This is a genomic window from Falsihalocynthiibacter sp. S25ZX9, from assembly GCF_041205405.1.
In the GTDB taxonomy this organism is placed as follows: domain Bacteria; phylum Pseudomonadota; class Alphaproteobacteria; order Rhodobacterales; family Rhodobacteraceae; genus Falsihalocynthiibacter; species Falsihalocynthiibacter arcticus.
The window spans coordinates 1-115,343 of sequence record NZ_JBGFCD010000013.1 but is presented as its reverse complement, the minus strand read 5'-3'; the positions used below and the strand labels follow the sequence as shown (position 1 = coordinate 115,343).

107 protein-coding genes (1 of these 107 running past the window's edge) are annotated in these 115,343 nt (G+C 52.5%); 58 read left to right on the top strand and 49 right to left on the bottom strand.

From position 1 onward, the window contains the following. The 12 genes from tssF to AB9F29_RS15125 all read left to right on the top strand — a co-directional run. On the top strand, positions 1-976 hold the 3' portion of the coding sequence (tssF, locus tag AB9F29_RS15180) for a type VI secretion system baseplate subunit TssF (RefSeq protein ID WP_369756295.1). Its footprint begins 899 nt before the window's first position; the window shows 976 of its 1,875 coding nt (coding positions 900-1,875); the start codon falls outside the window, past its left edge; it ends in the stop codon at positions 974-976. Further along, a complete protein-coding gene (tssG, locus tag AB9F29_RS15175; RefSeq protein ID WP_335586826.1) occupies positions 973-1,965 on the top strand; it encodes a type VI secretion system baseplate subunit TssG in 993 nt (330 codons plus the stop codon). Before tssF ends, tssG begins: the two co-directional genes overlap by 4 nt. Positions 1,966-2,009: 44 nt before the next feature. Next, positions 2,010-4,763 carry a type VI secretion system ATPase TssH gene (gene tssH / locus AB9F29_RS15170; protein ID WP_369756294.1) on the top strand — a complete coding sequence of 918 codons (2,754 nt, stop codon included), beginning with the start codon at positions 2,010-2,012 and terminating at the stop codon, positions 4,761-4,763. Positions 4,764-4,885: 122 nt separating this feature from the next. Next, positions 4,886-6,985, top strand: coding sequence for a type VI secretion system Vgr family protein (locus AB9F29_RS15165; RefSeq protein WP_369756293.1), 2,100 nt, complete (start codon positions 4,886-4,888; stop codon positions 6,983-6,985). Between the two features lie 12 nt (positions 6,986-6,997). Continuing rightward, complete coding sequence (locus AB9F29_RS15160; protein WP_335586823.1) at positions 6,998-7,612, top strand: hypothetical protein; 615 nt, start codon at positions 6,998-7,000, stop codon at positions 7,610-7,612. Continuing rightward, the gene (locus tag AB9F29_RS15155; RefSeq protein ID WP_369756292.1) at positions 7,609-7,911 is read left to right on the top strand and encodes a PAAR domain-containing protein; all 303 of its coding nucleotides are present in this window, start codon (positions 7,609-7,611) and stop codon (positions 7,909-7,911) included. Before AB9F29_RS15160 ends, AB9F29_RS15155 begins: the two co-directional genes overlap by 4 nt. A gap of 8 nt (positions 7,912-7,919) precedes the next feature. Beyond that, a complete protein-coding gene (gene tagH, locus AB9F29_RS15150) occupies positions 7,920-9,371 on the top strand; it encodes a type VI secretion system-associated FHA domain protein TagH (protein WP_369756291.1) in 1,452 nt (483 codons plus the stop codon). Positions 9,372-9,403: 32 nt separating this feature from the next. Further along, on the top strand, positions 9,404-10,744 hold the full coding sequence (tssK, locus tag AB9F29_RS15145) for a type VI secretion system baseplate subunit TssK (RefSeq protein WP_369756290.1): 1,341 nt from the start codon (positions 9,404-9,406) through the stop codon (positions 10,742-10,744). Between the two features lie 18 nt (positions 10,745-10,762). Then, positions 10,763-12,193: a type IVB secretion system protein IcmH/DotU gene (gene icmH / locus AB9F29_RS15140; protein WP_369756289.1), complete on the top strand. Its 1,431-nt coding sequence runs from the start codon at positions 10,763-10,765 to the stop codon at positions 12,191-12,193. Beyond that, positions 12,190-15,765 carry a type VI secretion system membrane subunit TssM gene (gene tssM, locus AB9F29_RS15135; protein ID WP_369756288.1) on the top strand — a complete coding sequence of 1,192 codons (3,576 nt, stop codon included), beginning with the start codon at positions 12,190-12,192 and terminating at the stop codon, positions 15,763-15,765. Before icmH ends, tssM begins: the two co-directional genes overlap by 4 nt. Before the next feature lie 2 nt (positions 15,766-15,767). Beyond that, positions 15,768-16,385, top strand: a complete 618-nt coding sequence (gene tagF / locus AB9F29_RS15130; protein ID WP_369756287.1) for a type VI secretion system-associated protein TagF — start codon at positions 15,768-15,770, stop codon at positions 16,383-16,385. Further along, positions 16,382-17,095 (top strand): PP2C family serine/threonine-protein phosphatase, encoded by a 714-nt coding sequence (locus AB9F29_RS15125; protein WP_369756286.1) that lies wholly within the window; start codon positions 16,382-16,384, stop codon positions 17,093-17,095. Before tagF ends, AB9F29_RS15125 begins: the two co-directional genes overlap by 4 nt. Positions 17,096-17,133: 38 nt before the next feature. Here the strand turns inward: AB9F29_RS15125 and AB9F29_RS15120 are convergent, their stop codons facing one another. Together AB9F29_RS15120 and AB9F29_RS15115 are read right to left on the bottom strand one after the other, a co-directional pair. Next, positions 17,134-19,293 carry a protein kinase gene (locus AB9F29_RS15120; RefSeq protein WP_369756285.1) on the bottom strand — a complete coding sequence of 720 codons (2,160 nt, stop codon included), beginning with the start codon at positions 19,291-19,293 and terminating at the stop codon, positions 17,134-17,136. Between the two features lie 54 nt (positions 19,294-19,347). After that, on the bottom strand, positions 19,348-19,941 hold the full coding sequence (locus AB9F29_RS15115; protein ID WP_335585342.1) for an OmpA family protein: 594 nt from the start codon (positions 19,939-19,941) through the stop codon (positions 19,348-19,350). A gap of 230 nt (positions 19,942-20,171) precedes the next feature. On the opposite strand from AB9F29_RS15115, the gene AB9F29_RS15110 reads away from it, so the two are divergent. Continuing rightward, positions 20,172-20,957, top strand: coding sequence for a M15 family metallopeptidase (locus tag AB9F29_RS15110; RefSeq protein ID WP_335585343.1), 786 nt, complete (start codon positions 20,172-20,174; stop codon positions 20,955-20,957). Between the two features lie 66 nt (positions 20,958-21,023). Further along, positions 21,024-22,112 carry a class I SAM-dependent methyltransferase gene (locus AB9F29_RS15105; RefSeq protein WP_369756284.1) on the top strand — a complete coding sequence of 363 codons (1,089 nt, stop codon included), beginning with the start codon at positions 21,024-21,026 and terminating at the stop codon, positions 22,110-22,112. 13 nt (positions 22,113-22,125) lie between these two features. On the opposite strand, the gene AB9F29_RS15100 is transcribed toward AB9F29_RS15105, so the two are convergent. From AB9F29_RS15100 to AB9F29_RS15085, 4 genes are read right to left on the bottom strand one after another with little or no spacing between them, the layout of a single operon-like run. Continuing rightward, positions 22,126-22,965 carry a hypothetical protein gene (locus AB9F29_RS15100; RefSeq protein WP_369756282.1) on the bottom strand — a complete coding sequence of 280 codons (840 nt, stop codon included), beginning with the start codon at positions 22,963-22,965 and terminating at the stop codon, positions 22,126-22,128. A gap of 34 nt (positions 22,966-22,999) precedes the next feature. Further along, positions 23,000-23,431, bottom strand: coding sequence for a hypothetical protein (locus tag AB9F29_RS15095; RefSeq protein WP_369756281.1), 432 nt, complete (start codon positions 23,429-23,431; stop codon positions 23,000-23,002). Positions 23,432-23,441: 10 nt separating this feature from the next. Continuing rightward, positions 23,442-24,149, bottom strand: a complete 708-nt coding sequence (locus AB9F29_RS15090) for a hypothetical protein (protein ID WP_335585347.1) — start codon at positions 24,147-24,149, stop codon at positions 23,442-23,444. Next, positions 24,119-25,690, bottom strand: coding sequence for a caspase domain-containing protein (locus tag AB9F29_RS15085; protein ID WP_369756280.1), 1,572 nt, complete (start codon positions 25,688-25,690; stop codon positions 24,119-24,121). The genes AB9F29_RS15090 and AB9F29_RS15085 overlap by 31 nt, the downstream gene beginning before the upstream one ends. 219 nt (positions 25,691-25,909) lie before the next feature. Between AB9F29_RS15085 and AB9F29_RS15080 the strand changes: the two genes are divergently transcribed. From AB9F29_RS15080 to AB9F29_RS15065, 4 genes are all read left to right on the top strand, one after another. Continuing rightward, entirely contained in the window at positions 25,910-26,959 is a 1,050-nt protein-coding gene (locus AB9F29_RS15080; RefSeq protein WP_369756279.1) for a putative sugar O-methyltransferase, read from the top strand. A gap of 118 nt (positions 26,960-27,077) precedes the next feature. Next, positions 27,078-28,076, top strand: coding sequence for a UDP-N-acetylglucosamine 4,6-dehydratase (inverting) (gene pseB / locus AB9F29_RS15075; RefSeq protein ID WP_369756278.1), 999 nt, complete (start codon positions 27,078-27,080; stop codon positions 28,074-28,076). After that, the gene (pseC, locus tag AB9F29_RS15070; protein ID WP_369756277.1) at positions 28,076-29,224 is read left to right on the top strand and encodes a UDP-4-amino-4,6-dideoxy-N-acetyl-beta-L-altrosamine transaminase; all 1,149 of its coding nucleotides are present in this window, start codon (positions 28,076-28,078) and stop codon (positions 29,222-29,224) included. The genes pseB and pseC overlap by 1 nt, the downstream gene beginning before the upstream one ends. Then, positions 29,214-30,308, top strand: coding sequence for a hypothetical protein (locus tag AB9F29_RS15065; RefSeq protein WP_369756276.1), 1,095 nt, complete (start codon positions 29,214-29,216; stop codon positions 30,306-30,308). The genes pseC and AB9F29_RS15065 overlap by 11 nt, the downstream gene beginning before the upstream one ends. On the opposite strand, the gene pseI is transcribed toward AB9F29_RS15065, so the two are convergent. The 3 genes from pseI to pseF are packed head-to-tail and all read right to left on the bottom strand — an operon-like array spanning position 30,305 to position 33,603. Next, positions 30,305-31,354: a pseudaminic acid synthase gene (pseI, locus tag AB9F29_RS15060; protein ID WP_369756275.1), complete on the bottom strand. Its 1,050-nt coding sequence runs from the start codon at positions 31,352-31,354 to the stop codon at positions 30,305-30,307. The genes AB9F29_RS15065 and pseI overlap by 4 nt on opposite strands. Further along, complete coding sequence (gene pseG / locus AB9F29_RS15055) at positions 31,344-32,909, bottom strand: UDP-2,4-diacetamido-2,4,6-trideoxy-beta-L-altropyranose hydrolase (RefSeq protein WP_369756274.1); 1,566 nt, start codon at positions 32,907-32,909, stop codon at positions 31,344-31,346. Before pseG ends, pseI begins: the two co-directional genes overlap by 11 nt. Next, positions 32,887-33,603, bottom strand: coding sequence for a pseudaminic acid cytidylyltransferase (gene pseF / locus AB9F29_RS15050; RefSeq protein ID WP_369756273.1), 717 nt, complete (start codon positions 33,601-33,603; stop codon positions 32,887-32,889). The genes pseG and pseF overlap by 23 nt, the downstream gene beginning before the upstream one ends. Before the next feature lie 153 nt (positions 33,604-33,756). On the opposite strand from pseF, the gene AB9F29_RS15045 reads away from it, so the two are divergent. Then, a complete protein-coding gene (locus AB9F29_RS15045; RefSeq protein ID WP_369756272.1) occupies positions 33,757-34,674 on the top strand; it encodes a lysophospholipid acyltransferase family protein in 918 nt (305 codons plus the stop codon). Positions 34,675-34,706: 32 nt separating this feature from the next. Here AB9F29_RS15045 and AB9F29_RS15040 read toward each other — a convergent pair whose 3' ends face one another. The 8 genes from AB9F29_RS15040 to AB9F29_RS15005 all read right to left on the bottom strand — a co-directional run bounded on the left by AB9F29_RS15040 (position 34,707) and on the right by AB9F29_RS15005 (position 43,694). Then, positions 34,707-35,816, bottom strand: a complete 1,110-nt coding sequence (locus AB9F29_RS15040; RefSeq protein ID WP_039002388.1) for a flagellar basal body P-ring protein FlgI — start codon at positions 35,814-35,816, stop codon at positions 34,707-34,709. After that, positions 35,813-36,823: a flagellin gene (locus tag AB9F29_RS15035; RefSeq protein WP_369756271.1), complete on the bottom strand. Its 1,011-nt coding sequence runs from the start codon at positions 36,821-36,823 to the stop codon at positions 35,813-35,815. Before AB9F29_RS15035 ends, AB9F29_RS15040 begins: the two co-directional genes overlap by 4 nt. Positions 36,824-36,826: 3 nt before the next feature. Then, positions 36,827-38,275: a flagellar hook-associated protein FlgK gene (gene flgK, locus AB9F29_RS15030; RefSeq protein WP_369756270.1), complete on the bottom strand. Its 1,449-nt coding sequence runs from the start codon at positions 38,273-38,275 to the stop codon at positions 36,827-36,829. 26 nt (positions 38,276-38,301) lie between these two features. Further along, complete coding sequence (locus AB9F29_RS15025) at positions 38,302-39,606, bottom strand: flagellar hook protein FlgE (protein WP_039002391.1); 1,305 nt, start codon at positions 39,604-39,606, stop codon at positions 38,302-38,304. Between the two features lie 113 nt (positions 39,607-39,719). After that, positions 39,720-40,586, bottom strand: a complete 867-nt coding sequence (locus tag AB9F29_RS15020; protein ID WP_369756269.1) for a flagellar motor protein MotB — start codon at positions 40,584-40,586, stop codon at positions 39,720-39,722. A 76-nt stretch (positions 40,587-40,662) separates the two neighbouring features. Then, positions 40,663-41,871 (bottom strand): NAD(P)/FAD-dependent oxidoreductase, encoded by a 1,209-nt coding sequence (locus AB9F29_RS15015; protein ID WP_369756268.1) that lies wholly within the window; start codon positions 41,869-41,871, stop codon positions 40,663-40,665. A gap of 42 nt (positions 41,872-41,913) precedes the next feature. After that, positions 41,914-42,546 carry a CAP domain-containing protein gene (locus AB9F29_RS15010; RefSeq protein ID WP_369756267.1) on the bottom strand — a complete coding sequence of 211 codons (633 nt, stop codon included), beginning with the start codon at positions 42,544-42,546 and terminating at the stop codon, positions 41,914-41,916. A gap of 41 nt (positions 42,547-42,587) precedes the next feature. After that, a complete protein-coding gene (locus AB9F29_RS15005) occupies positions 42,588-43,694 on the bottom strand; it encodes a polysaccharide biosynthesis/export family protein (RefSeq protein WP_369756266.1) in 1,107 nt (368 codons plus the stop codon). A gap of 345 nt (positions 43,695-44,039) precedes the next feature. Here AB9F29_RS15005 and AB9F29_RS15000 point away from each other — a divergent pair, with 345 nt between their 5' ends. Beyond that, the gene (locus AB9F29_RS15000; protein WP_369756265.1) at positions 44,040-44,669 is read left to right on the top strand and encodes a sugar transferase; all 630 of its coding nucleotides are present in this window, start codon (positions 44,040-44,042) and stop codon (positions 44,667-44,669) included. A gap of 117 nt (positions 44,670-44,786) precedes the next feature. On the opposite strand, the gene AB9F29_RS14995 is transcribed toward AB9F29_RS15000, so the two are convergent. The 5 genes from AB9F29_RS14995 to AB9F29_RS14975 form a co-directional block, all read right to left on the bottom strand. Beyond that, positions 44,787-44,987, bottom strand: coding sequence for a hypothetical protein (locus AB9F29_RS14995; RefSeq protein WP_039002396.1), 201 nt, complete (start codon positions 44,985-44,987; stop codon positions 44,787-44,789). A gap of 79 nt (positions 44,988-45,066) precedes the next feature. Beyond that, positions 45,067-45,744, bottom strand: coding sequence for a YjbF family lipoprotein (locus AB9F29_RS14990; RefSeq protein WP_369756264.1), 678 nt, complete (start codon positions 45,742-45,744; stop codon positions 45,067-45,069). Next, complete coding sequence (locus AB9F29_RS14985; RefSeq protein WP_369756263.1) at positions 45,744-47,921, bottom strand: YjbH domain-containing protein; 2,178 nt, start codon at positions 47,919-47,921, stop codon at positions 45,744-45,746. Before AB9F29_RS14985 ends, AB9F29_RS14990 begins: the two co-directional genes overlap by 1 nt. A gap of 79 nt (positions 47,922-48,000) precedes the next feature. After that, positions 48,001-49,881 (bottom strand): polysaccharide biosynthesis protein, encoded by a 1,881-nt coding sequence (locus AB9F29_RS14980; protein ID WP_369756261.1) that lies wholly within the window; start codon positions 49,879-49,881, stop codon positions 48,001-48,003. Between the two features lie 222 nt (positions 49,882-50,103). After that, complete coding sequence (locus AB9F29_RS14975; RefSeq protein WP_369756260.1) at positions 50,104-50,835, bottom strand: DsbA family protein; 732 nt, start codon at positions 50,833-50,835, stop codon at positions 50,104-50,106. Positions 50,836-51,083: 248 nt separating this feature from the next. On the opposite strand from AB9F29_RS14975, the gene AB9F29_RS14970 reads away from it, so the two are divergent. From AB9F29_RS14970 to AB9F29_RS14950, 5 genes are all read left to right on the top strand, one after another. Then, a complete protein-coding gene (locus AB9F29_RS14970) occupies positions 51,084-53,126 on the top strand; it encodes a protein-disulfide reductase DsbD family protein (RefSeq protein WP_369756259.1) in 2,043 nt (680 codons plus the stop codon). A 224-nt stretch (positions 53,127-53,350) separates the two neighbouring features. After that, complete coding sequence (locus AB9F29_RS14965; RefSeq protein WP_369756258.1) at positions 53,351-54,853, top strand: SulP family inorganic anion transporter; 1,503 nt, start codon at positions 53,351-53,353, stop codon at positions 54,851-54,853. Between the two features lie 9 nt (positions 54,854-54,862). Next, on the top strand, positions 54,863-55,711 hold the full coding sequence (locus AB9F29_RS14960; RefSeq protein ID WP_335585369.1) for a universal stress protein: 849 nt from the start codon (positions 54,863-54,865) through the stop codon (positions 55,709-55,711). Between the two features lie 131 nt (positions 55,712-55,842). Beyond that, complete coding sequence (locus tag AB9F29_RS14955) at positions 55,843-56,865, top strand: aspartate-semialdehyde dehydrogenase (protein WP_039002400.1); 1,023 nt, start codon at positions 55,843-55,845, stop codon at positions 56,863-56,865. Between the two features lie 423 nt (positions 56,866-57,288). Beyond that, complete coding sequence (locus AB9F29_RS14950) at positions 57,289-57,483, top strand: hypothetical protein (protein ID WP_335585370.1); 195 nt, start codon at positions 57,289-57,291, stop codon at positions 57,481-57,483. 20 nt (positions 57,484-57,503) lie between these two features. On the opposite strand, the gene AB9F29_RS14945 is transcribed toward AB9F29_RS14950, so the two are convergent. Next, the gene (locus AB9F29_RS14945; protein WP_369756257.1) at positions 57,504-58,154 is read right to left on the bottom strand and encodes a carbonic anhydrase; all 651 of its coding nucleotides are present in this window, start codon (positions 58,152-58,154) and stop codon (positions 57,504-57,506) included. Between the two features lie 152 nt (positions 58,155-58,306). On the opposite strand from AB9F29_RS14945, the gene AB9F29_RS14940 reads away from it, so the two are divergent. The 3 genes from AB9F29_RS14940 to AB9F29_RS14930 all read left to right on the top strand — a co-directional run bounded on the left by AB9F29_RS14940 (position 58,307) and on the right by AB9F29_RS14930 (position 60,985). Next, positions 58,307-58,684, top strand: a complete 378-nt coding sequence (locus AB9F29_RS14940) for a hypothetical protein (protein ID WP_335585421.1) — start codon at positions 58,307-58,309, stop codon at positions 58,682-58,684. A gap of 94 nt (positions 58,685-58,778) precedes the next feature. Beyond that, entirely contained in the window at positions 58,779-60,164 is a 1,386-nt protein-coding gene (locus tag AB9F29_RS14935) for a leucyl aminopeptidase family protein (RefSeq protein WP_335585372.1), read from the top strand. Then, positions 60,161-60,985 carry an NlpC/P60 family protein gene (locus AB9F29_RS14930; RefSeq protein WP_369756256.1) on the top strand — a complete coding sequence of 275 codons (825 nt, stop codon included), beginning with the start codon at positions 60,161-60,163 and terminating at the stop codon, positions 60,983-60,985. Before AB9F29_RS14935 ends, AB9F29_RS14930 begins: the two co-directional genes overlap by 4 nt. A gap of 6 nt (positions 60,986-60,991) precedes the next feature. Here AB9F29_RS14930 and AB9F29_RS14925 read toward each other — a convergent pair whose 3' ends face one another. Then, positions 60,992-61,330: a DUF2794 domain-containing protein gene (locus AB9F29_RS14925; protein ID WP_369756255.1), complete on the bottom strand. Its 339-nt coding sequence runs from the start codon at positions 61,328-61,330 to the stop codon at positions 60,992-60,994. Positions 61,331-61,369: 39 nt separating this feature from the next. Then, positions 61,370-63,049 (bottom strand): DNA polymerase Y family protein, encoded by a 1,680-nt coding sequence (locus AB9F29_RS14920; protein ID WP_369756254.1) that lies wholly within the window; start codon positions 63,047-63,049, stop codon positions 61,370-61,372. A 147-nt stretch (positions 63,050-63,196) separates the two neighbouring features. Here AB9F29_RS14920 and AB9F29_RS14915 point away from each other — a divergent pair, with 147 nt between their 5' ends. Together AB9F29_RS14915 and AB9F29_RS14910 are read left to right on the top strand one after the other, a co-directional pair. Then, on the top strand, positions 63,197-64,309 hold the full coding sequence (locus AB9F29_RS14915) for an S-(hydroxymethyl)glutathione dehydrogenase/class III alcohol dehydrogenase (protein WP_039002407.1): 1,113 nt from the start codon (positions 63,197-63,199) through the stop codon (positions 64,307-64,309). A gap of 47 nt (positions 64,310-64,356) precedes the next feature. Further along, the gene (locus AB9F29_RS14910) at positions 64,357-64,935 is read left to right on the top strand and encodes an ATP-dependent Clp protease proteolytic subunit (RefSeq protein ID WP_052274845.1); all 579 of its coding nucleotides are present in this window, start codon (positions 64,357-64,359) and stop codon (positions 64,933-64,935) included. A gap of 42 nt (positions 64,936-64,977) precedes the next feature. Here the strand turns inward: AB9F29_RS14910 and AB9F29_RS14905 are convergent, their stop codons facing one another. Next, entirely contained in the window at positions 64,978-65,604 is a 627-nt protein-coding gene (locus tag AB9F29_RS14905; protein ID WP_039002409.1) for a TetR/AcrR family transcriptional regulator, read from the bottom strand. A 188-nt stretch (positions 65,605-65,792) separates the two neighbouring features. On the opposite strand from AB9F29_RS14905, the gene fghA reads away from it, so the two are divergent. From fghA to zapE, 6 genes are read left to right on the top strand one after another with little or no spacing between them, the layout of a single operon-like run. Beyond that, on the top strand, positions 65,793-66,623 hold the full coding sequence (gene fghA / locus AB9F29_RS14900; RefSeq protein ID WP_369756253.1) for an S-formylglutathione hydrolase: 831 nt from the start codon (positions 65,793-65,795) through the stop codon (positions 66,621-66,623). After that, positions 66,620-67,084 (top strand): YaiI/YqxD family protein, encoded by a 465-nt coding sequence (locus tag AB9F29_RS14895; protein WP_039002411.1) that lies wholly within the window; start codon positions 66,620-66,622, stop codon positions 67,082-67,084. Before fghA ends, AB9F29_RS14895 begins: the two co-directional genes overlap by 4 nt. Positions 67,085-67,115: 31 nt before the next feature. Beyond that, positions 67,116-67,739: an HAD family phosphatase gene (locus tag AB9F29_RS14890; protein ID WP_335585378.1), complete on the top strand. Its 624-nt coding sequence runs from the start codon at positions 67,116-67,118 to the stop codon at positions 67,737-67,739. Beyond that, positions 67,736-68,644 (top strand): ornithine cyclodeaminase family protein, encoded by a 909-nt coding sequence (locus AB9F29_RS14885; protein ID WP_369756252.1) that lies wholly within the window; start codon positions 67,736-67,738, stop codon positions 68,642-68,644. The genes AB9F29_RS14890 and AB9F29_RS14885 overlap by 4 nt, the downstream gene beginning before the upstream one ends. 3 nt (positions 68,645-68,647) lie before the next feature. After that, positions 68,648-69,574, top strand: coding sequence for an alpha/beta fold hydrolase (locus AB9F29_RS14880; protein ID WP_369756251.1), 927 nt, complete (start codon positions 68,648-68,650; stop codon positions 69,572-69,574). A gap of 56 nt (positions 69,575-69,630) precedes the next feature. Next, on the top strand, positions 69,631-70,704 hold the full coding sequence (gene zapE, locus AB9F29_RS14875; RefSeq protein WP_369756250.1) for a cell division protein ZapE: 1,074 nt from the start codon (positions 69,631-69,633) through the stop codon (positions 70,702-70,704). Here zapE and AB9F29_RS14870 read toward each other — a convergent pair. The 3 genes from AB9F29_RS14870 to AB9F29_RS14860 all read right to left on the bottom strand — a co-directional run bounded on the left by AB9F29_RS14870 (position 70,701) and on the right by AB9F29_RS14860 (position 73,865). Further along, entirely contained in the window at positions 70,701-71,975 is a 1,275-nt protein-coding gene (locus tag AB9F29_RS14870; RefSeq protein ID WP_369756249.1) for a folylpolyglutamate synthase/dihydrofolate synthase family protein, read from the bottom strand. The genes zapE and AB9F29_RS14870 overlap by 4 nt on opposite strands. Further along, on the bottom strand, positions 71,972-72,898 hold the full coding sequence (accD, locus tag AB9F29_RS14865) for an acetyl-CoA carboxylase, carboxyltransferase subunit beta (RefSeq protein WP_039002417.1): 927 nt from the start codon (positions 72,896-72,898) through the stop codon (positions 71,972-71,974). Before accD ends, AB9F29_RS14870 begins: the two co-directional genes overlap by 4 nt. A gap of 73 nt (positions 72,899-72,971) precedes the next feature. Further along, positions 72,972-73,865, bottom strand: coding sequence for a lysostaphin resistance A-like protein (locus AB9F29_RS14860; RefSeq protein ID WP_369756248.1), 894 nt, complete (start codon positions 73,863-73,865; stop codon positions 72,972-72,974). A gap of 203 nt (positions 73,866-74,068) precedes the next feature. Here AB9F29_RS14860 and AB9F29_RS14855 point away from each other — a divergent pair, with 203 nt between their 5' ends. The 4 genes from AB9F29_RS14855 (at position 74,069) to AB9F29_RS14840 (ending at position 78,424) form a co-directional block, all read left to right on the top strand. Beyond that, positions 74,069-74,842 (top strand): DUF6478 family protein, encoded by a 774-nt coding sequence (locus AB9F29_RS14855; RefSeq protein WP_369756247.1) that lies wholly within the window; start codon positions 74,069-74,071, stop codon positions 74,840-74,842. 9 nt (positions 74,843-74,851) lie between these two features. Beyond that, positions 74,852-75,235, top strand: coding sequence for a hypothetical protein (locus AB9F29_RS14850; RefSeq protein WP_335585386.1), 384 nt, complete (start codon positions 74,852-74,854; stop codon positions 75,233-75,235). Positions 75,236-75,308: 73 nt separating this feature from the next. Further along, positions 75,309-77,336: an FAD-dependent oxidoreductase gene (locus AB9F29_RS14845; protein ID WP_369756246.1), complete on the top strand. Its 2,028-nt coding sequence runs from the start codon at positions 75,309-75,311 to the stop codon at positions 77,334-77,336. A 182-nt stretch (positions 77,337-77,518) separates the two neighbouring features. Then, positions 77,519-78,424 (top strand): LysR family transcriptional regulator, encoded by a 906-nt coding sequence (locus AB9F29_RS14840; protein ID WP_039002422.1) that lies wholly within the window; start codon positions 77,519-77,521, stop codon positions 78,422-78,424. Positions 78,425-78,499: 75 nt separating this feature from the next. Here the strand turns inward: AB9F29_RS14840 and AB9F29_RS14835 are convergent, their stop codons facing one another. From AB9F29_RS14835 to AB9F29_RS14820, 4 genes are read right to left on the bottom strand one after another with little or no spacing between them, the layout of a single operon-like run. After that, on the bottom strand, positions 78,500-79,444 hold the full coding sequence (locus AB9F29_RS14835) for an OmpA family protein (RefSeq protein WP_369756245.1): 945 nt from the start codon (positions 79,442-79,444) through the stop codon (positions 78,500-78,502). Next, positions 79,441-80,016, bottom strand: a complete 576-nt coding sequence (locus AB9F29_RS14830) for a peroxidase-related enzyme (protein ID WP_039002423.1) — start codon at positions 80,014-80,016, stop codon at positions 79,441-79,443. Before AB9F29_RS14830 ends, AB9F29_RS14835 begins: the two co-directional genes overlap by 4 nt. 5 nt (positions 80,017-80,021) lie before the next feature. Continuing rightward, on the bottom strand, positions 80,022-80,741 hold the full coding sequence (locus AB9F29_RS14825) for a GNAT family N-acetyltransferase (RefSeq protein WP_369756244.1): 720 nt from the start codon (positions 80,739-80,741) through the stop codon (positions 80,022-80,024). Then, positions 80,738-81,460 carry a competence/damage-inducible protein A gene (locus AB9F29_RS14820; protein WP_369756243.1) on the bottom strand — a complete coding sequence of 241 codons (723 nt, stop codon included), beginning with the start codon at positions 81,458-81,460 and terminating at the stop codon, positions 80,738-80,740. Before AB9F29_RS14820 ends, AB9F29_RS14825 begins: the two co-directional genes overlap by 4 nt. 45 nt (positions 81,461-81,505) lie before the next feature. Between AB9F29_RS14820 and sfsA the strand changes: the two genes are divergently transcribed. From sfsA to AB9F29_RS14805, 3 genes are all read left to right on the top strand, one after another. Beyond that, positions 81,506-82,213, top strand: coding sequence for a DNA/RNA nuclease SfsA (sfsA, locus tag AB9F29_RS14815; RefSeq protein WP_369756242.1), 708 nt, complete (start codon positions 81,506-81,508; stop codon positions 82,211-82,213). A gap of 67 nt (positions 82,214-82,280) precedes the next feature. Next, positions 82,281-83,090: a type I methionyl aminopeptidase gene (gene map, locus AB9F29_RS14810; protein WP_335585392.1), complete on the top strand. Its 810-nt coding sequence runs from the start codon at positions 82,281-82,283 to the stop codon at positions 83,088-83,090. A gap of 166 nt (positions 83,091-83,256) precedes the next feature. After that, positions 83,257-84,306 (top strand): TRAP transporter substrate-binding protein, encoded by a 1,050-nt coding sequence (locus AB9F29_RS14805; protein ID WP_335585393.1) that lies wholly within the window; start codon positions 83,257-83,259, stop codon positions 84,304-84,306. 40 nt (positions 84,307-84,346) lie between these two features. On the opposite strand, the gene rsmD is transcribed toward AB9F29_RS14805, so the two are convergent. From rsmD to AB9F29_RS14770, 7 genes are all read right to left on the bottom strand, one after another. Next, the gene (rsmD, locus tag AB9F29_RS14800; protein ID WP_335585394.1) at positions 84,347-84,907 is read right to left on the bottom strand and encodes a 16S rRNA (guanine(966)-N(2))-methyltransferase RsmD; all 561 of its coding nucleotides are present in this window, start codon (positions 84,905-84,907) and stop codon (positions 84,347-84,349) included. Beyond that, the gene (locus tag AB9F29_RS14795; RefSeq protein ID WP_369756241.1) at positions 84,904-86,112 is read right to left on the bottom strand and encodes an NAD(P)/FAD-dependent oxidoreductase; all 1,209 of its coding nucleotides are present in this window, start codon (positions 86,110-86,112) and stop codon (positions 84,904-84,906) included. The genes rsmD and AB9F29_RS14795 overlap by 4 nt, the downstream gene beginning before the upstream one ends. Positions 86,113-86,312: 200 nt before the next feature. Then, a complete protein-coding gene (locus AB9F29_RS14790; RefSeq protein WP_369756240.1) occupies positions 86,313-87,488 on the bottom strand; it encodes a GNAT family N-acetyltransferase in 1,176 nt (391 codons plus the stop codon). A gap of 56 nt (positions 87,489-87,544) precedes the next feature. Next, entirely contained in the window at positions 87,545-88,315 is a 771-nt protein-coding gene (locus AB9F29_RS14785; protein ID WP_369756239.1) for a glycerophosphodiester phosphodiesterase family protein, read from the bottom strand. Beyond that, positions 88,312-88,776, bottom strand: coding sequence for a RidA family protein (locus AB9F29_RS14780; protein WP_335585398.1), 465 nt, complete (start codon positions 88,774-88,776; stop codon positions 88,312-88,314). The genes AB9F29_RS14785 and AB9F29_RS14780 overlap by 4 nt, the downstream gene beginning before the upstream one ends. 66 nt (positions 88,777-88,842) lie before the next feature. Then, positions 88,843-90,153 carry an HlyD family type I secretion periplasmic adaptor subunit gene (locus tag AB9F29_RS14775; protein WP_369756238.1) on the bottom strand — a complete coding sequence of 437 codons (1,311 nt, stop codon included), beginning with the start codon at positions 90,151-90,153 and terminating at the stop codon, positions 88,843-88,845. Further along, complete coding sequence (locus AB9F29_RS14770; RefSeq protein WP_369756237.1) at positions 90,150-91,886, bottom strand: type I secretion system permease/ATPase; 1,737 nt, start codon at positions 91,884-91,886, stop codon at positions 90,150-90,152. The genes AB9F29_RS14775 and AB9F29_RS14770 overlap by 4 nt, the downstream gene beginning before the upstream one ends. Positions 91,887-92,108: 222 nt before the next feature. On the opposite strand from AB9F29_RS14770, the gene AB9F29_RS14765 reads away from it, so the two are divergent. Beyond that, positions 92,109-92,870, top strand: a complete 762-nt coding sequence (locus AB9F29_RS14765; RefSeq protein ID WP_369756236.1) for a VacJ family lipoprotein — start codon at positions 92,109-92,111, stop codon at positions 92,868-92,870. 9 nt (positions 92,871-92,879) lie between these two features. Beyond that, the gene (locus tag AB9F29_RS14760) at positions 92,880-93,485 is read left to right on the top strand and encodes a phospholipid-binding protein MlaC (protein WP_039002436.1); all 606 of its coding nucleotides are present in this window, start codon (positions 92,880-92,882) and stop codon (positions 93,483-93,485) included. On the opposite strand, the gene AB9F29_RS14755 is transcribed toward AB9F29_RS14760, so the two are convergent. Continuing rightward, on the bottom strand, positions 93,482-95,632 hold the full coding sequence (locus AB9F29_RS14755; protein ID WP_335585403.1) for a transglycosylase domain-containing protein: 2,151 nt from the start codon (positions 95,630-95,632) through the stop codon (positions 93,482-93,484). The genes AB9F29_RS14760 and AB9F29_RS14755 overlap by 4 nt on opposite strands. Positions 95,633-95,902: 270 nt before the next feature. Between AB9F29_RS14755 and AB9F29_RS14750 the strand changes: the two genes are divergently transcribed. From AB9F29_RS14750 to AB9F29_RS14740, 3 genes are all read left to right on the top strand, one after another. Next, complete coding sequence (locus tag AB9F29_RS14750; protein ID WP_335585404.1) at positions 95,903-96,241, top strand: P-II family nitrogen regulator; 339 nt, start codon at positions 95,903-95,905, stop codon at positions 96,239-96,241. A gap of 27 nt (positions 96,242-96,268) precedes the next feature. Then, positions 96,269-97,606, top strand: coding sequence for an ammonium transporter (locus AB9F29_RS14745; protein ID WP_335585405.1), 1,338 nt, complete (start codon positions 96,269-96,271; stop codon positions 97,604-97,606). Positions 97,607-97,707: 101 nt separating this feature from the next. Continuing rightward, complete coding sequence (locus AB9F29_RS14740; protein ID WP_369756235.1) at positions 97,708-98,115, top strand: DUF1801 domain-containing protein; 408 nt, start codon at positions 97,708-97,710, stop codon at positions 98,113-98,115. On the opposite strand, the gene AB9F29_RS14735 is transcribed toward AB9F29_RS14740, so the two are convergent. Further along, positions 98,112-99,791, bottom strand: coding sequence for an acyl-CoA dehydrogenase family protein (locus AB9F29_RS14735; RefSeq protein ID WP_369756234.1), 1,680 nt, complete (start codon positions 99,789-99,791; stop codon positions 98,112-98,114). The two genes, AB9F29_RS14740 and AB9F29_RS14735, sit on opposite strands and share 4 nt — an antisense overlap. A 158-nt stretch (positions 99,792-99,949) precedes the next feature. On the opposite strand from AB9F29_RS14735, the gene AB9F29_RS14730 reads away from it, so the two are divergent. Beyond that, positions 99,950-100,720, top strand: a complete 771-nt coding sequence (locus AB9F29_RS14730) for a sulfite exporter TauE/SafE family protein (protein ID WP_369756233.1) — start codon at positions 99,950-99,952, stop codon at positions 100,718-100,720. A gap of 58 nt (positions 100,721-100,778) precedes the next feature. Here AB9F29_RS14730 and AB9F29_RS14725 read toward each other — a convergent pair whose 3' ends face one another. Beyond that, positions 100,779-102,377 (bottom strand): phosphoenolpyruvate carboxykinase, encoded by a 1,599-nt coding sequence (locus tag AB9F29_RS14725; protein ID WP_369756232.1) that lies wholly within the window; start codon positions 102,375-102,377, stop codon positions 100,779-100,781. A 359-nt stretch (positions 102,378-102,736) separates the two neighbouring features. On the opposite strand from AB9F29_RS14725, the gene AB9F29_RS14720 reads away from it, so the two are divergent. The 6 genes from AB9F29_RS14720 to AB9F29_RS14695 are packed head-to-tail and all read left to right on the top strand — an operon-like array spanning position 102,737 to position 107,195. Then, positions 102,737-103,438 carry a response regulator transcription factor gene (locus AB9F29_RS14720; RefSeq protein ID WP_039000056.1) on the top strand — a complete coding sequence of 234 codons (702 nt, stop codon included), beginning with the start codon at positions 102,737-102,739 and terminating at the stop codon, positions 103,436-103,438. 38 nt (positions 103,439-103,476) lie between these two features. Next, positions 103,477-105,156 (top strand): sensor N-terminal transmembrane domain-containing protein, encoded by a 1,680-nt coding sequence (locus tag AB9F29_RS14715; protein ID WP_369756320.1) that lies wholly within the window; start codon positions 103,477-103,479, stop codon positions 105,154-105,156. 22 nt (positions 105,157-105,178) lie between these two features. Next, entirely contained in the window at positions 105,179-105,601 is a 423-nt protein-coding gene (locus AB9F29_RS14710; protein WP_335585411.1) for a serine kinase, read from the top strand. Beyond that, positions 105,598-106,524, top strand: coding sequence for an RNase adapter RapZ (gene rapZ, locus AB9F29_RS14705; RefSeq protein WP_369756231.1), 927 nt, complete (start codon positions 105,598-105,600; stop codon positions 106,522-106,524). Before AB9F29_RS14710 ends, rapZ begins: the two co-directional genes overlap by 4 nt. Further along, complete coding sequence (locus AB9F29_RS14700; RefSeq protein WP_039000054.1) at positions 106,521-106,916, top strand: PTS sugar transporter subunit IIA; 396 nt, start codon at positions 106,521-106,523, stop codon at positions 106,914-106,916. Before rapZ ends, AB9F29_RS14700 begins: the two co-directional genes overlap by 4 nt. Positions 106,917-106,922: 6 nt before the next feature. Then, entirely contained in the window at positions 106,923-107,195 is a 273-nt protein-coding gene (locus AB9F29_RS14695) for an HPr family phosphocarrier protein (RefSeq protein ID WP_335585412.1), read from the top strand. Here AB9F29_RS14695 and AB9F29_RS14690 read toward each other — a convergent pair. Further along, positions 107,192-108,067 (bottom strand): 3-hydroxybutyryl-CoA dehydrogenase, encoded by an 876-nt coding sequence (locus tag AB9F29_RS14690; RefSeq protein WP_369756230.1) that lies wholly within the window; start codon positions 108,065-108,067, stop codon positions 107,192-107,194. The two genes, AB9F29_RS14695 and AB9F29_RS14690, sit on opposite strands and share 4 nt — an antisense overlap. A 188-nt stretch (positions 108,068-108,255) precedes the next feature. Here AB9F29_RS14690 and AB9F29_RS14685 point away from each other — a divergent pair, with 188 nt between their 5' ends. After that, positions 108,256-109,074: a DUF6473 family protein gene (locus tag AB9F29_RS14685; protein WP_369756229.1), complete on the top strand. Its 819-nt coding sequence runs from the start codon at positions 108,256-108,258 to the stop codon at positions 109,072-109,074. A 64-nt stretch (positions 109,075-109,138) separates the two neighbouring features. On the opposite strand, the gene AB9F29_RS14680 is transcribed toward AB9F29_RS14685, so the two are convergent. The 5 genes from AB9F29_RS14680 to AB9F29_RS14660 all read right to left on the bottom strand — a co-directional run bounded on the left by AB9F29_RS14680 (position 109,139) and on the right by AB9F29_RS14660 (position 112,656). Further along, entirely contained in the window at positions 109,139-110,065 is a 927-nt protein-coding gene (locus tag AB9F29_RS14680; protein ID WP_369756228.1) for an electron transfer flavoprotein subunit alpha/FixB family protein, read from the bottom strand. Beyond that, the gene (locus tag AB9F29_RS14675) at positions 110,065-110,823 is read right to left on the bottom strand and encodes an electron transfer flavoprotein subunit beta/FixA family protein (RefSeq protein WP_369756227.1); all 759 of its coding nucleotides are present in this window, start codon (positions 110,821-110,823) and stop codon (positions 110,065-110,067) included. Before AB9F29_RS14675 ends, AB9F29_RS14680 begins: the two co-directional genes overlap by 1 nt. Before the next feature lie 142 nt (positions 110,824-110,965). Further along, positions 110,966-111,538 (bottom strand): cob(I)yrinic acid a,c-diamide adenosyltransferase, encoded by a 573-nt coding sequence (locus AB9F29_RS14670; RefSeq protein ID WP_335585416.1) that lies wholly within the window; start codon positions 111,536-111,538, stop codon positions 110,966-110,968. Positions 111,539-111,546: 8 nt separating this feature from the next. After that, positions 111,547-111,744, bottom strand: a complete 198-nt coding sequence (locus tag AB9F29_RS14665; protein ID WP_039000046.1) for a twin transmembrane helix small protein — start codon at positions 111,742-111,744, stop codon at positions 111,547-111,549. An 84-nt stretch (positions 111,745-111,828) separates the two neighbouring features. Further along, the gene (locus AB9F29_RS14660) at positions 111,829-112,656 is read right to left on the bottom strand and encodes an SDR family NAD(P)-dependent oxidoreductase (protein WP_369756226.1); all 828 of its coding nucleotides are present in this window, start codon (positions 112,654-112,656) and stop codon (positions 111,829-111,831) included. Between the two features lie 147 nt (positions 112,657-112,803). On the opposite strand from AB9F29_RS14660, the gene parC reads away from it, so the two are divergent. Beyond that, entirely contained in the window at positions 112,804-115,041 is a 2,238-nt protein-coding gene (parC, locus tag AB9F29_RS14655; RefSeq protein WP_335585418.1) for a DNA topoisomerase IV subunit A, read from the top strand. Between the two features lie 183 nt (positions 115,042-115,224). After that, on the top strand, positions 115,225-115,343 hold a 119-nt coding region (locus AB9F29_RS14650; RefSeq protein WP_369756319.1), incomplete at its 3' end, for a GTP-binding protein.

Below are 115,343 nucleotides of genomic sequence, written 5' to 3'. Positions count from 1 at the left end.
GGAAATCGAATCTGGGGTAACGCCAGAAGCGTTTTCCCTCAATTGTGTGCCTGCGATCAACCTGTTTGAAAAGCGATGTGATCGGGTTCAGGTTTCGAGCAATAACGTTGAACATCATGTTGTGGCGGATCGCACTTCAGGCCAAAGTTTTGAAATATATTCCCTGTTGAACGTGATGGGCATTCGCGCTGAGGGCCAAGAGGATATTGAACTGCGGCCATTTTATTCCGCGGATGACTTCTCTCCGGCGGGCGACCAGCATGCGTCGTTTTATACAATAAAACGCAAAATGCGGCAGCGTACGGAAAAAGAGCGCCTCAAGGGTGCGCGGACAAGTTACTTAGGTTCCGAAGCCTATCTCACTTTGGTCGACGCGAACCAGGCTCCTTATAGTGCCGAAATGTCCCAACTTTCGGCGCGTGCGATGGTTACAAATCGCGACCTGCCGATCCTACTCCCAACTGGCGAAACCGATCTGTTTCACCTGCCCGACGGGGGGCCCGTGAGCATGGTGCGCACCCCCATAAATCCCACGCGTCCCCGTCCGACATTGGCGCAGGGCGACGCGGCGTGGCGGCTTATCAGTCACCTTAGTTTGAATTATTTGTCGATCGCCGATACCGACACGGGCGAAGGCGCCGCCGCATTGCGGGAATTGGTTGGCCTTTATGCACCCAAAGGGGATCGCGCGACCAACAAGCAATTGGAGGGGATTACTTCGGTTTCAAGTCGCCCGATTGTGCGGCGAATAAGTGACGGCGGCCTGTCCACCGCCGTGCGTGGTTTGGAAATCAAACTCGAAATGGACGAGAGCTTTTTCGAAGGTGCGAGCGTCTATTTGCTCGGCTCGGTTTTGGAGCGTTTCTTTCGTAAATATGTGACAATCAACAGTTTCACGGAAACGGTTCTCACAACCCAGCAAAATGGCGAAATCGCGCGTTGGCGTCCGGAAACTGGACTGGGGAGGGTGATTTGACGCATTTCGAAAACCTCACAGAATCCCCTGAATCCCACCATATTTTCCTCGCGCTGCGCATCATCGAAGCGCAGTTTCCCGACTCACCAGAGCTTGGGCGCTCACGGCGTCCGCGCGAAGATGCGGTGCGTTTGGGTCAAGAGGCGCGCATGGCGTTTCCACCAACGACGATCCGCTCATTTACCCCACCAGATGCCAACGGTCCGGCGCAATTGATAAACAGGTTTTTCGGCTTTTTCGGGCCAAATGGCCCGCTGCCCGTGCACCTGACGGAGTATGCGCGCGAACGCCAAATCAACAACCGCGATCCGTCCTTTGTTGCGTTTGCGAATATGCTGACGCATCGATTGATGAGCTTGTTATACCGCGCGTGGGTCACGGGGCAGCCCGCTGTTGATTTTGATCGGGGAAGCGATTCCGAGTTCGAAAGTCACGTCGCGGCGCTCGCTGGATTGCACGGCGAACACCTGCGCAACCGAGATGCGATGCCCGACCTATCCAAACGCCATTTCTCCGGCCAACTGGCGCAGGGAGCGAAAAATGCTGAGGGGCTGGTTGCGCTGCTTTCGAGTTTTTTTCACGCAAAGTTTCATTTGCAGGAATTTGTCGGCAGTTGGCTTGAGCTTGAACCCGAAGATCGCTGGCAACTTGGCGCGCCCGGTGGGCTTGGGCAAACTACAAGTGTTGGCACGCGGGTTTGGTCTCGGGCGGCTAAGTTCCGGCTGATTGTGGGCCCCGTTTCGCTTGAGGAATACAAACGATTGATGCCGGGCAGCATGGCGATTGAAAAACTGGTGGCGATTGTGCGCAACTATGTGGGCGATGTGTTGGATTGGGATGTGAACATTATTCTGCGCGGGGACCAAGTGCCCGCGATGATTTTAGGCCAAGATGCGCGCTTGGGGTATACGACGTGGGTCGGCGAGCGTGACACGAATAAAGATGCAGGTGAATTGTATCTAGAACCGAGAAATTTACAAAAAAACTAGCAGCCGGAATTTAGCAGGGCAGCTGTAATGGGAAGGACAATATTATGACCGAGATCAGTCGCGTTGCTTTGTTTGGAAAGCTGAATTCGCTGGGGTATAAATCCGTCGAGGGTGCCACAGTTTTTTGTAAAATGCGGGGCAACCCCTATGTTGAAATCGTACATTGGTTGGCGCAAATCGTACAGCTTCCTGACAGCGATTTTCATAAAATCATCACGCATTACAAAGTCGATCAATCGCGCCTTGCTTCGGATATGACGCGTGCATTGGATGCGCTTCCGCGTGGCGCAAGCACGATTTCCGACCTGTCCCAGCACCTCGAAGATGCGATGGAGCGGGCATGGGTTTACGGCTCGCTGTTGTATTCAGCGTCGCAAGTTCGCACCGGTCACTTGGTTCTCGGGATGATGAAAACCAAGCAGTTGCAGAATATTTTTCTTGGAATTTCAAAAGAGTTCGCGCGTATCCTTCCAGATGATTTGGCCGATAATTTCGCCACCATCACAGAAGGGTCCCCTGAAGAGTCATTGGTAGCGATGGACGGCTCGCAGACGGGTGGCGGTGCGGTTCCGGGTGAAGCATCAGGCGCGATGTCTCCTGCGTCGATGGGCAAGGAAGAGGCCCTTCAGCAGTATTGCACAGATATGACCCAGCAAGCCAAAGACGGCAAAATCGACCCTATTGTTGGGCGCGATCAGGAAATTCGCCAGATTGTCGATGTGCTTATGCGCCGTCGGCAAAACAACCCGATCCTCACGGGCGAGGCGGGTGTTGGTAAAACGGCGGTCGTTGAAGGCTTTGCCCTTCGGATTGCCCGCGGCGATGTACCGCCTGCGTTGCAAGGTGCACGCCTTTTGGCGCTTGATGTGGGTCTATTGCAGGCGGGTGCCTCAATGAAGGGCGAGTTTGAAAACCGTCTTAAGGCCGTGATTGAAGAAGTTCAGGCTTCTGCCACGCCGATTATTATGTTTATCGACGAGACGCACACGCTTGTTGGTGCGGGTGGCGCTGCGGGAACGGGCGATGCCGCCAACTTGCTCAAACCTGCGTTGGCACGTGGTACACTTAGAACGATTGGCGCGACAACTTGGGCCGAGTATAAAAAACATATCGAAAAAGATCCGGCATTGTCGCGTCGTTTCCAAGTGGTTGCAGTGGAAGAGCCCAGTGTCCCTAAAGCGATTTTGATGATGCGGGGCATCGCGTCGATGCTCGAGAAACACCACGGCGTTCAGGTCCTTGATGAGGCAATCGAAGCTGCAGTTAAGATGTCTGCGCGGTATATTCCCGCCCGCCAATTGCCCGACAAATCGGTAAGCGTGCTTGATACAACTTGTGCGCGGGTCGCGATTAGCCAACACGCCGTTCCCGCTGAAGTGGATGATTGCCGCAAGCGCATCGATTCTTTGACCACCGAGCTTGAGATTATCGACCGCGATGGTACCGCCGGTTATGACGTCGAAGATCGGCGTATGGTCATTTCGGAACTCAAGAAATCCGAAGAAACGCGTCTCGCTGAGCTGGATGTGCGTTGGGAAGCGGAGAAGGTTGTCGTCAAAGACATCCTCGACTTGCGAGCTCAGTTGCGCGAAGGCGCGGCGGCGGTTGATACTGCGAATGATCCCGTGGCCGAGGCTGTGCAAAGTGAAGACCTTCCAGAAGGGGAGGAAGCGCAAGCGGCTGAGACGTCTGTTCTGGATGCAGAAGCGCGCGCCGAGTTGATGGCGCAACTCAAAGCCAAAAATATCGAACTTCAGGCGCTTCAAGGCGAAACAGGCCTGATCCTTCCGATTGTCGATGAACAGGCCGTCGCGACGGTTATTGGGGATTGGACTGGGATTCCGGTTGGGCGCATGGTGAGTGACGAGCTGGAAACAGTTTTGAACCTTGAAACGCATCTCGCCAAGCGGGTCATCGGCCAAGATCACGCGATGAAAATGATCGCCAAACGTATTCAAACCAGCCGTGCAAAATTGGACAATCCGTCCAAGCCAATTGGTGTTTTCCTTCTGGCTGGGACGTCCGGCGTGGGCAAAACGGAAACCGCTTTGGCCATCGCGGAGGTTCTGTATGGCGGAGAGCAAAATGTCATCACGATCAATATGTCCGAGTATCAGGAAGCGCATACGGTCAGCAGCCTGAAAGGGGCGCCTCCCGGTTATGTGGGATACGGCGAAGGCGGAGTTTTGACCGAAGCCGTGCGCCGCAAACCCTATTCCGTTGTGCTTTTGGATGAGGTTGAAAAGGCCCACCCGGATGTGCACGAGGTGTTTTTCCAAGTCTTTGATAAAGGTGTCATGGAAGACGGAGAAGGACGGGTCATCGATTTCAAGAATACATTGATTTTGCTAACGTCAAATGCGGGGTCTGACTTGATTATGGACATGTGCGCCGACCCAGACTTGATGCCCGAAATTGATGGTATCACCAAGGCGCTGCGGGAACCGTTGCTCAAGATTTTCCCTGCAGCTTTGTTGGGTCGTCTTGTGACCATCCCCTATTATCCTTTGTCTCCGGATATGATCGGCAAGATCACTGTCCTTCAATTGAACCGTATCAAAAAGCGGACCATGGAAAATCACGGTGTTCCGTTTGAATATACCGACGCTGTGGTTGATGAAATTGTGAATCGCTGTCAGGAACTTGAGTCTGGTGGGCGGATGATCGACACTATTGTGACCAACACCATGTTGCCTGAAATTTCTTCGGAATTTTTGACGCGCATGATGGAGGGCAAGCATGTGTCCAAAGTGTCCATCGATGTGAAAGACCACGATTTTGTCTATAGCTTTGAATAAATAGACATTCTCCAATATGGTAGGCACACCTGAGGGTTCTTGGGTTTGCCTGCTAGCTTTGAATAAACTGAAAATCGGCCTGACTTGGGCACGATCGGCGCCGTAATCAAAAGGGGGATGGCATGAAAAGCAAATCAAATTATGCCATGGAGATGACTGCCGATGGGCAAGAACTTCCAGTCAAACTTATTGCCGGAATCGTTGAGGGGGCAATGAATAGCGTGCCCCTAGCGCGGATCGAATTTGTGTCAAATGATCTCTTGTTAGATTTGGGTGAGTTCGTCGGCAAAAGTATGGATGTCAAGATTTTCGGAGAGGACGAAAAACAGCAGTACTTTTGCGGTATTTGCGTGTGTGCGGAATATTTGGGGTCGTCATCGGGAAATGGTCATTACCTCGCCGAAATTCGACCATGGATTTGGTTTTTGTCTCGAAAGCAAGACAATCGCATTTTTCAGAACCAGACAACCACCGAAATTGTAAAGAATGTCCTGAGCGAACACGGTTTTAGCGCTAACTTGAAAACTTCCCTTTCGGGGGCTGAGGCGGTACGCGAGTATTGCGTTCAGTACCGTGAAACGGATCTTGAATTCATCACGCGCCTTCTTGAGGAAGAGGGAATTTACTTCTTTTTTCAATACAAGGATAGTCAGGCGAAAATGGTACTGGCGGACTCGATCGCGGCGCATTCTAACGTGAAAGTCGACAGCAAACTTCCCTTTCGCGACGACGAAGCAGAACTGCAATTGGACCATTTTTATCGATGGGACGCGGCGGAGAAGGTTGTCAGCGGAAAAGTAACTCTGGATGACTATAATTTTGAGAGACCTAAAGCAGATCTCACATCTGTGGCCTCGAAGGACAGTGGCAGTCACACCTATAGCGATTACGAAATTTACAAATATCCAGGCCGCTATCTTGAAACCGAAGTTGGGGAAAATTTTTCGAAATATCAGATGGATGCGACGGCCGCAGCCTTTCAATCGTGGAGTGCCGAGGGGAATATTTTGAACCTCGGTGTTGGTGATACATTCGAGTTGATTGATCATCCTCGGCACGACACGGGGTCTGAAGACTTCATGATAACTGAACTCAAGCAATATTTTCTTTTGGAAGCAGGGAGTGGTTCCAAAATAAAGCCTTTGCTAAAAGAACGAGAAGCTTTTGGGCTGAGCGAGTATGAGCACACACGTATTCAATGCAAAGTTGTTAGAAAAGATGCCGCTTTTAGAATGCCGGAGATTACTCCTAAGCCAGAAATACACGGTGTTCAAACCGCCGTCGTAACGGGGCCGAGTGGCGAGGAAATCCATACGGATAAGTATGGTCGTATTAGGGTTCAGTTCCATTGGGATCGCGAAGGCAAATACGATGATAAGACGACGTGTTGGATCAGAACAATGATGCCAGTGGCTGGTAAAAACTGGGGCACAATTGCGATTCCTAGAATTGGCCACGAAGTTGTCATTCAGTTTGAGGAAGGAAACCCCGATCGCCCAATTTGCACAGGAGTGCTATATAACGCAGACAACATGCCACCGTATGAGTTGCCCAAAAACGCAACGCGGATGGGGATGAAAACCAACAGTTCCAAGAGCGGCGGTGGCTTTAGCGAACTTATGTTTGAGGACAAGAAGGGCGATGAGTTGGTGCGGTTTCAGTCCGAAAAGGACTACGTTCAAACCATCAAAAACAGCGCCCACGTCAAGGTCGGATACCCTTACGAAGAGGATTGCCTTAAGGCGGAAGCTGATGGCGAAAAGAGTATGAAGGTTGAGATTGAGAACAATCTGGATGAGATTATTGAAAAAGGTAATCACACATTTACCGTATCAGCGGGCGAACAAACGATTGCGGTTAAAAAGGACAAAACTGAGACGATCGAGGGGAAGTCTACGCAGGTAATTACCGGAAATGTGACCGAGACCGTCAAGCAAGGCAACGTCACGCGACAGATAAAATCCGGCAATGAATCCACCACGATTTCGATGGGCAATTTCACTTTGGACACTAAGGCTGGTAAAATTGACATGACGGCAATGCAGTCGATCACTTTGAAAGTCGGCCCATCAAGCATTAAAATTGACCCAAGCGGGGTAACCATTAAAGGGCCGATGATCAAGATAGAGGGCACCGCTATGATCGAGGCCAAAGCGCCGATGACCCAAGTTAAGGGCGATGCGATGCTTGTTTTAAAGGGCGGTTTGACCACCATCAACTAGGGGAGGCGCAGGATGACGACAGATTACACCGACCTCAAAAAAGTCCCAAATCAGCCCGCCGTGCGATTGCTTGCTATGGCGAATGCGAAACTGGGTACCAAAGTAAAGGCGCCCGCGAACGCCAGCGTTTCGACCGTTTTACAGGAACTCGACGGCGCGGAAGCCTATATCGATATTTTGCGTTTGATGTCTGTTGCGCTGCCGCCACGAGAACGGTGCTGGTGGGCATGCCTTGCCGCACGCGATGTTGCTGGGCCAGATGTTGAAAGTCTTCCAGCCCCCCTTTTGGCTGCGGAAAAATGGGTACGAAGCCCCTCGGATGAAACAAGAGAGGCGGCGCGTGTGGCCGTTGAGCTTGCGGATATGGATGACGACACTGTGCATTGCGCGATCGCGGTTGTCTTTAGTGCCGACACGTTGGGGCCGGGAAACCTTGCGCAATACCCAGCGCCTGCGGGGGCCTCTCAGTCGTCGGCGTTTGGGATGAATATTATCGCAATGGGCATGGGCGAGGATATCGCGGTGACGGCGAAATTGTTGATCGACCGAGCGCTGAATATTGCCCGTGGCGGCAATGGCAATGTTACGTTAAACAAACAAAAAGACACACAGGAGATGCCGTCTTGACGCCCGCAGCTCGTATTACAGATATGCACGTTTGCCCGATGGTTACACCGGGAATCCCGCCGATTCCTCACATTGGGGGGCCGATTGCGCCGCCCGGAGTTCCGACCGTTTTAATCGGAATGATGCCTGCCGCTCCGCTTGGAAATATGGCGGTTTGCGTGGGTCCGCCTGATGCTCTGGTCAAAGGGTCCGTGACTGTTTTGGTTGGCGGGCGACCCCTTGTGCGGATTGGCGATTCAACGGCTCACGGTGGCGCTGTCGCCGGGCCGGGATGTCCAACCGTTCTTGTGGGGGGATAGCCGTTACAATGACCGTTATCTTACATTTTCAATCAACAGGGACTATTCCGGGAAATGCACAGCCATTTCGGATGTCTGGGGCGTCGATGACGATTGGGCGCTCCGATCAAAACGACCTCGTTTTGCCCGACCCCGACAAAGTAATTTCGGGACGTCACAGTGCGATTGAAGATCACGGTGGCAATGTTGTGGTGATTGATTTCTCGACCAATGGCACCTTCCTGAATTACAACAAAGCCGCGCTTGGCCCCACGCCCACTCCTTTGAATGACGGCGATATTTTGTCGATTGGCACCTATGAGTTGTTGGTTGAGATCGCGGCTGGAGCGCCTGCTGGAGTGCCGGATTCCTTTGAGTCACAATCTGATTATCAATCCGCCCCACTGACAACGGGCGCAGCCCAGATTATGGATGTCCTAGACGATTCATCGGGCGATGATTTCTTGGACGACCTCCTTGGTCCGAGTACGCCGATTCAGGGCCACCAAAGCGTGATCCGCGACCAGATTGGCGATGATGGGCTTATGCCGCCGATGGGCGATGACGACGACGATTTAATGGCGCCTCGGCAAGAAGAAGATCACAGTCAAGGTGCCAGTATTGCAGAGCATTCGTCTTCTTTGGAGGACTCTTTTGCAACGCCTGCTCTGTCTTCAGGTGCCATTCCTGATGACTGGGACTTGGGAGATTTGGGTCCGATTGAGGATTCCGATACACAGGAGGCTTCGTCGTCGGACCCTTTTGCGGACGCCCCTGTTCCCACGCCCATCGTTGAAATTCCAGAAGAGCCATTGGATGTTGCACCTGTCGCTCCGCCGCCCCGCGTTGAAGTGACATTAACGGCGCAAACTGTAGCGACACCGGTTGCCACCACAGGGGATGATCGCGCCGCGCGTGCTTTTTTGAACGCGCTGGGTGAGGGGGCTTTAACCTGTTCGGACGACGCTCTTGAGGAAACTATGGACCGGCTTGGGAGCGTCATGCGTACGATGATCCTTGGTGTACGTGAAATCCTTATGACCCGCGCAACCATTAAATCGGAATTTCGGATCAACCAAACCATGATCAGTCATGGTGGAAACAACCCGCTGAAATTTTCCGTTAGTCCTGAGCAAGCCATTGAGAGTATGGTGAAACCAACGACCAAAGGCTACATGGATGCGGTCGCTGCGTCAGAACAAGCTCTGACGGATATCAAAGCGCATGAAGTCGCAATGATGACGGGAATGGAAGCCGCCTTGAAGGGGGTTTTGGCAAAAATGGAGCCAAAAGCTCTGGTGAAATTGATCGAGTCTGATCGTGGTTTTCGCTCTCCTTTGACGAATAAAAAGGCCAGCTATTGGGACGGTTTTGAACATAAATATCAAGAGATAGTGGATCAGGCGGAAAATGATTTCCAAGATCTATTTAGCAATGAATTCGCAAAGGCCTATCAAGACCAACTTGATAGGTTGAAGTGATGCACAGCCTAGCTGGGAGTTGAAGCAACTATATGTCGTGGGATAGCAAAGTATTGTGGACCGAGGGGCTGTTTTTACAGCCTCACCATTTCCAACAGGCAGACCGATACACCGAAGCTCTCATTGCCGGTTTGGCGCGGCGTATTGCACCCTATGCATGGGGCGTTACTGATCTCGAGATTGATCAAGACGTTCTAAAGGTTGGTCAATTCGCGATTAAATCCTGCTCGGGTTTGACACAGGACGGCACCGTGTTTCGCGTGCCCAATGTTGAAGATCACCCGCCAGCGTTGGATGTTCCCGCGGGCATCAAAGATTGTGTTGTCTATTTAAGCGTTCCGCAACGCCGTCAGGGCGCAGCCGAAGCCGATACCAGTGGGACCGAATTGTCGGCGACACGGTTTCGCTCCTCTGAGGTTGAAGTTACCGATACTACGGGCTCCGGCAAAAAGGCGGCGACGCTGACCGTTGGGAAATTACGTCTGCAATTCGCGCTTGAGGTTGATGATCTGGCCGACCGTTTGGTCATTCCGATCGCGCGGATTGTTGAGGTGCGCCCAGACCAAGAAGTGATTTTGGATGGTGCGTTTATTCCGTCTTGTCTTGACCTACGCGCGGCCCAAACCCTCGACGGGTTTATGCAAGAGCTTGAGGGTTTGTTGAACCATCGGATGACCGTTTTGTCAGGCCGCATGAGCCAAAGTGGCAGTGCAAAAGGGGCGGCGGAAATTCAGGATTTCCTTTTGCTTCAGACAATCAATCGCGTCTTGCCCGTGATACGCCATCTCCAGATGATTGAAAATGTACACCCCATTCAATTTTATCGGGACTGTGTTTCGCTGGCAGGCGAGCTTTCGACGTTCATGGCACCGGAAAAACACCCGCCGCAATTTCCGGCGTATCAGCACCACGATCTCTCGGCGACATTCGCGCCCGTAATCCGACTTTTGCGCCAGTACCTCTCTGCTGTGTTGGAGCAAACAGCGGTTTCCATCCCGCTTGATCCACGCAAATACGGAATTTCCGTTGGTGTGATTGCGGATCGTAAACTGTTGAGTACGGCTGGATTTGTCCTTGCCGTGAGCGCGGATATCCCTGCCGAAAACTTGCGGCGGCATTTCGTAGGGCAATCCAAGATTGGCCCTGTTGAGGAAATTCGCCAGTTGGTGAATTCGGCTTTGCCTGGCATTCCGATGCGGCCCCTTCCCGTGGCGCCGCGCCAAATCCCATTCAACGCGAATTGTGTGTACTATGAATTGGATGGCACCAACCCCTATTGGGGAAAAATGACCACTTCGGGCGGCATCGCCGTGCATGTGTCTGGAGAGTATCCGGGGCTTAAAATGGAGCTCTGGGCGATCCGTAAGAGCTAGAAGAATTGTGAGATAACGATGTCAGATGACGACCCATTTGCGGAACCAAACGACAACGAACGCACAGTGATCCGCCCCAATCCGGGAGGGCGGAGGCCTGCGTCAGCGCCTTTTGGCACAACGCCTGCCCCCGCTCCGGCGGCTCCTAGTCCTGCGGATTATAATGACCCCGCGGGGTTTAACGCGCCCGCTCCCGCGCCAGCGGCGCCCGCCCCAAGCGCGCCGCCACCTCAGCAAGATCAATCCGCAGTCGAGGATTTTACGGGCCTAAATCCGATCCATGCAGCAGCTTCAACATTGTTTTCCCTCGTAAGCCGTATTCGCAACCGCGCCCAGCATGCCGATCCAGAAACTATGCGCCGTTCGGTGATTGCGGAAGTGCGGGCTTTTGAGAACCGCGCCATGCAAGCCAAGATCGATCCGCAAACGATCAAAGTTGCGCGCTACGCCATTTGTGCCACATTGGACGATGTTGTCCTCAACACGCCGTGGGGTGGCGCTTCCACGTGGGGCCAGCAATCTTTGGTCGCGACTTTCCATCGTGAAACTGTCGGCGGCGACCGTTTTTATGATCTTCTTGCACGTCTTGAAAAAGACCCCGCGCAAAATATCGACCTGTTGGAATTCCTATATGTGTGTCTATCGCTGGGGTTCGAGGGCCGTTTGAGAGTCGAAGCCGGCGGTGTTGATAAACATATGAACATCCGCACGGGGCTCGCGCGGATTATTCGCACGCAAAAGGGTGACATCGAGCATGATCTGTCGCCTCATTGGATGGGGTTGAATAAACCGCTGCGCCAGTTGTCAGCGTGGAAGCCTTTCTGGATATCGGTGGGCGCACTGGCCGCCGTTATGACGATCGTGTTTCTGGTGCTTTCAAACCTATTGTCGAACTCTACGGACAAAATATTGGCGCAATTCACGGTGATTGATCCCACGGGTATTGCCGAATTGGAACGGCGCGCGCCGCCTGTTGTGGTTGTACCTTCTGTAGAAGTTATCGCGCAGAAAGACCGTGTGTCGGAGATTTTGAAGGCTGAAATCGACGAGGGACTGGTTTCTGTTTTTCAGGACGCCAACACTATTACAGTGCGGATCAAGGGCAAGGACATGTTCAAATCCGCATCGGATTCGCTCACTCCTGCCTTCTTGGTGCCTCTCTCTCGGGTTGCCAACGCGCTCAATGACACCAAAGGACAAGTGATTATCGCCGGACATTCTGACAGTTCGCCCATCCGCTCGGCGCGATTTAAGAACAACATGGCCCTTTCATTGGCGCGTGCCGAAATGGTTCGCAAAAGCATTTCGCCGGAATTGGATGACGCAAGCCGATTGGTTGCTGAAGGGCGCTCCGATACGGACCCAATTTCGAGCAATGACACGTCAGAAGGTCGCGCTGAAAATCGGCGCATCGAAATTATACTGCTGCGCGAGGAAATGACGGAATGAAGAAAGTGCTTAAAGCTTTAGGTTCGGGGATTGGCATTACCATCATCCTCTCGATCATTTTGTCGGTTTGCATGTGGTTCCTCGGAGGTTTTCTGGGGTTTGGGGATTGGCATCCATTTGACAGTGTTATGGGGCGTCTTATTGGGCTGGCTCTTCTCTGGATTATTGCCCTCCTGATTATTCTCACGGTTATGCTGGTGCACAGCAAACGTGACACGGAACTTGCCGAAGATTTTGCCAGTATGGCCGATGAGACGGGTGCGCCCGACGAGGCGGTGACCGAAGAGCTTGGCGAAATGGGGGCGAAGCTGAAGGCCGCGATGCTCGGTCTGCGTAAATCCAAACACGGGCGCAAACATTTGTACCAGCTTCCTTGGTACGTGATTATTGGCCCTCCTGGAGCGGGAAAGACCACAGCGATTGTCAATTCCGGTCTGCAATTTCCCCTCGCGGATGAAATCGGAAAAACCGCTGTTGGCGGTGTTGGTGGTACACGAAATTGCGACTGGTGGTTTACGGATAACGCGGTTTTGGTCGACACGGCGGGGCGCTATACAACCCAAGAAAGCGACGCCGAGGCCGATAACGCCGCGTGGCTTGGATTTCTGGGGCTACTTAAAAAACATCGCAAAAGACAGCCGATTAACGGGGCCATTATTGCCATCAGCCTGTCTGATCTTTCGATGCAAGATGAGCTAACCCAAAAAGGCCACGCGACTGCGCTGCGCCGTAGGTTACAAGAGTTGCGCGAAAAACTTGGGGTGCATTTCCCTGTTTACGTGCTGTTTACCAAAGCCGATTTGATCGCGGGTTTCTCCGAGTTTTACGAACCTTTGGGCAAAGTGGAGCGCGAGCAGGTCTGGGGCTTCACGTTGCCCTTGATCACCAAAAAGGCCAAAGTGTCGCCGATTGCCGCGTTTGACGAAGAATTCTCGCTGTTGTTACGACGCCTGAATGCACAATCCTTGGAACGGATGCAAAACGAGACCGACATTCAGCGCCGTAGTATGATCGCAAGTTTCCCTGCGCAAGTGGCCTCAGTTCAGGGGGTCGCGCGGACGTTTTTGGCGGAGCTCTTTCAAGAGAACAAATTCGAAGGCCGCCAAATGCTTCGAGGTATTTACTTCACGTCGGGCACCCAAGAAGGAACTCCGATTGACCGTTTGATGATGGGCATGGCCCGCACCTTTGGCATTGGTCGCCAAGCGATTGGGTCGGGGCGCGGAACGGGGCGATCCTATTTCCTGACGCGCCTCTTTGATCAGGTGATCTTTCAAGAAGCGGGTCTTGTTTCGGCTGATGACAAAGTGGAGCGTCGGTATCGATGGACCAAACGCGCCGCTTTTGCCACCGCTATTTCCGCCGCGATCTTTATGGGTGTCGTTTGGGCGCAGAGTTTTCAGGGCAATACGGCTGTCGCAAAGGCTACCCAAACAGACCTCGATGCCTATCGGTCGGCCATTGCTCAAATTCCGCCAAACCCTGTCGGTGACACCGATCTGGCCTCTATTATCCCCGCGCTCAACATTCTGCGCGATCTTCCTGACAATCCACAAATGGACGCTGATCTATCGTCCGAAGGCAGGGGATGGGGCCTGTTTCAAGGCAAAATCATGAACAACCAAGAGCGCCAAAGCTATCGGGCGTCGTTGAACCAATTTTTGCTGCCGCGGCTTTTCTTGCGACTTGAAAACCAACTGCAAACAAACATAAACAATCCCGATTTGCTCTATGACGCTTTGAAAGTTTACCTCATTTTGGGGCAGGTTGGTCCGCTCAATCGCGATTTAATCATCAATTGGATGCAATCCGATTGGGAGCAGGCATTTCCCGATACTCGTGGCGAACCTATGCGAGAAGACTTGCTTGGGCATTTGGACGTTCTGTTATCTGCGCCCCTTGACCCCATCGCGCTGAACAATGATTTGGTCGAGGCGGTGCAACGTGTGTTGACGCAAATGCCGCAATCGCAGCGGGTGTATAACGGGATTATCAATTCCGCCGCAGCGACAGAGCTTCCTGCTTGGCGGCTCACGGATATCGGTGGCCCTGCTATTACGCGCGCCTTTAGTCGCTCATCGGGCAAGCAACTTAACGACGGGATTCCCGGCATTTACACCTACGCCGGCTTCAACGAGGTCTTTCTGGAGGAAGCTTTAGGGATCGCTACCCGCATTCAACGTGAAAGTTGGGTCCTTGGAGAAAGTGCGCAACAGGAACAAAGCCAAGCCGCGCTTATGGCGATGAGTCGAGATGTTTTGGACCTCTATTATGGTGATTTCGTCTTGCAATACGACACGTTGCTTGGCGATCTCGATATCATTCCCATGAGTGACTTGGCGAATGCAGTCGAAGTTACCAACGTGCTTTCTGGGCCAACCTCGCCCATTGGAAATGTTTTGGAAGCGGTATCTTACGAAACAAACCTAACCGCCGAGAGCGATGAAGGGAATGGTACAGCGGCGGTTGCGGATGGGGCGCAAACCATCGGAACGCGTTTGGCGCGGCGCGGGCTTTCCACGAATGGGCGGATTTTCCTTGAGGCCATGACCTCAGCGCAAACTGAAACAGGCGGTAAGCCACAACCTCCGGGCCAGTTTGTCGAGGATCACTTTGCGTGGTTGCACCAATTGACGAACAAGCCCGAAGGGCAAGGGTCGCAGTTGGACGAATTGATCGATATCCTCAAGGATGTGTATCAGGACCTTAGCAATCTTAATTTCGCGGGTGGCATCGGTAACCCACAAGATTCAAGTGTTGCACTCCAGCGGTTTCAGGCAGCTGTCGGTCGTGTTTCAAACGGGCCTATGAAGCGGTGGTCTTCGCAAATTGTTGTTGGTTCGTCAGGAATTGCCACGGAGGGAACGCGCGCTGGGATTAACGCCCAGTGGCAGCAAACGGTTCTGCCAATCTGCGAACGGGTCGCCAACAACACGTATCCGTTTACACACCGCGCCCGTGCCGAAGCAGCCATTCCAGACTTTTCGGCTTTGTTCCGGCCCGACGGGGAGATGGACAAGTTCTTCAAGGATAACCTCGCAAAATTTGTGGATGTTCAGACAAGCCCTTGGAGCTTTAAACAGGTCAACAATACCGACTTGGGGATCTCTCAGGCCGTGTTGCAGCAATTTGAAAACGCGGCCCAAATTCGTGATGCCTTCTTTGCGGGATCGCCTGTAATCAACGTTGGATTTCAAATGACGCCCGAAGCACTCGATCCAAAAGCGCGCGGAATTCTATTGGAGATTGACGGTCAGCCCGTGACTTTTCAGCATAAAGATAAAATCCCTCGACCGGCGGCTGTACGTTGGCCCGGACCCGTTGGTGGTGCACGCATATCGTTCACTCCGGAGAAAAGAAATTCGGAAAGTGCGATCACACAAACGGGTCCGTGGGCGTGGTTTCGCATGTTAGACTCTGCGGAGGTTCGCAACACGAATGTTCCCGATAGAAAGCGGGTCATTTTTAATATTGGCGGGCGCATCGCTATCTTTCAGATGCAGACCAGCACGGCCCTCAATCCCTTTGCTTTACCGGCGCTGACCAAATTCAGCTGCCCGAAATCTTTTTGATCGTGGCTGGGTTTGGTGCCTTTGGGAAAATTCCCAGTTTGGGAGATTTCTTCCGAATTAATGTTTCGTCGGACTTTGTGCGACCGTGGGACCAGTGGCTTCAGATGGGCCTGAGTAATGTGCGCAATTCACTCGGGGAGGAGTGGCAGGCCTGCTATATGTCCGCGCCCATTTGGCGGTTTACGTTAAGCGCTGGGCTTGCGGGGCAAAATGCAGCGATGGGCGTTCTAATGCCGTCAGTGGATCGGGTTGGGCGGGCGTTTCCTCTTACGTTGGTCACGCCAATCGCCTTGTTAACTGAGGTTTCTGAGGCACATTTGTCCGCAACGGCGACCTTTGAGGAATTGGAACTTGTCGCCCTAGATGCGCTCGAAGACAGCATGACCACCGAGGCGTTAAGCACGCGTTTGAGTGCCATTCCGCTCGTTGGGGAAGGTCCTCAGGCTTCGCCGAAATCCCGCAGCGTATCGCCTACCAGCGTTTGGAGCGCGCGTCTTGACGAGGACACGCGGACTATCCAGTGTTCTGGGCTGCCGGATGAGCGTGAAATGGAAGGGCTTTTTAATTTAGAGGCCGCAATTTGGAACACAAATGACCAACGGATAGGGGCACAGACATGAGGGCGATACGCCATAACGCAGTGACCCATGTTGGGAAAGTTCGCAAAATCAACGAAGACAGTATCCTTGCATTAGGGGACCAAAATATCTGGGTCGTGGCCGATGGTATGGGAGGGTATTCGGGAGGCGATTTTGCGTCGCAAACGATTGTCGATGCCGTTGCGATGCTGCCGCTTGACCTTGAGCCTGCCGATCGAATGGTAGCGTTGCGTAAGGCTATTTTTGATGCGCATCAAATCATATTGGACGAGATTGAATCGCGCGGCGGCGGTACCATCGGTGCGGCCGTGGTTGCGCTGATGATTTCGGGGCAGCACCTTGTTTGTTTTTGGGCGGGGGACTGTCGCCTTTATCGGTTGCGCGACGGTAAAATTGAGCTGTTAACCTCGGACCATTCGCTGGTAGCTGAACTGGTCCACGCGGGGCAGTTGACGTGGGACGAAGCCGAGCACCACCCACAATCAAACGCGATTACGCGGGCTGTAGGGGTCGGCGATGACCTTGAGCTTGATAAAATACGTGGAACCTTGGAGCCTGGTGACCGGTTTTTACTGTGTTCAGATGGCTTGAATAAATACGCAGGGTTTGAAAAATTGCAGAAAGCGATCACGGGAGCGCCGATTGAAACTGTTTCCGAGAAGCTTCTGAATATAGCCTTGGAGGGCGGTGGCGCGGACAACATTTCCATCATCGTTGTGGATGTCGCTTAGCGGGCGGCCTACGCGTTTTGTGCGCAGGCCGATCTGATTTATGGCCGTTCTGCCGTGGTGAGTATCCGGCTGTCAAGCGAGCGAATTGTGCCTGAACGTGCCTTGAGAGCCGCCGCATAACCGCCAGCGGATTCCGTTGTTGGGCGTATGCCATCGAATATTTGTGTGTCAGAATAGATCGCGATAATTTGGGTTTTCCCCAGCGATGTGGCATCGACATTAAACGCCAATTTACTGCCATCTGCCGCGTCATCAAGACTGTAAGCAACCCGAATGTCGATTGGTCCGCTGCGTCCATCGCGCAAGGAGGCGATGCTGTTATCCTTGATCAATACGTTAGGCAAAAGGTGAAAAACACTACCCGAAACATCCAAGGCAGATACGAATAAATACCCATCCGTGAGGTCGGCGGGCAAGGTGATGTCGATGATGGGATTGTCCCCAACAAAGAATGTGCCCGTTGGGTTTGGTGTGTTGTCTGGCCCCAATCCAAAGGTGACGCCAACGCCGCCCGTCGGGACCATAGGCAGGGCGCCGCTTATCGAACAAAGAGTGGGATTTAGCACCTCGAAGTCTAGATCGAGGGATCGCTCGCCAATAATCGCAGCCAAAGTTTCCGCCAAATTTCCCTGCGTGGTATCGCTCGCAACACGGCCCGTGACAGTGATCACGTCGGCATTGGAATAGCCAATAGCAGGCGGGTTGATGACTTGTAACTCGCCGCAATCGGCATAGCCGTTGAGTGCTGGCAGGAGCGCGGCAACCGGTAGGATTCGGGGGCCCAGTTCAATATTCGCGGTACCGGTTAAACCGGCGGGAATACCGTTTCCGGCGAATAAATCATTTAGGCGTTGCTGTTCAGACGCGTCATTGGTGAGGCCCGTGATGCGCACTTGATTGGCATTCAGGAGTACGCGCCATTCGGGCAGGCCACTAACATTATTGACCAACTGCAGGACATCTTTCCCCCAAGTTTCGGCAATCTCTCCACTGGCCAAAGTCAACTCCGCCGAGCCGCCCAACTTGGTCATTAATTGGGTCAGTTCCAGCTGTATGTCTTCGGAAGGAACGTTGCCAACCGCCTGTGCGGTTCCGTTTTCCGAACGACTGGCCACGAAGGTAAAGGGATCGGCAACAGGGTAGCTCGTCGTGACAAGTCCGCCGAACAACCCAGAAAAATATCCGCCGGCGCCGCCTGCCAAAACCAGCAGGACCGCTAGAGTAGGGATAAGGAGGCTGCGCGATTTTTTAGGGGGCTGTGGATCTTGGCGCGCGCTCTTGTTCTCAGTTGTTTTGGGCTTGGCCTTGGAAAGTGGGACGATGACTGTGCGGTCCATGTCCTCCAATTCCGTCGGAATTTCCGAGGTGCTATCCTGTGGGTTCTGAAGTCGATCAAGGACTGCTTGTGCCGATTGCAAACGAAACTCGCGGTCGGGATGCGTCATGGCATCAAGGAGCGATTTTAAGGGTTCCGGAACACCAGATGTATCAAGAACCTCTGACTTTCGCTTGATGACCTCCATCGGGTTGTTGCCAATATCGGGCGCTTTACCTCGGTAGGTAGCCAGCAAAAGCGCGCCGAGGGAATAGATGTCCGCACGGGCATCCGTTTGACCGCTAAGTTGTTCGGGTGCGGCATAGGCGTACTTGCCTGCGAATTCATTGCCAACAATCGTCTCGGCACCAGGATTGGTATCCTTCGCAATGCCAAAATCAATGATCACGGCATCATGCGGATTGCCGTCGCGCAGAATTATATTATCTGGTGAAAGGTCACGATGAACGATGTTTTTCTTGTGGGCCGCGACCAACCCTTCGGTGACGCGTTTGCACAAAATGAGCAGCTCGTCGGCGGGCATCCCACCGTCCTTGATTTTTCTATCAAGTCCCGGCCCTTCGACATAATCCATCACCAAATAGATCAGCCCGCTGTCGGTCTGTTGGTTGTCATAATACCGCACAATTGCATCATGCCGGATTTCGCGCATGTCCTCTTCGCGAGTCATCAGCGCGCGAAAATCCTCATCCAACGAGTACTCTGGTCGCAGCGCTTTGAGCGCCATGACGCGACCAGAAATCACACTGGTGGCGAGGTACACTTCGGATGTACCACCGCGACCAAGGACTTTTTCAATTCTGTAAGTATTGTTCAGCACATCGCCGATCTGAAAAATACCGCGATTGCTATTTGAATTCACAGAATATCCTTGCGCGATTCTTTAGGGAGTGTGGAGGAACGGCTTGCACCGAATTTAGCCAAGAGCCTGAAACTCGACCCTACGGTTTTTATCGGCATTGGGGTCTGCGGGATCAAACAGATTGCGTTCGCCAACGCCAAGCGCTTCCATACGATCCTCAGGGAACCCGCAGTCAGTGACAAGGAAACGTTTAACTTCTTCGGCCCGCAATTTTGAAAGGCGTTCGTTATACTCCGCAGAACCGGAGGCATCCGTGTGCCCAAGAATACGAATTTGTTGAACATCGGCCGCTTTAAGAGCTGAACACAATTCAACCAGCTTTGGGAGTTGATCGCTACGCAAGGCCGCTGAGTCAAAATCAAAGGAAACGTTCAGATTTACTTGTTCGTCTTTGGGGACAATATCCGTGTTCAGTTCCGCTGTTGGAGCGACGGTGGCCGCAACAGTCTCTTGTGCCGCAGCATCGGTTTCGGTCGCATTTTCGTTGGCGGGAACCGCAACAACAAGGCCACGGGTTTTTTGGGCACTAAACCGTTCCGTCATTTCCTCAGCGGTCATATCGTTGTTGGATTGTGAAAATACAGGGGAGCCGAAAGTCGTGAGCGCCACCATAGCTGATGTGAAAAGGATTAAACCGTGTTTTGTCATGCCTAAAGACTCCATTGAAATGGAACATAAATGTTCTTCTTGATTACCGTAACATGGCTAGATTTTAAAATCACTTTCATAATTCTTGAAAACGGCCAGTATCACGCTGTATGTCGCGTGACTGTTGACACGCGGCAAGGCTTACCGCAAACATAAAACGAATAATTTAATCAGGAATATTTCCACTGAAGCGCCTCATCCCCATTGTTGTCCTGACGATTGTTTTGCTTTTGGCTGCCCTAGCTTGGCTGGTCATTCAAACAAGTGGCGGACAGGACGATTATTCCAATGAACCCGGAATTGACAGCGGCGCGCGGATTGAGATTGAAGGGTTGCGACAGCAGATCGAAGCGCTTCGTGGCCAGATCGAAGCTCTGCAAAATCAAGTTCAGCAATTGGGGTCGGCTCCGCAGGCTATGCCTCAGATGAATGACCAACCTTTTGTAAAAGAGGGACCAAATACCATTTTGGATGCTTATGCACAGGTGGTTTTGATTGCCAACCGACGCGAAGTAAACAAGGGAATTGTGGTGGGTGGGCCGTCTTTTTTGGAATCTTTCTTGGGGCGACCGAGGGAAGTTCTGAGCGACGATTGCGAACCGATGACCAATCCAAAACTTAAGGATTTATTGGTTTTGGCGGATGTGGGTCCGATAAAAGTGAATATGCTTCAGCCTGCGGTCGATAGTTTGAACCGCGTGTTTGAAAAAGTTCGCGCGACCGACCCCGACCTTTATGAGCGTATAAATACTGCTGGCGCGCTTTGTGTGCGGCAAATTCGGGGCACCGTTGGGCGCACGTCTACCCATTCCTTTGGCCTGGCCGTTGATCTAAATATCGACGGACACCTTGATACGCTGGGCGATGGAAAGACCCAATTGGGCCTAACCATTTTGGCGGATTTTTTTAACGAAGAAGGCTGGGTCTGGGGCGCGGGTTTCACCCGGGAAGATTCGATGCATTTTGAAATCAGCCGGCAGATGCTGGAGCAATGGCGTTTGGAAGGTAAGATTTGACGCGATTATCCTTCCATTCATGTTGCGTGTCGCCGAGAGAGACTGCCTAAAATCTAGGGGCGAAAATTGAAACAAGTCGGTGAACTACAGTCCGAGTTGAAGGACATTTTGGGAGAGCTTCGTGAATCGGTCGAAGTTGTCGGTGCCGAGTTGATCAAATTGGAGCAAGCCGATACGGCGCGCGTCACGTTGGCGATGAGTCGAATCTCAATGGTTGCCCGAAAGTTTTTGTTTTTTGTCCCCGAAATAGCGAATGCGCGCACTGCTGAAGTCGAATTGAACGGTTCGCTCTCTGCTCTTGAGACGCAGAAATGGGCCGAACTGACCAGTGAAGCCACCCATTCTCGCACATGGATGACCCAATGGTCCGCAATTGAAACCCTCATCCGCAATCAAATTCCGCCACAAAGGCGCAAATTGTTTAAACCTTCCGTTGCCACGGATGACATTTCGATTTCCCAGAATATGGTCAATGACCAATTGTTGGATTCCCTTTACAAAACTTTGAACAATACCAAGCAGAATGAAACGGCCCGCGAGCATGGGTGTTTTGCCGACATCGCCTTCCCACAGAGTGTGTTTATTGAGCATGTCCATGCCGCGCGACGTATCCTGTTGGCGCGACGTCCAAGGCATCCGGTTCGGTTTCTGGATGTGGGATGCGGCGGTGGGTTGAAAGTTTTGAGCGCTTCGGCATTTTTTGATCGCGCAGATGGGCTCGAATTTGATCCAGGTTACGTTGCCGCCGCTGAGACTCTCTTTAAGAATACCCGAGCGGATCGCTGTAACGTCATCGAAGCAGATGGGTTGAATTATGCGCATTATGATAACTATGACGTTGTGTATTTTTACCGACCCATGCGCCATATCGAAATGCTAAGACAGCTAGAGGATCAGATCATAAAAACCGTGCGACCGGGCACTTTGATCATCGCACCATACACTATTTTCGAACATCGATTTAAGGAGCTTGGATGTGCGCGGGTCGAGCGTCAAATTTATATCACCCAAGTGAGCCAATCAGATGCAGACAAATTGCGCCGCGACGCCGAATTTACCGGCAGTTTTGCGCAATTTCCCCCGCCCATTGCCTCCACTATTTGGGACCCGATCCTCAAGGCGTCGAGAGCGATGGGATTTAAGGCCGGTGTCTAATCCAAAATGAAGGTTAAGTTGAGTCAATACAAATTTGGCCTGCGATTTCACTAAAGGCGGATACTTTTGCGGGTGTGTCGTCCTGCACACCGATAATTGCCATGCGGACGTCCGAGCGACCTTGCGTGAGATCATGCATGGCATGGAGATCGTGACAGTAGAATGTGTTGCACAGAGGTGCACGCGAGGTGCGTTCAAGGGTGCAGCCTTGATCCGATTGAAACACGCAAGCCGCCCGAACGGATGCTTGGGGAAGGGCGTCCGTATAGTGGGCAATAACGTCCTCCTGAAGTAATTCCTGATTCTGACTGAGATACCCAAGAATTGTTTTTACGGTGAGGAACGCATGGTTTTCACCGCCACCTCTCGCACAACAGAACCCTTGGCAGGTACTACAGGCGGCATCGATTATTGAATGCTCGGCACTGGAATTTGGTGAAATTTCGGCGTTCTCAAGGGCACTTGAACCAAGGGCGAACGCCTCTTCGACGATTTTTTCCAAATGCTGCCGGAAGGCTTCGCGGTGCGCGGGAGGGAGGGGCTCAACTGGGTTGTTTTGGAAGGGGACGACCGCAATCAGAAGGTCGTCCGTATCGCAATTTAGGTGGAACGCGGCTGTTGCAATGGCGGATGCCTTCCCTTCTTTTGCAGAGTTTTGTCGTTCAATATAGTCTTGTTCTCTCTGGTCTTTTTGCGCCTGAACACCACGGGAAATATGCGCAAGGAAGCAAGGCTCAGCGCCACAATGCCCTGGCTGCAGGAGTTGATGCGTGGAAATGGCTGCAGTGCAATAGGGGCAAACGGGGGATGTGAGCGCTTTTTTGAAATCTCCAAACTCTTCGTCTTGTTGCATCACATTGTCCCGTGTTTTCGGTTCTTAAAAGGTCTTAAGCCGCAAGTTTCGCCAATTCAGCCGAGAGGGCCTTGGCATCAGAAATGGTTTTTTGCAAAGCCGCAAGCTTGGATTGGTCCGTCGCTCCAGTCGGTTTCGCATTCAACACCGCATTCACACGTGCGCTGGTTTGCGGGTCCATTCCCGACAGCGCATTTTTTTGCTGGAGGATTGTGAACTTCAGTTTTGCAAGGTCACTTTCAGACGCCTTGATTTGCGCCTGTAAGTTGGCTTCCTCGGCCCGCAAATCCGAATTGCGACTTTGGGAGGCGACAACGGCTTGCTCACGCTCATCAATCCGCGCGTCATAGCCGCCAGACGAAATGCCTTGAACACCATTGAAAAAACCGCCGTCCGCAGGATCGCTGCTCGAAACACAGGCAGACAGAAGGAAACTACAGCCGAGAATTGGTAGAAATTTACGCATTTATTTGCCCCTACAACTGGTTTTCTAGATCATTGGCGATGGCTTTCATCGACGTAATTTGTTGCGCCAAGGCGGCGAGGTCGGGGTCGATTAAGGATGTGTTATTGTTGGCCAACACAAGGCCACGAACCTGACCTAACTCGGCTTGACGTCGGTCCGCCCCTTCAATAGCCAACTGCATATTGAGCAAGTTCGCATTGGCATCGGCGAGTTCGGCGTACAAAGCTTCCGGCGATGCGCCACTATTTACCCGCGCGCGCACGGATTTAAGCTCCGCTTCCTGAACGGCCAGAACTTCCCGCATGACATTTATTGTTTGTTGAATTTCGGCGGAATTCGCGTCGATATCAGACTTCACAGCGTCGAGGCGTTGCTCATTGTTGCTGTACTGTTTCTGAAGAAACGCGACGTAGGTTCCCGCCGATCCGCCGATGACCATGCCAAAGCCAATGGCAGGGCCGATTGAAATCGCACCCCTTCTGTTCGAGCTCAAAGCCCCTGCGAGGAGAGCCCCTGCGACCGCACCTTCTAGAATGGTTTTTTGCATCGCGGTGGCTTGCCGTTGAAGTTGCTTTTCCGCGGAACTTGCTGAGACGGTTGTCGTTGGCGCAATGGCCATCTTTTTAGGACTGGTTTGCGTGGGGCCGCAGGCGACAAGGGCAAGCGAAGCCACGGTTGTAAGGAGTGTTAGCCCTCTGAAATAACGTCTACGAGCCATGCGTAACTTCCTTTTTGTGATTCATTCGCGTCAGAAATATGTTTCAAAAATAAATTTGCGTCGTTGAATAGTCGTTGGTTATTTAGCCCCATATCGCGGGAGCGCTCTTCGCCGCCAATGAGGGCGACCGTCGCCCCTTTGGGCATAAAGAGTACGGCCCGATTGAGGATTTCGTCGTAATATGTTCGACTTTGATCAAGCCTTTGTAAAATCGTATCACGAGAGTCCTCAATGGCTTGCATATCTTTTTTGGCAATTTCCAAAATGGGGAGGGCATCGGGGTTGGTCAGGGCAATTTCTGTGATTTGCACAAGCGCAGTTTGGGCGATGACACGGGTGCGATCAACGCTGCGCAGGGCAACGATATCGGTGCGCATGCGTTGCAGGGTTGTGGCGGCAAGAAACATTGAGCCTTGGCCTGCGTCGGTGAATAACTGTTCAAGGCTCGCGTCATTGGGGAGGGCCAATTGCGAACGATAGGCATTCATTGCGACTTCGATGTCGGCATTTAGATTGCGGGTTGTGCCCGCTTGCGCGGTGTCATTGGACGCGTAGAACCCCAATGCGGCCAGCGCGGCACTCACTTGTTCAATATCGGCAGAGGCGAGAAGGTCTTGGCTGTTGCCAGAAATTGTCTGGCTTTTTTGCAACATCGCCACGCGGTCGCGGGCAAAATCCGCAAACAGGCCATCGGGGAACTGCTCCAAATATGCGCTGAATTCGGCAGGATTTGTGCTGCTGGAGATTCTGCGCCATTCGGCGAATTCGAGCGTATTTGGGTCCTTCGGGGTCGCATCAATACTTGCTGGAACGAAATAATGCTCGCCCAGTACGGCTTCCTCCACCCACGGCACCTGTTGGCCCTGCGTCTCAAGAACCACTTGTTGGCGCACCCGACCCAACATTAATCGCGCCTCAAGTCCGGGGGTCGCCAAGTTTTTCAGAAGAGCAGAGGTAAACACACTGTTTGCGCCCGTGCCATCAAAGGCAACATTTCCGGGATCAGTGGCATAGGCGATGAGCAAACCCGCGCCCCCTTTGGTGCGCACCAATCCTTTTTCCACCTGCCCTGCATCGGCGAACGGGTTGTTGCGGCATGCGTCCAAAAAGAGCATCCCAATGTCTGGCGCTGCGGCCTCAAAGACGTCGCGCACTTGGGTCAATGTCATCGATGCGCGGCGTAGGTCTTCTTCATTGATTGTGTCGATATCCGTGCCGATTAGGTAGTTTTGGCCTCCAATCTGAACGCCATGCCCTGCATAGAAAAACAACGCGATCTCTGCGGAAGCTGCCTCAGCTTGAAAGGCAGACAACGACACTTGCATGCCCTGCGAGCTTTGGTCGATAACTTCAGTCACGGAAAAGCCCAAACTTCTGAGGGACTCGGCCAGCGCGATAACGTCATTCTTGGGGTTTGGAAGCGCAAGATCTGGGCGGCTATAGTCTGAATTGCCGATCAAAAGGGCCACGCGACCACCCGCGAGGGCAACCGTAGGTGTGATCGCCAGTATTGAGATAAGGAGTGCAATAATAATGCGCATTTACGGTCTTTCAAAATTCAAATTGGCGATTTTCAACCCCATGTTAGCCACACCATAGGTGTAAGTATATGTTCTCATATCCGTAAATAGTATGGATTGCGATGGGTGCGACTTGAATTGCCAAGACAAGAGAGCGGTTGCAAACAGTCCTCTAGCCTGCATAAATGCCTAAAATTCTCTGGGTTTACTGGGGAGGTTCCAATTGATTAAAGGACCACGATGATGGCGAAAACTTCTGTTCTTGACGATATGTTGACCGATATGGAGTCCGCCCCGCAAGAGTTTAAACCGACGAACTTTTGGAACAGTGGCCTCAAGAAAATTGTAGACGATATTCAGGAATTTGGGATTTCCAGTTTCCGTACCCATCCCTCTGCGCGCTTCTTTTACGTTCCGGTCTATGCGTCCAATACCTATAGCCGTTGGCGGCATATCCTTGACCCGATCTTGGCTAAATTACCGCCGCGCAAACGCAAGCGCTGGGCCACGAGACTCACGCATTCTGATCGCGCCCGCGCGGATTATCGCTTGTACCGCGCCAGTGAGCGAGTGGGTGGTTTGGATCTGGATAAGGTGAGCGAAAGCACCGATGTTGAAGGTGAACGTTTTGAATTTGATGGGCGGGCCTATAGTTATCCCATGCTCAATTACATGCGCGCTTTCAACCTTTTGAAGCGCGAAGTCGACACCTCGGATTTTGCAAGCTGTTTGGAAATTGGCGGCGGATTTGGTACGCTTGGCGAGATATTCCTCAAGGCCCAATCCAATGGAATTTATGTCAATGTCGACATCCCGCCCGTTGCCGCCGTTTCGACGTGGTACCTGCAACAGGTCTTTGGGGCGGATCGTGTGTTGGATTATTCCCAGAGCCGTTTGATGGATGAAATTGATCTTGATGACCTGAAAGGTAAGTATAGCGCCGTGGTCCTGTGTCCGTGGCAATTGCCAAAGCTCAAAGGACAGTTTGACCTCTTTGCGAATTTCATGTCGTTTCAGGAAATGGAACCTGACGTGGTGGCCAATTACATATCGATCATTAGGCCACTGATCGCGCGAAACGTATTGGTCCGCAATCATGCGATTGGCAAAAAAGTCGCCGAAAAGAGTGGGGATATCGGGGTTCTTGAGCAGGTCACAACCGGATTTATCGTCGAGAAATTTGATGGTTTTGACGTCATGGCCCGCGATAGTTTTGTTCATGGCGCCCTATCTGAGGATGGGAAATACCAGTCCGAAGTCATCGTTTTAGAACGCAGTCCTAAATCCTAAATCGCGCGCCTTGATTGCGTGAAACGCTTGTTGTGGACATCGACTTGCGCGAGGTTTAAAAACTTCTAACGCTCACCTAAGTAAAACGAGCAATCAACAACCTCATAAGGGACAAAATATGCTGACCGGCTCTACAATTCTCCTGACTGGCGGAACTGGCTCTTTTGGATCGCATTTCGTTCCTATGACGCTTGAAAAATACAATCCTAAGCGAATTATCATTTATTCGCGTGACGAGATGAAACAATGGGAAATGGCCAAAATCTATGGCGATGACCCACGTGTGCGGTTTTTCATTGGCGATGTCCGCGACCGTGACCGCTTGATGCGCGCGCTGGATGATGTGGACTTCGTAGTCCATGCGGCGGCCACAAAAATTGTGCCAATCGCGGAATATAACCCATTTGAATGTGTCAAAACCAACATCAATGGCGCGATGAATGTGATCGACGCCTGTATCGACAAAGGCGTGAAGCGCTGTGTTGCCTTGAGCACGGATAAGGCCTCGAGCCCCGTGAACCTTTATGGCGCGACGAAATTGGCGTCCGACAAGCTGTTTGTTGCGGGGAATTCCTATTCTGGCGCTGATAAATGCCGCTTTTCTGTGGTGCGTTACGGTAATGTTATGGGCTCGCGCGGGTCGGTTATTCCGTTTTTCGATAGCCTCAAAGAAAAAGGGTCGCTGCCGATCACCGATCCACGGATGACTCGCTTCATGATTTCCCTTGAAGAGGGCGTTGATCTGGTTTGGCACGCGTTTGAGGATATGGTTGGCGGCGAAACTTACGTGCGCAAAATTCCGTCCATGAACATCCTCGATATTGCATCGGCGGTTGTTCCCGGAGCAAAACAAGAGACCATCGGTATCCGCCCCGGCGAGAAATTGCACGAGCAGATGATCGGTGTCGAAGATGCGCCCCACACCTATGAATACGACAAATATTTCAAAATCATTCCAGCGATTCACAATTGGTCAAAAGACCCATATCGGATTAAAGATGGCAAGAAAGTTGCTGAAGATTTTGAGTATACTTCGGACGGAAATCCTGAATGGATGGGCGTTGCGGAGCTTCAGGAATGGATTGCCGCGAACAGTGGTAAAATCGGTAAATTCTAATGATCCCATATGGCCGCCAAGAGATTTCGGATGAGGATATTGAAGCGGTCGTAAGGGTTTTGCGATCAGATTACCTCACGCAAGGCCCCGCCGTTCCAGCCTTTGAAGCAGCGGTTGCCAGTTCCTGCAACGCGGCTTTTGGCGTCGCGGTGAATTCGGCGACGTCAGCGTTGCATATTGCCTGTATGGCGTTGGACCTTGGGCGCGGCGATTGGTTGTGGACCGTTCCGAACACCTTTGTCGCCTCGGCAAATGTGGGGCTATATTGCGGTGCAGATGTTTCGTTTGTGGATACGGATCCGCAAACCTACATGATGTGTCCCGACGCCCTTGCCGACAAACTGGCTGCGGCGGAACGTGCTGGAACTTTGCCTAAGGTCTTGATTCCTGTTCATTTTGCGGGGCAAAGCCCAGCGATGGACCGGATTGGGGCGCTTGCCAAACAATATGGTGTGCGCATTATCGAAGACGCATCCCACGCCATTGGCGCCGCGTACAAAGGCCAACCCGTGGGCGATTGCACGCATAGTGATATCACCGTGTTTTCCTTTCACCCCGTAAAAATTGTTACCACCGCAGAGGGCGGGCTGGCGACCACCCAAGACCCAGAACTTGCACGGCGTATGGAGCTTTATCGCTCGCATGGTGTAACGCGCGATCCGGCTTCATTGACCGGTGAAGAGCTTGATGGCCCGTGGGCGTATGAGCAGGTTGCCTTGGGATACAACTATCGCATGACCGAGTTGCAGGCCGCGTTGGGTTGTTCGCAAATGACCCGCCTTGCGGAATTTGTGGAACGTCGTAATCAACTGGCAACGCGCTATGACAGGCTTCTGGCGGACCTCCCGCTGACCTGCCCAGACCAATCGTCTGATGCTTATTCTGCGTTCCATCTCTACCCTATTCAGGTGGACAATCGGGCGGAGGTTTTTGCGGCGTTGCGGGCGGCGGGGATTGGCGTAAATGTGCATTATATTCCGGTCCATACGCAACCGTATTGGCGCAACCGTGGGTTCAACTGGGGCGACTATCCCAACGCAGAGGCCTACTATAAGCGCGCGATCAGCATCCCGTTGTATTTCGGTCTAAGCGATCAAGATCAGGACCAAGTCGTCTCGAGCCTCTCGGCGGCATTGAATGTCTCATAAACCCGTCCTGTTGGCGTATCTCAACGGAATGCCGGATGTAGAGAGCACTTATCCGGTTCTCGCGCGCCTGCATAAGCGCGGCAACGTTGATGTGCGCGCTTTCGTTTACTCGAAACTGTTGCGCAAAGAAAAGCGTCTTACACAAGCCTTCAACAGCGAAGGTTTCATGCCCGAACCGGCGTCCAAATGGCGGATGAAACTCTTTTATAAAAGCGACATCAACAAAGCCGATGCGGTTCTTACGATTGCCGATCCAAACTGGGATTCGACCACTCGCAAACAACGCGGCACGCATATTCGCACCAACGGACAACAGAGCATTTTCCTACAACACGGCGCCTATCAATTGGGTGTGAACGGGCCTCTTACGGATGGGCCTATGGCGTATTATTCGCAACGCCTTTTGTTTTGGGAACCCCTTGGAAAAAACAGAAGCCTGTTTGAGGCTGCAAGTGCAGAGCGCGTTCAGGTTGTTGGGTTTACAAAAAAAAACATCCTTCCCGCCAATGCATGGGGTCCTGAAGTCAACGACTGGGTCGCTCGATATCCCAAACGGTTGTTGGTCTGCCAATCCTTCCGTTGGGGCAAAGGGCGCTATTCTGGTGACCATATTTCGCATTTTTACAACCTGCTGGATGCCATTCTTACGAACCATCCAGATATGGGGATCATCATTCGGTCTCACCGTGGGAAAGTGCGCAAAAATCACCGTAGTCATGACAAAGCTCTCGCGCAAAAGCATCCGAATGTACTGTTCTCACACTACTATTCAGGCCCCTTGGCTAAGGCGTCCATTCACGACGCGATTGACCTTTGCGACGCGATGATTTCGCCGACTTCAACGACTGTTCTGGATTGTATCTATTCCGGGAAACCTGCTGCCGTTTTTGCCGAAGACGTGGAAATTTTTTCCGAGTTGCAACAGATTTCCGACGCGGAAACGCTGGAGAATTTCGTGCGCTCCCTGTCGGAGCCAGATCCCGTTTATGATTCAATTCGGGAGCGGTTTGGCGCGTTTGACGCCAATTTGGACCGCGCCGCCGAAGCTATTGAAAACCACATGTTTGATGTGCAAGCTGGTTAAGAAAACATATCCCAAGCCAAAGGTTCGCCCCGTTTAAGAGTGCGATTTGCCGTTTTGCCAAGGGCGCTGGGCAGGTGTTTGGGCGCGAGGCCCAAACCAGGGCGGATTGATCTTAGATTTTCATCCGTCAAAACTGCGCCTTCCGCAACGTCTTCAACAATATAAAGCGATCGCCGGAAGGTCGCGTTTGTACCGCCTACGCCTGCGCGATCAAAACGTGGTTCGCCCAAAGCTGCGTGCGCCATGCGGCAGTCGGCGACCAATTGCGTAAACTCGTCTGGCTCAAGCGAGAAGTCCGCATCTGGTCCGCCGTCGGCGCGCGCGAGGGTCATGTGCTTTTCGATGACGGTCGCTCCCCGTGCAATCGAGGCCACAGCGACCGCTGATCCCAACGTGTGGTCGGAAAGGCCAACCGTCACGCCAAAGGCTTTTGCCAAGGCTTCAATGGTGCCGAGGCGCATTTCCTCTGGTTTGGCAGGGTAGGCCGAGATGCAATGCAGGAGGCAAATTTCGGTGGCCCCACCCTCACGGGCGGCGCGTAACGCGTCTTCAATTTCGGCGTAATTGGCCACACCAGTGGACATGATCATTGGCCTGCCTTGGGCCGCGACCTTGCGAATGAGTGGTGTATCCACGAGTTCGAAAGATGCGATTTTGTAGGCGGGAACGTCAAATCCAGCGAGGAAATCAACGGCGGTGGGGTCAAAAGGCGACGAAAAACAGTGCAGATTATGGGACTTCGCGCGGGCGAAAAGGGCTTCATGCCAGTCCCAAGGTGTGCTGGCTTCCTGATACAATTCATGCAGGCTGCGACCATCCCAAAGCCCGCCTGAAATGCGAAATTCAGGGCGATCAACGTCAATTGTAATCGTGTCGGCCGTGTAAGTTTGCAGCTTTACGGCATCTGCACCCGTTGTTGCCGCAGCATCCACCAACGCCAATGCGCGATCAAGATCGCCGTTATGATTGCCTGACAATTCAGCAATAATATAGGGAGAATACTCCGTTCCAATGGCCCGTCCTGCGATAGAAAATTTAGGGTGCATCGCTGTTTTCTCCTTTGACAGGCTGCCAAATACCAGCAGCCAATTTCACATCGCATCGGTCAAGTCGGAACGCAAGGACTTGAGGCTCCCCGTCGCCAATTTGACGAAATCCGAACCGTTTGTGCAAGGCAATCGAACGCGTGTTTTCAACGCGGACTTTTGCTTCAAGCGCGGCAACATCCTGCCGATCAAACAGTACCTTCAGGAAAGTCGCCAACATACGTTGTCCGGCACCGCGTGGCGGATTTTCCGCGCCCACATAAAACCCCCACGACCAAGTTTTCCCGGCCACGATTTGCGCGTTCACGTGGCCCAAATCGCGCGAGCCTTCGCTATAGATCATCCACAGGCCATCGTTCCCGCGCAAGGTTTTCTGCATCCAGCTTTCGTGATTGCTCCAAACGAGTTCCCTCGTGTCGAGGCTAGCAGACCGAATATGCGATTGGTTTCGCCAGTCGAATAACGTTTTGGCATCCCGCAATTCTATGGGTCTTAGTTTTGCTTCAAGCCCGTCCATCACGCGGCCGGCCCCTAGACCGTCGCACAACTCAGCGGCTGCTTCCGACATTTTTTGGCACTTGGAAATTGTCTCGATGAGGGCGTGGTTTAACGTGTTGGGATTCTTGGCCTGCTCCAAGGAAAGCGCAGTCACGGCCCCCGCGTGATCAAGGGCGTCGAGCACGGCTTTCTGGTTGTCCGCGGTACAAATGGCCATAGCGGGAAGGCCGAGACAGCAACGCTCCCAGCTTGTCATGCCTCCCGCTCCGATACATAAATCGGCCCGCGCCATGCGCTCGGCCATGTTGTCGGCATCCAAAGCGAGCGTCGCCTTTGGACGTGTCGCCAAAAGTGTTTCAACCTCGATTACGGTTTGGCTTGAAGATCCCATAACGACTTCGACTTCGATATCAGGAAATGCGGCGAGCGCTCGCAGTGCGAGGGGGGCCAATCCAGAGCCGTCGACCATACCCGGCGCAATAAGGATGCGTGTGACGGTATCATTTCGGCCGGCGAGGGCCGTGGGGCGCAATGCAGCGAATTCGGGTCTAAGAAGGGCAAAACTGGCACCTGTAAGTGTGGCATCGGCGGGATTGAGGCGCGCCGTTTCTGACATTCGAGTTTGATCGAGAACACGCTCGGACCCCAACGCGCGGTCATCCAAATCGTCGATCGCCATGAATTGCGCGGTAGAAGTCGCGCTTCGAACTTCGTGGGTCCAGCGTACATCCAGCCCATAGTGATCCCATATGATCCAGTCGGGGTCGAATTTCTGGGCGGCCTCAGCCGTCGCCCTTGCGTCCTCTTGCCATGAAGTCGCCAGCCAATTGCTGTGGACAGGGCCTGCCGGGTCATGGGGGGGAGGTAAACTTGGACTGATATCGTGGACCTTGAAGCCAGAATCCCGAACCCGTTGTGACATGGTATTGAGCCTTGCAGCCATAACAAATTCAACGTGGTGCCCACGCTCCGTCGCCTCGTTCGCCAATGTTAGGCACCGCATGACATGACCGCCACCAATGATCGTATCGCCGTCAGTCCGGATGAGAAGACGCATTTTTCTCCATTTCCAAAAGGGCAAACTGATGCTCGGCGCGACGCCAATCTGTAGGCGTGTCTATGTCGATACACCGTTCCGGCGGCAAAATCACCGAAGCTGCTCCGTCCCAAACGCGCGCGTTTTTATCGAGCCAAGTTTCTGCTCGGGCCCAATAGAACTGCCCCGCGTCAAAGTACGCGGGTTCCAAATCTTGGGAACGCATGGGCATTTTTTCGGGGTGCCTTGCTGCGACTCGCTCTGTTGCATCGATCATTCTATATGCGCGGTCAATCGGCGTGGCATACTCGCCAAGAGACAAAACCCAGTCAACATCCTCGGTCAATTGGTCTTTTCCTCGGGCAAGGTCGTCTCCCGAAAGAAAGAGTGCCGTCGGGTATATGCAGCATACAAGGGTTTTTGGCGGGAGGTTCAGTTTTTCCACCGCGTCACGGATCACATCCGTCGTTCCCGTGAAATCGTCAGCCAATGTGGAGTCCCGCAAAAAGGGAACTTCGGCCCCATGAGTTTGAGAGACTCGGGCGATTTCGGCATCGTCCGTCGTAACAATAACTCGGTCAAAACATGCACTCTGTTGGGCAGCCTGAATTGGCCATCCGATTGCTGGTTTCCCATGGAAATCAAGAATGTTTTTCCGCGGAATGCGCTTTGATCCACCCCGCGCAGGAAGAATTGCTATGGCTTTTTCGTGCACTGCGAACTTCCTTTGGCTTTGATCTCAAGTCGTTGACAGCAATAGATCATATCCTGTTTCACGGAACAAGGTACAGAACGCGGGCGCTCAATTGCCTTGGAACGTCGGATGTTTCAGGTATATAGCGTTGAAAGAAAAAGAAGTGATCGCCCCATGTCGCAAGAGAACCTACACGAAACCACGGCTGATCCAAAGCCAGATGGCCCGTTTCGGGATCGTCTGTTGTTCTGGTTTATTCGGATCATTTTGGCGGTGTTGCACCTCGTGCCCTATCCGTTGAGAATTCGAGTTGGTGGCTGGTTTTTTAAACATATTGTCGCCCCTGTCGCTGGATACCGGCGCCGAATCCGCGTAAATCTTGATCTTGTGCTCCCTAATATTGATCCCGTCGAAAAAGAGCGTTTAACTCGTGCTGTGCCAGAAAATTTTGGGCGCACGATGATCGAGTTGTTTTCTCCGAGCGAGTTTTTGGAAATTGCGCGGAAAACAACACTCAATGGACCAGGACTTGAAGCTCTTGAAAAGGCGCGCGCATCAAAGCAATCCGCGATTCTTGTTTCGGGGCATTTTGGGAATTACGATGTTGTTCGCGCGAAAATGATTGACCAGGGTTTTGATGTTGGGGGTCTCTATCGTCCCATGAAAAACGTGTTCTTTAATGATTACTATGTGTCGACCATTTCCAAAATCGGGCAGCCGCTCTTTCAGCGTGGGCGCCGCGGAATGGCGCAGATGGTTAAGTTCTTGCGCTCTGGGGGAACTCTGGCGATCTTGATTGACCAGCATATGGGACAAGGTGCACCGCTCACTTTTTTCGGGCAACCTGCGCAAACCGCGCTTTCTGCTGCGCAGTTGGCCCTAAAATACAACGCTGTTTTAATACCCTGTTACGCGATCCGCCAAGAAGACGGGTTGAATTTTCGAATTGAACTTGAAGAACCTGTCCCGATTGGAAGTGCCGAAGAGATGACACAGGCTCTAAATGATAGTCTTGAGAAAAGGGTTCGGGAAAACATGGATCAATGGTTGTGGATTCATCGCCGATGGAAAGCCGCAGGTTCGCTGGAGTAGGGCATTCAGCTGTTTGCTGTTCCGTGATTGATTTAATTCACAATGAACTCCGCATGCAGGGCACCGGCAGCCTTAATTGTTTTTAGAATATCTATAAGATCCCGCGAAGAAACTCCTAAGGCGTTCAACCCTTGAACGACTTCCGAGAGAGAGGTTCCACCCGACACTTCGGCTAATCCTGTTATTGGATCCTGTCGTACATCAATATTTGTACGGGGAACAACGACTTCCCGCCCATCTGAAAACGGGTTTGGTTGCGCAACGAGAGGTTCTTCCTGAATGCGAATGGTTAGGTTCCCCTGTGACACGGCAACTCTGCTAATTCTAACATCCTCGCCCATAACGATCGTGCCAGATCGCTGGTCGACCACAACGCGGGCTTTTCTTTGTGGCTCCACATCAACGTTTTCTATGCGCCCAATTGCATGAGCTGCGGAGGCCATTTTAGTGGCAGGAATATCAATTTGCACGGTTCCTGCATCCAGCATTAACGCGACCCTGCGACCGAATTCCCTATTAATCGCCCTCTCAATCCGCTCGGCAGTTGTAAAGTCCGGCGTCCGAAGTGCAAGCCGCATTTGTTTGATGGCAGCAAAGTTAAAATCAATTTCGCGTTCAACCCGCCCTCCAGCTGGAATTGTACCTGAAGTAGGTACGCCCCGCGTTATGCTCGCTGACTCTCCTTCTGCGAAAGCCCCTCCAGCAATTATCGAGCCCTGACTGACCACGTAGATTTCACCGTCTGCGGCGTTCAACGGTGTCATAACAAGCGTGCCACCAGCGAGGCTCTTTGCGTCGCCCATTGTGGAAACAGTTACGTCAATCATACTGCCCGCTCTTGCAAACGGCGGGAGGGTGGCTGTTACAAATACACCGGCAACATTCTTAGGTCGGAATTGTTCACCGGTTACATTTACCCCAAGCCTCTCGAGGATGTTTGACATAATTTCTTCTGTAAAGGGCGCGTTTCTTAGTCCGTCGCCGGTACCATCTAGGCCAACAACTAATCCATAACCAACAAGGTCGTTACTTCGGACGCCATCAAACTCAACCAGATCTTTAATCCTGACGGGTGATGCATGGGTGAGGCCGGTTGAACTCACCAGTAGGATAGTAAAAAGTGCCAGAATTCTTCTGATCATCTTAAAAAGTCCACTAGATTTAGGCGCGATAGTCGCGCAGTTACTGTGTAAAGCGTCTCGAGTTGAATTTGCACAGCTTCAAGTTCCGTCGCTGCAGTGTAGGGATCGGCTCCCAGTACTCTCGTGCGCGCCAAATCCAACGCGTGTATTTCTGTTTCGTTCTGAACGCGCATTTCGTCGATATGGGCTTCGGCAGTGCCCGTTGCTGCTCTCAAGCCTGATATTTCGTTCTCATTTGACAAAAGGGCCTCGCCAGCACTTTGAAGGAGGATTTGCCTTTCGGAGGCGAAGGCACTCATAGTCCCCTCGGAAATGAGAGCCGCGATAGCAAGACCTTTCAATACACCCCGAATTCCGGGATCGGCTGCTGTAATTTCAAAATGTGCTTCTCGCCCCGGACCAATCTTAAATGGCGAGAGCGTGGTCTGTGAGCCCGTATACCCAATTGTCTCGAACCCCCCACCCGCGTCGTCAAACCAAGAATCAATAACTGTAAGCGCCCCTGCCGCCGTTGTTTCGGTTGCAAGAAGTGGTGTTAAATCCGCGAGCATATCGTCCACGGAAGCAAGAGCGGCTGTGTCAGTCGCCCTTCCGGAAAATAGTGCTCGGCCTGTTGTTTGAGTATTTAGAGCGGAAACTACAGACTCGAATTTCTGTTTGGTATCGGAGGTGGTGGCGTCAACGAGTTCATTGTTGTTGGTATTTGAGGCCATAAGGAGCGCTGGCGCCGCCTCACCAGTTAACCCTTGAATGAAGCCAAGAACTGACTGCGCATTTTCCACGAATAATGCCGCTTCCGAATTCGCGGTTTTATACGCGCCCAGGGAAGCCGCCGCTTCTTCAATTTCACTTAAACCAGTAAAATCCCCGCGAACAGCCTTGGAGGTGTCGGCGACTCTTCCGCTAGAAAGCTCAAGGGAGAGCCTATCCATTTCTGTCTTGAGCTGTGCGTTCTGACGGCTAAGCATGAAAGTGCGCGCTTGGTCACCAAATGAGGAAAACATCATATTTTAAAGCCCCATCAATAAGTCAAGCATTTGGTCAATCGACTGAATAACCTTGGCATTCGCGGCATAACTGCGCTCAACAAGAAGAAGTTTTTGCATTTCCTGATCGGAGTCGACTCCATATGCCTTCTCCTGCGATTGCAGCGCGGTTGTTTTTGTGGCTGCAAAACTAACGTCACTTTCACGCGACTGTCTTTGCACCCCAATGGACGAAAGAAAATCAGCCGACAGATCATTCAATGAGCGAGCTGAAGACGCGAAACTGCCCGAAGCTGGTGCGATTGGGGAGCGCAGGGCATCAATCATGGCTTGAAGCTTTGACGCATCACCAACCTCACCTGCAGTCGCCGCCCCAAGACCATCTCTTAAGCGCCACACTTCGCCCCCTTGGGCTGGGTCAACAGATGCTGTTAGCGCCAAACGAGTGGAAAGTGCGGACTCATTTAAAGGGTTAAAGGCAGTCCCAGAATCGGTGAAGAGACCCCCTACACTGGTGTTGTCTACAGAGGGTTCAGAAAATCTCTCGACAAGGTTGCGTGCAATGGCATCGAGATCGGATTGTGCCTGAACGGCGATTTCATCCCTAACTTCGAACAACGAAGAGAGGGAGCCACCATTGATGCTGTTTCGTTCGGCTGTCGTATCAATCGGGTAACCGTTGAGCGAAATCCCCGAGAGCGCCCCTGATTCGAGCGTCATTTGAGGAACGATCGTGCTGACACCTGTGAATTGAAACTCACCCGCACGGCCGTCGAGGAGGACCGCGCCTCCGGTGGTGAAGAGGGCAACCGTGTTCCGGTCGCGTGCCACCTCTTTTAAGGGGACAATTTCGGCAATTCGGTCAATCATAACTTGCCGTTGATCCATCAAACCGGTGGCATCATGTCCAGAAGATGTTTGGGCAAGAATGTGGTCGTTCAATTCTTCAATTTTTTGCAATCTATCATTGAGAAAAGCAACCTGAGCACCAATTTCATGATCTGCGGACATTCGCATGTTCTGTATGTCGTCTGAGACGGTTTTGAATTTTTGGGTTACATCATTGGCAGCAATCAAGACGGCATTCAATCTGGGCGTAGAATCCGGCCGGCTAGAGGCCTCTATGAGTGCGGTTTCAAGGGCGCTGATTTCTTGATTTAGGGAACCTGCGTCCTCAGGAATGCCAATAGTCCGCTCCAATTCGCCAAGGAACTCACTTAAAACAGAGGCGTTTCCCAGTTCAGCTTGAGCCACCCGCCGATCAGAAATGAGGCCGGAGTCAACATTTCGAAATATTCCCTCGATTTGCACTCCAGCCCCATTCCCAGCCAATGACTGGGAAGAGAGCTCTAGTCGGCGGGTTGCGTACCCCTCCGTGAGAGAGTTGGCAATGTTTGAGGAAACGACTTGTGCGGCTCGCGATGAAGCCGAAAGCCCACTCAAGGCGTTCGAAAATGAAGATGTTAAACTCATTGCTTTTCCTCACTCATTTCCCCCGACTATCGCTTAATGTTGGTCGTCTCTTGCAACATTTCGTCGACGGTTTGGATGACTTTCGCATTTGAAGAATAGGCGCGTTGGGTTTGGATCAGGTTCGTGAGCTCGCCTGCAACATCCGTAGTTGAGCCTTCGCGCGCGAATCCGGAAACCTCCCCAGTTGGGCCGTCACCGGCGTCCCACAGGAAAAAGGAACCTGAGTTTGGCGATACCTGAAAGGCTTGATTGTTAAGGGATGTCAAAGCATTAGGGTTTGCCACGTCAACCAAGGGAACCTGATAAATCGTCCGGGTGAAACCTGTATCGTAGGTCGCGTTGATATAGCCATTGGCGTCAATCTCCACTGATGTCAGGTTGCCCACTGGTGAGCCGTCTTTCGTAATGGATGTCGGCGCAAAACTGTCTGAAAGCTGGGTCAAGCCGTTTGGATCCCCAAGCGTTCCAATGGTCATTTCCAAATTGCCACCCGCGACTACGAGGTCCAGCGTCCCATCGGTCGCATTATATGCCCCACCTGAAACGGCAACAACGGATTGCAACGTACCCCCATTTGCGCGACTGTCATCGAAAGTCAGAGTATACTCCCCGACCGTCCCACCAGCCTGTGCCGAGTCCGTAATTAGCATTGTCCATTCGTTTGAGGACCCACTCCCCGGTACCGTTGGCGTGAAAGTTACACCTAGTGTTTCCGAAGTTCCCAAGTTTCCAAAATACTCTACGGACAGCGGCAAGGTCTCGCCGGATGAACCGGCCTCAGTTTCTGTTGCGGGAAGGTTCACACCAAGATTGAGAGCGGTAGTAGGGTCGCCGGCGGATTGGTTCACATTGATAACGACGGGTTCGAGGCCGGACGTCGTATCCCGAGCGAATGTTGGAATTGTGCCATCTGCATCTGCAGGCCAGCCCAAAAGAACGAGGCCCGTTTCTGTTTTTAGAACTCCATTTGCATCTGTCCGAAAGGACCCGGTGGTAGTCATCATCATGGGGTCGTCGCCGGTCGCAGATATAGAAACCTCCGCAGTTACGGGCAACATACCGCGTCCGGAAACGGCAATATCTAGAGGATGGCTTGTGGCAATGAGAGGGCCGCGCTCGTCAATAAGACGACTTGTGGTAGCACGAACGCCCCCTGCGGAATAGGAGCCTGCGCCTGGCTCACCATTAATAACAAAGGATTGAAAAGCCGCAGTCGCACGTTTGTACCCATAGGTACCAGAGTTAGCGATGTTATCTGAAATAGTAGCCAAACGGGTTGCGTTTGCGCTAAGCCCGGCTACGCCGGCACTTAGGGAAGATGATATCGTCATGTAAATGCGCCTTTCTGCTGCACTGACCAATGGTCTACAACGACATCTACATGCGCATGCTTAACGGCCCCCTAACAATTAAAATGCGGTCTAATTTGTTTTTGCGCCGCGTTTTAGAAATCTGATCGCAGCAGGATGAGTTCAAGCCGATTGTTTCGATAAGACATTGGATCAGGGTCAATGGTTTTGCGAGATGCAAATCCCGTAACGCGTTGAACCCGTTTTCCTTCCAATCCTTCCTGCTCCAAAAGTTGGCGCATTGCCATGGCACGCGCCGTCGAAATACTCCAAGTACTGTCCGTGAGTGCGACGATAGGGACGGCTTGCGTGTGTCCATTCACGGCGACCTCATTGCGCACCAACTTAAATACACGGACCATCATCTCTGCTATTTCTCTTGTAATTTCAGTTGGTTGCGACGTTCCTTCGATGAACAGCGGCTCCCCCGGAATATCAAAAACTTCGATCACCAACCCTTCGTCGGTCAACCGCGTGAGAACATGCGTAAGCGCTTGGTCCAGCAGGATGCTTTCGCCACCAGCCCCTAGTAAGATTTGTTGAGCTTGCTCTAGATCTGCCTCCTCTGCGGCACGCGCAGCGCTTTCCTCTTCAGATTCCAAGCCACCATTTGCACCGTCAGTCTTACCTGTTTGCTCTAGAAGTTCTTCCGGCAATGGGTTGGATGCACCAACACCGTTGTGTGCCAAAGTTTCTTCGGGAAAGGGGCTATCCCCACCAAAAAAGCTACCACCTCCACCCGAGTTCCTATTGATTGTAATTGTTGGATTGAAGTAATCAGCAATCGCTTTGCGCTGCTTCTCGTTTGTGGCGCCCAGCAACCACATAAGAAGGAAAAACGCCATCATAGCGGTCACGAAATCGGCGTAGGCCACTTTCCACGCACCGCCATGGTGCCCAGCAGCTATAATTTTCTTACGCTTAATAATTATCGGACGCTTGCTGTTATCAACAACGCTCATGTCACCACCTCATATATTCACCCAGCCTTTTGATATCAAAGGGGTGTGAAAGTGGCGTTAACCCTTCAAATCCTAACTAATTTTTGGTTTGAGCTGCGATTGCAGATCCTGCAGCCCAACCAGACGACCATGCCCACTGGAAGTTGAACCCGCCGAGCCACCCAGTGACGTCGACCACTTCTCCAATAAAATAAAGGCCAGAAACTAAACGTGATTCCATTGTTTTGGAGCTTAACTGATCGGTGTTCACCCCTCCCAGGGTCACTTCGGCCGTGCGGTAACCCTCTGTCCCCGTTGGAAAAAGCTCCCAAGCGGACAAATAAGTCGCAATAGCTCGCAAATCCACGTCGCTTTGGTCCGCAAGGTTTCCCGTCAGGCGCATTTGGTCGGAAAAATAGTCAGCAAGCCGAGTGGGGAGCACCATGGCCAGAACGTTGGAAATTGACTTTTTCCCGTGCTCCTTGCGCAACGCTCGGAGGTCTTCAAAAAGAGTCCGTTCGGGTAGGATATGCACGTGGATAGGGTCTTTTTCGTTCCAGTAACTGCTGGCTTGCAGGATGGAGGGTCCGGATAACCCACGGTGTGTGAAGAGTAAGCCCTCACTAAAGCCAGTGCCATTTGCTGTGACGCGCGCGGGCACTGAAAGACCGGGAAGCGCGCTAAAATCCTGTTTGGTATCCTCACCAAACGTTAGCGGCACAAGGCCGGGGCGTGTTTCAATGATCGAATGGCCATACTGCTCTGCAATTTGATACCCTATGCCCGTCGCTCCCATTTTCGGGATCGATTTTCCGCCGGTTGCCACGACGACGGAGGAGGCTTGGAGCGTGCTTCCATCGTTTAAGGCGAGATCAAAAAGGCCATCGGAGAGGCGCATTGACGTCACCGAAGTTTGAAGCCGAAGCTCCACGGACGCCTTTTTCATCATCCGCAAAAGCATCGCGATGATATCTTTCGCCGTATCATCGCAAAACAACTGCCCAAGCGTTTTTTCGTGCCACGAAATGCTGTTCGTGGAAATTAACTCAATGAAATCCCACTGTGTGTAGCGTTTTAAGGCGGATTTGGCAAAATGGGGGTTTTGCGAGATGAAATTCTGAGGGCCACAATGGAGGTTCGTGAAATTGCAGCGTCCCCCGCCGGATATCCGAATTTTCTCACCCGCAGCTTTTGCGTGGTCAAGGATAAGGACAGTTTTGCCGGTGCTCGCCGCCTGGGCCGCACACATCATGCCGGCAGCGCCCGCCCCCATGACGATTACATCGAATTTTGAAATGCCACTCATGCCTTGCTGAACCACAGCCGCCCATTCAATGCAAGGGGATGCTTAACCAATAAAGAGTTGGGTTAAGTAGATTGAGCCACAGTGGGACCCCTTTGGATCCACGGCTGCGCCCGTTGCGGTCATACGCATTCGGTTGCTCATGAAGTTTTCACGGTGTTTGGGCGATTCGATCCACTGGCGGGAGGCCTCACGCGCGAGACTTGCATAACTATGGGGAGGCAGCGTGTTCCCTTTGCCGTCAGCAAAGTCGCAGGTCGCCATATTCTTTACAAAAAACGGGCCGCCCGTCAGCTGATATCGGTACATTCTAATAATGTTTTCGGCACCAGTCTTGACCTTGATCCCCGAATTCTTAATGCGATTTTGCGTAGAGTTTTGCCCTCTAACATTGGATTTGTGTGACAGGGTGCTGTTTTTTGCCATCCACTTCGAGTGTTTCGTCGCAGGCCTTGTGAGCTTAGAGTCGCTTGATAGCGCGGGAAGTCCTGAACGACAGCGTGCGTAGTTCACTTCGATAAGGACCGCGTTGTTTAACAAGGATTCGTTGATTTTTCCAGTCGCGGGTATCGCTTTATTCGATCCCGCGATGAGTGTCCGTTCGCAGGCGGCTCCTGCAACGCTTGATAGAAAAATTACGCTGACGACGAGACAAAAACTACGGGCAATACTTCTCATAATTAAGCTCCTAAACTGGTTTTAAGGCCAAACCGCCTAATCTATTTCGTAAGAGCAGCAACGCCGACTACGGCGCCAAACAAGCCCACAATCGAGCTTGCCGCTGTGACAACTGATTCGGTTGCAAGCACAACATCGCCGGGAACGATTTCGAATTTCTTAGCGCCAAACAACCCCTCTGCAGAAGTCAGGTCGATGGAAAACACGATTTGATCGCGTGCAGGGCCCGTTCCATCCAACCGGATCGCGGAAGTTGGGTAGTTTCTAAGCACGAGAATTCCCTCTGGGTCAGCTCGCAAATCGTTCAATCCACCCATCATCGCGATTGCGTCAAGCGCGGTTATGTTGTCTTTGCTGAAATAGATAGTTGCCTCATTTTTTGATGCGCCCATTCCTACAAAATAGCGCTTTTCTTCGTCGACAATAACCTTATCCCCGCCACGCAAAGTTGTGTCACGGCTTGGATCTTCATAGAGGTTATCAAGGGAAGTTCCGTAGGTCGTGTTATTGCGGACCAGGCGAATTTGTGGATTTCGGACGCCACGGTCGACCCCACCGCCTGCGGACAACAAGCTGAGGACGGTGAAGTTGCGATCTGGCAATTGGAAGCTTCCGGCCTTCATAACCCCCCCCACGAGGTCAACGGAATTCTTGCGGCCTGACACATGGACGAGTTGAACCTGAACGGCGGGAATAAGCGTCTCGATCTTGACTTGCAATTCCTTTCGAGCGCCCTCTGGGGTGAGGCCCGTAAGCAATACGTCGCCAACATACGGGACATAAATGGTGCCGCTTGGCGAAACAACCAGACCTGCGAGCTCAGTCGCTTTTTGCCCATCGGTGCTCAAAAGGGAGTTCTCTCCACTGTCCCAAATCCGAAGGCTCACAATATCGCCCGCCGCAATGATAGGGCTAGCTGGTCCCGCCTGGTGTGAGATCCAAGGATATGATTTTGAAGACTGATTCCCCGGCCACTTAACGAATTGCGTTAGGAAATCTGGTGAAATGACATGCAAGGCGAATGGGGAATTTTCATCTCCAGCGCCGCTAATCACCTCGCTCGAAACCGCTGCACCCCTTGGGAGTGAGCAGGCGGCAATGCCAAGTCCTGCTACGAGTGCGAAAATTAGGTTTGTCAGCCGTGTCATTTTGGTCCCCCAAGACCAGAATTTCGCACTATCTTGTGCCAAACCCGAGGATAATTCTAGTTTCACACAAGATACTGTGTGCAGGGACAAGGTCAATCATACATTTAATATATGGCTATATTTGTCAGCATAAAGCGATCCTCGAAGTGTGGTTTAGTACATGAAAAACACTCTAGAGGCCAAAGCCTAAGAATTTGCTAGCAATTTTGGAACAGGTCACTTCCGCTTTTGGGAAATGCATCCGAACGGTTGAGGTTGACGCATAAATACTGCAAAACAAAATCGGAAAACATATGCGCGCGGTCCTGAAGACTCTCTTCATATTATCGGCGCAGGAGATTGTGTGTGACTTGGCAGAAACGTAGTTTGGACATTTTTCTCGCGTGTGTGGGAATTCTCTTTTTTGCCATACCCTTTGCGGTGTTGTTCTTGTTTCTTATGGCTGTCCAGGGGCGGCCAATTTTCTACCTTTCGGAGCGCATGAAGTCCCCAAACGAGGGTTTTTTACTTTGGAAATTGCGCAGCATGGAAATGTCAGCGGTAAATTCTGGTGTGACCGGTGGGGACAAACAGGCGAGATATACGCGGTACGGCAAACGTTTGCGCCGTCTAAGGCTTGACGAAATTCCACAGCTTTGGAATGTGCTGAAAGGGGATATGAGTCTTGTTGGGCCGCGCCCACCGTTGCGGCTGTATGTCGAAGATTTCCCCGAACTTTATCAGCGAGTTCTCACTTCGCGGCCTGGAATTACGGGCTTGGCCACGCTTACTTACCACCAGCATGAAACTGAACTGTTGGCGAAATGCGTGACGGCCGAACAAACCGACACTGTATATCGGCGTCGCTGTATTCCCCAGAAAGCGCGTCTAGATTTAACCTATCAAGAGCACCAATCAGTGTGTTTCGATCTGGAAATTCTGGCCCAGACGGTTGGAAAAGTCTTTTCCGTACGCAAGTCAAGAGCTCGAAAATAGTCTGAAAACAGATGGTTACGTAGAAAATAAAAAAGCGGGCCTCATTGCTGAAGCCCGCTTTTGGTAAACCGAGGTATCAAAACTATGACACCCCGAAATTCCAGTTCACAGAACGACTTAGGTGTCGTCGTTGTTGCTTGCTACAACCGCAGCAACGGCTACGAGGCCGAGCAATGCGAGTGGTAGCCAGTTATTGCCTTCTTCTTCAGCAATGAAGACGTCTGGCATTGGCTCGGAAACAACTACTTCAGGGCTGCCGGCGAATGCTGTAGTGGCGGAAAGCGCCAAAACAGCGGTGAGTGCTGTGATTTTTTTCATGTTAGCTCCATTAATATATGCACGTACGCGAGAAAAGCATATCGTGGCTTGGGTTTACGGTAAAGTTATATTCTGTTGGTTACTCTAAAATTACTAATAGTGACACATAACCAACAGTTTCGGATACGAATTGGCGGGATTGACGAGCGATACCACTAGAATCGAGCCAATAGTCGTTTTTGAATTTGATTTCGCCAGCAAGACACGATTCTTTATAGTGTTTTGTGGCATAGGATTTGTTTAAAATTTGCGTCGTTTCGGCCCCAACGAACTTCCATGTACATACAGCCTGAAGCGGCGCCACTTGATCATCGCCATCGAGATAATAGTGCGTGCGGCTATGAGAGCCTGAACTTTGAATTGATGCGGGAACGCTCGCGGACACCAGATCGGCACCAAGGGCTTTCGTACCGGTGACAAAGGGCCCCTTGAACGTATAGGAGGCTCCATTTTTGGTGCGCCACGTTTTATAGGACCCGTTTTGTACCTGAAACGAGAGGAAAGCCATGCCTTCTATTTTTTCGACAAGAACAATTATTAGTGGTTTGGTGTTCGTTTCGATCCACGAAAGGTCGCCTTTGGCCGGAGAAGAGGATGCCGCCGTTGCCGCACCTTTGCTCGGTTTGGCCGAAGACATATATCTGCCCTTTAAGTCGCTATAAACTGCCGTACCTATGGTTTCGTCACGCTCTTCTGAGCTACAAGCAGCCACAGCCAATAGGCAGGCGGCAAGCGTTAACTTACGAGTAATAGTCATCACCGCCAGACTCTCCCTTGGCCATCTCTAATCGCGGCCGCATGATTGACACGAATACGGTCATAAAGACGGTCGTTGACGATGAGTTGGGCGCCGCCATCCCGTGACAAGACTTGCAGTGCAACTTCCTGAACGCGACGCGAAGGTTTGCCTGTGAGCCAGCTTTGGGGGATTTCAAGGATGACTCCTTTATCAAAGGAGCCTTCGCCATAATCTTCTGCACTCAGGTCGGTTAGTGTTGCAAATGCCCCAACGCGCCAGCCGTTTGTAAATTCGCGGCGCACGGTAAAGGTTCCGCCCACATCCCCCGCCAGATACTTTCCGGCGCTGAGTTGGAAATCAAATCCACTTGCTTCGTGTTTGTAATACACCGAGGCATGACCGGTTGCGACGCCGTAGTCTTGGAAGCCGAGATAGGAGTCTGTTTCGCGTTGAACGACATAGTTCGCCTCAATACCAAAGGCGAAGGGCTGATTGACAGGCATCCAAAGCAGCTCGGATGAAATGCCGCCGAACATACGTTCGAGGTAACCCGCGCTCACGCGTCCATAGATCTCTTCCGTTGGCTGAAAGAAATATCCCAAAGTAAGATACTGCAGCGAAACGGGGCTGAAGCTCTCGTAAAGGTTGGCATCGCTGCGCACAGGTTGGATGGCGGATGTTGAGGGAGATTCATCCTTTCCAAGAGTACCAATCAGCTGGGCTTGGATCGATCCAGATAATTCCAAACCGGGAGCAAGGAACTGAAGTGTCGTGGCTTCAATACCTGCGCCCCAGCGAATGGGGTCGTCTGGATCGAACAGGCTGAAATCCATGTAGGGGTCAATAGCCCACTGGAAATCCGGATAAACGCCAGGGGCATAAATCAGGTTGGCGGGTTTTGTGGGGACAATGTCTTCAATGACTGCGCTCGCCATGATGAGCGCTTCGCCATTGGGGGCCGTTGAGTATTTTTCAACGTCACTGCGCTTCAACTTAACAACCGATGTTGCCAGCCCATTGACCATATTAACGATCTCAAAAGTTTCAACGGAGGGCGGCATGGTCCGAGTCAGCGCGCGGGCTGTGCGGCCAATTGCTTGGGCGCTGTTGATGAATGTCTCGTTGCGAATGCGCACTTCAACCGAGGTGCCGCGCATTGCAACAGCTTCCATTTTGACGTCGTCGAACTCCATGTGTTTTTGGAGGTTTTGTGCCAGAATTTCCTGAGATCCGGGTTCCGTCATCCAGATAGTCGAATATTGCTCCGGGTCGTCAGCATAAACAGGACGAGGTTGCACGGCCAAGGGGGCAGGGCCATAGCTCCCCAAAACCGCAGGGCGCTTGGGGCTGAATTTCATCGAGAGGCTTGCGGCGAGTTCGGATCCATACATATAATATACGCCCGCCGATATGATGTCGTTGAAGCGATATTCGGCGCCGAAATTAAGGGGTGATTTACGGTCAAACAGGTCCTTTTCGCCAGCTTCAAGGGTGTAGTCGTCCGATGAATACTCTACCTTGAGCGAGAGTTTTTCTGTTGGCCGATACTCGACGCCACCGAAAACCGACATTGGGCCGCGGAAATATTGGTTGGTACTAAAGGTACCGCCCTGGCCAACATCGATTGGCGGTCGGGTGCCAAAGGGGGAGCCAATTGAGTTGTAAGAACCAAGCCGGCCCCACCCCAATCCAATTGTCGCCCGTATTTTTGGCGAGAAGTTTTTAGTGGCGGCAATGTATTCTGCGGAGTAAATTCCTGTGCCAGCGACATCCATGATGCCAACGGTCACTGCGGGCAAATACTCGGTTTCCGTCAAAAATTGATAGCGTAAATCAAAACTGCGGTCGTAATATGTTGGATACTCAATGGTGTTCCAATTATCGATCCGAGAATACCGAAATGTTCCAGATAGGCGCTTGGTTATTTGGAAAGTGCTAGACGCGCGCGTGCCCCCCGCAAAGGTCGACATTGTCACCGCAAGTTCGGCGTCCGGCATCGCTTCGCCTGACGGCATGTCGATGAGGCCTGCAATGCCGGCCAAGTTATAGGATGCGTCAGAGGCCGCAGTCGGAACCGCCAAAACAAGAGAAGCAATGCAAAGACTCGGCGCGGTGCTGCGCAGGGCGAGTCCCCGATAGCTTACTTTGTTTCTTTTGTGGCCCAGCATAAATCCTACCCGTCTAGTGTTGTTCATGGTAAAACATACCGTGAATCGTGGGGCAAGTAACAATACCCAACGGCCTTCGCTATAAGCAACAATCGTCTTGTTTACATCACATTTCGACTGCGGGTGGGGAGGCGGCTTCGGCATAACCTTCGACGCATCCATATAGAATGTCCAAGGCTGCATTCCGATCTGTGGTCGCGATCGCGTGGCGTAGGGCCTTGAGGGCGGCGGCCACTTCGAGTTCGGATAATGATTCTTCGCGCGCACAGAAAATCTTGGCATGGGGAGTCGTAATATTGCCCTCGCCAAGCAAAAGCTCCTCGTGCATTTTTTCGCCTTGGCGCAGGCCTGTCGTCAGAATTTCAATGTCCCCGTCTGGGTTCTCTGTCGTTTTGACTGTACAACCGCTTGCTTCAATCATGCGCCGCGCAAGGTTCAGAATTTCGACGGGTTCGCCCATATCCAAAACATAGACTTCGCCACCCTGCGCAAAGGTTCCCGCCATAAGAACAAGACGACTGGCCTCTTGAACTGTCATGAAATAGCGCGTGACTTCACTGTGAGTCACCGTCACTGGACCCCCGTGCGCAATTTGATTGCGAAAGAGCGGAACAACCGAGCCTGACGACCCTAGAACATTCCCGAACCGAACCATCGAAAAGACCGTATTTGAGCGCGAGGCTTGATCCTGAACGACCAATTCGGCCATCCGCTTGGATGCGCCCATAACATTGGTTGGGCGCACAGCCTTGTCTGAGGACACAAGAATAAACCGTTCCGCGTTGGCGTCATGGGATGCTTTCGCGAGAGTCGCAGTTCCAAGAACATTGTTTTCAAGCCCTGCGAGGCTGTTGATCTCAACCATAGGCACGTGTTTGTACGCCGCGGCATGAAAAACGACATCAATCTTATTTTCAGCGAAAACAGATGCAACCAATCTTGGATCGCTCACGGACCCTAGAACGGGTTTGACCTCGATTCCAAGTTCATTGGCGAAACTCGAAATGTCCATATCCGCGTTGTATAAGGCAAATTCACTGCTATCCAAAAGGATGATTTGCTTTGGTCCACAGGACAAAAGCTGCCGGCAGAGTTCAGAGCCAATTGTCCCGCCTGCGCCCGTGACAAGGATATTTTTGCCACGATAATTGTCCCCAAATTCGGTCACTTTGTGGTCGACTTTGGCCCGACCAAGTAGCTGTTGATGGTCACTCAGGGAGAAGATTTGCCCCATTTCCTCATCGCCAATCAATTCGGCAAAGTCAGAGGGTGTTAGGACTTCGAGACCAAATTTTTCAAACCGTCGAACAATGGCAACTTGCCGTGCAAACGACAGGGACGGCATGGCAAGGATGACTTTGTGCGCCTGCTTTATCTTGGCGATATGCGGGATTTGGGAAGGGCGTGCAATCGGGATGCCATCAATGGCAACGCTCTGAATGGCGGGGTTGTCGTCGGCGTAGCTTAGAATCTCATAGTGCTCTTTACTTTGGATCGCTTTGGCAAAATTCATACCTGTCTGGCCCGCGCCATAGATAATGAGGCGTTCCCGAGGATGCCCCGCGAGATAAATCATCTCGAGGATTTTCAACATCATTACGCGGCTTGTGACCGCAAACAAAAAGTAGCTATTCCCAAAAACCATGATAGTTCCCAAGGGATACTGCAGGCCGAAAAGCTTGCCAGTTGCCATAAAGGCAAGCGACAAAAGTATGGATAGTTGGGCGGTCTTGCCCGCAGCGCGAATTTCATAATCGCGAAGCCGAAAGTTTGGTATTTTAAGATAGGTCGTAAAAAGCGCCGCTAAGCAAACGAGGATTAACGTCTGGGCAATGATACTTGTGTTTGAGCCAAAGGGTTCAGTGGATGTTGATTGAACGAGAAGTGTAAATCCAAGCGCGACTGGAAGGAGTGACGTGTCCACAAACAAAAACACAAAACGTTTCTGCGCGCGTGTGAGTTTTTCAATTCTACCAAGCAATGACACTAAAATGGCCTCTTAAAACTTTTTCCAAGCGTTAAAATTGAAGGCCTGAAATGGCATACTTCAATACGTTCGCTCGGTCCCCACCGTGGGCCGCCAAAATTTCAGCGGCAATAGGTACGGGATGCTAGTGAGAAAAGAGGAAATTCGCTAGCTTTTTGATGCGGCAAGCAAAAAGACGCCGACATCGGGCTAAATTTAGCACAGATTTAGCCCGAAAATGGCTCAGTTAGTTTTGTTTCTGCTGGCTTCGACCATTTCGATCATTGTCGGCATTTCAATCATACCCGGTGCCAAAGCGTCACCAATCACAAAAGAGGGCGTTCCCCCAAAGCCAAGAGTTTTCGCAAGCGCATGAGTCGTTGCAATATGTTCGTCGACCTCGGGCGCATTCATATCTTCCTTCAAGCGATCTAAATCTAGACCAATGCTTTTGGCAATCTTGAGCACGGACTTCTCGTCGAGCCTGCCGCGTTGCCCCATCATCTCCCAATGGAATTCCTCATATTTTCCCTGCTCGCGGGATGCCAATGCGGCGCGGGCGGCATATACTGATCCTTCACTTAGGATGGGCCACTCGCGGTAAACGACGCGTACATTTGGGTCGTTGGCGATCAATTCCTCAACGACATCGGCCGCTTTTTTGCAGTAGGGGCAATTGTAGTCAAAAAACTCAACCACAGTCACATCCCCATCAGGGTTGCCCAAAACGGGCGCATTCGGGTCTTGTTCCAGCATTTGACGTTGCGCTGCGAGGGTCTCAACTGCGGCGGCGGCCTCGGTTGCTTGTTCTTGCTGTTGCAGTAGAATGAGAGCCGAACGAATGACGTCAGGGTTTTCCAGGATTGTTTGAAGAACAAGCTCTTTAATTTGCTCTTCGGTAAAATCTTGGGCTTGAGCCGTTGGAGCGAATCCCAGAAAAGTAATGAGGACAGTGGCGGTGATACGGCTCAGCATATTAGGACCCTTTGAAAGATGGTGTTGCAGCCCCTTAAAGGCGGTTTGATAAATGTGCGCAAGCATTTGTGGCGATTCTGGTCGTAAACTCACCGTGAGGCAACCCAACGTCTCCCGCGAAGATGTCGCGTTTCCCATCGTTTGGTCTCTGTGCCATATATCCGTCAGACCAGAGACGTTCACGACGATCTGATTTGCATGTGTTCCACGTGGGTCCCACACATGACCGGGTTAATAACGAGGCTAAAATGCGCATGAAAATTCTTTTGGCGGCTCTAATGACCGTGTTCGCAACGAGTGTTCTTGCGCTTGAGAGTGCCCACTATCAATCGAATTCTCTCAATGCGAAGTTACGGTCCGCGCAAGAGGGAATCGCCGCCGGAGCGCATACCTTTTCGGCTGGCCTGCATCTAGAACTCGAAGATGGGTGGAAAACCTATTGGCGTAGCCCGGGCGAAGTTGGCCTGCCGCCAGAAGTTGATTGGAGCGCGTCGGAAAATATTGCGTCGGTGGATTTTCAATATCCCGCGCCAACTCGGTTTCGCGCGTTTGGAATTGAAAATTTCGGGTATGCACATGAGGTGTTGTTTCCACTGCAAGTGACTTTGGAAAACCCCGGAGAAGCCGCCGTCCTTCGAGGGAATTTCTCGCTTCTTGTCTGCGCGGACGTGTGTATTCCTGATAACTTTACGCTGGAGCTACCTATCGGTCAGGGAGAGGGAATTGATGCGATCTCTGCTGGGTATATCGCCGCAGCGATGGCGCTTGTTCCGTCCGAGCCTTCTAAAAATCTTATCGCAAGCTCACATATGTCTGACCAGACTTTGACGCTGGAAATCCGTGATGAAGTGCCCTTTCAGATGCCGGATATTTTTCCAGAGTTCGGGTCAGGCTCGGCCTTTGGGGCTCCCGATGTGCGGCTGTCTGAGGGCGGTAAACAGCTGTGGGCCGAGATTCCAGTTCTCGCGTTGGATGACGACGCAGACGTACTGGCGCTCACAGTTGTGGATGGAAAACGGGCGATTACATTTGACGCGCAACTCGGCGATGAGATTCCCGCACCACCCTACGAGACTAGCGGCTCAGGGAGACAAACCTCCCGCATTTGGGTCTACTTTCTCGCGCTTCTAGGCGGGTTGATCCTCAATGTGATGCCTTGCGTCCTCCCGGTTTTGTCGATCAAATTTGCGTCTGCCATCAAGGTGCGCGACCAAAGTCTTACCCGTGTTAGGCGCGGTTTTTTGGCGTCGTCCTTCGGGGTTCTAACATTCATGTGGGCGCTTGCCGCAGTGCTTCTCTTGATGCGCGGCATGGGGCAAACGGTAGGTTGGGGGCTGCAATTTCAGAGCCCAATTTTTCTCGTCACCATGCTTGCGGTTCTCAGTGTTTTTGCAGCCAATATGTTGGGGCTATTTGAAATCTCCCTGCCGCAATCTTGGATGACAAGGATTAACGCTACGGGAACAGGCTCGGGATATATCGCGGATTTTTCAACGGGTGCGTTGGCTGCGGTCTTGGCGACCCCGTGTTCCGCTCCCTTTCTAGGTACGGCTGTGGCCTTCGCCCTTGCTGGGAGCACGCTTGATGTTTTGGGTATCTTTACGGCACTAGGCATCGGGCTTTCCGCACCCTATCTCCTCGTGGCACTGCGGCCCTCTCTTATTCGGGCTCTGCCCAAACCAGGGCGCTGGATGATCACGGTAAAGTTTGTTCTTGGTCTTTTGCTGGTCGCAACAGCGCTTTGGCTGGCGAGCGTTCTGGCCACAGTTTCTGGGGTGAAGTCGGCTGGGCTTGTCCTTTTGCTGTTGGTCGGTTTGGTTCTTGTTCTGACATTTGGTCAGCGTGTGAAAGCACCCGTGAGTATCGCAATTTTTTTAGCGGCTCTTGGGGTGCCACTCGCGCTTTCTGCGCCAGAACAAACAACTTACGCTTCCAGTTCCCAAATCGAATGGCAAAAATTTGACCGCGGAGAAATCCCCAGACTTGTCGCATCGGGTAAGACGGTTTTCGTCGACGCCACAGCCGATTGGTGTCTTACATGTAAGGCGAACAAAAAACTGGTCCTAACACAGGGAAAGGTTGCGGAAGTTTTGCAACAAGAGAACGTTGTTCCCATGATTGCAGATTGGACGCGCCAAGACGAAGATATCGCGCGCTTCTTACGGTCCAACGGGCGGTTTGGTGTGCCGTTTAATATTGTGTACGGGCCCGCAGCGCCGGACGGTATTGCCCTACCCGAACTACTGACATCGGATATTGTTTTGGACGCGTTCAAGCAAGCTGAGGGCTAATTTCGCGCACGACTGGTTTTGATCATTGGCCCAAAACCACTCAAGCAAGCGCCAAACGTGACGCTAGGGGCACATTTGACTGCCTTTGCGATTGAAAGCTACAAATATGCGACACGGTTTCGGGCTTTTTCGCATTCCCCCTAGCAAATGACGCACCAAGCGAATATTGCCAGCGCAAACGCGAGAACAGGGCCACGACGTGCCCGAAATGGCCGGAGATACCCATGAATTCTGATTTTTTACCTCGAATGCGCCAAGATTGGCTGGGCAATATCCGTCCCGACCTTATGGCGGGTCTTGTTGTAGCGCTTGCGCTAATCCCCGAGGCGATTGCCTTTTCGATCATTGCAGGTGTGGATCCCAAAGTGGGTCTTTACGCGAGTTTCTCCATTGCGGTGATTGTGGCGATCACAGGCGGCCGTCCTGGGATGATCTCGGCGGCCACGGCTGCGACGGCGGTTTTGATGGTGACCTTGGTGAAGGATCACGGACTTGAATATTTGCTTGCAACGACGGTCCTCGCGGGACTGCTACAGATCATTGCCGGCCTTTTGAAGCTTGGAAGCGTGATGCGCTTTGTGTCAAAGTCGGTGATGACGGGTTTTGTGAATGCCTTGGCTATCTTGATTTTCATCGCGCAACTTCCCGAGCTTAATCCCGCGACAATCGGTGTGAACACGATGACCTTTGTGATGCTCGCGCTGGGCCTTGGGATTATCTACCTCTTTCCCTATTTGACTAAGGCTATCCCATCTCCCTTGGTGACAATCGTCGTTCTGACGGCGTTGACGATGATGTTGGGGATTGATGTGCGCACAGTTGGCGACATGGGAGCGCTGCCAGATACGCTGCCTGTTTTCCTGATTCCGCAAATCCCTCTTACGCTGGAAACATTGCAAATCATCTTCCCGGTGGCGGCTGCGATTGCCGTTGTTGGCCTGTTGGAAAGCCTGATGACCGCGCAATTGGTTGACGATTTGACCGATACTGTTTCGGACAAAAATCAAGAGTGTATCGGCCAAGGTATTGCCAATACGGCGACGGGTTTCATTGGCGGCATGGCGGGTTGTGCGATGATCGGTCAGTCGATGATCAACGTTAAATCCGGTGGACGCGGACGTTTGTCTTGCTTTGCGGCGGGTGTCTTTCTGTTGATCCTCATCGTCGGGTTAGGCGACTGGGTGGCGCGTATTCCAATGCCAGCGCTTGTGGCGATTATGATCATGGTTTCGATCGGGACGTTTAGTTGGTCGAGCATCAAAGGCTTGCGCGACCATCCCCGCGCCAGTTCAATTGTTATGTTGGCGACCGTGTTTGTGACTGTGTTCTCGCACAACCTTGCGCTGGGTGTTTTGACGGGTGTGCTGCTTTCGGGTATCTTCTTTGCTTGGAAAATCGCGGCGGTGTTCCGCGTGACGTCAACGTTGAAAGATGGCGGTCGCGAGCGGGCGTATTTGGTCGAAGGACAGATGTTCTTTGCCACCGCACCCGACCTTGCGCCTGCGTTCGATTTTGGCGAAGTGCTTGAGCGTGTGACAATTGATGTCAGCCGTGCGCATATTTGGGATATATCATCTGTTGCCGCATTGGATATGGTGGTGCTGAAGTTCCGCCGTGAAGGTGCCGAAGTTGAAATCTTTGGGATGAACGAAGCCAGCGAGACCTTGATGGGTCGTTTGGCCGAACACGACAAACCGGGCGCGCTTGAGCGTCTGATGGGCCACTAGGAGGTGACTATGTCTAAGATTATCGCATTGGTGGACGGTTCGGTTTATTCGGAAAGCGTTTGCGACCACGCCGCTTGGGTGGCGACACGCAAAGGCTCCTCGGTTGAGATCCTCCATGTTTTGGGGCGCCGCGAAGCGGGCTCCAAAAATTTGTCGGGAAACATCGGATTGGGCGCGCGCAGCAAACTCATGGAAGAGCTCGCGGATTTGGACGCCCAAAAGGCCAAACTCAATATTCAGCGTGGCCGTGCAATCCTTGAAGATGCCGAAGCGCGGGTACGTGCGGATGGTGTGAGCGAAGTGCAAACCCGCCTCCGTCATGGCGACCTAATGGACGAGTTGCACACGGCGGAACAGGACAGCGATCTTGTTGTGATCGGCAAACGTGGCGAGGCTGCAGATTTTGCGAAACTGCATCTTGGCTCAAATGTTGAACGCGCGATCCGCACCAGTAAAAAGCCCGTACTCGTGACGTCGCGCGCCTTTCGGCCTGTAAAAACGTTTATGATTGCGTTTGATGGCGGCGCAAGCTCGATCAAGGCGGTCGAACACGTAGCTCAAAGCAATGTCTTCGCAGGTTTGGCATGCAAATTGATCTTTGCGGGCGCAGATACGACGGCAAATCGCGCCACTCTTGCAGGCGGGAAAGCAATTTTGGCCAAAGCCGGATATGACGTCGATGCGCAAATCCATGACGAACGCCCCGATGTTGCGATCCATGAAGCCATCGAAACGTTGTCTATCGACATGCTTTTGATGGGGGCCTTTAGCCACTCGCGTATTCGTAGCCTGTTCATCGGCTCGACGACGACGGAAATGGTGCGCTCCTGCTTGGTGCCATTGTTGATGTTCCGCTAAGCGCCTTTCTGCGTATATATTCACGATTTGCATATCTGATCGCACAAAATAAAGCGGTGTGGGCCTTTCCACACCGCGCCGGATGCGCTATTTGAGCCGCGTCCTTGTGACCGTAACGAAGGAGTCCCCATATGGGCTATAAAGTCGCCATCGTCGGCGCTACAGGTAATGTAGGCCGCGAAATGCTAAATATTCTGGCCGAACGCCAGTTTCCAATTGATGAGATTATCGCGCTTGCGAGCCGTAAATCTATGGGCTCGGAAGTAAGCTTTGGCGACAAGACGCTCAAGACGAAGGACCTCGACACGTTCGATTTCACTGGTTGGGATATGGCGCTTTTTGCCGTTGGTTCCGAAGCCACAGCGAAGTACGCCCCGATTGCGGCGAAAGCTGGTTGTTTGGTGATCGATAACTCATCTCTGTACCGCTATGACCCACAAATCCCGCTGATCGTTCCAGAAGTGAACCCCGATGCGATCGAGGGTTACAAAAACAAAATGATCATCGCGAACCCGAACTGCTCCACCGCCCAGATGGTGGTTGCCCTTAAGCCCTTGCATGATCGCGCCAAGATTAAACGCGTTGTTGTGAGCACCTACCAATCGGTTTCTGGCTCCGGCAAAGAAGGACTCGATGAGCTTTGGAACCAAACCAAGGGCATGTATGTCCCCGGTCAAGAGGTTGCGCATAAGGTCTTCACCAAGCAGATCGCCTTTAACGTGATCCCGCATATCGATGTTTTCCTCGATGACGGTTCCACCAAAGAAGAGTGGAAAATGGTCGCCGAGACCAAAAAGATCATCGATAAGTCGATCAAAGTAACCGCGACCTGTGTGCGCGTACCGGTTTTCGTTGGCCACTCCGAAGCGATCAACATCGAATTCGAAGAGTTTATCGACGAAGACGAGGTGCGTGACATCCTGCGCGAGGCCCCAGGCGTCATGGTGATCGATAAGCGCGAAGATGGTGGCTATGTGACCCCGATTGAATGTGTGGGCGACTACGCGACGTTTATCTCGCGCATCCGTCAGGACAGCACGATTGATAATGGGATCAACCTGTGGTGCGTTTCTGACAATCTGCGCAAAGGTGCGGCTTTGAATGCAGTTCAGATCGCCGAGCTTTATGGCCGTCGGATTTTGAAAAAGGGCTAAGTCTCGGCCGTGAGGCCCAAGATGTTACCGATTACAATAACGCCTTCCGAGTTAATCTCGGGAGGCGTTTTACATTTTGGGAATGCCGAACTTTTAAATGGGCGCATGCGTTTATGACGTGAACTATCCCGATAACAGTTTGTTAAGTTCTTGTTTACTTGATTCTTTTCCCAACCAAGCGCATTCGAAAAATTCCATGTGGCGGTGGGTTGTTCGGAATATGGCGAAGAAACCTTGAATTGAGGCGCAATTGGATAGGTATCTTGCTGGGTTAAAACAAACTTTAGTAGTTCCTATACCATTGGAGGCCCGTCCTCTGCTCTTGGTAGCCGTTTTATCCCTTTGCTTGCTCGTTTTTTGTCAAGTTTTGGGTAACACTGGTTAGCAAGAACTTAATCAAACTACATCATCTGGAGATACAAAATGACAAACGTTAGCCTTCAAGAAAAAGCCCGCCTTGGTCGTACTGTTGCTCTTGCTCGTTTGAAAAGTGAACGTGCACGTCAAAAATCTCTCGCTATGTTCTGCACTATTCGCGACACATCCGGTACGCCAGAACACTTCCTGCCAACTTACGACAAACCCGTGCTCCTCGAAGCGTCCCGTTTGGCCGCCTAAGACGCCGAGGGATTGCGGGTCTAGACGGGAGCGAAGAGACCAGTTTTTGGATTGTAGTATTCCAAACCACCTTCGCCAATATCCGTCCAAAGACCATGCAGGCTCATTCGTCCTTCTTCGACGGCATCCCGCACAAATGGGAATGTCATCAGGTTTTCGAGGGACACAAGAACCGATTGATGCTCAAGCGCCCTTGTGCGCTCGGCCTCATCTTCAATATGGACAACACGCTCAAAGCCGGGACGTAGAATGTCCATCCAACGGCCAATAAAGCTGGTCTTTTCCTCAAGCTCGGGGGCAATGCCGGAACACATATCATGGCAGCCACGGACGCCGCCACAACCCGAATGGCCCAGCACCACCATATTGGTGATGTGCAGAGCCGAGACAGCATACTCAACTGCGGCAGATGTGCCGTGGATATCCCCATCCGGTTTGTAGGGTGGCACAAGATTGGCAATGTTACGATGTATAAAAAACTCGCCCTGATCGGCGCCAAAGATCGAGGTCACGTGGACGCGACTGTCGCAGCACGAGATCACCATGGCCCTAGGGCGCTGGCCTTCGTCGGCCAATCGCTGATACCAAATTCTGTTTTCGGCATAGGTGGTGGCTTTCCACCCCATGTAGCGCTGAACAAGATAGGAAGGTAACGGTTTCGCGTGTTCCATAGAGTTTCCTTTGACCAGTATTCAAAGTGTTCTAAGGCGCATTTGTATGGAATTCGAGAGATTTCTGTATTTTGCGTAAACTCTTTCTAAGGTTACGCGACCTTAAATGAAATTGCCGTGGGGGCTATAATAAACCGGAGGGTGTGGTTTTGGTGGAAGCAGTTAATCTTCGACCCGATGAAAATGTGCGTCTCAATCCAAGTCGTTTGACGGAGTTGTTTGTTCAACTTGGCAATCGAGGAGCTGAGGATGTTGTTTGTCGGGCGATGGAGGAGCTAGCCGTTAGGTTGGCCGATATAGAAACCGCCTATTGGCAAGGCGAGTTCTCCAAGGTGAGCAAAGGTTCTAGGGGGCTGATTGCTATTGCGGATCAGATTGGTTTGAACGGATTGGCGCAAGTTGCGCGTCACGTGGCCGCCACTGCTTCGCGCAATGACCCCACCGCGATAGCGGCAACGGTTTCGCGTCTCGTTCGTATGGGGGATAAGTCGCTTACGGCGGTTTGGGAGGCGCAAAATATGACCCTGTAGCGCGGAATTTCAATTTCGGCTGTATTGTTGTCCTTGCAGCTTCCAAGCATGTCTTTAGTCTGTGTGAGGTCTTTACCCTAGCACAGGCTACCCTATGTCGATGAAATTTGCCCAACTCTCCGCCGCATCTATTCCGTTGCATGTTATTTCCAAGCCGGAATGCGAATCGTTTCTATCGGGCTTGCCTGCGGCGTCGCAAAACTGGGTGGCCGCGCAGGGGTTCACTGGAGGTTTGGGAAGCTTTTGCGCGCTTCCGAATGCAGACGGAGGAATTTCCGCCGTTCTGGTCGGGTACGGCGACGCATTGGGTCGCGAGCGCGGCCGTTTCCATCTCGGCGGTGTGGCGGCCAATTTGCCAAAAGGCGCATACCATATTGCCCAAAGCCCTGAAGGTTTTGACGTTGAAGTCGAAGCACTTGGCTGGCTACTGGCGGGATATCATTTTGACAAGTATCGCAAACAGCCTGCTAGTGGCGCTGAACTTGTAGCGCCTGAGTCGGTTGATGTTGCCCGCATTGAGGCGATTGCCACCGGTGAAGCCCTCACGCGCGATTTGATCAACACGCCAACCTCGGATATGGGGCCTGAACAGCTTCAGGCGGCCTTTTTCGATCTGGCAAAAGCCCACGGAGCCGTGGCAACCGCTATCGTCGGAGAGGACTTACTCGCGCAGAATTTCCCGATGATTCACACGGTCGGGCGGGCCTCCGCCCAAGAGCCGCGTTTGCTTGAAATGCGCTGGGGGACGGCGGGGCCAAAACTTACCCTCGTGGGCAAAGGCGTGTGTTTTGATACCGGCGGGTTGAACATCAAGCCTGGTGCGTCGATGGGACTTATGAAGAAGGATATGGGCGGGTCGGCGGCCGTTCTTGGGCTGGCACAGATGATTATGTCGCTGAAGCTGCCGCTTCAACTTCGGGTTCTTGTTCCAGCCGTTGAAAACTCAATTGATGGGTCGGCGTTTCGTCCCTCCGATATTTTGATATCGCGCAAGGGGCTGACGGTTGAGATCAATAATACGGATGCCGAAGGGCGGTTGGTTTTGGCCGATGCGCTTGCACTGGCGGACGAAGAAGAAACGGATTTGGTGATCTCAATGGCAACGTTGACTGGGGCTGCGCGGGTTGCTGTGGGTCCGGATTTGGCCCCCTATTTTTGTGGCGATTTAGACACGGTCGCAGCATTGGAAAATTCGGCAAAGCGCGTGGCAGATCCCGTATGGCGCATGCCCTTTCACACCCCGTATGAAGCTATGATCGAACCCGGAATCGCGGACCTTGATAATGCGCCAAGCGGTGGGTTCGCAGGATCTATTACGGCGGCGTTGTTCCTGCGCCGGTTTGTGACGGATGCACCTCGATATGCCCATTTTGATATTTATGGTTGGCAACCTACGGCGGCTGCGGCCCGCCCCAAGGGTGGTTGCGGGCAGGGAACGCGCGCTATTTTAGAAGCGTTGCCAGCAATCTTGAAACTATGACGGATCGTCGGACATATTTCGCAAATGAACGCGTTGCTCATGTCGGGTTGCGGGGGCAGGTAGACGCCGCGCATTTCGTCGAGGTTGCGGCGCGTCGGGTGTTGGTCCCTGTTGTGGACGTTTGCGCCGCGCGGCGCGGGACGCGGGACTCCCAGTTGCTGATGGGTGCGGGGTTTGACGTTTTGGAAACGCTCAACGGGTGGTGCTTCGGGCGCGTCGTTGCGGACGGTAACGTTGGATATGTGGCTGAAGTTTCCTTGGGCGAGGCCGTCGCACCAAGCCATTGGGTTACGGCGCGTAGTTCGCATATTTACACCGAATTCAGTTTGAAATCGCTCGATAAAGCTGCGGTATCGTTTGGCTCGTTGTTGAGTGTCGTTGCCGAGTTGGAAGGGTATGTTGAGCTTTCGGGGGGAGGTTTTGTTCCTGTGCCGCATGTATCCCCTTTGTCGGAGCGGCCTTTGGATGCAGCTAAAACGGCTCTGACGTTTCTTGGCGTGCCTTATCTTTGGGGTGGGGACAGTGTGTTTGGGATCGATTGTTCGGGGCTTGTGCAGGCTTGCTTGCGCGCTGTCGGCACTATGTGTCCACGCGACAGCGATCAGCAGGAAGCCTTTTTCACCACAGATGTGGCACCTAAAGATTTACGTCGGGGCGATTTGGTTTTTTGGCGCGGCCATGTCGCGATGATGTTGAATGAGAGAGAAATGATCCACGCAAATGCGCATCATATGGCCGTTGCGATAGAACCGTTTGAGGTGGCCCGCAGCCGTATTGGCGCGCGTGAGTTTGGCGAGATTACCTCGATGAAGCGCCCCTGAGGGGTTTTATTTTACCGCTCGGATGAGTTTTTTCTCAAGGACGCACAGGACGGGTTTAAGTTCATGTCCGCGTTTGAGGATTTGTCCGTCCATACCGATGACTGCATAAAGCCCCTGTTTTAATCGAAGCTTGGGGCGTTTTTCGATCCGGTACAGCGGGTTTTCGGCGCTGCGGCGGAAGATTGAGAAGACTGCGACTTCTGGTAGGTGTGAGATTCCGTAGTCGCGCCACTCGCCAGCGGCAACCATGCGACCGTAGAGGCCGAGAATGATCCCGAGTTCCGTGCGGTGAAACGCCACCTGTGCGGGGGCTTGGAAAGGTTTGCGGAATGCATCGACGTTCATTCTGAAATTTTGCGCCGAAATGCCCAGAAAATCAAGCCTTCATGCAAAGCGGCCGTGACAAAACCAGCCAGTCGAAAGCGCGGCTCCGTGTGCAAAATAGATCCACAATTGCTGGCCGTGTTGTGTTGTTGCACGCCAGTAGTCCCGCACTCCGTTGCGCCAATCAGGGTCATCTAGCCACCATTCGGGCGCCACACGTTCGGGGCCGGAGGCATAGGTGATTTCAAACATCTGGCCACGAAATTTTAACCGTCCGGGGGGCATTGGATCGGGCTGTGTTCCCATTAATGGCTCGGGACGCCATAGGTGGAGTGGGCGGTGGGTCGCGGGGGCAGGCCACTTGGCGTCGGCTCCCATATCCACGCCATAGGCCGTGGACCACGCGGCCCCAAACGTCAGCGCGGCTTTCTCAGGGAGGTGGCTTGAGGCGGGGTGGCGGCGTGTGATGGCTTCAAGCCCGAGGCGTGCCCCAAGACGCCCGATTAGATCGTCGAGAACGGTGTCTTGGGCTATATTTGCGCGGGCTTGGCCGCTGGCATCGAAGTGGCCTTTGTGTTGTTGGGGCGCGAGGGATTCGGTTTGATGGGCCTCGATGCGCAAGATATCAACACCAAACCCAACATCAATATCAGAGAGCTTCATCGCCAAGAGGGGGCGGATACGATCAGGGTCGGCGCTGGGCCGTGCGAGGCCGATTTCGATGATTTGGGACGTTTGATCGGTGCGGAAAGCTTGGAATCGCACGCGCCGCGCGCCGCGTCCTTTTGCCTGTAGGCGTTCCGCCAAGGCAGGTAGCAAGCGATCAATGCCTGCGAGCATATCCGCCTCAAGCCCGATGGGTTCTGGGAGGGTGAGGCGCACGGCAAAGTGCAAGGGCGCGCGAGCTGGGGAGACCGGTTCGGGGGCGACGCCGTGGGCTTGATCAAGACGCAACATTACGTCTTTGCCAAAGCGGCGGGCGAGGGCGGCGCGGGGCATGCCTGCGAGTTCGCCGATCTGGCGAATGCCGAGTCGTGTGAGTTGGGTTGTGATGCTCTCGGGTAGGCGTAACGCGGCGACGGGGAGAGGCGCGAGGGCGCTATGCGTTGCTCCGGGGGCGGCGATACGGGCCCCGCGCGGGGCCCGCGGCATAGCGCGGGGCGTGGGGCCTCCGCGTTCCCAATTGCGCCGTTTTGTGGCGCGGGACCGGGTGGCGCGGGCCTCTTGGTCGACGGCGTCGCCGGTGCGTGCCATGCCCAGAGGCTGCCCCGCATAACGCGCCAAGGCCCATGCCGCGCCAACGGTATCCGCAATCCCCGCATGGACCGTCAGGTTAAGCTGGAGACAGTCTTCTTCGACGGCCGCCAAAAGGGATTCCTCGCCCCCAAACAGATGTGCGCAGCCCGTGATATCAAGAATCAGCGCGGTCTTGCCCTGCTCCCCGACCCAAGGCGAAAACTTCCCCGCCCATCGACGCAATGTTTTTAGGAAATCGGCCTCTGCTTGGGGGTTTTGCAGCCGTGTAATCAGCGCGGGACACATGGCGCGCGCATCGCGCAGGGGTTGCCCCATCGTGAGCCCCGCTTCAGATGCCGCCAGCGAAAGCGACGAGAGAATTTGCATATTACCAGTGTCGCGTGCCACCGCGAGCGGCGCCTCAAGGGTGCCGCGCTCAAGGCGCAAGAGGCGCTCGGCCCCGAGGCGCGGGAACCAGAGAGAGAGGATGCGTTTGGCAGGCATGGGGCAGAATCACACTTTTGTTCGCACTTTGTTCTATACTAGAGTGTGCAGAAAAAGGCTTCAAGGCTGACGTGAATATGCGCTTCTGAGGTTGAAACTTTTTTGGCAATAGATCACGCTGTGCCCAACATATTTGGAGGAAGCATTATGAGAACGCGCGCAGCCGTCGCCCTTGAGGCCGGAAAACCTCTTGTCGTTATGGACGTCAATCTCGAAGGACCGAAAGCCGGAGAGGTCTTGGTTGAAATCAAGGCAACCGGCCTTTGCCATACGGATGAATTTACACGCTCTGGCGCGGACCCCGAGGGGCTTTTCCCCGCGATTTTGGGCCATGAAGGCGCGGGTATCGTGATTGAAGTGGGCGAAGGGGTGAAAAGCCTTCAAGTAGGCGATCACGTGATCCCGCTTTACACGCCGGAATGTCGCGAATGCGAATATTGCCTCAATCCGAAAACCAACCTCTGTCAGTCGATCCGAAGCACACAAGGCGCGGGGCTTTTGCCTGATGGAACCACGCGGTTCTCTATGCTGGATGGTACGCCAATCCACCATTATATGGGCTGTTCCACCTTTGCCAACCACACGGTTGTGCCGGAAATTGCGCTGGCAAAGGTGCGCAAAGACGCGCCGTTTGATAAAATTTGCTACATCGGTTGCGGTGTGACCACGGGCATTGGCGCGGTGATCAACACGGCCAAAGTTGAGATTGGCTCCACAGCGATCGTCTTTGGGCTCGGCGGCATCGGGCTCAATGTGATCCAAGGGCTGCGCCTTGCGGGGGCCGATCAAATTGTGGGGGTCGACCTCAACGATAGCAAAAACGAAATGGCGACACGTTTTGGGATGACGCATTTCGTGAACCCAAGTGAAGTTGAGGGTGACTTGGTCGCGCATCTTGTGGAGCTTACGGGTGGTGGTGCAGATTACACGTTTGACGCCACGGGCAACGTGAATGTCATGCGCACGGCCCTTGAGGCGGCGCACAAAGGTTGGGGTGAAAGCATCATTATTGGCGTCGCGCCTGCAGGTGCCGAAATCTCCACGCGTCCATTCCAACTTGTGACGGGGCGGTCGTGGCGCGGAACCGCATTTGGCGGTGCATCTGGCCGCACCGACGTTCCCAAAATCGTCGATTGGTACATGGACGGTAAAATTGAAATCGACCCAATGATCACCCATACGATGTCGCTGGACGAGATCAACGAAGGATTTGAGCTGATGCACGCTGGAAAATCCATTCGTTCGGTGGTGCTTTATTAACCAAGCCACTACATAGATAGCAGCAGAGACTGAATCCTGAGGATATTATGACTGAAGAAACAAACAAAAAAGACGAAGCAGTAAGCCCAACAGCGGAGAAACTGTTTTTCAAAAGTCGCAATGTCTTGGTGACAGGCGAAGTAAACGACAAGCTGGCTAAGCAAACCGTTACGCATCTTTTGGCGCTTGCCGAAGAGAATGACGACCCGATCAATATGTTCATCAGCTCCCCTGGTGGTCACGTTGAATCTGGCGACATGGTGCATGACATGATTAAGTTCATTACGCCAAAAGTGCGCACGATTGGGTCTGGCTGGGTCGCGAGTGCAGGGGCGTTGATCTTTGTCGGTGCCGATAAGGAAGACCGCTATTGCCTTCCCAACACGCGTTTCCTCTTGCACCAACCCAGTGGCGGTATCGGCGGCAAGGTGACGGATATGCAAATCCAAGCCGAGCAAATCCGCATCATGCGCGCGCGCTTTGATAATTTGTTTGCTCTGGCAACAGGTCAAACAGCCGAAAAAATCGCGCAAGATACGCAGCATGATTTCTGGCTGAACACTGAAGAAGCCTTGGAATACGGCTTACTGGGTCACGTCATTTCGACAATGGCCGAACTCAAGTAATGTAAAACATGAACACTCTAAGGGCGCGGTTCATTCGGGCCCTTAGTCTAAGTCCCGACCATAGCGGGCAAGGAACATTTCCACAGAGCCATGTACGATTTTGGCAAGTTCAGCATGTGAGAACGTCAGTTGCACCCCACAAAGTATGCGGGGGTGAATGTAGGTTTTGGTGAGTTCTAAAAACTGTTCGGCCGCGAAATTAAAGTCCGTAATATTCAATTCGCCGCGTTTGGTCGCTTCCTTCAGGTATACAACAATGCGTTCGCGCACCAATTTAGGCCCAGAATCGTAGAACTGTTGACCAAGGTTTGGAAACCGTCCGGATTCCGCGATGCAAATTTTGAAAACGGCGATACCAAAATCGGACGTTATAAAACTCACCATACGCCAAGCGGCCTCTACCAAAACTTCTTTTGGCGGTGCGTCCATGTCGAGAACTTCGAAAGCTTCGTCGGCTTGACGCCTGCACTCGGTCTCTGAAACTTGCCCAAACAAAAGACGTTTGTCGGGAAAGTAACTGTACAGTGTCGCTTTGGAAACGCTTGCTTCGCGCGCAATGTCGTCGACGCTCGCACCCTCAAAGCCGTCGCGCATAAAAATGGTGCGGGCGCCTTCAAGGACCTGGTCGAACTTACGTCCGCGTTTTATGGTGTCGGAATGCGTAGCCACTGATTGCTCCTTGTGTATCTCTTCGAACTTAAACCATTCGGTTCACTTTCAGCAAGCAACAGTCGAGCCACATAGGGTTGTTTTACGTAAACGCTTGAAACCCGCCCTTGTCAGAATTCCGCATGCGCTGTAGCCCTAAAGATTGTAGTCCCAAATCTCTGGGCGTGCGTAATAAAAAGGATCTGGCAATGAAAATGGTTTCGGTGAATCGTTGTTTTGACGGCGTTCAGGGTGTCTATTCGGCGCCGTCTAAGGTGTGCGGTGGAGATATGACCTTTGGGCTCTTTCTGCCTGCCGAAGCGCGGGATGGACCCGTTCCCGTGTTGTGGTTCCTCTCTGGCCTGACGTGCACCCACGAGAATGCCATGACCAAAGCGGGCGCGCAAATTTGGGCGGCAGAGCAGGGCATTGCGCTTGTTTTCCCCGACACCTCTCCGCGGGGAGAAACGGTTGCCAATGACGAAGCCTATGATCTTGGACAGGGCGCGGGATTCTACGTGAACGCGACGCAAAATCCATGGGCACCGAATTTTCAAATGTGGGACTATATCACGGAAGAATTGCCAAATTTGCTGGCCAAAAATTTTTCGGTCGACACAGATCGCCAGTCGATCATGGGGCACTCTATGGGTGGGCATGGTGCGCTGACCATAGCGATGAATCTGCCTGATCGGTATCGCTCCGTTTCGGCGTTTGCCCCTATCGCGCATCCTTCGCAATCCGAATGGGGCCGCAAGCAATTGACGGCATATTTGGGCAAGGACGAAGCAAATTGGGCCAAACATGATGCCACATTATTGATGCGCGATGTTGGCTTTAACGGCCCCCTTTTGATTGACCAAGGCACCGAAGACCAGTTCCTTGACCTTTTGAAGCCCGAAGCCCTTGCCGAGGCTATGTTTGCCCGACGTCAAGCGGGTGTTCTTCGGATGCAAAAAGGGTATGATCACTCCTATTACATGATTTCAACATTCATGGAGGAGCACATCGCCCTTCATGCCGAGGCCCTATATCAATGACAGTAATCTATGTGGATGCCGATGCTTGCCCCGTGAAATCGGAGGCGGAAAAAGTAGCGACACGTCATAAATTGCAGATGTTTTTGGTTTGCAACGGTGGATTGCGACCGAGTGCAAATCCCTTTGTGGAGTTGATCATCGTTTCGGAGGGACCAGATGTCGCGGACATGTGGATCGCCGATCGGGCAACCCGCGGTGATATCGTGATCACGGGCGACATTCCCCTCGCGGACGCCTGTATTAAGGGCGGCGCGCGAGTTTTGCGCCACAACGGCGATCCCCTCAACGAAAGCAACATCGGTCCGCAATTGGCCACGCGCGACCTGATGCAGGATTTGCGCGCGGCCGATCCCTTTCGACAGGGCGGTGGGCGTGCTTTTTCGAAGGCGGATAGGTCAAATTTTTTGAATGCGCTTGAACGTGAAATTCAGGCATCAAAGCGTTTGCCGCCGATTAAATAGATCCCCATTCGAGGGCGCGAAAGGACGAAAAATGGCCATTGAAGCTGTGGTTTTTGACATCGGGAATGTGCTGATTGAGTGGCAGCCAGAGCGGTATTATGACGCCACCTATGGTGAGGCGCGTCGGCGGGAAATGTTTGCTGCCGTAGACCTGCACGCGATGAACGATCGCATTGATCGCGGTGAACCGTTTCGCGAAACGATCTATGCCGCCGCTGAAGAATTACCGGAATTTCGCGTTGAAATCCGCGATTGGTTTGACAATTGGATCAAAATGGCCAGCCCCGCGATTCCGCATTCGGTTCGGCTTCTTCGTACGTTGCGCGCCAAGGGTGTACCAGTTTTTGCGCTGTCGAATTTCGGGATCGAAAGCTTTGCCTATGCCGAGACCCAATATCCTTTTCTCAAGGAGTTTGACCGGCGTTATATCTCCGGCCATATGCGGATGATTAAGCCCGCAGCGGAAATCTACGAGTTGCTCGAAGCGGATTGCGGCGTTGCTCAAGAGGCGCTTTTGTTTGCAGATGATCGAGTTGATAATATTAAAGCCGCCGCCGCACGGGGCTGGAAAACGCATTTGTTTACGGAACCCACGGGATGGGCCGAGTCGCTTGTTTCGCATGGGGTCTTGACGGGTTCAGAGGCAGGATTATGAAAAACGTAGCTTTTGACGAGGGGCAGGAAAATCTGGATTGGATCGGGCTCACCGATGCTTTGATCGCAGGGCACAGCTTACCACGTGCCGATATGGGCGATATGTTTTTGTACCGCACACCGGACACGGGTTTGGTGCGTGGAGCCGTCATTGATGGCTTGGGGTATTTGGTAAAAGTCGCGACAATCTTTCCTGAAAACGCGCAGCATTCGCTCCCTACAATCAACGGCTCTGTTTTGTTGTTTTCCGACGCAACAGGCATGCCAGAAGCCACAGTCGATTTCCATCTGGTGACCAAATGGAAAACCGCTGGGGACAGTTTGTTGGGCGCGCGTTTGTTGGCCCGTCCAGACAGTCGAAACATCACGATTATCGGCGCCGGGACGCAGGGCTCAAACCTCCATGAAGCCTATAGCGCCCTTTTCCCTGACGCACGGTTCACAATCTGGAATCGATCACCAGAAAAAGCCGTAGCCTTTGCTAAATCTCACGCAAACACACTTGCGGGGGCCGATTTGGAAACGGCGGTCAAAACTGCGGATATCGTGACCTCCGCGACCATGTCGACCGAACCTTTGATAAAAGGCGCATGGTTTCAAGCGGGTCAACACATTGACTTGATTGGTGCCTATCGTGCAGATATGCGAGAAGTTGACGACCGAGCGATAACGCGTGCGCGGATATTTGTAGACAGTCGCGACACCACCATTGACCATATTGGTGAGTTGAAAGATCCCATTTCGCGCGGTGTCATTAGTTCCGATCAAGTGGTCGCGGATTTCTATGATTTGGGCACAGGGTCTTTTTGTCGCCAAAATGTTGACGAGATAACCCTGTTTAAGAACGGTGGTGGCGCACATCTGGATTTGATGACGAGTCGCTATATTCTGTCACAGTGGAGGTAATGAATGCTTTGGTTTCTCTTCGTACTCGTGCTTGTTGCCGTCGCTACCCCGCCTATAGTTGAGCGCCAGCGCCGACCGATTTCGCGTGCGATGCAGGCCGACGCACCGGGGCGATTTTCGAAACTAACGCGCGGAGTGACTCATTATCAGTGGGTAGGGCCGGAAAATGGGCGCCAGATCGTGTGTATTCACGGCCTAACCACCCCCAGTTATGTTTGGACGGCCCTCGTGAAAGGGTTCGTGCGTATGGGGTTTCGGGTTCTGACCTATGACCTTTATGGACGCGGACTCTCGGCACGGCCAGAAGGCCTTCAGGACCCCGAATTTTTCCGCCAGCAATTAGCGGAACTCCTTGAAGATCAAGAGGTCGACGAAGGGGTTATTCTGGTGGGCTATTCCATGGGCGGCGCAATTGCTGTTGATTATACCCAAACCCATCCACAAATGGTCGAGCGGCTCATCCTCTTGGCTACCGCTGGATTGGGGGCAACGGTTTCGCCCTTCGTGAAGTTCATGATTAACGTGCCTGTTATTGGCGACGGATTGATGTACACGTTCGGCGGAAATCTATTTGGGAAATCGTCGCGCGCGATGAATGCAGCCCTCGCCGCAGCGCCGAATATGCACCCTTGGCCGATGGAAGAACGCCAATCGCAAGGCTTTTTGCCTGCGGTCCTGTCGAGTTATCGCCATACACTTTCTGTGGATCAACTTGGGGCGCATCGTGCGATAGCGAAAAACGGCACACCAGTCCTTGCGATTTGGGGCGACAAGGATAGCGCTATTCCACTCTCGGCCATGGGGCGCCTCGCAGAAGTGAACCGAGCCGCCTATCAGGACGTGTTGAAAGGGGCGGATCACGGTTTGCTCCTCACACACTCGGACGAAATCATTCCAATTGTTCAAGAATTTTTGCGCGAAGCTGTTTAAATTCAACGACCGGCGCATCTTCCCTTTTTACCTCCAGCGATTTAAATGAGGGTATGATGGCAACTCTCCAAGAAATCTATGCCGCGCATGTGGCTGACGGCACGTATAAAAACGATACAGCACAGGTGCGCGCTTTGCCCGAACTTGAACGTTTGCGGGTTGATCTCGTTGAAAACGAGGAAAAATCACGCGGATTAAAAGGGCTGTTTTCGCGCAAACCGACTGCGCCCCGTGGCGTCTATCTCTGGGGTGGGGTCGGTCGTGGAAAATCCATGCTGATGGATCTTTTCGTGAGTGCTTTGGGCGATATTCCAGTGCGGCGGGTGCACTTTCACGCCTTCATGCAGGAGGTTCAGGGAGCGTTGCACGAGGCCCGTAAGGATGGCGCAGACGACGCGATTGCACCCGTGGCATCTGCGGTTGCCAAGGATATTCGTGTCCTTGCCTTTGACGAAATGCAGATCACCGATATTGCCGATGCGATGATCGTTGGACGCTTGTTTGAGAAATTGCATGACCTCGGTGTGGCGATTGTTACCACGTCGAACCGCATTCCCGATGACCTCTATAAGGATGGGCTAAATCGACAGTTGTTCCTACCGTTTATAGAGAAAATTAAGGTCGATATGGAGGTCCACGAACTCTCTAGCGAAACCGATTATCGGCAGGATCGCTTGTCAGGAAATCAAGTTTATTTCACCCCCAACAGCGCCGCTGCCCGAGCCGAAATCGAAGCGATTTGGCAGGATTTAACGCAAGGCCAAGGTGCGCCGATGGATATAACCGTCAAGGCACGCACGGTACACATTCCAGAGTTTTGGAACGGCGTTGCGCGCGCGCGTTTTTATGATCTCTGTAGTAAAATGTTGGGCCCCGCCGATTATTTGGCGATTGGGCAAGTGGTGCGACTGTTGATCCTTGAGGATATACCAGCGCTTGGACGTCGAAATTTCAACGAAGCCAAGCGATTTGTGACCCTTATTGATACGTTATACGAGGCGAAAACGCGGCTTATTTGTACCGCCGCAGCGGAGCCTGAATTTCTATATCTTGAGGGGGAAGGTACGTTTGAATTTGAACGCACGGCGAGCCGTCTGCGCGAAATGCAGAGTGCTGATTGGGGAACTTAACCGTTTTCGTGCAGGACGTTCCCAGCCAAATAGAGTGAGCCGCAAATCAAAATGCGACCGCGCTCTGACCTGTTTGCGATTTTTACAATGGCAGACTGAACGTCCGGTGCGATTTCCGCATCCATACCCACGTCTTTCGCCACGCGCGCGGTGACGCCGGCGGGTAATGTGTTGGCCTCATTTGGAATTGAAACGGCAGTGAAGGACGTCACAGACGCAGCAAGTGGCCGTAAATATCCAGCGATATCTTTGGTGTTAAGCATGCCGCAAATGATGTGCGTGTCCTTTGCGGGAAGCGTCCCTAGCAAGGAAGCGATGGCTTCTCCGGCGGCCGGGTTGTGACCTCCGTCAAGCCATACTTCGTTCAGACCCGCCGCTTGGCTCAGTGGCCCCTTGGTGAGACGTTGCATGCGAGCCTGCCAGACTGTTTTGGTCATTGCAGCCTCGCAAGCGGCTTCGTCAAAACCAAGCGCTCTGAGGCTGGCGATTGCAATGCCAGCATTTTGGATTTGATGTTCGCCAAGGAGGGTCGGCAGGGGCAGATCAAGCAAGCCTGTTTCATCCTGAAAAATCAAGCGGCCGCGCTCTTCAAAAACATGCCAGTGTTGGCCCTGAGCGATCAGTGGAGCGCCAAGTTTGGCTGCGCGAGCTTCAATTACCGCGAGCGCGTCATCTTCCTGCTTGCCGACAACGCAAGGCACGCCCCGTTTGATAATCCCGGCCTTTTCGCCCGCGATTTCTGTAAGCGTTTCCCCGAGGTATTGTGTGTGATCGATCGATACAGGTGTGATCACCGTCAGGGCGGGTTTTTCTACGACGTTGGTCGCATCAAGGCGTCCGCCAAGGCCGACTTCAAGCAACGTGAAATCCGCAGGTGTGCGCGTAAAGGCGAGCAGGGCTGCGACGGTTGTGATTTCAAAATACGTGATGCTCTCGGGGCCGTTTGCAACATAGCATTCGTCCAGAATAGCCGCCAGCGCGTCTTCGGTTATGAGGTCCCCTGCGAGACGAATGCGTTCGTGAAAGCGGGTAAGATGCGGCGAGGTGTAGGCATGAACCTGTTTGCCAGCCCCCTCGAGTCCCGCACGGATCATCGCTTGCGTGCTGCCCTTGCCATTGGTTCCCGCGATATGGATGACAGGCGGAAGGTGCTGTTCCGGATGATCCAGAATCGCCAAAAGCCGTTCCATACGATCGAGCGTAAGGTCGATAATCTTGGGATGCAGCGACATCATCCGTTCAAGGATAACGTCCGAGGCGGCAGTGCTCACTTTTTCACGGTCTCGGAAATTTCAATTTTGGGGATCTGTGCGTCGGGCTTGGGAAGTTCGCCAGAGACAACTGGCGGCAGACCCATGAGCATCCGCACAATGGCCGTGAGCTCGGATTTTAGATCCTTGCGTGCGGTGACACGGTCGAGCATCCCGTGATCGAGCAAGTACTCCGACCGCTGAAAACCTTCCGGAAGTTTTTCGCGCAATGTTTGTTCAATGACGCGTGTGCCCGCAAAGCCGATCAACGCATTTGGTTCACCGATCTGAACGTCGCCAAGCATCGCATAACTCGCCGTAACCCCACCGGTTGTGGGGTGGGTGAGGACAACAATAAACGGCAAGCCTTCTTCTTTGAGCATTTGGACGGCAATGGTCGTGCGCGGCATTTGCATGAGCGAAAGAATGCCCTCTTGCATGCGCGCGCCACCAGCGGCGGAGAACAGAATCAACGGACGTTTGAGTTTTACGGCACGTTCCGCGGCGGCAATGATCGCATTGCCGACATACATTCCCATCGAGCCGCCCATAAAGGCAAAGTCTTGCCCCGCGGCGACGATCGGTGTGCGGTTCATTTCGCCCTCAGCAACAAGCATTGCGTCGCGTTCGCCCGTTTTCTTTTGCGCGGCTTTTAAGCGTTCGGGGTATTTCTTCTGGTCGCGGAACGACAGTGGATCGACCGTCACTTCGGGTACAGGAACTTCGGTGAAAATACCGCCATCAAAGAGGTCTGCGAATCGGGCGCGCGGACTGATGTGCATATGGTGGTCGCACGACGAACAAACGTTCAAATTTTCCGACAACTCGCGGTGAAACAACATTGTTCCGCATTCGGGGCATTTCTGCCAAAGATTCTCGGGCACTTCGCGGCGCGAAAAAAGTGAGTTGATCGTGGGGCGAACGTAGTTTGAAATCCAGTTCATCCGAGCTTGTCCTGCTGTTTGGGTCGCGAATTTGCGTTACCCCTCAAATAAGGAATGACGCGACGAATTGCAATCAACGACGTACCGCAAGACGGATTGCAAGCCAAGAAACTCCCAGCATTGCGTATTCCAGCAGTATTTCGACGCTTGTTGGGCCAAAATCGGCCGGCCCTTCCGTGAATACGAATAGCGAAAGGCCGCTCATATTTCCGGGATATGAAACGACTAGCATGGCAAACGCGTTGTTCACAAAATGCAACCCAATCGCCGCCCCAAGGTTTCCCGTTCGCGCGACAAGGTCCGTGGCTGCGAGCGAGAATAAGCCCGCCCAAATAACGATAGACCATGCGTGTACACCGTTTGCTGGGTCGAAATGTCCAAGGGCAAAAACAAGGGTTGGCGCTCCCATCCAGACAAGGGGCGAAGAAAATCGAGCGGCGAGTTGCTGCAAAAGATACCCCCGAAAGAAGATTTCTTCGGCGCTGGTTTGGACGAGCAAGCCAAGGAGCGACAGCGGAAACAGGAGGGCCCATGTCTTTGGTGCTAGGTTTTCGACGATCTCGACGCTCCCGCTCCCGCCATAGGGCGGGAGCAAAATGAGGGCAACATTTAACACCAGCATGGCCTTAACGGCGCGCCAAAACTGTCGAGCCATATGCATTGGATCGCCGAGAAGTGAGAGCGCCGAGCGCTTGTGGAGGATTATGACGGTTGCCGCCGAACCAAGTGTGAGCAAACCAAACGAATACAAAATCACGAGGGTGGCCGCCGGCGCGACGTCACTTTGTTCTAGTAAGGTCGTCCCCACATCGCTCCCTATTGCGGTGACCTCCCTCAAAAGGGGGGCAAAGGTTGAAAGGCCCATGCTATAAATCGCGAAGGTCAATGCGATCCCCGCGGCCGTCCGCCAAATCTGGCAAGTGTCACGGGCCGGTGCGATGAAGCTTTGAAGGGGGAGGTATGACATTAGGCCTCGGAGAGGGTGTGAGAGTGTGGTTGCGTGGGGATGTCGTTTTAAGTCAAAATAGGCGTAAAGATGGTTGAAATTGAGGGTTTTGCGCGTGAATATAGGTGTGAAACAAACTGTTTGCTTTCCGGAAACTATTTGACGTCATATAAGACGTTGAAGAAAAACACCAAAGCAGCAATTGATGGGCGACAAGAGTAGGCATGGCGAAACATATTTTACCGCTTTTGGATCGCGCGTTCCATTCTCGAATTTTACGCCGATGGACACGTTGGGCGCAAGAGGCGGAGGTTGTCGATTTAAAAACTTTGCGGGCTTTGCGTCGTCGTGGTCGGCAAATTAATTCCCGTGTTAATGAACTGCTCTATGTGGCCGAAAGTCGTTTGGCGCTCCCCAGAATTGGATCGACAGCTATTCAAAAACCTATGCATTCAGATTGGGCTTGGCGACCAGAACTTTGGCGCGGCCCGTTGGTGCCCCCGGGGCGCTCCGCAGTTAAGACGCGGGAAACGTTTGGGCGCGAGGTTTCTGTCTTTCACGACTGTGAAATTAGCGAGTTAACCATCCGACAACTGCGCAACCAGCACGAAGCGGATTTAGCACCGTTTGGCCTTCGCATGGACGTATTTCGTTTTGACGGTAGCTTTCTGTCCCTCGTGATCGAATTGCCCGAAAGTGCTGCGCAGGGGTTCAAGTTGAAGCATTTGTTGCGCCTTGATGCGATTATTGAAATGGAAAAGCCGCTCGAAATTTTTGCGCGACTCAATATAAAACACGGCCCCAATACAGAACAAGTTGTGCGGGAGCTTCCTTTGATTTCAGACAACGTGATGGTCGAGTTTGATCTCTCGTATACGAAAATGAATGAGAAACGCGTTGAACGTGTGTGGATCGATTTGATTTTTGAAGGCCCCGAAATGAACCAGATCATTTTGCGTGATTTGACCCTCAGCCGCCGACCGCGTGCTGAACTTTAGGAGCAAAATATGAACGCACTATCTTTGGTAAAAATTAGAATAAAAGAAGGGTATTGGGAAGGTATTCTGACGAGCGATAAAGGCGATTCCACCCCCCCACAGGTTTTGGTGACCCATCTTGAAGCCCCTCTTGAGGGGGTTGAAGTGATCGCGCAGCATGATACCAGCAACGAATGGCTTCTGCGGATTGCGATTCCGATCGAATTGCTTTCGGACGGGGTTCACACGTTTTTGATATTCGACAAGGACGAGCAAGCCCTCCTTGATAGCTTCTCGATTGTTGCTGGCGAGCCTTTGTCGCAAGATATTCGCGCCGAGATGAATTTGTTGCGTGAAGAACTCGATATGCTCAAACGTGCTTTTCGGCGCCATTGTGTGGAAACGGCACCCTAACTTAGTTTGACGCGGCGTTTTACGTGACATCCTTTTGTATGGCCGTCAGTTTGACCGCGCAGGAGGATCAATTATGACCAGCTATCCCACATTATTAGCGCCCCTTGATTTGGGCTTCACGACTTTGAAAAACCGCGTGCTCATGGGGTCCATGCACACGGGGCTTGAAGAGACCAAAGATTGGAAGCGAGTCGCACGGTTTTACGGCGACCGCGCTGCAGGTGGGGTTGGTTTGATCGTTACGGGTGGCATGGCACCCAATAGTGAAGGGGGTGTTTTCCCCGGAGCTGCTGGCCTTTTTACCGCAGAAGACATCGAAAACCATCGCGTCGTAACGGAACGTGTACACACCGAAGGCGGCAAGATCGTCATGCAAATTCTGCACGCGGGCCGCTACGCATATTCCCCAGACTGCGTTGCGCCAAGTGCCATTAGATCCCCAATTTCGCCTTTCCCACCGAAAGAATTGGACGCTGACGGAATCGAAAAACAGATTGCCGATATCGAAATGGCCGCGCGACGCGCAAAAGAAGCGGGTTATGACGGCGTTGAAATTATGGGGTCGGAGGGATATTTCCTTAACGAATTCCTCGTAACGCATACCAACAAGCGGGAGGATGAATGGGGCGGTTCCTATGAAAACCGCATGCGCCTTCCTGTTGAAGTTGTACGGCGGGTTCGCGCGGCAGTTGGAACAGATTTTATCGTCATTTTCCGCCTGTCGATGATTGACCTTGTGCCCAATGGGTCCACATTCGACGAAGTTGTACAGTTGGCCCAAGCGGTTGAGGCCGCAGGCGCGACCCTCATCAATACGGGCATTGGGTGGCACGAAGCGCGCATCCCGACGATCGCAACATCGGTCCCTCGGGCCGCCTTTAGTTGGATTACTAAGAAGCTTATGGGCCATGTTTCCATTCCCGTGATCACCAGCAATCGCATTAACAGCCCGGAGATTGCAGAGGGGATTTTGGCTGATGGTGGAGCCGATATGGTCTCTATGGCGCGCCCCTTCCTTGCGGACGCCGATTTTGTGAACAAGGCCGCCGAGGGCAGATCTGCGGAAATTGCGCCGTGCATTGCATGTAATCAGGCCTGTTTGGATCATACGTTTTCGGGAAAACTCACAAGCTGTTTGGTGAATCCACGTGCGTGCCACGAAGCGGAAATCGAAATTGTGCCAACCAACATGCCCCGCAGTGTGGCAGTTGTGGGGGCGGGCCCAGCAGGGCTATCGACCGCGATTACCGCGGCTCTTCGGGGTCACAAGGTAACTCTCTTTGACAAGGCCGAGGAAATCGGTGGCCAACTCAATATCGCGAAGAAAGTGCCAGGCAAAGAAGAGTTTTTTGGATTGGTAGATTGGTATCGCACAATGGTTGAGAAAACCGGAGTGGAGCTTCGTCTGGGTCAGGCGGTAACGGCGCCCGAGCTTATGCCGTTTGACGAAGTCGTGGTTGCGACGGGGGTTCTTCCACGCGATCCGGAAATCGCAGGCCAAAACGCTCCAAACGTTCTCTCTTATATCGACGTCATCAAAAACGGCGCTCCTGTGGGAAAGAAAGTCGTCATTATTGGCGCAGGGGGAATTGGTTTTGATGTCGCTGAATTCGTTGCGCATGACGGCGTGAGCCCTGCTGAGGACCTTGAAGTGTGGAAGCGCGAGTGGGGCGTTGGCGACCCTGAAGAAACCCGTGGTGGGCTTGCTGTCGAAGGAGCGCACCCACATCCGGCTGCGCGTGAGGTCATTATGGTGCAACGTAAAGCCGAGAAATTGGGGAAACGTTTGGGCAAGACCACGGGATGGATCCACCGTGCGACCCTGCAAATGAAAAACGTCAAGATGATCGGCGGTGTGAATTACGAGGCCATTCTCGCTGAAGGCTTGCAAGTAAGCTATGGCGAAGGGCGCGAACGGCCAGAGATACTCGAATGCGATACAATTGTTCTGTGCGCAGGGCAGGTGCCAGAACGCAGTCTTGCGGAGAGATTGTCGGCCTTGGGAAAAACGGCGCATGTGATCGGTGGTGCGGACGTTGCCGCAGAATTGGACGCCAAGCGGGCGATCAATCAAGGCACGCGGCTTGCCTGTACTTTCTAGGATTTAAGGCATTAAAAACAAATGGTTGTCGGGATGAATGGTGCGAGATTCGCCGTTTGTCCCGTTTCCACTTTACGGACGATCACCCTAAATACCGCGGTATTGTCAGGCCATCAGCACATTTCCGCCTAAATTGGCCCCTAAAAACAACCTTAACGAACAAGTGGACGTAAGGGTGAAAAATGGACCGACTCACAGAAATGGAAGCCTTTGCCACAGTTGTGGATCAGGGTGGATTTACCGACGCTGCTAAGAAAATGGGGATTTCCAAATCCGCAGTTTCCAAGCACGTCTCCTCCCTTGAGGCTCGTCTAGGCGCGCGACTTTTGAATCGAACGACCCGCCGCGTTAGTCCAACTGAAATTGGACTCGCCTATTATGACCGAGCGCGCCGTGTTTTAAATGATGCGGGGGAAGCAGACGCCCTTGTCACATCCATGCAATCAGCGCCTTCGGGTCTTTTACGTATTTCCGTTGCTACAGATTTTGGTGTGAACCACCTGTCGCCTGTCCTCGGGGATTTCCTTTCAGAGTTTCCTGATATCACCGTGAATATGGTGCTCAATAATCGATTTGTTGAGTTAATTAGTGAGGGTTTTGACATGGCGATCCGCATTGGGGAGCTTGAAGACAGCACCTTGCGAGCGCGAAAACTCACTGAAACGACAAAGCGTATGGTTGCGGCTCCGTCCTATTTTAAAGAGTTTGGGCGGCCCGAAAAAATTGACGATTTAAGCGATCACAAACTGCTTCATTATTCCAGCCAATCAAGTGGTGCCGTTTGGAAATTGACGGCTCCGTCTGGGGAAAAGCGACAGGTTCGCACGTCGGGCTGGCTCTCGGTGAATGACGGACAATCGCTCCTAAATGCGGCGGTTTCCGGCCTCGGAATCGCGTATTTGCCAAGCTACCTATATGCAGACGCATTGCGCAAAGGCGATGTCATTGAAGCAATGCCAGACCTTCCCGTGGAAAAGCAGGGAATATATGCCGTCTACCCACCGGGTCGATTCACACAACCAAAAGTGCGCGCCTTTATCGATTTCTTGGTGAATTCATTCGCCGAAAAAGGACCAGATATTTGGTAAGCTCCATTTAACGTTTGTCTGAAGAGGTCACCTGCGAAAACGGGTGGCCTTTTTCATTGGGCGTAGGATGTTCGCTTATTGAGTGGACGTAAGGATGACTTCAACGCGACGATTGAAAGTGCGGCCTTCTTCGGTCAGGTTGCTCGCGCGGGGGGCTAAAAAGCCCATCCCTTCTGCCGTGACTTGGGTCTTCGAAACGCCATGTTTTCCGGTCAGAAGTTTAACTACGGACGCCGCGCGTTTTTTGGACAAGGCTACATTTCCACTCAAGGAACCTTCGGAGTCCGTATGTCCAACAAGGGCGGTTTTGCGTTCCGGGTTGTTATTCAAATAGTCTGCGAGGGCGGCCACGGTGGCAAAATCTTCCCCCGATAAAGCCGAAGACCCCGTCGCAAATTCCAAATCGTCTAGAACGAATGACCCCTTGTTTTCAAGAGTGTACGAGAGACTTCCAGGATCTAGAGCGCCCGAAATTTGGACCCCCTTGGTGGAGGTTGTAAGCGGGATGGGTTGTGTGTCGACCCTCCCTAAATTTGTAACTTGAATATAACCAGTGGTTGACGATTTGCTCACTACGAGGCTGGTGTATTCGGGTTTATCTTCGCCCATCCGCTGGGCTGACAAAAACCGAAAGTCACCAAGATCAATATGCATGTTCGGCTCAGGTAGTATTTCTGTTTCAAAACGGAAATCAAACCCACCACAGGATGCGGCGTCGCACTCAAATATCACATCATAACCAGCTTCGATTAATTGCTCGCGAAGGGGGGCGAGAAGTTGAAGGGTAGTTTTGTCGGAAGCACTCACGCGCCAAGCTTGTTGGGTGAAGGAGCCTTCTGCCCATATACTTTCGAAACGGCCCTTTTTCCAACCGCTAATCGGCAAAGCATAGCTCGCAAATTCCTCCACAGTTTCGGTTGCAAGCGACGCACCGAACGGCAGGTGTAAATCCATAGCTTGCGCGGGCGGAAACGCGCAGACAATTGCTCCAGCTAGTAGATATTTACGCTTAGTATTCATCTATTTTGGCCGTGATATTCCGAGTTAGGTTGCATTTGCGTCGCCGAGGCCACGCGATTTGTCATGTTAAAGAACGCCGCAACGTTGGCGATGTCCCATATGTCGCGATCAACATACCCCACGTCTCTTAGGGTTTGACGGTCCGCTTCTTCAATTGTTGCGCTTGATTTTGTCATTTTTAGGGAAAAATCAAGCATTGCGCGTTGATTTGGCGCAAGCTGTGCCATCCGATAATTCATCACCAGCATCTCGCCCAAAATGGGATCACCTGAAAGCGCCCGGACCGCTTGGCCGTGGGCAACGAGGCAATAAAAGCATCGGTTCTCGGCGGAAACAACAACCGCAATCATTTCGCGTTCCAGCTTAGAAAGGCCACTTGGGGCGAGCATCAACTCGTTATACAGTCCGGCGAATGCGTCGAGTTTCGCAATATCAAACGCATGGGCACGCAAAACATTTGGGATCAATCCAAGCTTTTCAGCACAAAGGTCAAAATATTTTTGAGTGTCTTCCGGAAGAGGATCAACCACAGGAAGGTTAAGGGCTGTTGGGCTGATTTCCGTGTTTTTCAAATTGACTACGCTCGTTTTGGGGCCAGAATTCTGTAGTGGTAGTGTCCCACAGGCTTCATGCCAAGGGAAGTATAGAGTGCGTTGCCAGCTTTGTTTGCCTGGGTAACAATAATGCTCAGTCGTTCTGCCCCATGATCTTGGGCCCAATTGGCCGCAGCACGCATTATGTTGAGAGCGACACCTTGCCGACGCAGGGATTGTTTTACCTCAAGCGAGTGTAACATCGCGGTTTTTTCGTGGATTCCGACAAAAGCAACGCCGGCCGCGTGGTTGTTTGCGCGCCCAAGAAGAGTCGTTTTGGGGGTAGTGACGCGCTCCATTACAGCGATGCGTTCGGGGCCAATTCCCGCGTCCGCCCAAATTTCGGTCATGATCGCGAGGGGCGGGAACATTGAGAAGCAAGTGAGGCGTGGCAAAGATTCCGTAAGGCTTTCAACATCCGACACATAAATGGTGACGGGGTCAATCACCGTGTATCCAAGGGCTCCGAGAGCAATATCTAGGTCATTCTCACCGTCACGGATCATAAAAAGTGGAGATTGTTGGATTGCAATCATCTCGGCTTGGGCGACTGAAATTTCCGCGTGCTCTAGGGGGGCATCGAGCGTTGCCGCGCTTACTCTCTTGCCTCCTCCCGTACCATTTCGCACAACAAACCCGCCAAGGGTTTGGCTGGACGCGGACCGCCAAGTGGCCTCGGCTACGGCATAGTAATCGACGGTCATTGTGGGAACAGTGCGGTCAGGGATGCAAATGCGGTGTCCAAGCGGATTGGGTCTTGGCCGCGAATAACAACGTTTGAACCGTAAATACCATCGTTTTGGAACGGGTAGGACCCAAAGGAGAGATCGCTGAATTCCTTGGCTAGTTCCCCAAGCGGGGCGGCGATATCCCCTTCACCGCGTTGGATCCGAAGGGTGCGGCTTAACATCGGTTCGCCGCCAGAAAGCAGTGGCAAAACGCTTTGTACCATGGCTTGAAAAACGCTGGGAACACCCGCCATGACATGGCAATTTTCGACGGTAAATCCGGGGGCGATGGAAACCGGATTGTCAATCAGCGTGGCGGTCGCGGGGATGCGGGCCATACGCAACCGCGCTTCGTTTAGTTCGCGGCCCGTTTTTTCGTAGTGATCAGCGAGAAGCTTGCGGGCATCGGCTCGCACGTCGATGGTTTTGCTGAAGGCTTCGGCAATGCAGTCGGCGGTGATATCGTCGTGGGTCGGACCGATGCCTCCAGAGGTAAACAAATGCGTGTATTGCGCGGCAAGGGCGCGGACCGCGGCAACAATCGCGGGGGCATCATCGCTCACAACGCGTACTTCTTTGAGGTCGATGCCGTAATCCGTCAAAGCTCCCGCCAAGTGGTACATATTGGCATCTCGTGTGCGGCCAGACAGGATTTCATCGCCAATGACGAGCATTGCAGCGGTTGGGTTGGGCATCTCGCACTCCTTGATCGTTGGTGGCGCAAGGTATAGGCCAGCAATATGCGCTTTGATACCCCACTTATACCCGCCGTTTTGATCCGTCGCTACAAACGATTTCTAGCGGATGTGCGCCTCGCCGATGGGCGCGAGGTGGTCGCGCATTGTCCGAATCCGGGTTCGATGATGGGCTTGGCGGAGGTGGGGATGCGGATTTGGTTGGAGCCGAACGACGACCCTAAAAAGAAGTTAAAATATGGGTGGCGATTAGTCGAGCATAGTGACGGAAACTTCACTGGAATTGACACGGGTCGGGCAAATCGGATCGTCGCGGAAGCGTTGCTGGCCAAGAAAATTGCGCCGCTATTGGGGTATGGAAATATCCGCTCGGAAGTAAAATATGGCACGGGATCGCGGGTCGATTTTCTGCTTACAGGCGAAGCGCCAGATTGTTATCTTGAAGTCAAGTCCGCGACTCTAATGCGCGAGGCACCTCTTGTGGAATTTCCCGATAGCGTGACGGCGCGTGGCGCAAAACACCTTGCCGAACTGTCGCAAATGGTTGCCGAAGGGCATCGGGCTGTGCTGCTGTTCTTGGTGCAGCGAACGGGCGCGACCCACATTGATGTCGCGCGGGACTTGGATCGCAAATACGGGGAAGCCTATGATCTTGCTCGTAGCGCGGGCGTCGAGTTTCTGGCGTATGGTTGCGAAATATCACCTGAAAGAATTGAATTGTCGGGACAGATCCCGTTCGGTCCAAGAAAATAGGCCAAAGCTCTAGCCCTTTTGCTTAGTCTCGCCTATTTAGAGATCACACTAGTTTTGGAGATAAGTTTTGAACGAAGCGCGCGGTCGTCTGACAAAAGACGGAATTCGAATTTACGAAACGGCTGATTTTGCAGGAATGCATGCGGCAGGGAAACTTGCGGCCGAAATTTTGGATGCAGTTGCCGAACATGTTGTGCCGGGAGTGACGACGGGTGCGCTTGATGACCTCATTACAGAACACGTAAATCAAGCGGGCGCGAAGTCGGCGACCATTGGCTACAAAGGCTATAAGCATGCCAGTTGTATCTCGGTTAACCACGTAGTTTGTCACGGAATTCCGGGTCCAAAAGTGGTTCAGGATGGCGATATTTTAAACATCGATGTCACAGTCATTGTTGATGGCTGGTTTGGAGATACGAGCCGGATGTATGTTGCGGGCAAACGCTCCAAAAAAACTGAACGCCTGATTCAAGTGACGCATGACGCGCTGATGGTGGGAATCGAAGCGGTCAAGCCGGGGAATACCTTTGGTGATATCGGCCACGCGATTCAAAAGTATGTTGAGAGCAACAGAATGTCCGTTGTCCGCGATTTTTGCGGCCACGGATTGGGGCGTGTTTTTCATGCGCCACCCAATGTTTTGCATTATGGCAAGCCAGGTACAGCAGCCGTGCTCGAGGCCGGAATGTTCTTTACGATTGAGCCGATGGTGAATTTGGGGCGTCCAGAAACCAAAGTTCTCGCGGATGATTGGACGGCGGTTACGCGCGATAAATCATTGTCCGCGCAGTTTGAGCATTCTATTGGCGTAACCGAAACAGGGGCCGAAATATTCACTCTTTCGCCCCGGAACCTTTACCATCCAACTTGGGTGTAGCGGGATCTGAGCGTCCTACCGCATCGTTTTTGACGGGGCACAAATTTTTGACCAATCGGTCTAGTTGCGAATGATTTGCAATTGGCCGAAAGGGGAGGTAACAAGTCTCACCACGCTTCAAAAGGAGGGTGGTTCACTTACCTCTAGACGAAAAGGAGGCTGCGCGATGAAAATCACTCTCAAATCCGCCGCCCTCACTGCCCTTGTTGCAACTGCTGCTCAAAGCGCGTTTGCCCAAGAGGTTACCCTTCGCTTTCAGCATTTCGTTTCCCCGAAATCTGCGAACCCAACTTACTTTATGCAGCCTTGGGCCGATAAAGTCGAACGCGATTCGGACGGTCGCATTAAAGTGGAAATCTACCCCCTGATGCAACTTGGAGGCAAAGCGCCTTCGCAATACGACCTCATTCGTGACGGGGTTGTGGATGGTGGTTGGGTCATTCCGGGATATCAACCCGGGCGTTTCCCCGAAGCTGAAGCCATGGAAATGCCGTTCATGGTCACCAAAAAGGGTGAAGAAGCCAGTAAGGCCGCTTGGATTTTTACTCAAAAGCACCTGATGGATGATTTCGCAGATGTGAAGGTAATAGCTGCGCATATGCATGGCCCCGGAGTGGTGCATAAAAAGGGTCCAGGAATTGCGGAAATCGCCGATTTCGACGGTGTAAAATTACGCGGACCTTCGCGTCCTGCAACGCTTCTTTTAAGTAAATTAGGGGCGAATCCGATCGGCATGGCCGTTCCAGCCTTCCCAGAAGCGCTCTCAAAAGGTGTGGTTGATGGCGGGGTTATCACGTGGGAAATGGCGCCCTCGTTGAAGCTCGACGAATTGACAGATAGCCACACCGATGTGGCGGGCGACAAATCCCTGTACAGCCTCTTTTTCATCTGGGCGATGAATAAGGACGTATATGAAGGGTTGCCCGACGACCTAAAAGCCGTGATCGACGCGAACTCTGGCTTTGAAACTTCCGCTTTGGCAGGGCGTGCGCACGACACGGGTGACATCGAAGGCAAGCAGGTCATGATTGATGCGGGCAACGAAATCGCCGAGATCAACCAAGAGCAGACCGAATTGATGAAGGCGCTGGGTGAAGAGGTGGTCGCTGAGTGGATTGAAGAAGTTTCGCAAAAAGGTCTCGACGGAGAGGCGCTTATCTCTGATGCGCGCGCTGCGGTTCAGTTAACTGAAGGCACCGCTGCGCCTTTGGAGTAACGAATGAAGTGAGGGTCGCCCATGGATTTGGGCGGCCTTTTCAAGCAATAGGCTCCAGAAACGTGACATGCGTATTACCATAGCGGCGGGTGTCGCGACGAGAAAAACCACGGGGCGCGGCTGCTGGCTGATCCTCTTCCCAAACGATCAGCGCCTTTGGGTCGATCCATCCCATTTTAAGTGCGTTTTCAAGCGCAGGAGCCCCTAAGTCTTGACCATAGGGGGGATCGAGAAATATCAGATGACAGGGCTTTTGCGCCGCAGGAAGCCCGTTGGCGGCACAGGTCAAAACGCTCGAGTCAGCTTCGCGATGTAGGATTTTGATGTTCTCGCGGACCAGCTTTTTTGCAATTCGGCCATTGTCAACAAACGTAACATGTTCGGCACCCCGACTGAGGGCTTCTAGGCCTAACGCACCAGTCCCTGCGAAAAGATCCAAAACGCGTGCACCCTCGATCGGGCGGCCAAACGCCCCCCCGTTGAGAACATTAAACAGGCTCTCGCGTACACGGTCGGACGTGGGGCGAAGATGTGCCGCGTCATCGCCGATGCCGACGTCCGTCAGCTTTGTTCCACGGTGTATGCCTGCGATTATTCTCATGATAGCAAAGCCTTAAGGTTGGTCGAGAGATCAGAAATTGCCGCAGGGTCTGGTGTCCTCCCAGCCTCAATTAGGCGTTTTCCGATCATATAGGCACGGGGGTCATTCATCGCATCAACGGCCAAAAGCGTGCCGTTTTGATAGTACCAATGGCTCTGGGAATTTTCCGTTTCACCTTGGCGCACAATCACTCGATCATACCCTGTGTTTAGCCCAGCGATCTGGAGTTTAACATTGTACTGATCGCTCCAAAACCAGATTTTCGGCACATACTCAACTTGAGCGCCCATCATGTTTCGCGCGACGACTTCGGCCATATCAATAGCGTTGGGTACGCTTTCTAGTCGGATGCGCCCACCCTTGTAGGGCAGAGAGGCGCAGTCCCCCGCAGCCCAAATATTCGGGTCGCTAGTTTGACCCGTCGAATCCGTCTTGATTCCGTTTTCAATCGCCAAACCTGCCGATTCAGCAAGAAGATTGCCCGGAGTTACGCCTATGCCAACGATAACAAAATCAAAGGCTTCTTGGGTGCCGTTCGAAAATTCGGCCCCAGTAACTTCGGTGGTTCCCAACAATCGCTCCAATCCCAAGCCTTCGCGAACTTTCACGCCGTGGGACGCATGAAGAGCACGGAAATAGTCGGAGGTTTCAAGGGCGGCGACGCGGCGAAGAATGCGATCTGCCGACTCGATCAAAGTGGTGTCGACACCCTTTTTGGCCGCGACCGCTGCTGCCTCAAGGCCGATATACCCCCCTCCGACAATCAATAAGCGCGCGTCCTTGCGAAAATGTGGTGCCATTGCGTCGACATCAGCAAGGCTGCGAACGCGAAAAACCTTCCTAAGTTGGCCACCGATTGCAGCGGGAAAAACGCGTGGAGAAGAACCCGTTGTGATGGCCAGCTTGTCATAGGACAGCGTTTCTCCTGCAACCGTGACTGTTTTGGATATGGCGTCAATTGCGTCAACAGGTGCGCCTAATCGCAAGGTTATTTTCAGGTCTTGGTAAAAACTTTCGGGGCGTAAATGAAGGCGCTCTCTTGCCATTTCGCCGAGTAAATAGGCCTTTGAAAGTGGCGGGCGCTGGTAGGGTATTTCTGCTTCACTTCCGATCAGGGTAATGTCGCCCTGAAATCCATCGTTGCGCAGCTTGGCAACAAGGGATGCGCCTGCTTGGCCAGCACCAACAACGATAAAATGCGACATGGGACGCGCCTCTCAGAGTATAATTTTCGGGCAAGATAGAGTGCGATGAGAGGAGTTGCAAACATCACCGCCCGCAAACCCTCGTCTACATCATATTTAGACGAGAAAATGCCCGCTAAGGTCCTTAAAGAAGGAGGCTTGGATAGAAGCGGAACTACCCCCATTTTCTCATAGTTCAAAAGTCGTAATCCATGTTGCGCTCAAACTTGGGGGATGGTTTTGAAGGGTCCATATTCGGTTAGAACTTCAATTTCCCTGCCAACGGCTTTTGCTTCAGCGTCCAAAAACTGCGATACGGCATGGTTGAAGCCCTCGTCAGCAATCCAATGAAGGGAGTGGGTTTGAACGGGTAAATACCCGCGGGCCAATTTATGTTCTCCTTGTGCGCCAGCTTCGACTCGCTTCAATCCGTGTTCAATCGCAAAATCAATTGCCTGATAATAGCAAAGTTCAAAATGGAGAGCGGGGTGGTCTTCGATGCATCCCCAATATCGTCCGTAGAGCGTTTCTGCGCCGATCATATTGAGGGCACCTGCAATTGGCCTCCCGTCAGCGAGCGCAAGAACCAGCAATATGTCGTCGCGCAGTGTCTCTTGCGCAATGTCGAAAAATGCGCGTGTCAGGTAGGGAGTACCCCATTTTCGCGCACCGGTGTCTTGGTAAAATTGCCAGAAGGCGTTCCAGTGATCGGGTTGAATTTCGTCACCGGAGAGTTGAATAATTGTTCCGCCAAACCCCTGTGCGGTTGCGCGTTCGCGGCGAATATTTTTGCGTTTACGTGCCGCTAAACTTGCAAGAAAAGCGTCGAAGTCTGAGTATCCAGTATTCAGCCAGTGGAATTGTTGGCTTACACGGCGCAGCAAACCCATCTGCGCGCCAGTCTCGGCTTCGGCTTCGGTACAAAATGTGATGTGTAAAGACGATAGTTTGTTTTCCGCAGCGAGTTGAACTGCACCTTGAAGAAGGGCGCTGCGGCCTTCGGCTTCAAATCCAGGTAGAGTTAAAAAACGGCGTCCAGTTGCTGGCGTGAACGGGACGGCCATCTGTAGTTTGGGGTAGTAATTTCCCCCAGCATTCTCGAAGGCTTGAGCCCAGTTGAAGTCAAAAATATACTCTCCCTGACTGTGGGATTTTACGTAAAGCGGGGAGGCCGCAATCATTTGACCGTTTTTATGGACCGTCAGGTAGCGTCCGTGCCAACCACTCGTTCCGCCAACGGATCCACTGTCTTCTAGCGCTTTGAGAAAACGGTAGGTTGTGAAGGGATCAAAGGGGCGCGCCCCGTTCACTGCCTCTGGACAGGCGCAAGCGTCCCAGTCGGATGCGGAAATATCCGAAAGTGTCGGATGGATTTGGACTTCAATTTGCGCGCTCATAGGTCCTCAGGATACTGGGATTAGGCCGAAAGAGAGTGCCCGTTCGCTTGTGTCGGTCAAGAGGGCAGGTATTGTTCGAATGTCACGTTGTCAGCAACTTGACGGGCAGCGGCCTCACTGGCGTTCGACGTGATCGTCCAGCACAGAACAGGTACACCAAGCGATTTCAACTCCTGCACGCGGGGAATTGAAAGGCTATTGTGATCATGACTAATGAAGCTGCTTTTTGTGCGGTCAAAATCTTGGATGGCGGCAAGCTCATCGCGCCGATCCTGTGGGACGTGCAGCGAACTTCTGTCGTCCATAAGGCATGTTGTCAATCCGCGGGGATGATCGGGAAGTAAGTTTGCGATGACTTCTACCGAATATGGATTGAATGACATAAAAGCAATCGGCCCATTGTAGGAAACGGCGCATTGGGCCACCGCGTTTTCCAATGCGCCCACATTTGGCCCCATCGCGCCGTCTTGGTCTTTGATTTCCACAAGAAGAGGGACGCGTCCAGCGACCAACGCGAGGGTCTCCGAGAGCATCGGGATCGTCTGAGTTTCACCGTGGAGCAACTCGATTTGAACGAGGTCGCCAGACTCGCGCATTTGAATCGGGCCGTGCACGCCCGTCAGTCGAGTCATGTTGTAGTCATGGAAAACCATGGCTTGCCCGTCTTTGGAAAGTTGAACGTCCAACTCAATCCCATAGCCGCCTTCAATTGCAGCGAGAAACGCGGAGCGACTATTTTCGGGGCGTAGTGCCGAAGCATCATGAAGGCCCCGATGGGCGAGTGGTCGATCAAGAAAAGATTGGGGGAGGCGCGGAATTTGTCTCATTTGATTTCGAAAATACCTTCGATTTCAACAACAACGCCAAAGGGAAGGGAGGCTGCGGAAACAGCGGATCGTGCGTGTCGCCCTGCATCGCCGAGCGCTTCGACCATGAAGTCGGATGCCCCGTTGATAACGGCGGGCTGTTGATCGAAGTCGGGTGTGGAATTTACGAAACCAACCAGTTTTACAACGCGAACCAAACGATCCAAGTCCCCATCGCAGGCTGCTTTCACTTGAGAAAGAAGCGAAATGGCGCAACTGCGCGCGCAGGCGGCCCCTTCTTCGATTGAGATAGTATCGCCCAGTTTCCCGACGGCAAGTGCGCCGTCCTTCATCGAAATTTGACCCGAGACATACACTGTATTCCCAGTGCGCACAGACGGCACATAGTTCGCGGCTGGTGCTGGCGCATCAGGCAATGTCACACCAATTTTGGCCAAATTACTTTCGAAAATCCCATTCATGCGTCTGTCCTTTGAAACGGTTCCATAGGGACGGTAGCGGGGAAATGAAGCAGTGAAAAGGGGCGATTACTCCTCGCGAAAAGCCTTGTTGAAATAATCTGCAAACGGCTTCACCAAGAATGTGAGTGGTGAACGATCCCCGATCCGGAAATAGGTCTCGACGGGCATTCCGGGGATCAATCGGCTTCCGTTAGGGAGTTTTTCTTGCTCACCTGGGTTGAGGACAACTTCGCTTACATAATAAGCAAGTCCTGTTTGTTGATCAACGAGGGCATCCGGCGAGAGGTGGGTCATTGTGCCCAAGAGTTCGGGTGTGTCGCGCGTATCGAGTGCCGAAAAACGCAAAACGGTCTCTTGGCCCACGTAAACCTGATCCACGTGGATCGGATTGATCCGCGCAGAAATGACCAGCGGGCGATCTTGAGGCACGATATACAAAAGTGGGTCTGCGGGCCGAATAACGGCGCGTTCGGCAAACACCTGAAGGGAAAGAACGACGCCGCTGACGGGCGCGCGAATGTCCAAATTGCTGAGGCGCTCTTTGAGGGAGGATTCGTTTTCGCGCAGTTCCAGTTCCCGCAGTTGCAGATCGCGGAGCAGGCTAATCGTTTCTTCGCGGCGGTCGGTTCGAATTTTGAGAATTGCAAGATCAATGCCCGCCATGCGTCCTTGCGATTGCGCCGCGCTGGACGTCAATTCGCCCACAAGTCCGCGCAACCTAGCTTGCTCCCGCAGGAGGGCTAAGACCCGCGAAGCCGTAGCAAGACCGCGATCTTGAAGGGTTTGCTGCGCGTCCAACTCTTGCACAATGAGCTCAAGTTGCGTCACGAGCGCGGCTTGTTGGGCTTGGATTCCTTCCACTTGGTTGGCGATCTGTTCGCGCTGCTTTCCAAGCTGTTCAACTTCACTCGTTTGGGTTTCCGCGCGTGCTACAAAAAGGCGGGATTGACCGGACAAGACGTCCTCAACCTCAGGTCGGACCTTTGCGATCGTGAGGAGGGAGTCGTCGAATTTTATCTCGGAAGCCTTGTCGCGCTCCGCTTGAAGTCGTGCGCGACGAGCGGATACCTCATAGAGTTGCGATTGCGTGATAGAAAGCTCAGAGAGGGTGCGGGCTGGATCAAGAATAATAAGAGGTTGATTGGCTTCTACAACGTCCCCTTCGTCCACAAGTATGGATTGTACGACGCCGCCGTCCAAATGCTGCACAACCTGTCGTGAGTTGTCGACCTCGATTTGCCCTTGGGCGATGATCGCGCCCGAAATACTCGTCGTGGCCCCCCAATAACCAAAGCCGACGACGAGAATTAAGATGGTCGCGAACCCGAGGGCAACATACCTTTTGGCACCATACTTCATGGCCATTTGCGCGCTCATGTAACTCCCCCCGCGCCTTGATTCTGGCTAATTTGGTTGTGGTTTGTGACGTTCTGTTGAAGAATTTCGTTCTTTGGTCCGAATGCTTTGACCGATCCGTTCTCCATAATAAGAAGCAAGTCACATTCCCGAATGGCGGCGGGGCGATGCGCCATTATGATGACCGAATTGCCCGCAGATTTGGCGGCACGAATGGCATGGTTTAGGGCCTCGGAGCCGACGTTGTCGAGGTTTGAATTGGGCTCGTCGAGCACCAACAAGACGGGATCATCATAAAAGGCACGCGCCAAGCCGATACGCTGAATTTGCCCTCCTGACAGGCGGCCACCCGCTCCGGACACCTGCGTGTCGTATCCCTGTGGGAGCGTCAGGATCATTTCGTGGGCGGCGGCTTTTTTCGCTGCAGCAACAACCTTATCATCGTTGATATCTTGGGAAAGCCTGCCAATATTCTGGGCAACGGTGCCCTCAAAGAGTTGAACCTTCTGGGGGAGATAGCCGATATATTTTCCAAGAACGTCTGGATCGTATTGCTCAAGGGAGGCGTTATCCAACCGGATGGTTCCCCCAGCAAGACGCCAAACCCCCGTTAAGGCGCGCGCGAGCGTTGACTTGCCCGAACCCGACGATCCAATCACCCCGAGAGCCGTACCTGCGGGCAGGGAAAAGCTCACCATTCTAAGGGCGGCCTGACTGTCGCCGGGGGGAACGACGGTGACCTGTTGTACGTCGAGTTTTGCGCTGGGCGGGGGAAGTGTTGTGCGCGGCTCTTCGGGGGGGATGGCGCTTAGAAGTTCGGACAATGATCGCCACCCTTGTTTGGCCCGCACAACATAGGCCCAGCCGCCAATTGCTTGCTCAACGGGTTGAAGCGCGCGTCCAAGAAGGATCGACCCTGCGATCATTGCGCCGGCGGACAGCTCGTTTTGAAGGACGAGATACGCCCCAAGCGCAAGCATGGCAGATTGAAGGAACTGGCGGAAAGTCTTGGTGGTCGTTGAAAAACCGCCCGCGCGATCAGAGGCGGTGAGCGTAAATTCCAAAGCACTTTCACGCGTTGAGCGCCAACGCTCAAAGGCGGCCTCGCGCATTCCCAAGCTTTGAATGGTTTCCGCTTCGAACCGAATCTCTTGGGCTTGCAAGTCGGCTCTGCGGGCGGCGAGGCCAGCCGAGAGAACAGGCGCTTTTGTGGAAATTTGGTTGAAAAAAGCCACGACCATCAGGAATGCCCCCCCCGTGACCGCGAGGATGCCAAGCCACGGGTGGAAGAGAAAAATTGTCGCGATAAAGAGCGGCGTCCACGGCAAGTCAACGAAGGCAATGAAAATGGGGGAGGAAATGAAGGATTGCACGGCATCGACATCTTGCAGCGCTGTATTGGCGTTCTTTTGCAATTGCGGCACCGTGTTGGCGCGTAAAACGGCGGAAAAAACCCGCTTGTTTAAACTGGCCTGAAAACGAGCCCCTGCACGCGCCATAATCCGCCCACGCGTGAAATCCAAAACGCCCATGCAAAAATAAAGGAACGTTGCCAATATCGAGAGTGCAATCAGCGTTTCAACAGAACGACTAGAAAGGACGCGGTCGTAAATTTGGAGCATAAACAACGGCCCCGTCAGCATTAACAAGTTCACAAAGATGCTGAATAGAATCATCGCCCAGATTAGGGGGCGGTTCTGGCGCTGTGCCGCATTGAGTTCTTCGCGACCCAGATCAGTGAATTGTTTTTGCATTAGGCGTAAATGTCTCGTTTAATAAGAGTTGCGGTTGCAATTCCGTAGGCTGCGTTGTACCCAAAAAGCTTCAAAAGATAATCGGTCGGTCTGTTTGGGTTGGGCTTTGTCGATAACATCATTGTGTGACCCAAAAGTACAAATAACTCGTTGAGAAGTGTCGTGTTTTTGCCAGAATTTCGTATCCGCGCCAAGTGTAGCTTAATTATTTGTTTGTTAAGCGTGTCGTTATTGTCCTCCTGTGCGCACCCAGAGCGCACGGGCGAAATTTACGACCCTTACGAAAAATCAAATCGTGCACGCCACGAAAACACCAAACAGTCGGATCAGGGGATGATTGGGCCTGTCGCGCAGGCTTATGGAAAGACCCCAGAGTTTTTGCGGACCACGGTGACGAATTTTTCAGATTATCTCGCGCTGTATCCGATGGTTGGAAACAACCTTCTTCAGTTTAACTTGGCGGGGGCCGCGCAAAATTCAACGCGCCTCTTGGTGAATACGACCTTTGGCCTTGCTGGCTTGTTTGATGTCGCATCCGACATGGGTATTTACGAGGACAGCACAGGGTTTGGCGACACATTGGCAGTATGGGGGGTCGGTGAAGGGGCATATCTTGAAGCGCCGTTTTTGGGTCCAACGACCCAACGTGACGCCGTCGGTGGCGTTGTTGATTTGGCGACTAATCCAATGTTCTATTATGATGGTGGGCGCTATGCCGCCGTTGGCCTTCTGGCATTGTTGGGTGCGAAGCTTGATAAGCGTTTCCGTTATTCAGGTTCCGTGGATCAGCTTTTCAATGAGAGCGCGGACAGTTATGTTCAGACACGTATGATGTACCTTCAGAACCGTCGCTATGAACTTGGGCAAGAAGTCGCTCCAAGTGCGGATGGTTGCACAAATGGCTATGCAGACCCATATGAGGACCCATATGCAGATCCCTACGCGGACCCTTCTGCATCCACAGGGTCCTGTGATACCGAATAAGAGGCAATTATGACACATCAGGTTACACGACGCAGCATTTTGGGAGGCCTCGTTGCCTCTGGACTTTGGTTATCGACGGCCCCAATGACTTTTGCGCTTTCGGTGGATGCATCTAAAACGCTCGTTATCAAACTGGTGGATGATATCAATGCTGTGATCGCCACGGGGAAGCCTGAACGGGCGATGTACAAAGATTTTCAGCGTATTTTCGCGGACTATGCGGATGTGCCCGCCATCGCACGCTATGCTTTGGGGTCGGATGCGCGCAGGGCCTCACCCGCCCAAATAAAGGCGTTTACGGGAGCTTTTGAAACTTACATCGCGCGTAAATACGGCAGCCAGTTCCACCAGTTTATTGGGGGTCGAATTGAAGTCGATAGCGCCGAAACCGTGAAAAGCTTTGTCGAAGTGAAAACGACCGCGTTTATGCGCGGCGAAGCGCCGTTTGAAATCAAATTCCTGATCTCCGATAAATCGGGCAAACACAGGTTTTTCAACATGTTCATCGAGGGCATCAATATGCTCCTAACCGAGCGCTCCGAAATCGGCTCGATCATTGACGCCAACAATGGCGATCTTAATAAGGCAATCGCGCAGTTGAAGAAACTCAGCTAGTTCCCGCCGCCAAAAATCTGCAGGAGCAGGTTCTCGATCGGATTGGTTCCCTTGGGCTGGGGATTGGCACGTTGGGGCGCATTCGGGTCGACATAGGCACTGGGCGCTTGTCCATCGATCATCGGCAGGGGAGAAATCGGGACCCCCTCGTTAATGCGGACCATAGCATCGTGCCAGATTTCAGCGGGAAGTCCGCTTCCCGTGACACCCGTTAGCGGCGTATTGTCGTCATAGCCAAGCCAAACACCGGTAACATAATCCGCCGTAAATCCGATAAACCACGCGTCCCGCGCGGCCTGTGTTGTGCCCGTTTTCCCTGCGGCTTGACGGCCGTCAAGTTTGGCACGACGGCCACTTCCGGATTCGATCACTTGATACATCATATAGGTGAGTTGCTCGGCAGCATTGGTCGTGATGACCCGCTCGCCCATACCACCGTCTTGACCAATCAGCGGCTCCGTGTCGCCTTGAAGGCGCAGTTCCGAAAGGCCGTAGGGGGTCACGCTACGGCCGCCATTAAGGATGCCAGCATAAGCACCCGTCATTTCAAGTAGCGTGCTCTCAGACGCGCCAAGGGCCAGCGCGGGACCCGCCGCAAGGTCGCTTTGAATGCCAAACATTTCGGCCACGGTGCGTACATTTTCGCGGCCTACGCCTTCGGATATGCGAACCGCAGGAATGTTCAGGGAGCGTCTTAAGGCTTCGGTTAAGGTAACTGTGCCGCTGAACTTATGGTCGTAATTCGATGGCGTCCACGGGCCCGAGCCCGGGATATCGATCGTTAGGGGTTCGTCTTTGACATAGTCGTTGTAGGAATATCCAAGGTCCAAAGCGGCCGCATAAACGAAGGGTTTGAATGCGGACCCTGTTTGGCGCGAAGCTTGGGTTGCGCGGTTAAAGGCGCCTGTTGCTTTAACATCGCGGCCACCAACCATTGCCCGTACTGCTCCGTCTGCCGACATGACCACAATCGCGGCTTGGGCCTTGGAACCATCGCGGACTTTGGTGTCAAAAATATGCAGCATGGCTTGTTCGGCAGCGCGTTGGACGCGCGGATCAAGCGTTGATTGAATGATCACATCTTCGGTGGTGTCGCGAGTTAGATAGCTCGGACCTTCGGACATAACCCAATCGGCAAAATACCCACCCGTACGCGACTTGGCTGCATCAGAAAGCGTGGCGGGATTTGCACGCGCTTCATTGGCTTGCGCAGTGGTTAGGAGACCTTGTTCTTCCATCAATTTCACCACGGTCTCTGCGCGATCTTGGCTGCGTTGAAGATCATTGGTCGGCGCATAGCGCGTGGGCGCCTTAAGTAGACCCGCCAGCATCGCCGCTTGCGCGGGCGAAATTTGGTTGGCGGACAGATTGAAATAGCGCTGGCTTGCAGCTTCAAATCCACGAGCGCCCGCACCGAGGAAGGCGCGGTTCAGGTAGATCGTTAGGATTTCATTCTTGGTGAACTTTACCTCAAGCGCCATCGCATACAGCGCTTCTTTAGCTTTACGAACGAGCGATCCTCGACGGCAATCGGACTCATACTCGCGTTCGGTCATTTTATTCGTGTCGTGTGGAACTCCAAGACACAACAGTTTCGCGGTTTGCTGTGTGATTGTGGACCCGCCATTCCCAGAGAGCGCCGAGCGCCCTTCGGACAGGTTGATTTTGACAGCACTCGCGATGCCGCGTGGCGAAACGCCAAAGTGCCAGAAAAAGCGTTTGTCCTCGGTCGCGGTGACGGCATTCTTGAGGTGTGGAGACACCGTTTCGGTGGTGACCATGCCGCCGAATTGATCACCGCGCCATGCAAAGACTTGGCCATTGGTGTCGAGAAGCGTTACCGAACCGCGTGTCCGCCCATCAACCAGTTCTTCAAGCTCGGGCAAAGTGGACGCGTAAAACAACACACCCAGCGCGACGAGAATGGTACAGACAGCCCCCACGCGCCACGTAATTCCCCAGAACAACCGGACGATCCAACGAAACAGCCGACTGATCGGATTTCTCTTCGGCGCGGGTCGAGCACGCCGCTTGGAGCGCGTTTTTCGCGTCGCAGTTTTAGGAACCGCCCGCTTAGGGCTGCTCTTCTTAGCGTTCGCGCGCTTCTCTGCCACCAATTTGGGGCGTTTTGGGCCTGTTCCGGTCATCTGCTACTCGTCTTAGGGCGTATTTTTCCTCAACTTACAGGGTCTGAACCGAATTGTAACGGGACTATTCGTGACTGATTCTTCTTTTTGGTGTGCTTAAATTTTAATCTAATCGCCCAATTTGTGCATTTTTTGTGCACTTTCGGTCGCCGGAGGCCCGCATTATAGGGTTTGCTTCCTTGAATCCGAACAAGTCTGCGCGTTTTTTAGCCTCATGGAAGCGCGGGCACCGAACAGATGTTCAACGCCTGAGAATGTAAGGGGAACGACGTGAAACTCATTATCGCAGCAATCAAACCGTTCAAGCTCGAAGAGGTGCGCGAAGCACTCACCGCCATCGGTGTTCGGGGCATGATGGTTACAGAAATTAAGGGGTTCGGATCTCAATCCGGCCATACCGAAATCTACCGTGGCGCAGAATACGCGGTGAATTTCGTGCCGAAGGTCAAATTGGAAATCGTCGTTTCGGCCGCCATGGCGGACCAAGTCGTAGAAACCATCCAAAAAACCGCCAAAACCGACAAAATTGGCGACGGCAAGATTTTTGTTCTGGACGTAGCCCATGCGGTGCGCGTGCGGACTGGCGAAACCAACGAAGACGCGCTGTAGGCGCTGGATTCGACAAAGGAATTATACATGAAACTGAATAAATTAATCCCGCTGAGCGCGACGGCAGCCTTGCTTCCCCTCGCCAGTTTTGCCCAAGACGCTGAAGCTGTTGTAGCGGTTGCTGTGCCAACAGATTCCGTCTTTATCCTCAACTCGCTCCTCTTTCTCATCGGTGGCTTCTTGGTCTTCTGGATGGCCGCTGGGTTCTCGATGCTCGAAGCCGGTCTTGTCCGTTCCAAAAACGTTACCATGCAGCTTACAAAGAACATGGCGCTCTTTGGTCTGGCCTGTATTTTCTACTACTTGATCGGTTACAACCTTATGTACCCATTGGGCAATTGGTCGGTTGACGGTGTTCTTTCCGGTGTGTTTGGCCCGGCAGTTCTTGAAGTTGTTGGCGTGACGGCTGACGGTGCAGACGATTACTCCTATGCGTCCACTGGCTCTGACTTCTTCTTCCAGTTGATGTTCTGTGCGGCGACGGCCTCTATTGTTTCTGGTACGCTTGCTGAGCGCATCAAACTTTGGCCCTTCTTGGCTTTCACAATTGTTCTAACGGCAATCATCTACCCAATCCAAGCGTCTTGGAAATGGGGCGGCGGTTTCCTTGATGCGGCTGGCTTTCTTGACTTCGCGGGCTCTACAGTTGTGCACTCCGTTGGTGGCTGGGCAGCTTTGACTGGCGCACTTGTTCTTGGTCCACGTTTGGGTAAATACAAAGACGGTCGAGTCATCCCGATGATGGGTTCCAACCTTACGCTCGCTACTTTGGGTACGTTCATTCTTTGGATGGGTTGGTTTGGCTTCAACGGTGCTTCGCAACTCGCAATGGGTTCGGTTGGCGACGTCGCTGATATCTCGCGGATCTTTGCAAACACAAACGCGGCGGCGGCAGGTGGTTTGATCACAGCCCTCTTGCTCACTCAAGCTCTCTATAAAAAGCCAGACCTTACAATGATCCTTAACGGCGCACTTGCTGGTCTGGTTTCCATCACAGCAGAGCCGCTGACGCCAACAATTGGTGAAGCAACGCTTATCGGTGCTATCGGTGGATTGATTGTTGTCTTCGCAGTACCAATGCTCGACAAACTCAAAATCGACGATGTTGTTGGTGCGATCCCAGTTCACCTTATGGCTGGTATCTGGGGCACAATCGCGGTTGTCTTCACAAACAGCGACGCGTCTTTGGGCACACAGCTTTACTCCATCGTAGTTGTAGGTGGGTTCACAGTCGTAACTTCTGGCGCCCTCTGGCTCCTCCTGAAACACACCGTTGGTATCCGAGTGAGTGCAGAAGCAGAGATCACAGGTCTTGATGTGGCGGAGCTTGGTATGGAAGCCTATCCCGAGTTCTCGAAAGGCTAACTACATCTGAGAAATCTCAAGAAACGCGCTCGGGCTGTCATGGCCCGAGCTTTTCCGTTTTTACATGTTGTTCCGGCTCTTGAATGGCTGCAAAGTGTGGCATGACGCACATCGATCCAACCATTTCCGACAAAGCTGTTGCGGCTGTTTTTGCCGGATTTCCAAGGCCTGCGCGGGACGGCACACTTCTCCTGCGCTCCATCATCTTTGAAATCGCCGATAGGGATGAGCGGGTCGGCGGCGTTTCGGAAACCCTCAAATGGGGGCAGCTTTCGTATTTACCGATTGCCAAAAATGTTGGCACCCCAATTAGGCTGGGTGTCCCAAAGGCGGGGGGCTTTGCTTTATTCGTCCATTGTCAAACGACTGTGATCAGTGAATTTCGAACGCTTTTTTCTGGTGACTTTGAATTCGACGGTAATCGCGCAGTTTTGTTTGACAGCAAGGCAGGCATCGAAATCGAAAAAATCACGCTGCTGATCAATCGCGCCTTGACGTATAAGCTCTAGTTTAAAAGGCGTCGCGCAATCACCTGCGCTTGAATTTCTGCCGCGCCCTCGAAGATGTTTAGGATGCGGGCGTCGCACAATATGCGGCTGATTTGATACTCAAGTGCAAAGCCGTTGCCTCCGTGGATTTGCAGGGCATTATCCGCCGCCGCCCAAGCGACCCGCGCTCCAAGGAGTTTCGCCATGCCAGCCTCAAGGTCGCAGCGGCGCTCATTATCTTTCTCACTCGCCGCGAAATAGGAAAGTTGCCGTGCGATCATGATCTCGACGGCCATCACCGCCAACTTTCCCGATACACGCGGGAAGTGGATGATGCTTTTGCCGAATTGCTTGCGGTCGATGGCGTATTGCATCCCGACTTCCAACGCATTCTGGGCAACGCCGATTGCGCGTGCGGCCGTTTGAATGCGTGCGCTCTCAAAGGTTTGCATCAACTGCTTAAACCCTTTGCCCTCTACGCCACCCAGAAGGTTTTTGGCATCAACTTTGAACCCATCAAATGCCAGTTCGTATTCCTTCATGCCGCGATAGCCCAGAACCTCGATTTCACTGCCACTCATCCCCTGCGTAGGGAAAGGTACGTCGTTCGTACCGGGAAGTTTCTCAGCCAAGAACATGGAGAGCCCCTTGTGGTCATCGCTTGAGGTGTCGGTCCGCGCCAAGAGGGTCATCACGTGGGTTCGGGCGGCGTGGGTTATCCACGTTTTGTTGCCCGTCACGGTATAGCTTTCGCCATCTTTCACAGCGCGTGTCCGTAAGGAGCCAAGATCGCTGCCTGTGTTCGGTTCGGTGAAAACGGCGGTTGGCAGGATTTCTGCGCTGGCGATTTTGGGGAGCCAATACTGTTTTTGCTCCTCGGTTCCACCACATAGGATCAATTCCGCTGCAATTTCGCTGCGGGTACCCAGGCTACCAACACCGATGTAGCCGCGAGAAAGCTCTTCGCTGACCACACACATACTTGCCTTGGATAGCCCAAGCCCACCGTATTCCTCGGGAATGGTCAGTCCAAAAACGCCCATCTCGGCCATTTCGTTGAGGATCTCAAGCGGGATTAATTCATCCTTGAGGTGCCAGCCGTGGGCAAAGGGAGTAACGCGTTCGTTGGCGAAACGGCGGAACTGATCACGGATCATCTCAAGGTCTTCGTCTAGACCCGTAGCACCAAACGTGGCGTGGCCGGTGTTGTCTTGCATAAGGGTAACAAGTCTGGTGCGCGCGGTGGTAGAATTGCCTAGGGCCATAAGCGATTCCACCGCCGTCACGCGCAGAGCGTCAGGCGAGATTTCAAGGTCCTGCAAGCGGGCCATCTCCCCTTGGCTCATCGGGATACCGCCTGAAAGTTGACAGAGGTATTCGCCAAAACTGATCTGAAGGATCAGTTGTTCCATTTCCGTAAAAGTGCCGCTATCCGCGAGGGATTGTGCCCACGCCAGCATCCGAGTGAGGGCCGCCTGATAGGTCGTAAACCATGCGAAGACGTGGGCTTGGTGCTGATGGGTTTCGAGTAGTGCGGCGTCGACGCGGCCATCGGCTTGCACCTTTTGAAGGAGGTGTGCCTTGGCCTCCTCAAGCAATGCTTCTAGGGGCGGCAAACTCTGGGCGCAGCAGATTAGGAGGTCCGGCAGGATGGGCGACGATTGGGATTTGCGCATATCTAGTCCATCTTTTGGCATTGGGCTCTCCTTAAGTTCGTTGATATGAATAATCCTTTCGCAACTGCAGCGCAAGAAAAATTCGTTTAACGCGGTAAAATTGACTTAAAAGAACTTTGTCGAATTTGTGATGTTCTCCGAGTATTCCCTGTATAACGGGCACGAAATTGGAGACATTCTTGGAAAATATACTTACAGACATTCCCCTTTTGGTGCTTCTAATAGCCTGTTTAATAACGGTTATTGCGGGCTTTGTGAAAGGCGCTATTGGGTTTGCGATGCCGATGATTATGATTTCGGGGTTGGCTTCTGTCTTGAGCGCCGAGGCTGCACTTGCAGCGCTGATTTTGCCCACGGTCATGACGAATGCTGCACAAGCATTGCGACAGGGTCTCCATGAAGCATTGCAAAGTGCGTGGCGATTCCGGCTGTATTTGGGGATCGTTTTGGTCTGCATTATGGGGAGTGCGCAACTTGTTACGCTCATGCCTCAAAACGCGATGTTCTTGATGATCGGCATTCCAGTTTTGCTGTTTTCGATTACGCAAATTTTGGGTTGGCATCTGTCTATCAAGAAGGAGCATCGCAAGCGCGCAGAGGTCATCATTGGATGTGTAGCTGGCTTTACCGGCGGGCTATCTGGGATTTGGGGGCCGCCCACTGTGGCCTATCTGACGGCCATTGGAACCGAAAAAAAAGAGCAAATCCGCGTTCAAGGCGTCATCTATGGGGCGGGCGCGGTGGTTCTTTTACTCGCCCATATTAAGTCGGGCGTCTTTACCGTAAGTACGGGGTCGTTTTCTGCGCTTATGTTGGCACCCGCCCTGTTGGGAATGCTCTTGGGGATGCGAGTTCAAGATCGACTCGATCAAGCGAAATTCAAGAAGGCGACGCTGATCGTTTTGGCGATTGCGGGTCTCAATCTTATTCGTCGTGGGGTGTTTGGCTAGGCCACCGCGCAAAACGCCCCACTATTTAGAGGGGGCGTTTTACAAGTTCTACTGACGACTAGCCGATTGCCGCAGAGCGAACATCATCGTCAATATAATCTAGGTACTGTGTGAAATTGTCCGAAAACATTGAGACAAGCTTTGCGGCCTGTAAATCATAGGCTTCGGAATCGCCCCAAGTCCGTCGAGGATCAAGCAGGATGTCTGCAACACCGTCCACGGAAACCGGCACGTCGAAGCCGAAGTTTTCATCCTTGCGGAAGCGCGCTTTCTCAAGGGAGCCGTCGAGCGCCGCTGTCAAAAGTGTCCGCGTGGCCTTGATGGGCATTCTGGAACCAGTCCCATAGGCACCGCCCGTCCAACCCGTGTTCACCAACCAACATGTCGCTCCGTGTTTCGCAATTTTTTCGCGCAGGAGGTTGCCGTAAATTTCAGGACGGCGTGGCATGAAGGGGGCGCCAAAACAAGTTGAGAATGTAGGCTCAGGTTCGGTCACACCCCGTTCGGTACCCGCCACTTTGGAGGTGAAGCCGGAAAGGAAATGATACATCGCTTGCGCGGGGGTTAAACGGCTGATCGGTGGAAGAACGCCAAAGGCATCGCAGGTCAACATGATGATGTTTTTGGGATGCCCGCCAAGCGCGCTTTTGGACGCGTTCGAAATGTAGTGAAGCGGGTAGGCGCACCGCATATTGGCCGTCAGACTATCATCCTTGAAGTCAAGTTCTTTGGTCTCGGGATCAAAAACCATGTTTTCGATTACGGTGCCAAAGGTCCGCGTGGTCTCATAGATTTCAGGCTCGGCATCGGCACTAAGATTGATGGTCTTCGCGTAACAGCCTCCCTCAAAATTGAACGTTCCACGATCTGACCAGCCATGCTCATCATCGCCGATCAAGGTACGGGAGGGGTCGGCAGAAAGGGTCGTTTTACCAGTGCCTGAGAGGCCAAAGAAAATGGCTGTGTCGACAGGGTTTCCCGGGGCGTGGTTGGCCGAGCAATGCATCGGCATGATACCCTTTGCCGGTAGTAAGTAGTTGAGAAGTGAGAAGACGGATTTCTTATTTTCACCGGCGTATTCAGACCCACCAATAAGGATGAGTTTCTGGTCGAAATTCATGGCAATAACGGTCTCGGAGCGACATCCGTGGCGCTTGGGGTCGGCTTTGAATGTCGGGCAATTAATAACGGTAAACTCGGGAAGGAAATCCTCCAATTCATCGCGATCAGGGCGACGCAACATATGGCGAATGAAAAGGGCGTGCCATGCAAGCTCTGTGACCATGCGTACATCAAGGCGCTGACTTGCATCGGCGCCCGCATAAAGGTCTTGGACGAAATAGTCGCGACCTTTCATATGCTCGAGCATGTCTGCATAAAGGATGTCGAATTTATCTTCCTGCATGGGGGCGTTGTTTTCCCACCAAATTCCGCCTTTTACAGAGTCACTTTGCACCACAAATTTATCTTTGGGCGAGCGACCAGTATGTTTGCCAGTGGTGACCAAAAGCGTGCCGCCTTGGCCTAATGTACCCTCGTCGCGCTTAAGAGCGGTCTCGATGAGGGCAGGTTCCAGATCGTTATAATAGACATTTCCCAGCCCCTTTATGCCTTGTGTCTCAAGGGTGCAGGTTGGGTTCACACGACCGTGTGTCATAATGTAGCTCCTCGCGCCGTGTCCTAGCAGCGCGCAATCTCTTCCAAAGCGCAAAGGGCCAATTCTGCGCACCAGCCGCGGGCCCGGCTGATAGGCAATTGTAGCACGGAAGATCGGTTTGAAAAGCGGTCAGGGGCGCGCAGTTTGCGCTAACATTTTGGGTTTAGCGTTACCGTTTAGCGCTAACGGGGCGCTTGGATTGAAAAATCCAGCCGTGTTTGCAAAGTTTTATGCCTTTTGGGGCACATTCTAACTCAAGAACGTAGGGTGATTCGCAGTTAAGAGTTGATTCGTCAAAGTGGAACACCCAGAGTGGATAAAAAATTGAGCATAAAAAAACTATATAAAGGAAGACCTCCATGTCGAAGATCGCTTTGGTCGACGACGACAGGAACATCCTGACGTCAGTAGCTATGACCCTTGAGGCAGAGGGTTTCGAAGTAGAAACATATAATGACGGTCAATCCGCACTAGACGCTTTTAACAAGAGTCTGCCGGATATGGCTGTTTTGGATATTAAAATGCCGCGCATGGATGGAATGGACTTGCTCCAACGTCTGCGCCAAAAAACCGCAATGCCGGTTATTTTTCTCACATCCAAAGATGATGAGATTGATGAAGTTCTTGGGCTGCGCATGGGGGCGGATGACTACGTAAAGAAGCCGTTTTCCCAACGTTTGCTGGTTGAACGCATTCGCGCTCTCCTGCGTAGGCAAGAAGCAATGAACGGTGTAGAGATTGCCGAAACCGAAGAAACCAAAGTTATCGAACGCGGTGATTTACGGATGGACCCATTGCGGCATTCCGTGCGTTGGAAAGGGAATGATGTTTCCCTAACTGTGACCGAATTCTTGTTACTGCAAGCTTTGGCCCAACGTCCTGGTTTTGTGAAAAGTCGTGATCAGTTGATGGATGTCGCCTATGACGATCAAGTTTACGTCGACGACCGCACGATCGACAGTCACATCAAACGGCTTCGTAAAAAGATGCGGACCGCAGATGATGATTTTTCGGCAATTGAGACGCTTTATGGTATCGGCTATAGATACAACGAAGATTGATGCCCCCAACTTTGGGTAAGAATGTGCGCGATACAAAAATGCAAAAAGAAGCGAATGTTGTTCTCGGTGAAGACTGGGATGGACCGAGCAGTGGCGTGGAAAGCGAGCTGCGCAAAAGGCGCGAGCAACGCGGGTTTATTTCCCTCAACCGTTCGCCACTTGCGCGCAAAATTATCACGTTCAATTTATTGGCCCTCGTCATTTTGGTGGCGGGTGTTTTGTATCTCAATCCGTTCCGTGACAGCCTTGTGTTGCAACGCGAACGGGGACTTGTCATTGAGACACAACTGGTCGCGGACGTACTCGAAGCGCATTTTTGGGATGCAGAGACCCTTCCCAATGAGGCATCTGTTTTTGCAAATCTTGCAAAACTGTCGCTTCCTTCGGGCGTCGACGCATATGTTTACGATCCTGAAGGAAAGCTCGTAGCCTCTACGATTGGGATCGAGCGCTCGGGCATACCACCGGTAAGCGGTTTGGTTCAGAACACTCGTAGTACGCTTATTACCGACTTCTTGAATTCTATGTGGGAAGGTGTTTCCGGAGTATTTACCTCGGAACCCGCAAGCGATGGTTTTGGTTCAACTGTTGAGCCTCCCGTCGAATTTGTACAGAAGACTTCGGATGGCTCAACCCACGTGAACACCGGATTGGATTCCCAAGGTCGTGCAGTGTTTACCGTGGTAACTCCGATCCTTGTTGGTGGGGAGAATTTGGGTTCAGTCGCCGTGACGAGTGCTGAGGGCGAAATCGATTTTCTTGTTCGAAGTGAACGGGAGCAGGTGCTGCAAATGTTTGTAATCGCTATCCTCGTCTCCGTTGGGTTAAGTCTTGTGCTTGCTTCAACCATCGCCAATCCACTTTCGGATTTGGCCGCGGCCGCCGAACTTGGGCGCGACAAAAATGCGCGTAAAATGAGTCCGAACCGTGTGCGCATCCCTGACCTAACCGCTCGGCCAGATGAAATCGGGCGTCTTTCCGGTGCGCTTCGAGGGATGGTGACCGCCCTATATGATCGCATTGAGGGCAACGAACAATTTGCGGCTGATGTCGCGCATGAGATCAAGAATCCTTTGGCTTCCCTTCGATCTGCCGTCGGTACTTTACGTGTCGCAAAACGCGAAGATCAGCGGGACAAACTCCTCGATGTTATCGACCATGATGTGCGTCGCTTGGATCGTCTTGTCAGTGACATTTCAAACGCTTCTCGGCTCGACAGCGAGCTTGTCCGAGAAGAAGAAGAACAGTTTGATCTGTTGAAAATGCTTGGCAACATCAACGATTACCTTGGTGGCGATGCGAAATCCAAGGGGGTTGAGTTCATTTCCGACTTGCCTGCTGATCCGATCCATATTCACGGTCTTGAGGCGCGTTTGGCACAAGTTTTCGTTAATCTCATTACCAATGCGATCTCGTTTTGCGAAGACGGGGACGCAATTCGAGTTTGGGCGCGAAAACGGGAAAATCGCGTGCTTATAGTAATTGAGGACACTGGCCCAGGGATTCCTGACCAAGCATTATACAAAATCTTTCAACGCTTTTATTCTGAACGCCCCGCTGGGCAATTCGGCAATAATTCCGGTCTAGGCTTGGCAATTTCCAAGCAAATCGTCGAAGCCCATGGCGGCGTGATTTGGGCGGAAAACATTCGCCCGACAGATGCTGATATCACCTCCGACCCCTTGGGCGCGCGTTTTGTGGTTGGGCTCCCTGTTTGAGCCATCAATTGTGAGCTTTTAAATGGAAACGAATGAGCTCCACCATGCGTCCACGGTTGCTATCGATGGTAAAGCCGCGGTCATTTTCGGATGTTCAGGCAGTGGTAAGTCGACCCTTGCGCTTAGGATGATCTCCCTTGGCGCGACACTTATTTCGGACGATCAAACGCAGTTGTCACTCGAAGACGGAGTACTTGTTGCTTTGGCTGTGCCAGAAATTTCGGGCAAATTGGAGGTGCGAGGTGTTGGGATAATTTACACACCGTTTGAGCCCCGCGCAATAGTTTCCCTTTTCGTGGATATGGATAAAGTGGAGGAAACGCGGCTTCCTCCTGCGAGAGAAATCGTCTTACTTGGCCAAAAAGCCACCTTGTATCATTGCATTAAGGGTGATCATTTCGCAGATGCACTCATGCAGATTCTAAAATACGGCAGATCAGATTGACACAACCTCGCCTAACAGATGACCCAGTTTTAAGGCAGCGCTTGGTTCTCGTGACTGGCCCGTCTGGTGCTGGGCGCTCTACCGCGATTAACACCCTCGAGGATGCGGGTTACGAAGCTATTGATAATCTACCTATTTCTCTTCTGCCACGATTGCTGGAAAATGGGGTGTCTGATCGCCCACTGGCACTCGGAATCGATGCGCGCAACCGCGATTTTTCTACGAAGGGCTTGTTGGAGCTTTTAGACAATTATTCACTGTCCGGTGATCAGGCGATAGAAGTCCTTTATTTAGATTGTAGCACCGAGGTTCTGTTGCGCCGTTTCTCTGAAACGCGGCGCAGGCATCCTTTGGCTCCATCTGAAACTCCGGAAATTGGCATTCAGCGCGAGCAAGACTTACTTGTTCCCATCCGCGCATGTGCGGATATACTTATTGATACTTCGGACATGTCACCGCATGAGTTGCGAGCAGAAGTGGAACAATGGTACGCGGCAGAAAAAAGCCAAAAACTGGCGGTATCAGTCCATAGCTTTTCCTATAAACAAGGTATGCCGCGTGGCATTGACATGGTTTTCGACTGTCGGTTTTTACAAAATCCGTATTGGCAAGAAGACCTTCGCGCCCTGAATGGCCTAGACAAAGCGGTCGCCGACTATGTGGCGCAAGACAAGCGTTATGATGACTTCTTTTCAAAAGTTTGCGACCTTTCAGAAATGTTGTTGCCTGCCTATATAGAAGAGGGTAAAGCACATTTTTCGATTGGTTTCGGATGTACAGGCGGACAGCACAGATCGGTCGCCGTCGCTGAAAATGTGTCGAATGTACTTGCGAAGGCTGGTTGGCAAGTGTCAACTAGACATAGAGAAATTGAACGCCGCACACGCACTTCGTCCGGCACAAAATTGGGGAAAACGGCGTGATCGGAATTTTGATCGTCGCACATGGCGGATTGGCCAAAGAATACCTTTCTGCTGTCGAACATGTTGTCGGCAAGCAAGACGGTATGCGTGCTATTTCAATTGAGGACGATCACGATCGTGAAGAGAAGCAGTGTGAAATCTGCGATGCGGCAAATTCAGTTGATACTGGCGACGGGGTCGTCGTTGTTACGGACCTTTTTGGTGGGTCTCCCTCCAATCTTTCTCTCCGAGCATGCAACCCCAAGAACCGGAAAATCATCTACGGTGCCAATCTTCCAATGCTCGTCAAACTTACCAAATCACGCAGTTGCACAGTGCAAGAGGCGGTCGAAAACGCGCTGAACGCGGGTCGAAAATACATTAACAGCTTCGATGCAAATCCCACAAGTTAGGACGTCATGAGCATTACGAGAACGTTGGATATCGTCAATGAAAAGGGCCTGCATGCCCGTGCTTCCGCCAAACTCGTGGAAGTGGTTGAAGGCCATGACGCACGAGCCGAAGTCAGCAAAGACGGACTTAGTGCCTCTGGTGACTCAATCATGGGCTTACTCATGCTGGCAGCGTCAAAGGGCACACAGATCGAAATCACGACAACTGGCGACGAGGCAGAAAAACTTGCTGATGCCTTGCAAGCCCTAGTTGTTAACAAATTCGGCGAAGATTTTTAGCGCGTCGGAACGGGTGTTTCTCCGCGATAGTCATAAAAGCCACGTTCCGTTTTTCGACCAAGCCATCCAGCTTCGACATATTTTGTCAGGAGCGGACACGGGCGATATTTTGTATCCGCGAGGCCATCGTGGAGTACGTTCATGATCGCCAAGCATGTGTCCAAACCAATAAAGTCAGCAAGTTCCAGCGGACCCATGGGATGATTTGCCCCTAGTTTTAGAGAACTGTCGATGGACGCCACCGATCCGACCCCCTCATACAATGTGTAGACGGCTTCGTTGATCATCGGCATGAGGATACGGTTTACGATGAACCCAGGAAAATCTTCTGCTGAGGCGGCCGTTTTTCCCAATTTTTCTACAACGGCCAAACACGCGTGATAAGTTTCCTCATCAGTTGCAATCCCGCGAATAAGTTCGACCAATTGCATAATGGGAACGGGATTCATGAAGTGAAAACCCATGAATTTTTCCGGACGGTCTGTGCCACTCGCGAGGCGTGTTATGGAAATCGACGACGTGTTGGACGTGAGGATTGTATGCGGCTGAAGATGTGGCAAAAGGTTAGCAAAAATTTTAACTTTTACGTCTTCTTTTTCCGTAGCGGCTTCAATTACGAGATCCGATTGCCCAACTTGTGCAATATCAAGCGTTGTTTGGAGCCGACTTAGTGCCGCGTCACGTGCATCGCTTGAAAGCTTGTCGCGGGCAACTTGCCTTTCAAGGTTTGACTCGATTAGGGCGAAAGACGCATCCAGCTGATCTTGAGAAATATCATTCAATACAACGTCATAACCAGCAACGGCCAAAACATGTGCGATTCCGTTTCCCATCTGGCCTGCGCCAATGACACCGATTTTTTTAATTTCCATTGGCTCAACTTCTCTTTTGAATTCGGCCCAAGAATATGTCGCGCCGCAGCGTCTATGCAAGGGGCGTTTCGTGTCCCTCCGGTAAAGAGTTTCACGTTTCAAGATAGCGCTAATTTTAAGGTTAGGGATTTGGCAAGAGGTCGCGCGCAAATTGGTCTTGGGTGAGTCGAAAATTAGTGAGGTGGGTTATGGCCTATGAGAACCTGAGCGAAGGCGCTCTTGATTATTTACCTTGTCGATACGGCAAGTCAAAACTGTTGTTCCGTGGACCGCGTAAGAAGATGGATGGTGACTATATTGCCGTCATCGGGGGAACGGAAACCTACGGTAAGTTCATCGAAAAGCCGTTTGCGGAACTGGTTGAGGATGATGTTAGCACAACTTCGATCAATTTCGGGTGTGTGAATGCTGGCGCGGATGTCTTCTTAAACGAACCAGCTATCCTTGATGCCTGTTCCAAGGCACGTGTAACCGTCATTCAAGCTATGGGCGCTCAAAACATGTCCAATCGGTTTTATGCGGTGCATCCACGCCGGAACGACCGTTTTCTCAAGGCCTCAGTATTGCTGAAAATGGTGTTTCGGGAGGTCGACTTTACGGACTTCCATTTCACGCGGCATATGCTGAGCACGTTGAAAAAATTGTCTGAAGAGCGCTTTGCATTGGTGGAAGATGAGATCAAGGAAGCTTGGAAAGCGCGCATGCAGATTATGCTTGAAAAAATCGAAGGTAAAACCGTGATGCTTTGGATTGATGATTCAAACCCAGAAGGGAAAAGCGATCTTGGTCACGATCCGCTGTTTGTAGATCGGGAGATGATCGAAGCCATTCGGCCTTATTGTACAAAGGTTGTCGAAGTTAATTTGAGTGATCAGGCAAAATCTGAGGGTGTTGCTGGTATGATCTATCCTGAAATGGAAGAACCCATGGCAAAGGAAATGATGGGGATGAGGGCGCATCGAGAAATTGCTAAGTCCCTTTCGAACGCGCTTCGAGACATGCTTTAGCTGCTCTGCAGAACAAAAAAGGCTCGCCACTGGGGCGAGCCTTAACTGTTAGGTGTATCGTTGCTTATAGCGCGTCGATGAGGGCTGGAACCGCTTCAAACAAATCCGCAACAAGTCCATAGTCGGCGACCTGAAAAATTGGCGCTTCCTCGTCTTTGTTGATTGCGACAATGATTTTACTGTCTTTCATGCCTGCAAGATGTTGGATCGCGCCAGAGATGCCGATTGCGATATACAGGTCCGGAGCAACAACTTTACCGGTTTGGCCAACTTGCCAGTCATTTGGTGCATAGCCAGAGTCAACCGCAGCACGAGACGCGCCAACGGCACCGCCAAGTTTATCTGCCAGCTTTTCGATGAGCGCAAAATCATCTTCTGATCCGACGCCGCGTCCACCAGAAACAACGATGCCTGCGCTTGTAAGTTCAGGGCGGTCGCTCTTGGCAACTTTATCTTCAACCCATTCGGATAGCTTTGGATCTGCTGTCGCCGTTATGCTTTCGACAGTCGCTGAGCCATCTTCTCCTGCCGCGTCAAATGTAGCGGTACGAAGTGTAGCAACTTTGATAGAATCCGTGGATTTGATCGTTTGGATTGCATTGCCCGCATAGATTGGCCGCTCAAACGTATCGGCGTCAACAATCGCCGTAACATCGGAAAGCACCATAACATCCAAAAGTGCGGCTACGCGTGGCAAAATATTCTTTGCATTGGCGGTCGCTGGGGCAAGGATGTGCGTATAGTTACCTGCAAGGCTGACAATGAGGTCGGCGATCGGCTCAGCCAAACCATGGCCATAAGCCGCGTTATCAGCGCAAAGAACCTTGGAAACACCCGCGATTTTGGCCGCGGCTTGGGCCGCATCACCGCAACCTGCCGAGGCACAAAGCAATGTGATGTCCCCTAAGGAAGAGGCGGCAGAGACTGCTTTGGCCGTTGCGTCAAGCGCGAGTTCCGCGCCGTTGATTTCAGCAAGAATTAAAACGGTCATTACACAGCCCCCGCATCTTTGAGTTTCGCAACAAGCTCGGCAACATCGGCAACCATGATCCCAGCACTGCGTTCAGAAGGAACAGCGGTTGAAATCACCTGAAGACGAGGAGAAACGTCGACGCCATAGTCAGCAGCGGTTTTCTCTTCGAGAGGTTTTTTCTTGGCCTTCATAATATTGGGAAGGGTTGCATAGCGTGGTTCGTTGAGTCGGAGATCTGCGGTGACGATCGCTGGAAGTTTTACCTTGATGGTTTGAAGTCCACCGTCAACTTCGCGGGTAACAATTGCGCTATCGCCTTCAACGGAAAGTTCGCTTGCGAAGGTCGCTTGTGACCAGCCAAGGAGTGCCGCGAGCATTTGGCCCGTTGCGTTCATGTCGTTATCGATGGCTTGCTTGCCCGCAATCACGAGTCCAGGGACTTCTTCGGCAATCACTGCCTTGAGAAGTTTCGCAACCGCGAGAGGTTCGATGTCTGTTGTTGCTTCGTCAGTTGCAACGATTAAAATCGCCCGATCAGCGCCCATAGCAAGTGCCGTGCGGAGTTCCTTTTGTGCGTCTTTCACGCCAATGGAAACAACAACAACTTCGTCAGCTTTTCCGGCCTCTTTCAAGCGGATAGCTTCTTCGACGGCTATCTCGTCAAATGGATTCAGAGACATTTTTACATTGGCGAGATCGACGCCGCTGCCATCCGCTTTGACACGAACTTTCACGTTATAGTCGATCACACGTTTGACCGGTACTAGGACCTTCATAGTGTGTATTCCCTTAGTTTTAATGATCGCAAAAATGCGAACCTAACAAGCTCTCGATTTTATCTAGCCTTTTGGGGCGACAGAAAATAGAGCAAAATCGACGGTCTGTCCCTTGGGACGCGGCGTTTTTTCGATGTTGGCGCTAACGGTTTGCCCCAGGAACCCAAAGCACATCATTTGCTCCGTTTTTATTTGCGGCACGTGAGGCCACGAAAAACCAGTCTGACAAACGGTTTAGATATTTCACAGCCGCAGGGTTTACAGATTCGAGACTCGCAAGTTCAACTGTGAGGCGTTCGGCGCGGCGGGATACCGTTCGCGACAAGTGAAGTTGTGCTGCGAGGGGTGTTCCTCCGGGTAAAACAAAGCTGCGCAATGGCGGAATATGTGCATTCATGGCGTCAATCTCGGCCTCAAGCCGGTCGACTTGCGCATTGTTCATCCGAAGGGGGGGGTATTCCGCCGTTGCGTCTGATTCCAAATCTGGGCGGCAAAGATCGGCCCCTAGATCGAATAGATCGTTTTGAATCCGTGCAAGTTGTACGTCCATTTCGCCTTCGGCGTGGAGCCGTGCAAGCCCGACGGTCGCATTGGTTTCATCGACCGTTCCATATGCATTTACGCGCGCATCGTATTTATCGACGCGAGTGCCATTCCCCAGTGCGGTTTGACCAGCGTCACCCGTGCGGGTGTAGATTTTGTTGAGAACAACCATTTCGCCCCCTAACGCCGCAAAAGAACGTAAATGACGATTAATATTACGGCCCCAAGCTGTGCCCCCACACGATACCGCATGATACGATTGGCGTGTTTGCGATTGAACTCGCCGCCGGACATAAAGCCAACCAGGCCGACGATAAGTATGCCCAAGACGAGCAAAATGGCCGCAACGACCAATAGAAAAAGCGGATCCGAGTTCATGAAATTTCCTTTCGGTTTTGTCCAGACTTACGGGCATTTATAGGGGCTGCAAGGTCAAATCGCGGTGTGCGACTATTGCGCACCCTAGAACTTGGCTAAGACCTTATCCAACATTCGTGTCGATGTAACGCGTTTCAGCAAGCCCATCACATAAGTCGGGGTTGTTACATAGTATCGAGGCTTGGGGCGCGGGCTTTCGAGGGCATGAATGAGTTTTTTTGTGACTGCCGATGCAGGCAACTCAAACGTATCTGGTTTCTTATCTGCATAAAGTCGTTTTGTAAGTTGTGCATACTGAGCTTTGCGTGGCGAGTTTTCAATGTCGATGTGACGTTCAAAATGCGCAATAGAGTTTTGCCGGATTTTCGACGTGATCGGACCGGGTTCAATCAAGATGATTTTGATCGGAGTGCTCCGCATCTCTAAACGCAGTGTATCGGTAAGCCCCTCCATCGCGTGTTTCGTGGCATTATACGCGCCTCGCCAACGCATGGGGGCAAAGCCAAGTATTGAACTGCAATTGACAATTCTTCCGTGCCCCTGTGCGCGCATGATTTTGATAACTTGGCACGTAAGATCATGATACCCAAAGAGATTAACCTCAAATATTTCCCGAAGTGCGGCGCGGGGAAGGTCTTCAACTGCGCCAGGGACAGCAAAGGCTCCGTTGTTATATAAGGCGTCAAGCGTGCCTCCGGTGCGCGAAAGGCATTCGGCAAGCGCCGCCTCGATATTGGCCTCGTCGGCATAATCTAGCGGGAAGCTTTCCAGCCCCTCGGCGCGAAGGCGTTCGCAGTCTTTTTCTTGGTGACAGGTAGCAAAAACACGCCATCCTCGGTTTTTGAGGCCGTGGGCCGCGTCATATCCGATGCCGCTAGAGCAGCCGGTAATGAGGATGGATTTGCTGGGCATATTTTTCTTTCGCGCGATGTGTGTCTGAGTGATCACCTTTGAGGCATGAAAAAACAAGTGTAATTGCGCGCACAGTTCGTGGTGCAAAATTTTGCAGGAAGCGACCTAGTTCTTGTGCGCACCAATTCTCGGCGTTATCACCGTTTTATGAGCAAAGAAAACGACCCCTCCGACATCGAACCTGTGGAAATAGCTGAGCCGTTGCGCCGCGCAATTGGAGACCGCTACCTGACCTATGCGCTTTCGACGATTATGCATCGTGCGTTACCCGATGCGCGTGACGGGCTGAAGCCTGTGCACCGACGCATTCTTTATGCGATGAATCGGCTGCGTCTGAATTCGACGGGGGGGTATTTGAAGTCGGCTAAAATTTCGGGTGACACGATGGGGGATTTCCACCCTCACGGTGACATGGCGATTTACGACGCGATGGCCCGTTTGGCGCAAGATTTCAACGTGCGTTATCCACTGGTGGATGGCCAAGGGAATTTCGGCAATATCGACGGCGACAATCCAGCGGCCAGTCGGTACACCGAGGCGCGCATGACGTTTGTCGCGGAAGCGATGCTTGAGGGATTGAACGAAAACTCTGTTGATTTTCGAGACAATTATGACGGGCGCCTCACGGAGCCAACGGTGCTTCCTGCGACTTTCCCAAATCTGTTGGCGAATGGGTCAACTGGGATTGCCGTTGGTATGGCCACCAACATTCCACCCCACAATGTTGTTGAATTGGTCGACGCGTGTTTGCATCTGATCAAAACGCCCGATGCGCGGGACGAGACCTTGGTGAACTTTGTGCCCGGTCCAGATTTCCCGACGGGCGGCATCATTGTAGAGCCGCGCGAAAACATCGTCGAGGCGTATAGAACTGGGCGGGGTTCGTTTCGCTTGCGGTGTAAATATGAGGTCGAGGACTTAGGGCGCGGCACGTGGCAGATTGTTGTCACAGAGATTCCCTATCAGGTTCAGAAAAGTAAATTGATCGAGAAACTTGCTGAAGTCATTCAGCTTAAGAAAGTGCCGATTCTTGGGGATGTGCGGGACGAAAGCGCCGAAGATGTGCGCATCGTTCTAGAGCCGAAATCAAAGAATGTAATACCTGAAGTTTTGATGAACACCCTGTATCGCAACAGCGATCTTGAGGTGCGGTTTAGCATGAATATGAACGTGCTGATCGATGGTTTGACGCCGAAGGTTTGCAGCCTCAAAGAGGTTCTGCGGGCGTTTTTGGATCACCGTCGTGATGTGCTTATGCGGCGCAGCCAGTACCGGTTGGAGCAAATCGATCACCGCCTAGAGGTGCTCGCAGGGTACATTATTGCGTTTCTCAATCTTGATCGCATCATCGAAATCATTCGTTTTGAGGATCATCCACGCGCCGTGATGATGCAAGAGTTTGCACTGACTGAAGTTCAGGCTGAAGCCATTTTGAACATGCGTTTGCGCAGCTTGCGAAAGCTGGAAGAACTTGAACTCAAAAAAGAGAATGACGCCCTAACTCTGGAACGAGCGGGTCTCGTCGAATTGATGGGAAGCGAAGATCTCCAGTGGTCAAAAATTTCCGAACAGTTGCGGGAAACCAAGAAGAAATTTGGCAAGAATTTTGAAGGCGGCGCACGTCGTACTCAATTCGCCGAGGCGCTTGAAGTCGAAGACGTGCCGATCGAAGCCATGATTGAGCGTGAACCGATCACCGTTGTCTGCTCCAAAATGGGATGGATCCGCGCGATGTCGGGTCATATTGATCTCACACGCGAGTTGAAATTCAAAGACGGTGACGGCCCCCGCTTTGCCTTCCATGCTGAAACGACTGATCGCCTGCTTTTGCTCGGTGCCAATGGCCGTTTCTTTACCATGGGGGCGAGTACGCTACCAGGTGGGCGCGGCATGGGTGAGCCGGTCCGTCTGATGGTCGACCTTGCCAACGAAAGCGAAATTGTCGACCTGTTTATCCACGTTCCGAACCGCAAGCTTTTGATCGCCTCCTCGGCGGGCGATGGGTTTGTTGCGCCTGAAAATGAGGTGATTGCGCAAACTCGAAGCGGCAAACAGGTGCTCAATGTGCGCGGCGATGTGACGGCCATTGTTTGCCTGCCGATTAACGGCGATCACGTTGCAACCGTTGGCGATAATCATAAAATGCTGGTGTTTGCTGTGGATGAACTGCCCGAAATGGGACGCGGTAAAGGTGTGCGTCTCCAGAAATTCAAGGATGGTGGCCTAAGCGATGCGCGCGCGTTCAATATTGCGGACGGCCTGACGTGGCATGATCCTGCGGGGCGTACGCGGACCGTGACCGAGCTTGCAGATTGGTTGGGCAAGCGTGCCGCGACCGGACGGATGGCGCCGCGTGGCTTCCCGCACGACAATAAATTTACCTAAGCTTGCGGCCAAATACTCCAAGGGGATCAAGACTATCCTTGAATAAGCGGCGCTGAAGCCACATTTAGGCATCAAGGGGAAAGTATGAAACGAAACGCTTGATTTATCCTGCGTAAAATCATACTTCACCCGCGATGTAATGTGGGGTCGGTTCCGGCCCCCTTGTTTAAGGATGAGGCTTTCATGGGTAAGGAAAAATTCCAACGTAACAAACCGCATTGTAACATTGGTACAATCGGCCACGTTGACCACGGTAAGACGACTTTGACAGCTGCGATTACGAAGCAGTTTTCGGACAACTT

Bases quoted from the DNA above. Each gene is read 5' to 3' on its own strand.
- AB9F29_RS15095 (WP_369756281.1), bottom strand. From the start codon at position 23,431: ATGCGTAAATTTCTACCAATTCTCGGCTGTAGTTTCCTTCTGTCTGCC.
- AB9F29_RS15005 (WP_369756266.1), bottom strand. From the start codon at position 43,694: ATGACACGGCTGACAAACCTAATTTTCGCACTCGTAGCAGGACTTGGC.
- AB9F29_RS14725 (WP_369756232.1), bottom strand. From the start codon at position 102,377: ATGACACACGGTCGTGTGAACCCAACCTGCACCCTTGAGACACAAGGC.
- AB9F29_RS15010 (WP_369756267.1), bottom strand. From the start codon at position 42,546: ATGAGAAGTATTGCCCGTAGTTTTTGTCTCGTCGTCAGCGTAATTTTT.
- AB9F29_RS14920 (WP_369756254.1), bottom strand. From the start codon at position 63,049: ATGCCTGCCAAACGCATCCTCTCTCTCTGGTTCCCGCGCCTCGGGGCC.
- AB9F29_RS14685 (WP_369756229.1), top strand. From the start codon at position 108,256: ATGGCCTATGAGAACCTGAGCGAAGGCGCTCTTGATTATTTACCTTGT.
- AB9F29_RS15080 (WP_369756279.1), top strand. From the start codon at position 25,910: ATGATGGCGAAAACTTCTGTTCTTGACGATATGTTGACCGATATGGAG.
- fghA (WP_369756253.1), top strand. From the start codon at position 65,793: ATGAAAATGGTTTCGGTGAATCGTTGTTTTGACGGCGTTCAGGGTGTC.
- AB9F29_RS14925 (WP_369756255.1), bottom strand. From the start codon at position 61,330: ATGAACGTCGATGCATTCCGCAAACCTTTCCAAGCCCCCGCACAGGTG.
- AB9F29_RS14935 (WP_335585372.1), top strand. From the start codon at position 58,779: ATGTCGATGAAATTTGCCCAACTCTCCGCCGCATCTATTCCGTTGCAT.
- AB9F29_RS15090 (WP_335585347.1), bottom strand. From the start codon at position 24,149: ATGGCTCGTAGACGTTATTTCAGAGGGCTAACACTCCTTACAACCGTG.
- AB9F29_RS14955 (WP_039002400.1), top strand. From the start codon at position 55,843: ATGGGCTATAAAGTCGCCATCGTCGGCGCTACAGGTAATGTAGGCCGC.
- AB9F29_RS14825 (WP_369756244.1), bottom strand. From the start codon at position 80,741: ATGACCGTCGATTACTATGCCGTAGCCGAGGCCACTTGGCGGTCCGCG.
- AB9F29_RS14715 (WP_369756320.1), top strand. From the start codon at position 103,477: ATGCAAAAAGAAGCGAATGTTGTTCTCGGTGAAGACTGGGATGGACCG.
- AB9F29_RS14840 (WP_039002422.1), top strand. From the start codon at position 77,519: ATGGACCGACTCACAGAAATGGAAGCCTTTGCCACAGTTGTGGATCAG.
- icmH (WP_369756289.1), top strand. From the start codon at position 10,763: ATGTCAGATGACGACCCATTTGCGGAACCAAACGACAACGAACGCACA.
- AB9F29_RS14660 (WP_369756226.1), bottom strand. From the start codon at position 112,656: ATGCCCAGCAAATCCATCCTCATTACCGGCTGCTCTAGCGGCATCGGA.
- AB9F29_RS14745 (WP_335585405.1), top strand. From the start codon at position 96,269: ATGAAACTGAATAAATTAATCCCGCTGAGCGCGACGGCAGCCTTGCTT.
- AB9F29_RS14780 (WP_335585398.1), bottom strand. From the start codon at position 88,776: ATGAATGGGATTTTCGAAAGTAATTTGGCCAAAATTGGTGTGACATTG.
- pseI (WP_369756275.1), bottom strand. From the start codon at position 31,354: ATGCACCCTAAATTTTCTATCGCAGGACGGGCCATTGGAACGGAGTAT.
- AB9F29_RS15085 (WP_369756280.1), bottom strand. From the start codon at position 25,690: ATGCGCATTATTATTGCACTCCTTATCTCAATACTGGCGATCACACCT.
- AB9F29_RS14760 (WP_039002436.1), top strand. From the start codon at position 92,880: ATGACACATCAGGTTACACGACGCAGCATTTTGGGAGGCCTCGTTGCC.
- pseB (WP_369756278.1), top strand. From the start codon at position 27,078: ATGCTGACCGGCTCTACAATTCTCCTGACTGGCGGAACTGGCTCTTTT.
- AB9F29_RS14970 (WP_369756259.1), top strand. From the start codon at position 51,084: ATGCGCATGAAAATTCTTTTGGCGGCTCTAATGACCGTGTTCGCAACG.
- AB9F29_RS14770 (WP_369756237.1), bottom strand. From the start codon at position 91,886: ATGCAAAAACAATTCACTGATCTGGGTCGCGAAGAACTCAATGCGGCA.
- AB9F29_RS15015 (WP_369756268.1), bottom strand. From the start codon at position 41,871: ATGAGTGGCATTTCAAAATTCGATGTAATCGTCATGGGGGCGGGCGCT.
- AB9F29_RS15100 (WP_369756282.1), bottom strand. From the start codon at position 22,965: ATGCAACAAGACGAAGAGTTTGGAGATTTCAAAAAAGCGCTCACATCC.
- AB9F29_RS14790 (WP_369756240.1), bottom strand. From the start codon at position 87,488: ATGAGCGCGCAAATTGAAGTCCAAATCCATCCGACACTTTCGGATATT.
- AB9F29_RS15025 (WP_039002391.1), bottom strand. From the start codon at position 39,606: ATGACGATATCATCTTCCCTAAGTGCCGGCGTAGCCGGGCTTAGCGCA.
- AB9F29_RS15035 (WP_369756271.1), bottom strand. From the start codon at position 36,823: ATGATGTTTTCCTCATTTGGTGACCAAGCGCGCACTTTCATGCTTAGC.
- AB9F29_RS14860 (WP_369756248.1), bottom strand. From the start codon at position 73,865: ATGTCATACCTCCCCCTTCAAAGCTTCATCGCACCGGCCCGTGACACT.
- AB9F29_RS14775 (WP_369756238.1), bottom strand. From the start codon at position 90,153: ATGAGCGCGCAAATGGCCATGAAGTATGGTGCCAAAAGGTATGTTGCC.
- pseC (WP_369756277.1), top strand. From the start codon at position 28,076: ATGATCCCATATGGCCGCCAAGAGATTTCGGATGAGGATATTGAAGCG.
- sfsA (WP_369756242.1), top strand. From the start codon at position 81,506: ATGCGCTTTGATACCCCACTTATACCCGCCGTTTTGATCCGTCGCTAC.
- AB9F29_RS14720 (WP_039000056.1), top strand. From the start codon at position 102,737: ATGTCGAAGATCGCTTTGGTCGACGACGACAGGAACATCCTGACGTCA.
- rsmD (WP_335585394.1), bottom strand. From the start codon at position 84,907: ATGAGAATAATCGCAGGCATACACCGTGGAACAAAGCTGACGGACGTC.
- AB9F29_RS14805 (WP_335585393.1), top strand. From the start codon at position 83,257: ATGAAAATCACTCTCAAATCCGCCGCCCTCACTGCCCTTGTTGCAACT.
- AB9F29_RS15065 (WP_369756276.1), top strand. From the start codon at position 29,214: ATGTCTCATAAACCCGTCCTGTTGGCGTATCTCAACGGAATGCCGGAT.
- AB9F29_RS14675 (WP_369756227.1), bottom strand. From the start codon at position 110,823: ATGAAGGTCCTAGTACCGGTCAAACGTGTGATCGACTATAACGTGAAA.
- zapE (WP_369756250.1), top strand. From the start codon at position 69,631: ATGGCAACTCTCCAAGAAATCTATGCCGCGCATGTGGCTGACGGCACG.
- AB9F29_RS15045 (WP_369756272.1), top strand. From the start codon at position 33,757: ATGTCGCAAGAGAACCTACACGAAACCACGGCTGATCCAAAGCCAGAT.
- AB9F29_RS14885 (WP_369756252.1), top strand. From the start codon at position 67,736: ATGAAAAACGTAGCTTTTGACGAGGGGCAGGAAAATCTGGATTGGATC.
- pseG (WP_369756274.1), bottom strand. From the start codon at position 32,909: ATGCGTCTTCTCATCCGGACTGACGGCGATACGATCATTGGTGGCGGT.
- accD (WP_039002417.1), bottom strand. From the start codon at position 72,898: ATGAACTGGATTTCAAACTACGTTCGCCCCACGATCAACTCACTTTTT.
- AB9F29_RS14910 (WP_052274845.1), top strand. From the start codon at position 64,357: ATGACTGAAGAAACAAACAAAAAAGACGAAGCAGTAAGCCCAACAGCG.
- AB9F29_RS14880 (WP_369756251.1), top strand. From the start codon at position 68,648: ATGCTTTGGTTTCTCTTCGTACTCGTGCTTGTTGCCGTCGCTACCCCG.
- AB9F29_RS14735 (WP_369756234.1), bottom strand. From the start codon at position 99,791: ATGCCAAAAGATGGACTAGATATGCGCAAATCCCAATCGTCGCCCATC.
- AB9F29_RS14960 (WP_335585369.1), top strand. From the start codon at position 54,863: ATGTCTAAGATTATCGCATTGGTGGACGGTTCGGTTTATTCGGAAAGC.
- AB9F29_RS14835 (WP_369756245.1), bottom strand. From the start codon at position 79,444: ATGAATACTAAGCGTAAATATCTACTAGCTGGAGCAATTGTCTGCGCG.
- tssK (WP_369756290.1), top strand. From the start codon at position 9,404: ATGTCGTGGGATAGCAAAGTATTGTGGACCGAGGGGCTGTTTTTACAG.
- AB9F29_RS14855 (WP_369756247.1), top strand. From the start codon at position 74,069: ATGGCGAAACATATTTTACCGCTTTTGGATCGCGCGTTCCATTCTCGA.
- AB9F29_RS14795 (WP_369756241.1), bottom strand. From the start codon at position 86,112: ATGTCGCATTTTATCGTTGTTGGTGCTGGCCAAGCAGGCGCATCCCTT.
- tssH (WP_369756294.1), top strand. From the start codon at position 2,010: ATGACCGAGATCAGTCGCGTTGCTTTGTTTGGAAAGCTGAATTCGCTG.
- AB9F29_RS14950 (WP_335585370.1), top strand. From the start codon at position 57,289: ATGACAAACGTTAGCCTTCAAGAAAAAGCCCGCCTTGGTCGTACTGTT.
- AB9F29_RS14665 (WP_039000046.1), bottom strand. From the start codon at position 111,744: ATGAACTCGGATCCGCTTTTTCTATTGGTCGTTGCGGCCATTTTGCTC.
- AB9F29_RS14945 (WP_369756257.1), bottom strand. From the start codon at position 58,154: ATGGAACACGCGAAACCGTTACCTTCCTATCTTGTTCAGCGCTACATG.
- AB9F29_RS14990 (WP_369756264.1), bottom strand. From the start codon at position 45,744: ATGACTATTACTCGTAAGTTAACGCTTGCCGCCTGCCTATTGGCTGTG.
- tssM (WP_369756288.1), top strand. From the start codon at position 12,190: ATGAAGAAAGTGCTTAAAGCTTTAGGTTCGGGGATTGGCATTACCATC.
- flgK (WP_369756270.1), bottom strand. From the start codon at position 38,275: ATGAGTTTAACATCTTCATTTTCGAACGCCTTGAGTGGGCTTTCGGCT.
- AB9F29_RS15040 (WP_039002388.1), bottom strand. From the start codon at position 35,816: ATGATCAGAAGAATTCTGGCACTTTTTACTATCCTACTGGTGAGTTCA.
- AB9F29_RS14710 (WP_335585411.1), top strand. From the start codon at position 105,179: ATGGAAACGAATGAGCTCCACCATGCGTCCACGGTTGCTATCGATGGT.
- AB9F29_RS14740 (WP_369756235.1), top strand. From the start codon at position 97,708: ATGACGCACATCGATCCAACCATTTCCGACAAAGCTGTTGCGGCTGTT.
- AB9F29_RS14690 (WP_369756230.1), bottom strand. From the start codon at position 108,067: ATGGAAATTAAAAAAATCGGTGTCATTGGCGCAGGCCAGATGGGAAAC.
- AB9F29_RS14845 (WP_369756246.1), top strand. From the start codon at position 75,309: ATGACCAGCTATCCCACATTATTAGCGCCCCTTGATTTGGGCTTCACG.
- AB9F29_RS14850 (WP_335585386.1), top strand. From the start codon at position 74,852: ATGAACGCACTATCTTTGGTAAAAATTAGAATAAAAGAAGGGTATTGG.
- AB9F29_RS15160 (WP_335586823.1), top strand. From the start codon at position 6,998: ATGACGACAGATTACACCGACCTCAAAAAAGTCCCAAATCAGCCCGCC.
- AB9F29_RS14670 (WP_335585416.1), bottom strand. From the start codon at position 111,538: ATGGTTGTTCTCAACAAAATCTACACCCGCACGGGTGACGCTGGTCAA.
- AB9F29_RS14890 (WP_335585378.1), top strand. From the start codon at position 67,116: ATGGCCATTGAAGCTGTGGTTTTTGACATCGGGAATGTGCTGATTGAG.
- AB9F29_RS14895 (WP_039002411.1), top strand. From the start codon at position 66,620: ATGACAGTAATCTATGTGGATGCCGATGCTTGCCCCGTGAAATCGGAG.
- AB9F29_RS14995 (WP_039002396.1), bottom strand. From the start codon at position 44,987: ATGAAAAAAATCACAGCACTCACCGCTGTTTTGGCGCTTTCCGCCACT.
- tagH (WP_369756291.1), top strand. From the start codon at position 7,920: ATGACCGTTATCTTACATTTTCAATCAACAGGGACTATTCCGGGAAAT.
- AB9F29_RS15115 (WP_335585342.1), bottom strand. From the start codon at position 19,941: ATGACAAAACACGGTTTAATCCTTTTCACATCAGCTATGGTGGCGCTC.
- AB9F29_RS14965 (WP_369756258.1), top strand. From the start codon at position 53,351: ATGAATTCTGATTTTTTACCTCGAATGCGCCAAGATTGGCTGGGCAAT.
- AB9F29_RS15165 (WP_369756293.1), top strand. From the start codon at position 4,886: ATGAAAAGCAAATCAAATTATGCCATGGAGATGACTGCCGATGGGCAA.
- AB9F29_RS14915 (WP_039002407.1), top strand. From the start codon at position 63,197: ATGAGAACGCGCGCAGCCGTCGCCCTTGAGGCCGGAAAACCTCTTGTC.
- AB9F29_RS14975 (WP_369756260.1), bottom strand. From the start codon at position 50,835: ATGCTGAGCCGTATCACCGCCACTGTCCTCATTACTTTTCTGGGATTC.
- AB9F29_RS14680 (WP_369756228.1), bottom strand. From the start codon at position 110,065: ATGACCGTTTTAATTCTTGCTGAAATCAACGGCGCGGAACTCGCGCTT.
- AB9F29_RS15020 (WP_369756269.1), bottom strand. From the start codon at position 40,586: ATGAGCGTTGTTGATAACAGCAAGCGTCCGATAATTATTAAGCGTAAG.
- AB9F29_RS14820 (WP_369756243.1), bottom strand. From the start codon at position 81,460: ATGCCCAACCCAACCGCTGCAATGCTCGTCATTGGCGATGAAATCCTG.
- AB9F29_RS14930 (WP_369756256.1), top strand. From the start codon at position 60,161: ATGACGGATCGTCGGACATATTTCGCAAATGAACGCGTTGCTCATGTC.
- AB9F29_RS15125 (WP_369756286.1), top strand. From the start codon at position 16,382: ATGAGGGCGATACGCCATAACGCAGTGACCCATGTTGGGAAAGTTCGC.
- parC (WP_335585418.1), top strand. From the start codon at position 112,804: ATGAGCAAAGAAAACGACCCCTCCGACATCGAACCTGTGGAAATAGCT.
- AB9F29_RS14785 (WP_369756239.1), bottom strand. From the start codon at position 88,315: ATGAGACAAATTCCGCGCCTCCCCCAATCTTTTCTTGATCGACCACTC.
- AB9F29_RS14695 (WP_335585412.1), top strand. From the start codon at position 106,923: ATGAGCATTACGAGAACGTTGGATATCGTCAATGAAAAGGGCCTGCAT.
- AB9F29_RS14985 (WP_369756263.1), bottom strand. From the start codon at position 47,921: ATGAACAACACTAGACGGGTAGGATTTATGCTGGGCCACAAAAGAAAC.
- AB9F29_RS14755 (WP_335585403.1), bottom strand. From the start codon at position 95,632: ATGACCGGAACAGGCCCAAAACGCCCCAAATTGGTGGCAGAGAAGCGC.